At 69.7% G+C, this 102401-nt stretch carries 95 protein-coding genes; 42 read left to right on the forward strand and 53 right to left on the reverse strand.

Going from position 1 to position 102401, the window contains the following annotated elements; all coding sequences use genetic code 11:
• The 4 genes from C4V41_RS55275 to C4V41_RS55290 all read left to right on the forward strand — a co-directional run.
• The coding region (locus C4V41_RS55275; protein ID WP_146104198.1) for an AI-2E family transporter at nucleotides 1-378 on the forward strand (378 nt) is incomplete at its 5' end.
• A gap of 507 nt (nucleotides 379-885) precedes the next feature.
• The gene (locus C4V41_RS61380; protein WP_146104199.1) at nucleotides 886-1218 is read left to right on the forward strand and encodes a hypothetical protein; all 333 of its coding nucleotides are present in this window, start codon (nucleotides 886-888) and stop codon (nucleotides 1216-1218) included.
• A gap of 92 nt (nucleotides 1219-1310) precedes the next feature.
• Nucleotides 1311-1898: a DUF6328 family protein gene (locus tag C4V41_RS55285; protein WP_146104200.1), complete on the forward strand. Its 588-nt coding sequence runs from the start codon at nucleotides 1311-1313 to the stop codon at nucleotides 1896-1898.
• A gap of 292 nt (nucleotides 1899-2190) precedes the next feature.
• Nucleotides 2191-2475 (forward strand): GlsB/YeaQ/YmgE family stress response membrane protein, encoded by a 285-nt coding sequence (locus C4V41_RS55290; RefSeq protein ID WP_103964113.1) that lies wholly within the window; start codon nucleotides 2191-2193, stop codon nucleotides 2473-2475.
• Between the two features lie 275 nt (nucleotides 2476-2750).
• Here the strand turns inward: C4V41_RS55290 and C4V41_RS55295 are convergent, their stop codons facing one another.
• The gene (locus tag C4V41_RS55295; protein WP_103964114.1) at nucleotides 2751-3713 is read right to left on the reverse strand and encodes an acyl-CoA desaturase; all 963 of its coding nucleotides are present in this window, start codon (nucleotides 3711-3713) and stop codon (nucleotides 2751-2753) included.
• 157 nt (nucleotides 3714-3870) lie between these two features.
• Entirely contained in the window at nucleotides 3871-4158 is a 288-nt protein-coding gene (locus tag C4V41_RS55300) for a lipopolysaccharide assembly protein LapA domain-containing protein (protein WP_160150741.1), read from the reverse strand.
• A 761-nt stretch (nucleotides 4159-4919) separates the two neighbouring features.
• Here C4V41_RS55300 and C4V41_RS55305 point away from each other — a divergent pair.
• Together C4V41_RS55305 and C4V41_RS55310 are read left to right on the forward strand one after the other, a co-directional pair.
• Nucleotides 4920-5117, forward strand: a complete 198-nt coding sequence (locus C4V41_RS55305; protein ID WP_103964116.1) for a hypothetical protein — start codon at nucleotides 4920-4922, stop codon at nucleotides 5115-5117.
• A gap of 95 nt (nucleotides 5118-5212) precedes the next feature.
• Nucleotides 5213-6187 (forward strand): LysR family transcriptional regulator, encoded by a 975-nt coding sequence (locus C4V41_RS55310; protein ID WP_103964117.1) that lies wholly within the window; start codon nucleotides 5213-5215, stop codon nucleotides 6185-6187.
• 320 nt (nucleotides 6188-6507) lie between these two features.
• On the opposite strand, the gene C4V41_RS55315 is transcribed toward C4V41_RS55310, so the two are convergent.
• A complete protein-coding gene (locus C4V41_RS55315; RefSeq protein WP_103964118.1) occupies nucleotides 6508-6948 on the reverse strand; it encodes a hypothetical protein in 441 nt (146 codons plus the stop codon).
• Between the two features lie 163 nt (nucleotides 6949-7111).
• Nucleotides 7112-7435, reverse strand: coding sequence for a GlsB/YeaQ/YmgE family stress response membrane protein (locus C4V41_RS55320; RefSeq protein WP_103964119.1), 324 nt, complete (start codon nucleotides 7433-7435; stop codon nucleotides 7112-7114).
• Nucleotides 7436-7928: 493 nt separating this feature from the next.
• On the opposite strand from C4V41_RS55320, the gene C4V41_RS55325 reads away from it, so the two are divergent.
• From C4V41_RS55325 to C4V41_RS55335, 3 genes are all read left to right on the forward strand, one after another.
• Nucleotides 7929-9203, forward strand: a complete 1275-nt coding sequence (locus C4V41_RS55325; RefSeq protein ID WP_160150742.1) for a serine/threonine-protein kinase — start codon at nucleotides 7929-7931, stop codon at nucleotides 9201-9203.
• A gap of 423 nt (nucleotides 9204-9626) precedes the next feature.
• On the forward strand, nucleotides 9627-10343 hold the full coding sequence (locus C4V41_RS55330) for a GAF and ANTAR domain-containing protein (protein ID WP_103964121.1): 717 nt from the start codon (nucleotides 9627-9629) through the stop codon (nucleotides 10341-10343).
• Nucleotides 10344-10400: 57 nt separating this feature from the next.
• Nucleotides 10401-11186 carry a GAF and ANTAR domain-containing protein gene (locus tag C4V41_RS55335; protein ID WP_235030987.1) on the forward strand — a complete coding sequence of 262 codons (786 nt, stop codon included), beginning with the start codon at nucleotides 10401-10403 and terminating at the stop codon, nucleotides 11184-11186.
• On the opposite strand, the gene C4V41_RS55340 is transcribed toward C4V41_RS55335, so the two are convergent.
• On the reverse strand, nucleotides 11176-11490 hold the full coding sequence (locus C4V41_RS55340) for a hypothetical protein (protein ID WP_103964122.1): 315 nt from the start codon (nucleotides 11488-11490) through the stop codon (nucleotides 11176-11178). The genes C4V41_RS55335 and C4V41_RS55340 overlap by 11 nt on opposite strands.
• A gap of 283 nt (nucleotides 11491-11773) precedes the next feature.
• On the opposite strand from C4V41_RS55340, the gene C4V41_RS55345 reads away from it, so the two are divergent.
• The gene (locus C4V41_RS55345; protein ID WP_146104201.1) at nucleotides 11774-11992 is read left to right on the forward strand and encodes a hypothetical protein; all 219 of its coding nucleotides are present in this window, start codon (nucleotides 11774-11776) and stop codon (nucleotides 11990-11992) included.
• 1425 nt (nucleotides 11993-13417) lie between these two features.
• On the opposite strand, the gene C4V41_RS55350 is transcribed toward C4V41_RS55345, so the two are convergent.
• On the reverse strand, nucleotides 13418-14260 hold the full coding sequence (locus C4V41_RS55350; RefSeq protein WP_103964124.1) for an alpha/beta hydrolase: 843 nt from the start codon (nucleotides 14258-14260) through the stop codon (nucleotides 13418-13420).
• 535 nt (nucleotides 14261-14795) lie between these two features.
• On the opposite strand from C4V41_RS55350, the gene C4V41_RS65010 reads away from it, so the two are divergent.
• Both C4V41_RS65010 and C4V41_RS55360 read left to right on the forward strand, forming a co-directional pair.
• The gene (locus C4V41_RS65010; RefSeq protein WP_235030988.1) at nucleotides 14796-15401 is read left to right on the forward strand and encodes an STAS domain-containing protein; all 606 of its coding nucleotides are present in this window, start codon (nucleotides 14796-14798) and stop codon (nucleotides 15399-15401) included.
• Nucleotides 15402-15589: 188 nt separating this feature from the next.
• Entirely contained in the window at nucleotides 15590-16486 is an 897-nt protein-coding gene (locus tag C4V41_RS55360; protein WP_103964125.1) for a YihY/virulence factor BrkB family protein, read from the forward strand.
• A 55-nt stretch (nucleotides 16487-16541) separates the two neighbouring features.
• Here C4V41_RS55360 and C4V41_RS55365 read toward each other — a convergent pair whose 3' ends face one another.
• From C4V41_RS55365 to C4V41_RS55375, 3 genes are all read right to left on the reverse strand, one after another.
• Entirely contained in the window at nucleotides 16542-17537 is a 996-nt protein-coding gene (locus C4V41_RS55365) for a LysR family transcriptional regulator (protein ID WP_103964126.1), read from the reverse strand.
• Between the two features lie 279 nt (nucleotides 17538-17816).
• Entirely contained in the window at nucleotides 17817-18818 is a 1002-nt protein-coding gene (locus tag C4V41_RS55370) for an acyl-CoA desaturase (protein WP_103964127.1), read from the reverse strand.
• Nucleotides 18819-18838: 20 nt separating this feature from the next.
• A complete protein-coding gene (locus C4V41_RS55375) occupies nucleotides 18839-19150 on the reverse strand; it encodes a UBP-type zinc finger domain-containing protein (protein ID WP_103964128.1) in 312 nt (103 codons plus the stop codon).
• Between the two features lie 373 nt (nucleotides 19151-19523).
• On the opposite strand from C4V41_RS55375, the gene C4V41_RS55380 reads away from it, so the two are divergent.
• The 4 genes from C4V41_RS55380 to C4V41_RS55395 all read left to right on the forward strand — a co-directional run bounded on the left by C4V41_RS55380 (nucleotide 19524) and on the right by C4V41_RS55395 (nucleotide 22646).
• A complete protein-coding gene (locus C4V41_RS55380) occupies nucleotides 19524-20867 on the forward strand; it encodes a PP2C family protein-serine/threonine phosphatase (RefSeq protein ID WP_103964129.1) in 1344 nt (447 codons plus the stop codon).
• Between the two features lie 204 nt (nucleotides 20868-21071).
• Nucleotides 21072-21659, forward strand: coding sequence for a DUF5994 family protein (locus C4V41_RS55385; protein ID WP_268808920.1), 588 nt, complete (start codon nucleotides 21072-21074; stop codon nucleotides 21657-21659).
• 125 nt (nucleotides 21660-21784) lie between these two features.
• Entirely contained in the window at nucleotides 21785-22108 is a 324-nt protein-coding gene (locus tag C4V41_RS55390) for an STAS domain-containing protein (RefSeq protein WP_103964131.1), read from the forward strand.
• Between the two features lie 40 nt (nucleotides 22109-22148).
• Nucleotides 22149-22646: an ATP-binding protein gene (locus C4V41_RS55395; protein WP_103964132.1), complete on the forward strand. Its 498-nt coding sequence runs from the start codon at nucleotides 22149-22151 to the stop codon at nucleotides 22644-22646.
• Nucleotides 22647-22786: 140 nt separating this feature from the next.
• On the opposite strand, the gene C4V41_RS55400 is transcribed toward C4V41_RS55395, so the two are convergent.
• Nucleotides 22787-23125, reverse strand: a complete 339-nt coding sequence (locus C4V41_RS55400) for a VOC family protein (protein ID WP_235030989.1) — start codon at nucleotides 23123-23125, stop codon at nucleotides 22787-22789.
• Between the two features lie 923 nt (nucleotides 23126-24048).
• Between C4V41_RS55400 and C4V41_RS62520 the strand changes: the two genes are divergently transcribed.
• Nucleotides 24049-24201 carry a hypothetical protein gene (locus C4V41_RS62520; RefSeq protein ID WP_160150743.1) on the forward strand — a complete coding sequence of 51 codons (153 nt, stop codon included), beginning with the start codon at nucleotides 24049-24051 and terminating at the stop codon, nucleotides 24199-24201.
• A 185-nt stretch (nucleotides 24202-24386) separates the two neighbouring features.
• Here the strand turns inward: C4V41_RS62520 and C4V41_RS62525 are convergent, their stop codons facing one another.
• The 7 genes from C4V41_RS62525 to C4V41_RS55435 all read right to left on the reverse strand — a co-directional run bounded on the left by C4V41_RS62525 (nucleotide 24387) and on the right by C4V41_RS55435 (nucleotide 30660).
• On the reverse strand, nucleotides 24387-24575 hold the full coding sequence (locus C4V41_RS62525) for a hypothetical protein (RefSeq protein WP_235030990.1): 189 nt from the start codon (nucleotides 24573-24575) through the stop codon (nucleotides 24387-24389).
• A 125-nt stretch (nucleotides 24576-24700) separates the two neighbouring features.
• A complete protein-coding gene (locus C4V41_RS55405; RefSeq protein ID WP_235031001.1) occupies nucleotides 24701-24979 on the reverse strand; it encodes a helix-turn-helix domain-containing protein in 279 nt (92 codons plus the stop codon).
• A gap of 877 nt (nucleotides 24980-25856) precedes the next feature.
• Nucleotides 25857-26231: an STAS domain-containing protein gene (locus tag C4V41_RS55410; RefSeq protein ID WP_103964134.1), complete on the reverse strand. Its 375-nt coding sequence runs from the start codon at nucleotides 26229-26231 to the stop codon at nucleotides 25857-25859.
• 577 nt (nucleotides 26232-26808) lie between these two features.
• A complete protein-coding gene (locus C4V41_RS55415) occupies nucleotides 26809-27663 on the reverse strand; it encodes a sigma-70 family RNA polymerase sigma factor (RefSeq protein WP_200824927.1) in 855 nt (284 codons plus the stop codon).
• 20 nt (nucleotides 27664-27683) lie between these two features.
• On the reverse strand, nucleotides 27684-28085 hold the full coding sequence (locus tag C4V41_RS55420) for a VOC family protein (protein WP_103964190.1): 402 nt from the start codon (nucleotides 28083-28085) through the stop codon (nucleotides 27684-27686).
• A 386-nt stretch (nucleotides 28086-28471) separates the two neighbouring features.
• On the reverse strand, nucleotides 28472-28921 hold the full coding sequence (locus tag C4V41_RS62530) for a hypothetical protein (RefSeq protein WP_160150745.1): 450 nt from the start codon (nucleotides 28919-28921) through the stop codon (nucleotides 28472-28474).
• Nucleotides 28922-29136: 215 nt separating this feature from the next.
• Nucleotides 29137-30660 (reverse strand): hypothetical protein, encoded by a 1524-nt coding sequence (locus C4V41_RS55435; RefSeq protein WP_146104203.1) that lies wholly within the window; start codon nucleotides 30658-30660, stop codon nucleotides 29137-29139.
• Nucleotides 30661-31035: 375 nt separating this feature from the next.
• Here C4V41_RS55435 and C4V41_RS63670 point away from each other — a divergent pair, with 375 nt between their 5' ends.
• Nucleotides 31036-31284: a hypothetical protein gene (locus C4V41_RS63670; RefSeq protein ID WP_200824928.1), complete on the forward strand. Its 249-nt coding sequence runs from the start codon at nucleotides 31036-31038 to the stop codon at nucleotides 31282-31284.
• Between the two features lie 23 nt (nucleotides 31285-31307).
• Entirely contained in the window at nucleotides 31308-32825 is a 1518-nt protein-coding gene (locus C4V41_RS55445; protein WP_103964138.1) for a leucine-rich repeat domain-containing protein, read from the forward strand.
• 141 nt (nucleotides 32826-32966) lie between these two features.
• Here C4V41_RS55445 and C4V41_RS55450 read toward each other — a convergent pair whose 3' ends face one another.
• The 5 genes from C4V41_RS55450 to C4V41_RS55470 form a co-directional block, all read right to left on the reverse strand.
• Nucleotides 32967-36776: a type I polyketide synthase gene (locus C4V41_RS55450; RefSeq protein ID WP_103964139.1), complete on the reverse strand. Its 3810-nt coding sequence runs from the start codon at nucleotides 36774-36776 to the stop codon at nucleotides 32967-32969.
• 20 nt (nucleotides 36777-36796) lie between these two features.
• Nucleotides 36797-37840 carry a ketoacyl-ACP synthase III family protein gene (locus C4V41_RS55455; protein ID WP_103964140.1) on the reverse strand — a complete coding sequence of 348 codons (1044 nt, stop codon included), beginning with the start codon at nucleotides 37838-37840 and terminating at the stop codon, nucleotides 36797-36799.
• An 18-nt stretch (nucleotides 37841-37858) separates the two neighbouring features.
• On the reverse strand, nucleotides 37859-38125 hold the full coding sequence (locus C4V41_RS55460) for an acyl carrier protein (protein ID WP_103964141.1): 267 nt from the start codon (nucleotides 38123-38125) through the stop codon (nucleotides 37859-37861).
• Nucleotides 38122-39174, reverse strand: coding sequence for a ketoacyl-ACP synthase III family protein (locus C4V41_RS55465; protein WP_235030991.1), 1053 nt, complete (start codon nucleotides 39172-39174; stop codon nucleotides 38122-38124). The genes C4V41_RS55460 and C4V41_RS55465 overlap by 4 nt, the downstream gene beginning before the upstream one ends.
• Before the next feature lie 338 nt (nucleotides 39175-39512).
• The gene (locus C4V41_RS55470; protein ID WP_103964143.1) at nucleotides 39513-40835 is read right to left on the reverse strand and encodes a cellulose binding domain-containing protein; all 1323 of its coding nucleotides are present in this window, start codon (nucleotides 40833-40835) and stop codon (nucleotides 39513-39515) included.
• Between the two features lie 482 nt (nucleotides 40836-41317).
• On the opposite strand from C4V41_RS55470, the gene C4V41_RS55475 reads away from it, so the two are divergent.
• A complete protein-coding gene (locus C4V41_RS55475; RefSeq protein WP_103964144.1) occupies nucleotides 41318-41548 on the forward strand; it encodes a hypothetical protein in 231 nt (76 codons plus the stop codon).
• Between the two features lie 111 nt (nucleotides 41549-41659).
• Here the strand turns inward: C4V41_RS55475 and C4V41_RS55480 are convergent, their stop codons facing one another.
• The 3 genes from C4V41_RS55480 to C4V41_RS55490 all read right to left on the reverse strand — a co-directional run bounded on the left by C4V41_RS55480 (nucleotide 41660) and on the right by C4V41_RS55490 (nucleotide 43334).
• Nucleotides 41660-42379 (reverse strand): sulfotransferase family protein, encoded by a 720-nt coding sequence (locus C4V41_RS55480; RefSeq protein ID WP_103964145.1) that lies wholly within the window; start codon nucleotides 42377-42379, stop codon nucleotides 41660-41662.
• A 261-nt stretch (nucleotides 42380-42640) separates the two neighbouring features.
• Nucleotides 42641-42811 (reverse strand): hypothetical protein, encoded by a 171-nt coding sequence (locus tag C4V41_RS62535; protein ID WP_160150746.1) that lies wholly within the window; start codon nucleotides 42809-42811, stop codon nucleotides 42641-42643.
• Between the two features lie 382 nt (nucleotides 42812-43193).
• Nucleotides 43194-43334 (reverse strand): hypothetical protein, encoded by a 141-nt coding sequence (locus tag C4V41_RS55490; protein WP_235030992.1) that lies wholly within the window; start codon nucleotides 43332-43334, stop codon nucleotides 43194-43196.
• Between the two features lie 158 nt (nucleotides 43335-43492).
• On the opposite strand from C4V41_RS55490, the gene C4V41_RS55495 reads away from it, so the two are divergent.
• Nucleotides 43493-43732 (forward strand): hypothetical protein, encoded by a 240-nt coding sequence (locus C4V41_RS55495; protein ID WP_103964147.1) that lies wholly within the window; start codon nucleotides 43493-43495, stop codon nucleotides 43730-43732.
• 16 nt (nucleotides 43733-43748) lie between these two features.
• Here C4V41_RS55495 and C4V41_RS61390 read toward each other — a convergent pair whose 3' ends face one another.
• Complete coding sequence (locus C4V41_RS61390) at nucleotides 43749-43979, reverse strand: hypothetical protein (protein WP_146104204.1); 231 nt, start codon at nucleotides 43977-43979, stop codon at nucleotides 43749-43751.
• Nucleotides 43980-44053: 74 nt separating this feature from the next.
• Complete coding sequence (locus C4V41_RS55500; RefSeq protein ID WP_103964148.1) at nucleotides 44054-44446, reverse strand: MerR family transcriptional regulator; 393 nt, start codon at nucleotides 44444-44446, stop codon at nucleotides 44054-44056.
• Between the two features lie 57 nt (nucleotides 44447-44503).
• Between C4V41_RS55500 and C4V41_RS55505 the strand changes: the two genes are divergently transcribed.
• Together C4V41_RS55505 and C4V41_RS55510 are read left to right on the forward strand one after the other, a co-directional pair.
• Nucleotides 44504-46063 carry an MFS transporter gene (locus tag C4V41_RS55505; RefSeq protein WP_235030993.1) on the forward strand — a complete coding sequence of 520 codons (1560 nt, stop codon included), beginning with the start codon at nucleotides 44504-44506 and terminating at the stop codon, nucleotides 46061-46063.
• A gap of 435 nt (nucleotides 46064-46498) precedes the next feature.
• Entirely contained in the window at nucleotides 46499-47851 is a 1353-nt protein-coding gene (locus C4V41_RS55510; protein WP_103964150.1) for an MATE family efflux transporter, read from the forward strand.
• 282 nt (nucleotides 47852-48133) lie between these two features.
• On the opposite strand, the gene C4V41_RS55515 is transcribed toward C4V41_RS55510, so the two are convergent.
• From C4V41_RS55515 to C4V41_RS55525, 3 genes are all read right to left on the reverse strand, one after another.
• Nucleotides 48134-48850, reverse strand: coding sequence for a flavodoxin (locus C4V41_RS55515; protein ID WP_103964151.1), 717 nt, complete (start codon nucleotides 48848-48850; stop codon nucleotides 48134-48136).
• 47 nt (nucleotides 48851-48897) lie between these two features.
• On the reverse strand, nucleotides 48898-49746 hold the full coding sequence (locus C4V41_RS55520) for an aldo/keto reductase (protein WP_103964152.1): 849 nt from the start codon (nucleotides 49744-49746) through the stop codon (nucleotides 48898-48900).
• Nucleotides 49747-49935: 189 nt separating this feature from the next.
• Nucleotides 49936-50913 (reverse strand): aldo/keto reductase, encoded by a 978-nt coding sequence (locus tag C4V41_RS55525; protein WP_103964153.1) that lies wholly within the window; start codon nucleotides 50911-50913, stop codon nucleotides 49936-49938.
• A 187-nt stretch (nucleotides 50914-51100) separates the two neighbouring features.
• Between C4V41_RS55525 and C4V41_RS55530 the strand changes: the two genes are divergently transcribed.
• A complete protein-coding gene (locus tag C4V41_RS55530; protein WP_103964154.1) occupies nucleotides 51101-52015 on the forward strand; it encodes a helix-turn-helix transcriptional regulator in 915 nt (304 codons plus the stop codon).
• A 121-nt stretch (nucleotides 52016-52136) separates the two neighbouring features.
• Here the strand turns inward: C4V41_RS55530 and C4V41_RS55535 are convergent, their stop codons facing one another.
• The 4 genes from C4V41_RS55535 to C4V41_RS55550 all read right to left on the reverse strand — a co-directional run bounded on the left by C4V41_RS55535 (nucleotide 52137) and on the right by C4V41_RS55550 (nucleotide 54614).
• A complete protein-coding gene (locus C4V41_RS55535) occupies nucleotides 52137-52541 on the reverse strand; it encodes a subtilase-type protease inhibitor (RefSeq protein ID WP_103964155.1) in 405 nt (134 codons plus the stop codon).
• 145 nt (nucleotides 52542-52686) lie between these two features.
• Nucleotides 52687-53541 carry a hypothetical protein gene (locus C4V41_RS55540; RefSeq protein ID WP_146104206.1) on the reverse strand — a complete coding sequence of 285 codons (855 nt, stop codon included), beginning with the start codon at nucleotides 53539-53541 and terminating at the stop codon, nucleotides 52687-52689.
• A complete protein-coding gene (locus C4V41_RS55545) occupies nucleotides 53538-53906 on the reverse strand; it encodes a hypothetical protein (protein ID WP_103964157.1) in 369 nt (122 codons plus the stop codon). The genes C4V41_RS55540 and C4V41_RS55545 overlap by 4 nt, the downstream gene beginning before the upstream one ends.
• Nucleotides 53907-54146: 240 nt before the next feature.
• A complete protein-coding gene (locus tag C4V41_RS55550; protein WP_103964158.1) occupies nucleotides 54147-54614 on the reverse strand; it encodes a hypothetical protein in 468 nt (155 codons plus the stop codon).
• 93 nt (nucleotides 54615-54707) lie between these two features.
• Here C4V41_RS55550 and C4V41_RS55555 point away from each other — a divergent pair, with 93 nt between their 5' ends.
• The 3 genes from C4V41_RS55555 (at nucleotide 54708) to C4V41_RS55565 (ending at nucleotide 58256) form a co-directional block, all read left to right on the forward strand.
• Complete coding sequence (locus C4V41_RS55555) at nucleotides 54708-55781, forward strand: serine hydrolase domain-containing protein (protein ID WP_200824929.1); 1074 nt, start codon at nucleotides 54708-54710, stop codon at nucleotides 55779-55781.
• A 96-nt stretch (nucleotides 55782-55877) separates the two neighbouring features.
• Complete coding sequence (locus C4V41_RS55560) at nucleotides 55878-56990, forward strand: epoxide hydrolase family protein (protein WP_103964159.1); 1113 nt, start codon at nucleotides 55878-55880, stop codon at nucleotides 56988-56990.
• A gap of 165 nt (nucleotides 56991-57155) precedes the next feature.
• Nucleotides 57156-58256, forward strand: a complete 1101-nt coding sequence (locus tag C4V41_RS55565; RefSeq protein WP_146104207.1) for a hypothetical protein — start codon at nucleotides 57156-57158, stop codon at nucleotides 58254-58256.
• 33 nt (nucleotides 58257-58289) lie between these two features.
• Here C4V41_RS55565 and C4V41_RS55570 read toward each other — a convergent pair whose 3' ends face one another.
• The 5 genes from C4V41_RS55570 to C4V41_RS55590 all read right to left on the reverse strand — a co-directional run bounded on the left by C4V41_RS55570 (nucleotide 58290) and on the right by C4V41_RS55590 (nucleotide 62661).
• Nucleotides 58290-58733: an SRPBCC family protein gene (locus tag C4V41_RS55570; RefSeq protein ID WP_103964161.1), complete on the reverse strand. Its 444-nt coding sequence runs from the start codon at nucleotides 58731-58733 to the stop codon at nucleotides 58290-58292.
• A 95-nt stretch (nucleotides 58734-58828) separates the two neighbouring features.
• Nucleotides 58829-59719 carry an AraC family transcriptional regulator gene (locus C4V41_RS55575; protein ID WP_103964162.1) on the reverse strand — a complete coding sequence of 297 codons (891 nt, stop codon included), beginning with the start codon at nucleotides 59717-59719 and terminating at the stop codon, nucleotides 58829-58831.
• A 34-nt stretch (nucleotides 59720-59753) separates the two neighbouring features.
• The gene (locus C4V41_RS55580; RefSeq protein ID WP_103964163.1) at nucleotides 59754-60605 is read right to left on the reverse strand and encodes an NAD(P)H-binding protein; all 852 of its coding nucleotides are present in this window, start codon (nucleotides 60603-60605) and stop codon (nucleotides 59754-59756) included.
• 26 nt (nucleotides 60606-60631) lie between these two features.
• Nucleotides 60632-61798: an NAD(P)/FAD-dependent oxidoreductase gene (locus C4V41_RS55585; RefSeq protein ID WP_103964164.1), complete on the reverse strand. Its 1167-nt coding sequence runs from the start codon at nucleotides 61796-61798 to the stop codon at nucleotides 60632-60634.
• A gap of 20 nt (nucleotides 61799-61818) precedes the next feature.
• Nucleotides 61819-62661 carry an NAD(P)H-binding protein gene (locus C4V41_RS55590; protein WP_103964165.1) on the reverse strand — a complete coding sequence of 281 codons (843 nt, stop codon included), beginning with the start codon at nucleotides 62659-62661 and terminating at the stop codon, nucleotides 61819-61821.
• Between the two features lie 113 nt (nucleotides 62662-62774).
• Between C4V41_RS55590 and C4V41_RS55595 the strand changes: the two genes are divergently transcribed.
• Nucleotides 62775-63668 (forward strand): LysR family transcriptional regulator, encoded by an 894-nt coding sequence (locus C4V41_RS55595; RefSeq protein ID WP_103964166.1) that lies wholly within the window; start codon nucleotides 62775-62777, stop codon nucleotides 63666-63668.
• Between the two features lie 20 nt (nucleotides 63669-63688).
• Here the strand turns inward: C4V41_RS55595 and C4V41_RS55600 are convergent, their stop codons facing one another.
• On the reverse strand, nucleotides 63689-64264 hold the full coding sequence (locus C4V41_RS55600; protein WP_103964167.1) for a hypothetical protein: 576 nt from the start codon (nucleotides 64262-64264) through the stop codon (nucleotides 63689-63691).
• A 289-nt stretch (nucleotides 64265-64553) separates the two neighbouring features.
• Here C4V41_RS55600 and C4V41_RS55605 point away from each other — a divergent pair, with 289 nt between their 5' ends.
• From C4V41_RS55605 to C4V41_RS55615, 3 genes are all read left to right on the forward strand, one after another.
• On the forward strand, nucleotides 64554-65168 hold the full coding sequence (locus C4V41_RS55605) for an acyl-CoA-like ligand-binding transcription factor (RefSeq protein WP_235030994.1): 615 nt from the start codon (nucleotides 64554-64556) through the stop codon (nucleotides 65166-65168).
• A 95-nt stretch (nucleotides 65169-65263) separates the two neighbouring features.
• Nucleotides 65264-66835, forward strand: coding sequence for an MDR family MFS transporter (locus C4V41_RS55610; protein WP_103964168.1), 1572 nt, complete (start codon nucleotides 65264-65266; stop codon nucleotides 66833-66835).
• A gap of 70 nt (nucleotides 66836-66905) precedes the next feature.
• Nucleotides 66906-67436, forward strand: a complete 531-nt coding sequence (locus C4V41_RS55615; protein ID WP_235030995.1) for a MarR family winged helix-turn-helix transcriptional regulator — start codon at nucleotides 66906-66908, stop codon at nucleotides 67434-67436.
• Nucleotides 67437-67451: 15 nt separating this feature from the next.
• On the opposite strand, the gene C4V41_RS55620 is transcribed toward C4V41_RS55615, so the two are convergent.
• The 4 genes from C4V41_RS55620 to C4V41_RS62540 form a co-directional block, all read right to left on the reverse strand.
• Nucleotides 67452-67880, reverse strand: a complete 429-nt coding sequence (locus C4V41_RS55620) for a hypothetical protein (protein ID WP_146104208.1) — start codon at nucleotides 67878-67880, stop codon at nucleotides 67452-67454.
• A 79-nt stretch (nucleotides 67881-67959) separates the two neighbouring features.
• Nucleotides 67960-74013 (reverse strand): RHS repeat domain-containing protein, encoded by a 6054-nt coding sequence (locus C4V41_RS55625; RefSeq protein ID WP_103964170.1) that lies wholly within the window; start codon nucleotides 74011-74013, stop codon nucleotides 67960-67962.
• 445 nt (nucleotides 74014-74458) lie between these two features.
• Nucleotides 74459-74641, reverse strand: coding sequence for a hypothetical protein (locus tag C4V41_RS55630; RefSeq protein ID WP_235030996.1), 183 nt, complete (start codon nucleotides 74639-74641; stop codon nucleotides 74459-74461).
• A gap of 43 nt (nucleotides 74642-74684) precedes the next feature.
• The gene (locus C4V41_RS62540) at nucleotides 74685-74849 is read right to left on the reverse strand and encodes a hypothetical protein (RefSeq protein ID WP_160150747.1); all 165 of its coding nucleotides are present in this window, start codon (nucleotides 74847-74849) and stop codon (nucleotides 74685-74687) included.
• A 609-nt stretch (nucleotides 74850-75458) separates the two neighbouring features.
• Here C4V41_RS62540 and C4V41_RS55640 point away from each other — a divergent pair.
• From C4V41_RS55640 to C4V41_RS55665, 6 genes are all read left to right on the forward strand, one after another.
• Nucleotides 75459-76697 carry an ABC transporter substrate-binding protein gene (locus tag C4V41_RS55640; protein ID WP_160150748.1) on the forward strand — a complete coding sequence of 413 codons (1239 nt, stop codon included), beginning with the start codon at nucleotides 75459-75461 and terminating at the stop codon, nucleotides 76695-76697.
• Nucleotides 76698-76705: 8 nt separating this feature from the next.
• Nucleotides 76706-77602: a carbohydrate ABC transporter permease gene (locus C4V41_RS55645; protein ID WP_200824930.1), complete on the forward strand. Its 897-nt coding sequence runs from the start codon at nucleotides 76706-76708 to the stop codon at nucleotides 77600-77602.
• Entirely contained in the window at nucleotides 77595-78434 is an 840-nt protein-coding gene (locus C4V41_RS55650; protein WP_103964174.1) for a carbohydrate ABC transporter permease, read from the forward strand. The genes C4V41_RS55645 and C4V41_RS55650 overlap by 8 nt, the downstream gene beginning before the upstream one ends.
• 20 nt (nucleotides 78435-78454) lie before the next feature.
• A complete protein-coding gene (locus C4V41_RS55655; protein ID WP_200824931.1) occupies nucleotides 78455-79720 on the forward strand; it encodes an alpha-L-fucosidase in 1266 nt (421 codons plus the stop codon).
• A gap of 119 nt (nucleotides 79721-79839) precedes the next feature.
• Nucleotides 79840-81399: a pectate lyase family protein gene (locus tag C4V41_RS55660; protein WP_103964176.1), complete on the forward strand. Its 1560-nt coding sequence runs from the start codon at nucleotides 79840-79842 to the stop codon at nucleotides 81397-81399.
• A 140-nt stretch (nucleotides 81400-81539) separates the two neighbouring features.
• The gene (locus C4V41_RS55665) at nucleotides 81540-83057 is read left to right on the forward strand and encodes a M1 family metallopeptidase (RefSeq protein WP_235030997.1); all 1518 of its coding nucleotides are present in this window, start codon (nucleotides 81540-81542) and stop codon (nucleotides 83055-83057) included.
• Nucleotides 83058-83145: 88 nt separating this feature from the next.
• Here the strand turns inward: C4V41_RS55665 and C4V41_RS55670 are convergent, their stop codons facing one another.
• The gene (locus C4V41_RS55670; protein ID WP_103964177.1) at nucleotides 83146-83523 is read right to left on the reverse strand and encodes a MerR family transcriptional regulator; all 378 of its coding nucleotides are present in this window, start codon (nucleotides 83521-83523) and stop codon (nucleotides 83146-83148) included.
• Between the two features lie 92 nt (nucleotides 83524-83615).
• Here C4V41_RS55670 and C4V41_RS55675 point away from each other — a divergent pair, with 92 nt between their 5' ends.
• Both C4V41_RS55675 and C4V41_RS55680 read left to right on the forward strand, forming a co-directional pair.
• Nucleotides 83616-84152 (forward strand): GNAT family N-acetyltransferase, encoded by a 537-nt coding sequence (locus tag C4V41_RS55675; protein WP_200824932.1) that lies wholly within the window; start codon nucleotides 83616-83618, stop codon nucleotides 84150-84152.
• A gap of 9 nt (nucleotides 84153-84161) precedes the next feature.
• Entirely contained in the window at nucleotides 84162-85409 is a 1248-nt protein-coding gene (locus C4V41_RS55680) for an aminoglycoside phosphotransferase family protein (protein WP_103964178.1), read from the forward strand.
• On the opposite strand, the gene C4V41_RS55685 is transcribed toward C4V41_RS55680, so the two are convergent.
• Genes C4V41_RS55685 through C4V41_RS63675 form a run of 4 tightly spaced genes read right to left on the reverse strand, consistent with a single transcriptional unit; the run spans nucleotide 85406 to nucleotide 88530 of the window.
• Nucleotides 85406-86092 carry a class I SAM-dependent methyltransferase gene (locus tag C4V41_RS55685; RefSeq protein ID WP_235030998.1) on the reverse strand — a complete coding sequence of 229 codons (687 nt, stop codon included), beginning with the start codon at nucleotides 86090-86092 and terminating at the stop codon, nucleotides 85406-85408. The genes C4V41_RS55680 and C4V41_RS55685 overlap by 4 nt on opposite strands.
• 50 nt (nucleotides 86093-86142) lie before the next feature.
• A complete protein-coding gene (locus C4V41_RS55690) occupies nucleotides 86143-86457 on the reverse strand; it encodes a VOC family protein (protein WP_103964180.1) in 315 nt (104 codons plus the stop codon).
• A 34-nt stretch (nucleotides 86458-86491) separates the two neighbouring features.
• Entirely contained in the window at nucleotides 86492-88345 is a 1854-nt protein-coding gene (locus C4V41_RS55695) for a serine/threonine-protein kinase (protein ID WP_103964181.1), read from the reverse strand.
• Complete coding sequence (locus C4V41_RS63675; RefSeq protein ID WP_200824933.1) at nucleotides 88285-88530, reverse strand: hypothetical protein; 246 nt, start codon at nucleotides 88528-88530, stop codon at nucleotides 88285-88287. The genes C4V41_RS55695 and C4V41_RS63675 overlap by 61 nt, the downstream gene beginning before the upstream one ends.
• Before the next feature lie 26 nt (nucleotides 88531-88556).
• Here C4V41_RS63675 and C4V41_RS55700 point away from each other — a divergent pair, with 26 nt between their 5' ends.
• Nucleotides 88557-89162: a TetR/AcrR family transcriptional regulator gene (locus tag C4V41_RS55700; protein WP_200824934.1), complete on the forward strand. Its 606-nt coding sequence runs from the start codon at nucleotides 88557-88559 to the stop codon at nucleotides 89160-89162.
• Between the two features lie 215 nt (nucleotides 89163-89377).
• On the forward strand, nucleotides 89378-90622 hold the full coding sequence (gene ilvA / locus C4V41_RS55705; protein ID WP_103964183.1) for a threonine ammonia-lyase IlvA: 1245 nt from the start codon (nucleotides 89378-89380) through the stop codon (nucleotides 90620-90622).
• Between the two features lies 1 nt (nucleotide 90623).
• On the opposite strand, the gene C4V41_RS55710 is transcribed toward ilvA, so the two are convergent.
• The 4 genes from C4V41_RS55710 to C4V41_RS65015 form a co-directional block, all read right to left on the reverse strand.
• Nucleotides 90624-91094, reverse strand: coding sequence for a DinB family protein (locus tag C4V41_RS55710; protein WP_103964184.1), 471 nt, complete (start codon nucleotides 91092-91094; stop codon nucleotides 90624-90626).
• Between the two features lie 4 nt (nucleotides 91095-91098).
• A complete protein-coding gene (locus tag C4V41_RS55715; RefSeq protein WP_200824935.1) occupies nucleotides 91099-91713 on the reverse strand; it encodes a class I SAM-dependent methyltransferase in 615 nt (204 codons plus the stop codon).
• Between the two features lie 70 nt (nucleotides 91714-91783).
• Nucleotides 91784-92803, reverse strand: coding sequence for a 3-oxoacyl-ACP synthase III family protein (locus C4V41_RS55720; RefSeq protein ID WP_103964186.1), 1020 nt, complete (start codon nucleotides 92801-92803; stop codon nucleotides 91784-91786).
• Nucleotides 92800-100893, reverse strand: a complete 8094-nt coding sequence (locus tag C4V41_RS65015; protein WP_235031000.1) for a type I polyketide synthase — start codon at nucleotides 100891-100893, stop codon at nucleotides 92800-92802. Before C4V41_RS65015 ends, C4V41_RS55720 begins: the two co-directional genes overlap by 4 nt.
• A gap of 293 nt (nucleotides 100894-101186) precedes the next feature.
• Between C4V41_RS65015 and C4V41_RS65695 the strand changes: the two genes are divergently transcribed.
• Nucleotides 101187-102401: C40 family peptidase (locus C4V41_RS65695; RefSeq protein ID WP_200824936.1), on the forward strand; the 1215-nt coding region annotated here is incomplete at its 3' end.

Raw genomic sequence — 102401 nt, forward strand, 5'->3', positions numbered from 1 at the left:
TTCCTGGCCGGCTTCATCCCGATCGTCGGCATCCTGTTCGCCGGCGCGGTCGCGACCCTGGTCACGCTCGGCGCGAAGGGACCGATCTACGCGCTGATCTTCATCGGCATCCTGATCGTCGAGCAACAACTGGAAAACCACGTGCTCCAACCACTGATCGTCGGCCGGGTACTGCACTTCCACCCACTGGCGATCATCCTCGTCCTGGCCGTCGGCGGCATCCTGGCCGGCATCGCGGGCGCCGTCGTGGCCGTGCCGATCACCGCCATCCTCTACCGAGCCATACCCGAACTCTTCAAGAACGACCCGATCCCCCTCCCGGCAGCACCGGCCCCGAAACCACCGGCGCAGACCGTACCTCCTGAGAAGGAGAACTGACGGGTTCGGAAGCGGGCGGAGACGCACGACCAGCGGCTGGGGCGCGGAGCCTTGCGTCGAGGCGAGAGGCGAGAGTGCTGCCCATCCGGGGGTGAGCTGTGATCAGCTCCGGCGATGAGCTTTGCTCGGAATGTCCATATCCGTCTCCGGGCAGACGGCGTTGACTGACAGTGTCCGGTTACCTGTCTTCGGGTGGGATGCACCGGCGCTACTGGGGCGGAGGCGGTCATGTCAACCGAGACCGTGATGTGGGTGTCCATCATCGCCGGGGCGATGGTGGTGGTGCCAGTCTCCGGCTTCTGCCTGCTGCGGAGGCGTCGAGATCGCCTGCGCGAGCGATTCGGCCCCGAGTACGAACGCACGGCTGCCGCAGAGGTCACCCGCAGGACGGCCGAGCGTGCGATGCGAGTCCGTCGAACGCGATCAGGCTCACTCGACGTACAGCCGCTCGATCCAGACGCACGCCGCGGCTATGCCGACAGGTGGGCCGCGGTTCAGGAGCGTTTCGTGAACGAGCCGAGTCCCGCCGTCTGCGAGGCCGATCTGCTGGTGCGGGCCGTCATGGCCAAGCGCGGATACAGCACTGAGGACTTCGCGCAGCAGGCCTCAGACCTGTCACTGGGACACAGCCGCACCCTGGAGCACTACCGCCACGCCCACGAGATCAGCGGGCGCGCCGCGGGCAGGTGGGTGTCGATCCAGGAGCTGCGGCAGGCCATGACGCACTATCACGCCTTGTTCGACGACCTCATCGGCGACGACCAGCGGCCCCTCCGTGATCGGGCTGCCGCTCGAGCACCCCTGACACGGCCACGCGGAACTACGGGTCCCCGCCGGTAGGCCGCAGGCGCTCAGGAGGCCGCGAGCCGGAAACGCGATCGATGGATCCAGCCCATGGTCGCGCCACGGAAACTCATGGAGGTGTCAGACCAATGGCATTACCTCATCAGGAGAGCCAAAGCCGCCTTCTCCCCGATAGCGACTCCTCGGCTGGGACGGCTGAGGAGAGCGGCGCCGACGAAAGCCACAAGGAACGCATCGACCGTGAATTGTCCGAGCTCCTGCAGGGGCTTCGGGTCATGGTGACCGGAGTGCAGGTGCTGTTCGCCTTTTTGCTGGCGATGCCGTTTCAGAGCGGCTTCGCCAAGGTGGACACCTCGGGCCACTGGCTGTTCTTCATCGCGTTGACGGGGTCGGCCACCGCCTCGCTCTGTTTCATCACGCCCGCTGTTCAGCACCGGCTGCTGTTCCGTACCGGGCTGAAGGAGAAGATCGTCCGCCGCGCCAACGAGCTTGGCCTGGCCGGCGCCGTATCCCTGGCGGTCGCGATCACCGCCGCGATGGCGCTGGTGGCCGAGGTCGTGCTCGGCAATTGGCTCGCCATAGTGTTCGGCGCCGCGGCGGCGCTGGCGACCTGCTGGCTGTGGCTCCTGCAGCCGATCATCGACCTGCGCCGCCAAGTGGCGGCCAGCGCACCGCAGACAAGAGGTGGCGCGGGCCAACGAGACGGGCGCCGGTGAGCCGGTCGGCACCGACCGGGCGATCGTGATCGGTCAGTGGTCATGGCGAGGCCGTCTTTCCGCCGCGCTCATCGCTGGTTGCTCCACACCATCCTTCGCCTCGCTGATCGGTTCAACTGATGGCCCCTTCCCGAATCGCCTGTTTCCGCCTCAGCAGCCGGGGGGGTTGGCTCGAAGCGAACAAGTGTGACCGTCGGTGCCGGCAACCGGCCGGCGGCCGGCACCCTGCTTCGACCGGTCCGGAAGACCGATCCCACGCAGACATCGATGCACCGCCACAGGGAGTACGGCCATGGGCATCATCGCTTGGATCATCCTCGGGCTGGTCGCCGGCCTGCTGGCCAGAATGCTGGTCCCCGGCAAAGACTCGCAAGGTTTGATCATCACCCTCGCGCTCGGTGTCGCCGGCGCGCTGCTCGGCGGCTTCGTGGCCACCGAGGTGTTCCACGTCTCAGGCATCCAGGGCTTCTTCAACCTGTCCACCTGGATCTGCGCCGTCGTCGGCGCGGCAGCCCTGCTGCTCGCCTACAACCTGGTCACCGGCCGGCGCACTGGCCGCTGGGCCGGCCGGCGATAACCCCTCCCAGGAAGGATGTCACCGCCTGTGCCGGCGGTTGCTCCTGCTCATCGGTGCGGTGACCGTGATCCCTGATCTCGACATTCAGGCTGTCGCCCGTGCATGCGTCTGCGCAGGTTGGGCGCGGGCCGGGCGCCGTACAAGCTCGCCGGACAGATGCGCCGGGCGGCGTCTTCCGCGGATGCCGGGCGACGGTACGGGCCCTTAGGCGCCGGGCCACCGTGCTCCGTGGGCGTGGTCGTAATCCAGGCTGAGCCGTAGCTTCTCAGGGCCGGTCATGGCGAGAACTCGCGGCGTCGTGCGGCCAGGCGGGCCGGGCTCGGCCAGCGTACGTCGTGGGCCCAGCCGAGCCTTTCCAGCAGTCGGATCAGCCGGGCGGAGATGTCGATCTGGCCGGGCAGCACACCGTGGCGGGCACAGGTGGGGTCAGCGTGGTGGCCGTTGTGCCAGCTCTCGCCGAACGACAGGATCGCCAGCGGCCAGAAGTTCGCGGCCCGGTCCCCGGCGCGGGTCTTCAGAGGCCGCTCGCCGAAGACATGGCAGACGGAGTTGATCGACCAGGTGACATGGTGCAGCAGCGCGATCCTCACCAGGGCTCCCCAGAAGAACGCGGTCAGCGCGCCGCGCCAGGTGCCGGTGGCCAGCAGGCCGACGGCGGGCGGCAGCAGCAGGGAGGCCGCGACCAGCGGCCCGAACAGCCGGTCCACCCGGCCCATATCGGCGTCGGCGAGCAGGTCCTTGGCAAAGCGCCGCCGGTTGGTGCGGTCACGCTCGAACATCCAGCCCACATGCGCGAAGAGCAGCCCTTTGGCCAGACCGCGCACGCTGTGCCCGTAACGCCAGGGCGAGTGCGGGTCGCCATCACGGTCGGCGAAGGCGTGATGGCGCCGGTGGTCGGCCACCCACTGGATGACCGAGCCCTGCACGGCCAGGGACCCGGCCACGGCCAGGCCGATCCGCAGCCAACGGCCCGCTTTGAACGCGCCGTGCGTGAGATGGCGGTGGAAACCCACCGTGACGCCGAGCCCGGTCAGGACGTAGGTGCCGGTCGCGATCGCTACGTCGGTCCAGCTCAGCCCCCATCCCCAGGCCGCTGGCACGGCTGCTGCGAGAGCCGCGAACGGCACCAGCACGAATACCCACAACGCGATTACCGCCGCGACCGATTTACGGCCGTCGATGATCGGTACCGCGCTGAGTCGCTCCCGATCGACCACGCCTGCACCCGTCGGCTCCATGCCGGTTCCCTCCCATCACACACGCAGCGTCCTTTCCCCTTTGGGACCCGTTCGCCTGCCCACGCCTTCAGCGCACACACTCCCTTTGGGCTGTTTTGGGATTACGCGGATGCTCTGGTGGCGAAAAGCGTTCTGATGCGTGGGGAGTGCGCGCCGATCAGCGGTTCTGGCGGCGGCGCCGGCTGGCCAGGCGGCGGAGCTGGGTGATGCGGGCAGTGCCGAGCACCAGGGTGAGCAGGATCCCGCTGATCATGGCGATCAGCATCGCGACCGCGAGCGGCAGCGTGCCGTGCAGGCCGAGGAAGGACACCTGCGTGACGGTGGTGTTCTGCAGCATGAACACGATGAAGGCGACGGACACGAGCGCGGCGGCCCACACGCCCGCCCAGGCCACGCTGGTGCGGGTGACGGGCACCGGCCTGGAGTTCTCGGCGCTGGAGCGCACGGCCGGCGTCGGTGAGCTCTCGCCTTGGGGCACATCGGCTTCAGTCGTCTCAGCGGATGGCGCGGATTTGGTACGGAAGCGGTGCAGGATGCCCATGACAACCCTTCGGTGAGCCGGCCTGGCAGGCACCTCAAAAGCGGCGGGATGTCGTCGTTTCCGGATACCTCGACTCTACGTCACTCACCTGGCACGCTGATCGGCCTTCACTCACGGCGCGTCGGCAACGCGCCCGCAGGCTCGCTATCGCCGTAGGTGATGAGACTTGCTGGGAATGGACGTTTCCATCGGCTCGCGGATCACCTTGACTGAGGACTGATCAGCCGGCGCAGCTTGCGTCGCTGTCACCGTGAGGGGGTCGTGATGACCCGGGACGCAGAAGGAATGAACGTGACCGCGCGTCGGTCTGAACGGTCAGGCGACGCGTCGCGATCACATCGTCCTGCTCTCGGCTGCGGAGCCGGGCTTGCCCACGCCCACCTGGGCTGGCTGTTCACCGACGACCAGACCCTACCCGAGAGTTATGCTGGCCGATCCGGCCATCGCCCGGGCGGCACGCGCCTTTCCCCACGCTGTGCACGCTGTCGCAGGCGATCTGAGGCAGCCCGGCGGGAAGGCCAGGAACGCGTTCAAGCGCTGATCCTCACTTCGACAGACCGCCCGGCCGGTCCAGGTCTCGAGCCGGGATCCCGCCCGGACGCCGGTGAACTCCACGATGACCCGCCCGACACCCCCGCGCAAGAACGAAGATGGAGGTAGGACCGATGCGCATCGCATCAGTAGTGCTGATCCTGTGGCTGATCGCCGGCGCCATCGCCGCCGGCCAGCGCAACTACTACACACGACCAGTGGAGAACTGCAATCAGGTGGCCACCATCGCGGTGACGATCCTGGCAGGCCCCCTCAACTATCTCGGCATGAACCCGAAGATCGCCTGCCAGACACCTCAACCCAGCAAGTAGTGCCCCGCTTCCAGAAGTTCGCACGCCCACGAGGAACCTAGAGTTGGAGACGACGGCCCGGATCGGCGCCGCCCAGGCAGGAAGGGGTGGCAGGCATGGAATTACGTCAGTTGCGCTATTTCGTGACGCTGGCCGAAGAGTTGCACTTCGGCCGGGCCGCGGCCCGCGAGCACATCGTGCAGTCCGCGCTGAGCCAGCAGATCCAGCGACTGGAGCGCGAGCTAGGCGTGCGCTTACTGGATCGCAGCACTCACCACGTCGGCCTGACCCCGGCGGGTGTCGCTTTCCTCATCGAGGCGCGCCAGATCCTCGACCACGTGGGCCGGGCCGAGCAGGCAGCACGCAGCGCCGCCGCCTCAGCGCCCACGCTCCGTGTCGGCATCATCGACGCCGGCTACGACACCATGCCGCAGATCCTGCGCGAACTCCAGCACGCCCACCCCGACATCACGATCCATCAGGTCGAAGCCGGCACCCCCGAGCAGTACCGGCAACTGGCCGACGGCCGCCTGGACATCGCCATCGGACACGCCTCCCGAACCCCGGCCGAGGTGACGTCCAAGCTGATCAGGCTCGATCCGCTCGGCGTGCTGGTGCCCAACGACCACGCCTTCGCCGACATGACGGACGGCGTACCCGTCGCCGCCCTGGCCGGCGAGCCCCTGCTACTCGGCGAGGAAAGCCAGACCCCGGAGCTCAACGAGTTCGTCCTCCAGCTATGCCGCTCGGCCGAGATCGCTCCGGCCATCTACGAGGGAACCGTCGAGAGTACCCGCGCAGCCGCCGACCTCGTACTCCAGAACCGCTGCGTGCACTGCGTCCCCGCCTCCTTCCGCACCTCCAACCGGCCCGGCACCACCTGGCGGCCCCTGATCGAACCCACCGCGCACTACCCCTGGTCCCTGCTGTGGCACCAGGACAACCCCTCCTCCCACATCGCCACCGTCATCAACAGCGCACGCCAACTCGCCGAACGGCTCGGCTGGCTGGAATCCGCCGCCCCGGCCATCGGGACGGCATCCGGCGAAGGTGCCCCGAGTGCCATCAGCCATAGTGATGAGGCCATCTGACGCGCACCGACACTGAACGCCATACGCCCGCCGCAGGCGCGTGGTCGAGCACCGACTGAGCCCTGCCGGTGGTGGCCCCTTCTCGGGACAAGCACACCCGGCGGGCGCACTCTGGCGCCTACCGGCACGCCAGAAGTGCCGACGTCTGCTGATCCGCGGCAACCGGGTCATCGAGGCATTGGAGGATGCGGATATCTCGTACGCCCCCTCCGAAACGTTGAACGGGCAGCGCGTACGGCACAACGTCAACGCCTCCCTCACGCAGGTCCCGCAGGGTGTTGGTCAGGCGGCTGGGCCGCCCCAAACCAGCGCGAGCCACCTCACCGCGTCGCGTGGTCGTCGGCGAGCGGCATCAGCTTGTGCAGGACGTTGCGGTAGGCGCGCAGGGCCATCCTCAGCCGCTCGGTCTCCGTGTCGTCCTGGTCGGTGTTCTTCCAGGGCTCCCGGAGCTCACCCAGGCGGCGTTCCAGCGTCTCGCGGATGGAGGTCATCACTTCGTCCATGAGCGAGTCGGCTCGCCGGACGGCTTCGCGCGGGTCGTCCACGAAGGACGCCTGGAGATCGTGCCAGCGCTCCAGGACACCGCTCGGTTCGCTGCCGAGCAACGAGCCGCGTTGCGGTGGCGCGGGTTCGGCCGCCGGGTCGAAGACGAGCTTGTCCGGCGTGAGGACCGTTGTGTCGTCCTCTCGAGCCGGCGCGGGCTGAGGCGGCGGTACGTCGGTGGCGTGGTCGAGAGGCTCTTCGTCGTTACGGCTGTCCATGCGATCAACTCTCTTGAGGTCGCCGTGCAGGGCGGGGTGGCGGTCACGGGCATCGGCAGCTGGTTGCGGACGGTCCTTGTTCCCCTGGAGACTCGATGCCTTCGCATCGCCCGAGCGGATGGACGTTCCCCGGTCGGGCCGATGCCGTCGACCGTTCCCCTGCTCAGCGCGAAGTGAGAATGGCCCCGATGGCGATGCAGGTCACACCCACGCCACCGCGCTCGGCCGGTGTCGCCCGGTGAACAGGGTTGTAGGCGAGCAGCAGAACAGCCGCACCGACGATGGCGCAGACCCAGGTGGACAGGTTGAAGAACCCCTGAACACCCGAGACGTGGAACAGCTGCGTGGCGACGAAGCCGCCCAGCAGTGCGCCGGCGACGCCGAACACGAAGGTGATGATCAGCCCTTGCGGGTCTTTGCCGGGGACCAGCGCTCTGGCCACCAGTCCGGCTACCAATCCGAGGATGATCCAGGCGATGATGCCCATGACCGAACTCCTAGTGCGGCGATCGATGGCTGCGCGGGATCGGTCTTCCGGACCGGTCGAAGCAGCGGGCCGACCGCCCGCGGACTCGCCGGAGCCGGCTGTCGAACTCGTTCTCCTTGAGCCAACATCCCCGCGTGCGGTACGGACACCGCCGATCCCAGAAGAGTTCATCACCACAGCCGATCACCGAAGCGGAGCACGGGCGACGAGAACCGTCTGGCGGCTGTGCGGCAGAAGGCCCGGATCGGTGGGCCCCGTCGGGGCCTGCCGAAGGGATTTGATCGGTGATCAGCTACGGTGATGAGCTTTGCTCGAAACGCCGGTAGCCGTCTGCTGGTCAGCGGCATTGGCTGGGTTTGTCTTACTGCCCGTCTTCGGGCGGCGTGCGCCGGCATCGGCGCCCAAGTGACGGCTGGCGGACAGGAATGTGGATATGGCGAGGGCTGGCCAGGCGCCACAGACCAGGCCGTTACCGACCGGCGATCACGATCGGATGGCGCTCCTGGCGAGTGCCGGCGCCTCCACCTACCGGCAATGGCCTGTCCTCGACCTCTCGTCCAGGCATGACGTCGATGCGGCAGCCGAGTATCGCAGGCTCGATACACCGCTGGATACCTCTCTTCTCGCCGACCGCTACCGGCTGCTCCAACCTCTCGGGCGAGGCGGCATGGGAACGGTCTGGCACGGTCATGATGAGCTGCTGACCCGCGAGGTCGCGATCAAGGAGGTGCCGTTGCCCGCCGGGCCCGAACGGACGATCCTGGCCGAGCGCACACGTCAGGAGGCACGCGCCATGGCTCGCATCAGCCATCCCAATGTCGCGGGTGTGTACGACGTCGTCGAGGTGGCCGGTCAGCCCTGGATCGTGCTGGAATTGGTGCGCTCCCGAACGCTCGGTCAAAGGGTGGCCCAGGACGGGCCGCTGTCTCCGCGCGTGGTGGCGAATATCGGGCTGGACGTGCTGCAGGGGCTGTGCGCCGCTCACACGGCCGGGATCGTCCACCTGGATGTCAAGCCGGACAACGTGCTGCTGGCTCATGACGGTCGCGTGGTCCTGACCGACTTCGGCATCGCCGCGATGGACGGCGATGCCTCCCTCACCGAGACCGGAACGCTGACCGGTACCATGGCCTTCCTGGCTCCTGAGCGGGTCACAGGCGATACCTGCCGGCAGTCGGACCTGTGGTCGCTGGGCGCCACCCTTTTCATGGCCGTCGAAGGGCGGCCCCCCTTCGGCCGTGACACGGCGATTCATACGCTCGTTGCTGTGCTCGCCGACCCACCCGACCCCTTCCAAAGGGCTGGACCGCTGGCGACCGTGCTCGCCGGCCTGCTCGACAAGAACCCTGCCACGCGACTGGACGCAGCCGGCGCGCGCGAGCAACTCCAGCGCGTGGCGGATCTATGGCCACTGAAGGACAAGCCGGCAGCGACCACTCTCATGCACATCCCCGTGGCAGCGACCTCACCGTTCATGCCCGGAATCGCCGCGCCGTCAGTGAGAGGATCCCAACCCGGCAGCGCCAAGGCCCGCCGGGCGGCCGTCGGGGCGGCGATGGCCGGGCTCTTCGGACTGCTCACAGCAGGCGTGGCCTGGTCGACCGGATCAGGACATCCTCACGGGCTCGGGCACGAGCGGCCGCGATCGCCGCATGGCCGGGAGCAGATCGACGCGGTCGCGACGCGGCGCCCGACGGTTCAGGGGGCCGGGCGAGATCTTGTAAGAGAGGTCGCTGGATCGTCCCGACCTGCCGGACCACGACCTTGAGGCCCGCCGACCCACAATCGGGCGGAGATTTTCACCAGCGCGGACCTCCCACCGCCGTAGCCAAAAGATCCGCTGCCCATCGTTTCTCGTAGCGATCCGCTCGATCTCTTCGCAGCGCGGGCAAGGGATCGACCGGGCTGCATGCGATAGCCGCTGAGGACAAAGCCGCACGCCCAGCGGAGGATCGGCGAGGCTGCGCCTGAGTTCGGTGTTCAGATGGCGGCCTCACCGGTTTGGGTCGGCAGGGTGATCAGCCGAGCCGTCAACTGCCCACGTTCTGCTGACCGGGCTGGATCACGTCCTGCTGTAGTCTTCGCGCTTCCGCCCCGTCGCCGAGCCCGGTCGTCTGGCCCTTTCGCCGTGGCGGGGAGCGTACGGTGAAGGCTACGTGTCCTTCGGACGCGGGGCGGGCGGTCATGGCGAGTGGACGATGAAGCGCTGCGCGTCTGGGAGGTGATCGGCGCTGCCGCGGCAGGCCGGCGCGGGCCGGTCGGGGCGCAGGAAGTGTGCACGGCGTGCGTGGACGCACTACGGCTGACCGGGGGCGGGTTGTCGGTGATCAGCGGCGTTCCCGGGATACAGCTGATGCCGTTACACATGGTCGGCGCGCTGGGTCGTGATCTGCTGGAGGCGGAGCTGACCAGCGGGGACGGGCCGTGCGTGGACGCGGTCCACAGCCGCGTGCCGGTGCTGGTCGGGGATCTGCGCGGGCGTGGGCCACAGGAGCGCTGGCCGTTGTTCACCGCGCTGTCGCAGGCGGCCCGGGTGCGGGCGGTGTTCGCCTTCCCGTTGCTGGCCGGTCCGGTCAGCGTCGGGGTTCTGGCGCTGTGTCATGACCGTCCGCGGGTGTTGAGTGAGGCCGAGCGGGCGCAGGCGCGGCACTTCGCCGACGCGGCCTTGCTGCTGCTGCTGAACATGGTCATGGTCGATGGCGACGGCGAGGCGATGCCGGTCGGGGCTCTGGCGTTGGGGGCGGAGATCCACCAGGCCAGCGGCGTCGTGGCGGTGCAGGCCGACTGTTCGGTGGAGGAGGCGTTGTTGCGGCTGCGCGCGTATGCGCTCGCCTCCGACGAACCACTGTCCCAGGTGGCGCGGCGGGTAGTGAAGCACACGCTGCGCTTCTCCGGCCACGAGACCTGAGCGGACCGGCCGGTTCTCCTCTGCTCGGGCGGGGTGGGCGGGCGTAGGCTGCCAAAGGTGGAGACTTCCCCGCCCCGCGGCCCGGAACGACAGGTGGCCGAGGCGTTCATCGCGCTGGCCGACACGCTGGTGACCGGGTTCGACCTGATCGACTTCATGCACGGCCTGGCCGAGCGATGTATGGACCTGCTCGGAGTGGACGCCGTCGGCCTGCTGGTCACCGACCAGCGCGGCCGGCTGCAGTTGATGGGCGCCTCCAGCGAGCAGACCCGGCTGCTGGAGCTGTTCCAGCTGCAGAACGACCAAGGCCCCTGCCTGGTCTGCTTCCGCTCCGGCCGGCCGGTGCACTGTGCCGACCTGGCCGGTCCTCAGGCCGGCGCCTGGCCGCGGTTCGCCGAGCAGGCCCGCCTCGCGGGCTTTGGCGCGGTCAGCGCACTGCCGATGCGGCTGCGCGAGCAGATCATCGGCGCGATGAACCTGTTCCAACTGCAGCCGGGCGAGCTGGACGCGGGCACCGCCGCGCTGGCCCAGGCCATGGCCGACATCGCCACCATCGGACTGCTGCAAGAACGGGCCATCCGCGAAAGCCAGGTGCTGTCGGAGCAACTGCAGCATGCCCTGACCAGCCGGGTGGTCATCGAACAGGCCAAGGGCATGCTCAGCGAACGACACGCCCTGCCCATGGACAAGGCGTTCACCCTGCTGCGCCAGCACGCCCGCAGCCATCACCAGCACCTCACCGACCTGGCCCGATCAGTGGTGACGCGCACCACCGACCTGCCGCCACCAGACTCCGGCCAAGGCCCGCCGGCCTCGCCCCAGCAGGACCCGCTCACGTCCTGACCGGCATCGCGGCCCAGTTCGGGCGGCCCGGCCGACCGGCTGCTCGGTGTGATGGTGCCGTGCACGCGTCGTACCACCACATCGAGCGCGACCAGTCGTTCGGCAACAGCGCCAGGGGCAGGGGCAGGAAATGCGTCACCACCACAAGCGCGACCCACCACGCCATCCACCAGGACGTGCCGCGCCTGGCCCGCGGGAGGCACCCGGCTCCCGCTGCGATGACCTCAGCCTCGACCAGGACGCCGAACCACGCGTACGTCCCCTCCAGCTCCCAGTCCGCAGCGGTCAACACCCCGAAAGCCACGCGAGCCCTTTGGCGCAGAGGCCGGCTCGGCATCGTGTTCCCAGGGCTGCGAGCCACACCGGTCGTGAGCAGCCCTGACCGAGAGGTGACGGCTGAAGGCCAGGATGAATACCAGCCCCGCAAGACAGAGACCAGCCGATCGGACAGCCGGCCCGACGGGGCCGGACCTGCTCGGAGCTCAAGGACGGCAAGGTGAATGATGTCGAATGCTCGGCCTCCGCGGTGTGCGGATCCCGACAACGGTGTGGACCAGGCCCTGACCGGCGTCTTGGAGGCGATCGGCATGGCCTCGCGATCTCTCGCCTTCCAGAACGCGATGAGCATGGCCCGCGACGGTGACCTGCAGCGGCTCGCCGTTTACCTGGAGGCGATGACGCCTGATCAACTCGTTGAGATGGCCGGCACCGCGCGGTTGCTCAACATCGAGGCCGGCCAGGCGCTGGCCAGAAGGGCCCATTACGGGTGTGCGTCACCCGCCGATCCGGCCTCTGGCGGCCCCTGACCACTTCACCGTCGGTCATGCCGAGCGCGTTGACAGCGACGACGTGGTGCGGGATGTCGCCCCAGCGAAGGTCCCGATCCGGGGATCTTCGAACGCCCCCGTCTTCGTGCTCGGCGTCGACATGAACCCAGGCTGCCGGGTCGTCTCCGGTGCGGACGGAATGCTGCGAGCAACATGTTCATGACCAGTCACGCGGTCGGCAGAGAGAACGGGTCATCGGCCAAAGACGCCATCCTCAACGTGATCACTCTCTTCGCGAGCCCGTCCAGCGTGCCCGGCGCTGATGCGCCGTCGCGTCAGCCGCAGCCAGGGCCGCCGCCGAAGCGGCGTCTACCCCATCGCCGGGAAATCGCTGTGCTTTTCGGCGCTCGGTCACCCCTTCTCTCATCGGACCGTGTACCGCCCATGCTCGTGTCGAGAAGGCAGGCCCCGCCCGAGGACCCAGGGCATCGCACGGATCGCGCTCGGCCGACATCGTCGGGATGCTCCTCCAAGAGGTTGATCCGGCTCGGTGGCACGATCAGCAGCCATTTCACCCTGCTGGGCGTGCACCCGGATCGGGTACGGCCTGACCGCGGATGCGGGGGCTCGCGTGGCGAAGGGGATCGTCGAGTTCATGGTCGGAGTTCCTCTCTTGTCAGAGGACCGGAGGAAGCAGGCGGAGCGGACCTGCTCGTTGCCCGAGCGGATGAGCGCCCGGCAACGGGTGTCCCGGATCCGCGCCGAGTCCGTGCGCATCTGAAGCCGGCGACCAGCGGGACCGGCGGGCTCAGGTTGCGGCACGCGCTAGACCCCGAAGGGCCGCAGGGGGCCGGGATCGGTGACGCGGCCACCCTCGTTCTCCCAGGAGGCCGAGTCGTCGCGGCCAGGCAGGGCCCCCGTTCGGGACATCACGTTGGAAGATGTCGGCGGGCCGGACGCCGCCCGTGCCGGCGGCGAGCGTGAGCGCGGCCATGTCGGGGGCGTCTGAGCCGCCGGGACGGCGCGGGTCCTTCAGACCGGCGCGGGTGCGCCGGATGGAACGCGACAGGCCCTCCGCCAGAGCCTTGGACAGCTCGGTCTTACCGACGCCGAGGGACCCGCGTAGAGGTATCGGGGTCGGGTTCGCCAAGTCCAACGACACCGACTCCGACGACGACCGGATGAAGTCCAAGATCCAGGAAGAGCTCAAGCGGCACTTCCGGCCCGAGTTCCTGAACCGGGTCGACGACATCGTGGTCTTCCACCAGCTCACGCCGGCCGAGACCATCAAGATCGCCGCCAGGCTGAAAGCCCGGCGACCTGTTCGAGGTCGCGGCGACGCCGGTGCGAGACCCGCCCCCGAAGCTCACGTGACGCGGCGCCGCCCATGCGATCGGGCGTGGAGATGCTGGTGGTGCGGGGAGTTGGACGTGGCCGGCAAGCCGGTGTTGTGTGCGGCGGCGCTTATCGTGTGTCTTCGCGGTGCTTTCTGGCGTATCTCGCGATGTGCCGCTGTGCCCAGTGGACGACGTGGTCGGCGACTTTCTCCCATTCGGGGACGCCGAGGGAGAAGTGCGGCATGCGGGCGAACTCCTGGTAGTCGGTGACCGCACGGGACTTGCGGTAGCGCTGGTAGGTCTCCCGTACCAGCGTGACGGGGACGGTGTGGTCGGCGCCACCGGCGATCAGGAGCAGCGGGGCTCGGGTGTCGTTGTGCACGTTGACTCGGGTCGCGGGGTGCCGTAGCAGGTTGGCGGTGGCGGCCTGGAACACCGGCCGGCCGGGGGCGGGCACGTGGTAGCGCTGGTAGATCGCCTCGGACTCCTGCGCGGTCAGAGTGTTGGTGAACGCGTAATGAAATTGTCGGGCGTTCAGCGCCACCGTCCTGGAACGGTTACCGGGATTGGACAGCACCGGGAAGGCCGAACGCAAGCTGCTGAGCGGCAGGCGCAGCACGCCCTTGATCGGGGCTGGGTGGATCGCGACGCCGGCGACGCCCAGGCCGCGGTCCAGCAGGATCTGCGTGATCAGGCCGCCGAAGGAGTGGCCGACGATGAGGGGTGGCTGAGCCTGCTCGCGGACGACCTTCTCGTAGAAGTCGGCCACTTCGGTGACGCCCAGGCCGTTCATGACCTCCGGATTCTTGCGCAGGGCCTCAACCTCGATCTCCATGCCCGGCCAGGCCGGGGCGGACACCTGGTGGCCCAGCCTCGTGTAGCGCTCGATCCAGTGTTCCCAGACGCGCGGGGTCAGCCACAGCCCATGAATGAGGACAATGGGAGGCTTGGTATCTGTGCTCTCGCTCATGGGTCTCTCCTGTGACGGCATGGGGCAGGCCGTCGATAGCCGTGGAGGCGGTAGGGCACGCGACACGTCAGCCTTGAACCGGCGATCGGGGATGAGGTGAAAACCGTGCGTCGCGTCTCCGAGATCCGTTCTGTCCTCCCCATCGCACAGGAGTACGGAGCCAAAGGAAACGGTCAATTCAAGCGCAACTCATCTCCTTAGCTGATAACCGGAGCCTGTGGTGGAAGACCGGCTCAGCACTGGCTGCCGGCAACGTCGAATTGCTGGACGGTAGCGTCAATCAGGCCTGGTCGCATTGTTAGGTTGATACCGAGTGCAGCGTGTTCATAACCAGTGACCAGGTACACTTAAAAACACCGAGGACTTTTCCCGAGCGTTGGCAGTCAGGTCGGCGTCACCCCCGGCGAACCACCACCGGCCCCTTCGAAGGGGCCCGGACGGGTCAGGCGACCATGACGCCGGCACTTCTCTCACCACCCGCACCGCTTCGGCGATCCCGCGGATCGATTCCGCGCCACGGCTCAGCCTCCACCCGGTGCCCAACCGGGAGGCCGTGGTGGACGGGGCCTGGTGGCCTTACTCCCATGACGCGGCCGGCGACCCGATCGTCCTGCTGATCATCCCGCCGGGCACCGCTGCCGGCACCGCCGAGGCCACGCTCAAACTCACCGCCCAGGAAACCACCGGCCTGGCGCTCGACGGCATCCTCACGCTGGCGAGCCTGCCGGCCGAATCCCACCCTGCGCCCTGCGTTCCGTGCGGCGACGGGACGGCCGGCAGGCATCTCCTACGTTCGGCTTCACCAGTAAGGAAACCCATGACCGTCATCGACACCGCCCCGCCCAGCGGGGCGAGCGTCTCGGCACCGACTCTCGTACATCTGTCGGGGGACATCGACATCTTCACCACAGCGCGGCTACGCCGGCGACTGCTCAACGCACTCAACACCAGCACCGGCCTGCTCGTCCTGGACCTGTCCCAGGTCGCCTTCTGCGGCGCCGGAGGACTGGGCGTACTGATCGGCGTCCGGCAACGTGCCGAGGCCCGAGGCATCACCCTCGCCCTGACCGGCGTTCCGCCACGCATCGCCAGGCTGCTGCAGGCCACCGGCTTGGACCAACGCTTCGCCGTCATGGCGTGACCGGCATGCAGGGGATTGGCAACACTTTCAGGCCTTGGGCCAGGGAAATGTGGGAGAAATAAAATTCGCTTCATGGGTAGGGGTCATTCCGCCCTATCAGCTATCCACGGCGGCGCGGTGAGCCATCTTCTGCGAAAGACCACAGCGCGCGATCACGGCCGCATTCTGCCGGCGTCCCGGCTCCGGCCATGAGCGCCGCACGGCGCTGGGCCGGCCGGATGGCGGCAGGCTGGAAGCATGCGAGGAACCGGCACGGCTGGCTGGATCACACGGCGCGCGCCCTGATCCGCTACGACAAGGCCGACGCCGGCCGGCTGGCGGCCGCCCTCACCTACTACGCCTTCTTCGCCACCTTCGCCCTGGCCCTGCTGGGATTCGCCATCCTCAGCCGCTTTCTGGACCAGCCGACAGCGCTGGCCGAGATGCAGCGCTACCTGAGCGACACCTTCCCCCGCCTGGACGTCCAAGCCCTTCGCGACGCCGGGGGAACAGCCGGGCTGGTCGCCTGCGTAGTGCTACCACTGACGGGCCTGTTCTGGATGGACACCCTACGCTCGGCGACCAGGGCGATCTGGCGACTCGAGGAATATCCAGGCAACTTCTTCCTGCGTCAGATCATCGACCTGGGCATCGTGGCCGGCCTCGGAATACTGCTCTCCCTGTCGCTCACCGTCGCCTTCGCCGCCGAATGGGTGGTGACCTGGCTCGCGGTCAACACCATCGGCGCCGACGCCACCCCGGCCCGATGGGTGCTGTCGATGACGACCTTCGTGCTGAGACTCGGAGTCAACACCCTGCTGGCCATGGCGCTGCTGACCGCGCCACCACGACTGCACCTACCGCTCCGCCGAGTGATCGGGCCGGCGCTCATCCTCACGATCGGCCTGGAGATCCTCAAGACCCTCGGCCAAGCCCTGCTCAACCTCACCGCCGCCAACCCCGCCTACCAAGTCGTCACCGGAGCCGTGGCGATACTGCTCTTCCTCAAAGTGCTCAACCAGCTCATCCTGTTCGCCACCGCGCTGGCGGCCACCAGCACCACCGGAGACGTCACCGACCTGGCCACTCGGCCAGATCCCTCATGACCTCGGGTTTCTCCCCATTGAGGCCCTGCCGGCACGAGGGCGGTGTGCTTCGTGATCACCGCTCGGGGATGGGTCTGATCGTCGAGGCTCGCGCGGTGGGGCTGACGACGCTCGGGGCCTCTCCGACGGGCGTGGGACCGGTGGCAGGGCTGATGGGTTCCAGCCAGCCGAGCCGCTCGGCCAGGTGCTGGGCCCTGTCGATGACGGTGGCGATGTGGGGCGAGGGGTTGTCCTGGTGCCACAGCAGGGACCAGGGGTAGTGCGTGGCGGGTTCGATCAGGGGCCGCCAGGTGGTGCCCGGCCGGTTGGAGGTACGGAAGGAGGAGGGGACGCAGTGCACGCAACGATGCTGAAGGACGAGGTCGGCGGCGGCACGGCTGCTCTGCACGGTGCCCTCGTAGAGAGTTGGCGCGAACCCGGCCGCGCGGCACAGCGTGATGACGAAATGGTTGAGCTCTGGGGTCTGTTCTTCTTCACCGAGAAGCAGGAGTTCGTCGGCGAGGGCGGCGACGGGTACACCGTCGGGTTCGGCGAAGCGGTGGCCGTCGGGCACCAGCACGCCGAGCGGATCGAGCCTGATCAGCTTGGAGGACACCTCGGCCGGAGCCTGTAAGGCGTACCCGATGGCGATGTCGAGGCGGCCGTCGGCCAGTTGCCGGTACTGCTCGGGGGTGCCGGCTTCGACCTGATGGATCGTGATGTCAGGGTGGGTGCGCTGGAGTTCGCGCAGGATCTTCGGCATGGTGTCATAGCCGGCGTCGATGATGCCGGCGCGCAGTGTGGGCGCTGACGTCACGGCGTTGCGCGCCGCCTGCCCGGCGCGGCCCACGTGATCAAGAATCTGGCGGGCCTCGACGAGAAAGGCCATGCCCGCCGGGGTCAGATCGACGTGGTGGGTGCTGCGGTCCAGCAACCGCACACCGAGCTCGCGTTCCAGCCGCTGGATCTGCTGGCTCAGCGCGGACTGCACGATGTGCTCGCGCGCAGCCGCCCGGCCGAAATGCAATTCTTCGGCCAGCGTCACGAAATAGCGCAACTGACGCAACTCCATGCCCGCCACCCCTTCCCGCCCGGGCGGCGCCCAACTGGGCCGTACTCTCCACTGTAGGTGTCACGTGGTGGTGTGAACGCACGCGTCACTCGTCGGCTTAGTGCCCGGCAGGCGGCGGGGCATGCGTGCCCTGGCGGTGGAAGGGTCCGCCGGGCTCGCTACTGGCGACGCTGGTCGCCGGTGGTGCGGCCGAAGCGCCGCCTGAGCGGGCCGCCGATGACGATCATCGCGGCACCGGTGGGCAGCCGTGCCGGCGGCGAGACCGAAAAGGGGCGCCGGTCAGTCTCGGGCCGGGGCGCGGGCTTGTTGGCGCGGCCCGGCGCGGCGGCGTTCAAGGCGGGCCTGGTCAGGCCAGCGCACGTCGCTCGCCCAGCCGAACCGCTCGAACAGGCCGATCACGGCGGCGGACGGGTCGATCTGACCGCGGTCGAGGCCGTGGCGGGCGCAGCTGGGTTCACTGTGGTGGCCGTTGTGCCAGCTTTCGCCGAAGGACAGCAGGGCCAGCGGCCACAGGTTCGTCGAACGGTCGTGACGGCGGGTCTTGAACGGCCTGCTGCCGATGACGTGGCACAGAGAGTTGACGCTCCAGGTGACGTGCTGCAGCAGCGCGACGCGGATCAGGCCGGCCCACAGGAAAGCGGTCAGGCCACCGTACAGCGTGCCGGTGATCGCCCAGCCGGCCAGGAACGGCAGCGCCAGCGACAGCGCGCACAGCGCGGGAAAGGCGCGTGCCACCCTCCTCATGGCCGGATCGGCCAGCAGGTCGGGGGCGTAACGTTCGACCGGGGTCTGGTCGTCGGTGAACAGCCAGCCCAGGTGAGCGTGGGCAAGCCCCCGAAGCTGCCCGCGCAGACCAGTGCCGTACCGGTAGGGAGAGTGGGGGTCTCCCGGCCGGTCGGTGAAGGCGTGATGGCGGCGATGGACGGCGACCCAGTCGATCACGTTGCCCTGGAAGCCCATGGAGCCGGCGACCGCCAGCGCCACGCGCAACCATGGCCGGGCCGTGAAGGAGGCATGGGTGAGCAGGCGATGGAAGCCGACCGTCACCCCGAGACCGGTCACCACGTACAAGATCGCCGCCAGCAGCAGATCGGTGAGCGTGACTCCCTGCCCCCATGCCAGGAAGATCGCGATACCGAGGCCGATGAACGGCAGGACCACGATCGCCGCCGTCAGCCCCGCCTGGGCGGGGCCGACCAGAATGTGCTGTTCCGCCTCGGGGAAGGCCGAGGCGCCGTCGTAGTCCTGGCGGCGTTCCGCCCTCTGTTCGGAAATGGTCATAAGATCTCTTTCGTCTTGGCCTATACGGTCCGGCGGTGCACGTAGCACCAGCGCCAGGTCGATCTTGTTTCCAGGGTGGTGACCACCGGATGGTCGGTCTCCTGGTAGTGGGCGCGGGCGTGGCCGCCCTGCGAATTGTCGGAACAGGCGACCCACCCGCAGGTCAGGCACACCAGTAACCGCGTCCAGGTCCGGCCGAGAGCCAGGCATTCCTTGCATTCGGGTGGGCCGTACTCCACAGCCGAGAACTGGTCGATGTGATCGCAGCGCGGGGCCTGACCGTTCAGGCCCGCGCGGTCGGTCGCGTTGGTTCCTTGTGCGTCCAGGGTCATGACGACCCCCTCACGGTGACAGCGACGCAAGCTGCGCCGTCTGGTCATCCACCAGTCAAGGTGGTCGGCGCCCCGGCGGAAACACGCAATCCCAGCTAGCCTCATCAGTTACGGCGATAGCGAGCCCGCCGGCGCGCCCCGGCCCCGCGTCTCAGCAGGTCGACGCCCGGCGATGGGCCGGGGATCCGGCCGCGTCCGCAAGGCCAGGTAGCATCCCGCCGGTAGCAAGATCGCCGTGCTTGTTGTGCTGCCTGCTGGTGGCTGATTACGCTGAAGGGGTCAACGGTGTTGACTCATCCGGCCACGATCGGGGGGCCGCATCGATAGGCTGAGCTGCCGGGACACTCCTTCCGGCGGGAGGCGGGCGCGCGCGATGAAGGCTCCGCTGAAGCCGCTGGTGTTGGCGGACGTACCACCGATGCCGGTGCAGGTGTACAACCCGGCCCGGCTGGCGGCACTCGCCGCCACCGCCCTGATGGGCACCGAACCGGACCCGGACTTGGACAACCTGTGCGAGCTGGCGGCCTCAGCGGCCGGGACCCAGCAGGCGCTGGTCGTGTTGTTCGACGCCCGCCACGCGTTCTACAAGGCCGCGGTCGGCTGGGGGCCCCTGGCGCTCAGCCGGCGCAGTGTCCTGCTGCATACCGACGCCTGTCATCTGCTGGCCGGCGCCGCTGGTCCCCTGGTCGCCGAGGACGCCGCCTGCGACGCCAGGCTGGCACACCTCGCGGGCGTGCGCGACAAGAGGGTGGGCGCCTGGGCGGGCTTTCCCCTGCGTTCGGCCGATGGGCTGGTGCTGGGCGGCTTGTGCGTACTCGATGAAGAACCGCGTCCATGGACCGCCGGCCAGATCGACACCCTGACCAGGCTGGCCGGCGCGGTCAGCGATGTGATCGAATTGCGCCGGCAGGTGCACCAGGCCCAGGACCGTATCGACGCCCTGCGAAGCTCCGGAGCCGCGGCCGACCGGCTGGCCCAGACATTGCAGGACAGCCTGCTGCCGCCGGTGATCGCCCGTCCGGCCTGGCTGGACGCGGCCGCACTGTATCTGCCCGCCAGCAACGGCGAGGCGGTGGTCGGCGACTTCTACGACCTGTTCCCCACCCGGCCGCCGTGGTGGTGCGCGGTGCTGGGCGATGTGTCCGGCAAAGGGCTGGAGGCGGCCAAGGTGACCGCGCTGGCCCGCTACACCGTGCGGACCGAGGCCACCCAGCACGCCTCGCCGGCCACCGTACTGACCCGGCTGAACGACGCGCTGGTCCGCCAGCGCGTCAACGACCGCTTCCTGACCGCGGTGTGCGTGATGCTGCGGCCCGGCCCTGACGGCGGCGCGCGCGGGCTGATCAGCCTGGGCGGTCACCCCCCTGCCCTGATCCGGCGTGCCGACGCGACCGTGGAGGAAGCCGGCCGGCCCGGCCTGCTGCTCGGCCACTTCGACGACACCGCCCTGCACGCCGAGCTGGTGGAGCTGGCTCCGGGCGACGCGCTGCTGCTCTACACCGACGGGGTCACCGAAGCACACAGCCGCGGCGGTCACGACCTGTGGGGGCTACCCGCGCTCAGCACGCTCCTGGCAGGCTGTGACGGCCTGAACGCCGAGCAGATGCTGGAACGCATCACCAGCGCCCTGACCGTGCATACCGGCGGCTATCACAGCGACGACACCGCCCTGCTCCTGCTGCGCCTGCCTCATCCCACGGAACAGCGCCCACGATGACCTGCCGGACCGCCTTGTCGTCTTCGGGGAGCGGCTCTGGCGGCGGGTGATGTCCAAAGGGCCGTGACCGAGACGTTCGGGCCGCCGCGAGGTAGACTGAAGATACCGAGGACTTTCCGAGCGTCGGCATTCAGGTCTGCGTCGCCCCCGGCGAACCACCACCGGCCCCCTTCGAACAGGGCCTGGACAGGTCAGCCGACCATGATGCCGACACTTCTTTCTCCACCCATACCCCTCAGCCCCACCTCGTCCGCGATTCCGCGATGCGATTCCGCGCTCCGGCTCCGCCTGCACCCGGTGCTGGATCGCCGGGCCGTGGTGGACGGCGCCTGGTGGCCCTACTCCCGCGACGCCGCCGCCGAACTACCCTCTCTCATCGCCGCCGTCGACCAGCGACTGGGCCGGACCACGCTACGGATAAGCGTGCACCAAGACGCCTGGGAGCGCATCCCGCGCCGCATCCCGGCCCGCGGACGGCAGGTCCGCATCGGCTGGTTCCACCACACCGACCCGCGCGTGATCACTCTGTCCTTCGCCACCGGCGAGCCGATCGTCTTGCTGCTCATCCCACCCGGCACCACCGAGACCACGCTCGATCTCACCGCCCGGGACACCACCGGCCTGACCACCGACGCCATCCTCACCCTGGCCGGCCTGCCATCCGAGCCCGCGATCCCCGCCACCATCCGTGCGGGGACCGCCGACAGCTCCGCCCGCCGGGAGAACGACGGCGGATCGGTCATCGCGCGGCAGGCGACCACCTCGAACAGTCAAGCCTCAGCACTCTCGTGAGGTCACCCACGTGCCGCCTGCCGGCCGGATTGAGCGGTTCAGGGCACCGCCCGTTCAGGCGGCGGGCCGATCTCCGGCCGGCAGGCATCTCATCGCACCGCAGCTTCTCCGGTAAGGAGACCTCCATGACCGCCCTCGACACCGCCCCGTTCGACGGGGTGACGGCCCCGGCCCCCACTCTCGTGCACCTGTCGGGGGACATCGACATCTTCACCACCGCCCAGCTGCGCCAGCGGCTGCTCAACGCTCTCGACCACAGCACCGACACGCTCGTCCTGGACCTGTCCCAGGTCACCTTCTGCGGGGCCGGCGGCCTGGGCGTGATGATCGGCCTGCAAAGCCGTGCCCGGGCACGCGGCATCACCCTGACCCTGACCGGCCTGCCCCCGCACTTGGCCGGGCTGCTGCGCATCACCGGCCTGGACCGACGCTTCCCGATCGGAGCGTGATCCGGCATGCCGACCATCCGCGACCCCCGCCAAGCGCTTGATGACGGCAGCCACCCACGCGGGCCGACCTCCGTACCGCCATGGCCATCTCGCCGCAGCCCGCGACTGGTCGCGGGCGATCCGCGGGCATGAGATGCCCGGCGACGGGCCGCCATCGGCCATGACGTGGAGCTTCACCCGCGCCGATGCACGGCATCTGCGCCGCTCCTTGGCCACTCACGTCGCCGGCCGGGGCCTGTCGGGAGTGCGCTGTGCGGAGTTCGTGCTGGCGGTACATGAGGGCGTGATGAACGTGGTCGAGCACGGCGGCGGCGCCGGCCGGGTACGGCTGTGGCGGGCCAGACACCTGTTGTGCTGCGAGATCAGCGACGGCGGGCCCGGCATACCCACGCAGTGTCTGGACCGCGCCGGCATGCCCGGTCCAGACGGCGAATGCGGGCGCGGCTTGTGGTTGATGGACCAGCTCACCGACACGGTCACCGTCACCAGCGGCCTGCAGGGGACGGTCATCCAGATCTCCGTCCGCCTGCCCGCCTGACGACCGCCGCCCCCGGCCGCAAGCCCGGCACCTTGCGCCCGAGTTGGCAGCGGAACAGCGGGATGGCGCGAGCCAGCGTGACGGCGCCGCCCTCGCACGCCGTCAGGAGGGTCAGCGTTTCCGGTCGGCGATGGATGCCATCAGGAAGACGTCAGGCAGAAGGGGTGGCCGGCCGGATCCAGGAGGACCCGCCAGCGTCCGTCGCCGGGCTGACGGTCCGGTTTGGCCGCGCCGAGTTCCAGCGCCAACTCCTCCATCGCATCGAGGTCGGCAGCGCGGAAATCCAGGTGGAGCTGTTGTGGCACGTCCTGACCCGGCCACTGCGGAGCCCGGTATCCGTCAACCCGCTGGAATCCCAGATCACAGCCGGAGTCGTCCGTCAGAGCGACGAACTCGCCCGTACTGAAGAGCTCGCGCATCCCGGTCAGCGCACCGTAGAAGCCCGCCAGCGTCTGCGGGTCGGCACAGTCCAGAGTCACCCCTCGCAGTACAGCGCCTGCCACCATTGGCTCCTTCGCGTCCGCGCGTCCGTCTCCGTGAGCCGCCGCTGCACGCGATCACCGGCCACAGCCACACCGTACTCGCCACATCCACCGCTGAAGTAGCGGTTTTCCCCTGCCTCAGAGCAACGAGTGGCTGTGACCGGCGCTTTCGCTACACGCCCTAACAGGCCACCGATTCATCACGGGCCGCGTCGTTGCCGATGCCGGAGTCAGGGAGGCTGCAGGTCGAGGAGCGGGTTTGATGCCTGTGGCCGGTTAGGAAGCCGATCGGGCAGGTCTTATGGGACCGTGTCCCGTAGTTTTTCCAGTCCCCGTAGGCGGTTCGGCTGGTGGGCCCGGTCCCGCACGTGATCACGACCCTGTGCTGCGAGAGGATAACGAACGGTGTGCACTGCGAATACGCTGAGCTTCGGTTCACGGCGGTTGAGCCGCACGTGGCCGCGGTGGCGGCCGAAGCGGGCTGGGCAATGCCCGTCAGCAGGGCACACACGGGTAAGGAAGCCACGAGAACACGGCTTGCTGTCCTCATCATGGACGGTTCCCCTTTCGGATCTGGCTCCTGGGCATGCCTCCATGAACCTTCGCGAACTGCCACCGGGCCAGCGGTTCTGCCGGACGGGACAGTCCCGGACACGACATCGTGCTCATAACCTCGCCCCTGCGGCATCGCTCGTAGATCGACTCGATCAGCATTCAGGACGACACCGGTGCGCGTGCCCCGCATCGCCGACATCTCCGACGCTCAACAGTGGTGGGTCGACCCGGCCGACGTCGGCCTGGCCGGCATCTCACCGAGTCCGGCGACAGCTTCCACGCGCTCGCCGACGCCACCCACACCCTGTCCAGCCTGCGTGAGTCGCCGGCTCGATCGCTCGGGAGTTTCACGATGAGCTGCCCTGATGCCTCAGGAAGGCGAAGATCTCGCCGCCGGCGCCGGTGAGCAGCCCGGCAACGGCGTCGCGATCAGGATCTCGGCGGACACCCGCCTTATCGGAGTGCTGCTCCGGAGTCGGCGCCTGGTGCCGTCGACCATGCGTTTCACCAGCGTGTGAGCGTGATCGCGGGAGTCAGCCGGCTGCGGACGGGGCGTAGTGCGCGGGGCCGGCGGGCCTGTCCTTGACGGGGTTGCAAGCCTCCCTGCGGAGGGCCGGTTTCTCCCGCGCACACGGGCGGGACGGCGCCATCTCCGACACGTGCGTGAGCGGGAGGCGGCGCCGAGATGCACGTCCCCCATGAATCACAGGTTGCGCATGAGCCGCGGAGTGACCAGCGTCAGCCCGGAGCGCATCTTGACGATCACCGGCCTGCGGACGGCGTTCCAGGTGGAGCCTCTGTGCAGGAGGCCATCCAGCCCCTGCGGGCATCGCCCCCGGGTCAGCGGCATCGCCGCGGACGGCCCGCGAAGCCGCCTCGCCGTAAAAGGCATCGCACTCATCAGCCCGCGGCTCCGGCTGTGCAGCACCCTGGGCTCGCGACGCGGTATGGCCTGGTCAGCGCGGGCGAAGACCAGGCCACAGAGTAGCGGCGCAGGCTGGTGGCGGAGCCGCCGTGTCAGTTTCCGGCCGTGCGTTCGCGTTCGTGCTCGCGTTCGTATGCGGCGTTGATGCGCAGCGCCTCGGCGAGCTGGTCTTCCAAGATGATGATCCGGCAGGCGGCTTCCACGGGAGTGCCCTGATCGACGAGTTCCCGGGCGCGCGCGGCCAGACGCAGCTGGTAGCGGGAGTAGCGGCGGTGCCCGCCGCCGGAGCGTTTCGGCTCGATCAGATGGGCGGCGCCCAGTGCCCGCAGGAACGTGGGGGTGACGCCGAGCATCTCGGCGGCCGCACCCATGCTGTAGGCGGGGTAGTCCTCATCGTCGAACCGGTCTTCGGCCGTGGGTCCGGCCGTGTCCGTAATCCTGCCGTGGGCGAGCGTGTCACCCTCGGCAGCCGAGCGACGTTGATCCATATGTTCCTTTCCCATCACGTTTCACCACGCGCACAGGGGCCCCGGCGCCTGTTGCGCCGGGGCCCGAAGAGTTCAACACCATCTACCGGCCATCCGGCCGGCTTACCGTCGTGCGCATCCGCCCTGTCGTGCGGCGGTGATGCGCGGATCGCGAATGCGTGACCGTAGACCACCTTCCCATCTGTGGAACTGCGGTTCCCGAGCGGCGATACTCAGCCGGCAACGGGCGATCCCGATGGCGTCAACACTCCCTTCATCTCTTCCGAACCACTTCTTCTAACTTCTACCTACGGCAGCGCGTCCACGCTCTGGGCCCCTTACCACTGCGCTGGCCCGTCACGTCCGACCTTCTGCCACCAACCTTCAACCTCAGCTTGCTCCGGGCAGTTCGTCGTCCTGCTGGTAACTCCTTGTGCTGCCCGGTTGGATCCGTTCCTTGCTATGTCAGAAACCATAGCCCCCACAGAAGCGAATGTCTACTACGGCGAGTGCACATTTTCAGCTCCGGGCGCGGCAACGTTCCGGCCTCCGCCGTTGCCCCTACGCGAACGCATGACAGATGCACGAGCACCGAGATCACAACTCCCACCGCGACCTGGGCCGAGACCGTGAATCCGCGCCGCCGCTCGAGGCCCCTCTCCCCCGGTGAGCGGTCACCCGCCAGCGCCCTGCCGGGGCTGCCGGCACCGGTGGGTCACGTGTCCGGTCACCCCCGTACACGGCTGACTTGCATGGAGTGCCGTGACGGCGCCCGCGAGCGTCAACGAGACTGGTGCACCGGCGCCGCGAATGCGCTCAGCACTGCGGCGATGGCTCCCTCCACGCTGGAATGGATGTTCATGGCATCCCATATGCCGGTGATCTGCAGGACCCGAGCGGGCACATCCTGCACCGCCGCCAGGTAAAGGGTCGCTTCCTGTTGCCGCATGGCGGCGTGGAGACGTAGCAGCGCATGGAGACCCCTGCTGTCCAGGAAGGTCAGCCCGCCGAGATCCAGAACCACAGGCTCTCCCGGCCGACAGGTCCGGCTGACGTAGGACTCGAGCTGGTCAGCGTTGCTGTGATCGACCTCGCCGACCACGCTGACCAGCATTCCAGTGATCAATTGCTGACTGTCCAGGTAGAGGGGGGACATGGAACCTCGCCAGGGTTAGGGCATGGGCCGTAGCTTGGTGACGAGCATGATTCCCTCTGCGAGGGATAACCTGAGACGACAACTGTTTGTAACCGCGCGACAACAGTATTCCCTCGGAACGAGGATTGAGAAGCCCGTTGGCTAAATCCTCGGAGCGAGCTTCTCCTACCGTTGTCGGCGGCTGCACGCGGCCGGGCGTGGACGGCACGTCCGTTCGTGGTGATATCCCGGCGGTCCGCTCGCGGCCCGTGATGTGCTCCAGCAGGTGCTCGCCAACTTCGCCCCTGCGGAGGTTCGCAGGGACGCTACGACGCGACCACGTGCTGGTTCATGGTGAACGGCATCTGCGCCGGGTGCTCGCCGAATGCGAGCGACACCATGACGATCATCGTCCGCACCAGCAGATGCCGCCGCTGCATGAGCCCGGCCGCGTGATCGACATGAGGGCGCCGGTCCGACGGACCGAGGCCGTCTCGGGATTGATCAATGCCGAGACGGGTTCGTCGGGATCGCGCACCATCGGCTGGCCGGCCTGGGATGACCCGCACATGCTCGGGCCGACCCGGACGACACCGGCTCAGGCCGGGGCGGACACCTGGATCGAGGCGAGTTTGGCCGGGTCTACGACGATGTGAATGCCGGCGATCCGGCCGTCGGTGACGGCGAAGGCGATGACGGACAGAGGCGTTCCGTCCGAGCGCCAGGACATGTGCCCGGGGATGCCGTTGACCAGCACGGGTCGCTGGCGAGCGATGGCCTCGCCGGAGAACATGCGGGCGCCGGCCGCGACCTCGGTGGCGCCGAGGGTGACGACGATGCCGCCGGGGGTGTCGACGGTCAGCTTCACGTTCGGGTCGAGGACCCGCAGGAGCGCTTCGAAATCGCCGCCGACGGCGGCGGCGCTGAACGCCTGGACGACCTGTTGGTGCTCGCGGCCGGGGCCCGCCGGCCGGTCCGTGGCTTGGACCTTGCGGCGGGCGCGGCTGGCGATCATCTTGGTGGCGTCAGCGGATTTGCCCAGGATATGGCCGATTTCGTGGAACGGAACCGCGAACATGTCGTGCAGGACGAACGCCAGGCGCTCGGTCGGGGTGAGCGAGTCGAGCACGACGAGCAGGGCGAGGCCGACCGAATCGGCCAGCGCCACCTGCTCGTCCGGCGCGGGATCGTCGGCGGGCGTCACCACGAGGTCCGCATGTTCGTGCCCGTAGACGATCTCGGGGTGGGCTTGACGGGATCTCAGCAGGTCAAGGCTGATTCGGCCGACCACGGTGGTCAGCCAGCCCGCCAGGTTACCGATGGTCGCCTCATCCTGGCGGACCAGGCGCATCCAGGCTTCCTGGACCACATCCTCGGCGTCGGCGTGCGAGCCCAGCACGCGGTGCGCGAGAGCGCGCAGCCGATCGCGCTGGGCTTCGAACGCCTCGGCCACGAGGCCGGATGGGTGGGTGGTCACGGCTTTCGCGGCTTTCGCTGCTGACGGAGCGAGACCCGGTTACCGTCCGGGTCCACCGCCTCGATGCGGACCCCGAACGGATAGTCCACGGGTTCCGGCTCTTCGAAGGTGACACCGCGCCGGCGCATGGCCTCGAAATCCTTCCGCAGATCGTCGGATTCGAGGATCAGCGGCCCGGGCGCGCCAATCTGGCCCACGTCGCCCGGCTGTCCCGCGGCCGTCGCATGCGACCACAGGAGGATCTGCACCGGGCTGCCGGGAACGCCGACGGTGAGGAACCGCCCGTCGGGCCCCGAGAAGTCCACCTGCTTCTCCAGACCGAGTCCTTCGGTGTAGAACTCCAGCGCGCGGTCCTGATCGGTGACGTAGCTCGTCACGTACATGATGGTCGTCAGCATCCTGTTCTCCATTCACTCGTTGGGGCGGCGACCGTTCGTATTCGGTCGTCACACCTATGACGAGTGCCGCCGGGAAAGGTAACAGGACCGGTCCGCCGGGGCGCATGCGGTGTGGCCCGGCGGACCGCGTCCAGGCCCGGTGGGCGCCCAAGGCGTGCCGCTGACCGGCAGAAGGAGGCGCGGATGACGTCCTTTGACGCCTTGCCGAGCGGCTCGTCCCGGACCGCGTCGAGGCGACGCTTTCCCGTGACGTGCAGACCGGCCTGGACCATCATGTGGGCCGAGATACCAGTAGTCGTCGCAGGGCGCCTCCAGGACGACGGGGCCGACGTCATTGGAGCCGCCGGAATACCGGCACTCATCGCCGTCGAGTTGCTCCCCGCCGATCAGCGGCGGTTGAGGCTGAGCTTGAGTCCCACTTCGTTGCCGAGCCACTGCTTGTAGCGACCGGCCAGGACGCCGTAGGAGACCCGGCTGCCGTTGGCGGCGGTGACCGTGACGTCGATGCGTTCGACTCGCCATGACTCGTTTGAGTCGTTGCCGGTCTGGTAGCGGATGTAGACGTCGTTCCGGTTGAGGTGCTCGAGAGTGAGGTTGGTGCTCCGGGGGTCGTTCTGGTCGGGGTAGGTCACGTTGGCGCCTTCGCCGAAGATGTACTCGTTGTCGCTTTCGGGCTCGAAGGTGCTGATGTCATCTCGATTGGCGCGGAATTCGCGCCCTGCGGCACCGAGGAACACCATGTTGGAGCCTTTGGCGGTGGCGTAGTCGTCGTCGTCCGGGGCGGTGGCGATGCGGGCGACGATGGAGGTGATAGCGGTGGAGTTGGGGGAGGACATTACCGATCTCCTAACGTTGCTACTCTTTGTAATCGAATGACTACTCTATGTAGCTTGCCGATAGTGCCCTTCCTAACACCCTCTGCGAGTGAGGACCTCCTTACTCACCAGCAATGTCGCCGTGTGATCGCTGGGCCCGCACCCGCTTCCGCTGCGCCGTGCGGGCGTGCCGCCGTGGACTTCCCCGCCGGCACGCCGATCGTCGTGTGGTGCGGTCAGTTGCCATCGCCCTGCCGGTAGAAGGGCTGGGCGCCGGTGAAGTAGGTCGCGAGGGCGGCGTTATGTGTGGTCAGCGCCACGGGGTCGATGTGCGACAACGCGTACGCCTCGGCGTACAGTTCGGCGAAACCGGCGGCGGTGGCCGGAAACTGCTTCGTGTACGGGGTCAGGTCCTGGCCGATCCCCTGGTTCTGGGCGTACTGCTTGAAGCTCAGTTCGCGGCCGGTACGGTCGCCCTCCTTCTTCTCGTACTTCCTGCGCCAGGCGTTGGAGCGGAAGTCGATGTCACACCAGCGGATGAGCTCAGCGTGGAAGATCGCCCACGGGGCGTCGCATGGTGTGGCCGTCAGCCTGTTCCTGAGCTGGTTGTACTCATCGTCGCTGGGATGGTCGCCGGCTTCGGAGCGGCGGTTCAGCCCGATCGCGCGTTCGTAATCGTCCATGATGGCGTTGGCGTCGTCCATGACCAGGGCGCGGTGCTTTTTGAGTTCCGTGCCGAGGGCCGCGGTCTTGTTGGCCGCATAGTTCCGGGCGGCTTGGGCGAGTCCGGCCATCTTTCCGCCTTGCTGCTCGCAGAAACCGATGGCCGCCGCCGCCTGGGCGGGTGGCCCCAGGGCCGCGCTGTAGGCGTTCTCGGCCAGGTCGACCACCTTTTCGATGTCTTCGGTCCCGTAGCGGAGAGTGGTGGCGTTGGTGATGTCATCCTGCGACAGAAGGTCGACTTCTCCGTAGACGCCGGGCTGAGTCGTTGCCACGGCCGCGCCGGAGTTTCTTCGGGCTTCGGTCCTGCGGTGTACCGATGCCACGGCGTGGCCGATTTCGTGCAGGATGCCGATGACGCTGACCGGATAGACGATCCCGTCGCTGCCCTCGTAGAAGCCCTTGGCGTCCCGGTCGAACATGGCGGTCGAGATGTCGATCGTGCCCAGGGATGTGATGTTGGGGCCGAATTTCTGCCGGAACACTCCCAGGTCGGGCTCTCCCCCGGGTGCGGGCGGAAGTTGCGGCACGCGGCCGAGTTCGAGACCGCGCAGGGCCGGGCGGTCGTCCTGTTTGACCAGGGCCAGCGCGCACTGGAGTTTGGTCAGGTCGACCGGGGTCCAGCCGCCGGTGATGGTCCGGAGGCTGTAGGTAGCGATGAGTTCCCGCTTGAGGTTCTCCGGGTTGCCCGCCGGGTCGTTCATGGGTCTGCCGCGGCCGACGAGCCGGGCCGTCGCGTTGCGGTCCTGGTCGTAGGTGAGGACGACCTGCCCTTCGGCGCCGGGGCCGATCGGCAGGATCTGGCGGTATGTCTTGCCTTCGATCTCGTACGTGCTGTAGTGGGCGAGTAACCAGCGGAGGGCGCGTTCCTCCACGTCGGTGACGCCCTGGCCCTGGATGGTGCCCTTGCCCGGGAGCCGGCTGTCGCTTTCCTTCTTGGCGACGACGTCTTCGCTGAGGACGTTCGGCAGGAGTACGGCCGGTAGGGCTCCTACTTCGTATCCGATGTTGTGCTGCGTGATGTCGATCTCTTCGTACATGATCATTGTCTCCTTCGCGGTTGGCCGGGTCGACTTCCGGGACGTTATGCAGCGTCCGGCACATATGTCAATGGGTGTCGACATATTGAATTAAGGGCTTTGGCATTTGGGTGGGGCCGTTCTCCGTGCGCGAAACCGCGCGCAACCGCCCGCACCTGGCGTGTCCCGCCGCACACGATCGGGACATGGCGCCCTGATTCGGCCCTCGCCCTCAAGAGCGGTTCCGCGCCCGCCGAACTGGCGGCGCTACGCCGCGGTCAGTGGCCGCGACCTCGGCCGGCCGTCATCTGAGCGCCTGCTCAAATGGCTTGAGCCATCGCTCGGATCGAAGCGCCGGATTTTCGATGCGCACAGCGAACCAGCAGGTCACATGCGGTGGCTGAATGCGCGGTCCAGCCCGAGCGGATCACCCCCCTCTACTGGGACCTGCGCGCCACCAAGCGCGAGGAGGCCGAGCTCGTCTTCCGCGCCGGGGAGGAGGGCGTCCGCCAGCGGGACCGGCGCCACGAATCACGCCGTGGGACGCTCGTGGAGTCGCGCGAAGGCGGTGGCGTGGGGTGCGGACGCCACGTGGATCACGCCAGTGGGAGGACCGGCAGGTCAGACATCGAGTCCTCTTGCTGAGCCCCGCAAGCTACAGTTCCGGGATGATCAGCAGCCACGAGACGTCCCGGTTCGCCCCGCATCATGCCTTGTTAGGAGGGGGGAAACCGCCGACCGCCGCGCACGCCCGGCGTGCCTTCCGTGACCTCGCCGCCGTCCAGGGCCCTGAGGCGCAGGAGGCCTACGAGCTGGCCGCGCGTTTCACCGAGTTCGCACCGCAGGAGTCGGAGAAGCTGCTGAAACCGTGGCGCGACGCGGCCGACCGCGACGCCTTCGCCCGGCTGCTCGTCGCGCCCGCCTTCGCGCGCGAGGGCCGCACCGAGTTCGAGCTCGGCAGGAAGCTCACCCTGGACTGCGGCATCCGGCACCTGACGTCGCTGCGCACGTTGCGCGTATTCCAGCGCAAGGACCTGACCGACCTCAGCGGAGTCGCCGCGCTCACCGGCCTCGTGGAGCTGGACCTGGAGGGTTCCAAGAGCCTCAGCGACATCGGCCCGCTCACCGCGCTGACCGGGCTGCGTACCCTCAACCTGCACAACAGCGCCGTCCATGACCTGACGCCGCTCGCCGGGATGACGAACCTCTCCACCCTGGTGCTGAGCGGCTGCCGCGAACTCACCGACCTCGGGCCGCTCGCCGCGCTCACCGGCCTGGAGAAGCTGGTCCTCGACGACTGCCCAGGCGTGAGCGACCTCGGCGCGCTCAAGGCGCTGGCGAACCTGCGCTCCCTCAGCGTCAGCAGGACGTCCGTCCGTGACTTCGCGGCACTCGCGAACCTCACCGGCCTCACCGAGCTGGACGCCTCGGAGTGCGCCGAGCTGGAGTCCCTTGAGGGCCTGGCGCACATGCCGCACCTCACCGCGCTGAACCTGGGTGACTGCACCCGGCTGACCTCGCTGAACGGCCTCGGCAGCCACCCCGGACTCCGCCGGATCAACCTCTACGGCTGCACGGCGCTGCTCGACGTCAGCGCCATCTCCGGCGCCACGGGGCTGACGTTCTTCGGGCTGCACGGCTCCGCACGGCTCACCTCGATCGACGGCATCGAGGGGCTGCCGCAGATCGAGTACGTCTATCTCAAGGACTGCCCCGGGCTGCGGGACCTGAGCGTGCTGGGCACCCTGCCAAAGCTGGAGTCGCTGAACCTCATCAACCTCCCCCAGCTCAGGGACGCCTCACCAATCCCGCGCTGCGAAGCGCTGATCAAGCTCAGCATCGACAAATGCCCGGAGCTGACCACCCTCGGTGGGCTGCCGCCGCTGCCCGCGCTGGACTATCTCTCCGCGAACGAGTGCCCCAAGCTCCGCACCCTCGGCACGGGCCACGACCTCCCGTGCCTGGAGAGCCTGTTCGCACTGGACGCGCCCTCCCTGGCCGACCTCGGCAGTGTCGCGGAGCTGCCGAAGCTGGAGATGCTCCTAGCGAGCCACCACTCCCCCGGCCTCGACCCGGCGGGCCTGCGTGGCCGGGCCCCGTTCCGGAGCATCGGGCTCGACGAGGAGTGGACGGCCCGCTGGAGCACCGAGATCGATCACGCGCTCCGGGGACACCAAGACGCCTAGGTCGGTCGTGGCGTTCCTGCCGCTGATCGACCGGCCGGGCTACGCCTTCCACCCCGTCATCCCCTCAGTGCACGGCCCGGGGTCCGCCGTCCGGGCCGTGCGTGAAGATCACTTGTGCCGCGACCGGGCCGGCCGGCGGCCTCAGCCCCCGATCGCGGGCATCTCCTCGGGAACGGCCGCCGCGGCCGGCCTGACCGTCACGAGCAGCTCCACCAGGTGATTCGCGATCGCGGAGATGGTGGGCTGCTGCCACAGCAGGGTCGCGGGGAGACGGCAGCCGAAGCGCTTTTCCAGCCGCCGCCGGACCATGACGGTCATCACCGAGTCCAGCCCCTGCTCGACCAGGGGACGCCTGATCGCCAGGTCCTCAGGGGCCAGCCTCATCACGGCCGCGATCTCCGCGCCGATCTGGGGCAGGACGCGCTCGCGCAGGACCTCGGGCGCCAGGCCGGCGAACAACTCCGCGGGCCCCCCGAGATCCTCCTCGGCGGGGGCTGGCGCGTCGATCACCGGATAGCGGAGTCCCGCGAGGTGTCCCGCCACCCGGCCGTCCACGTCGGCCAAGAGCACTCGTACGGTGTCGTCGGCGGCCGGGTCCACGGCCGCGTGGACGATCACCGTCGAGGGTGGCGCGCCGGTCAGCACCACCTCGTCGATGTGGACGACCATGCGCAGCACCGGATCGCCGGGGAACACGCAGGGCGCCACGGACATCGCCGCGTCCAGCGCCGGCGTCCAGCTCCCCGGTTCCCCGGTGCGGACCGTGGCCCGCAGCACGCCGTCGCCGCCCAGCAGCGTCTCGATCGTCCACTCGAAACCCGTCGAGGGCACACCGACGGTGGCCAGCCGCTGGTGCACGAACCCGGGGTCGATCGGCGTGAGAGCGCCGGCATCCGGCAGCACGTCGGGTTTGACCTGCCCCGGAGCGGCCACGTCCGCGGTGGCGTGCACCAGCCAGGCGGGTTCGGGCTCGTCGGGACCGGCCGGTGTACGGGCCGCGATCCGCAGCGCCGGCGGCTCGTGCACGACCTGGATCTGCCTGCGTTCCGCGGTCATCAGCGGATGCGTCATCTCCACGCCGGTGAGCGTGACGTCCTCGTCCTCGGCCGCGTACAGGAACGTGTTGACCAGCACCGCGGCGGGCACGATCTCGACCCCGTTGAGGGCATGGCTGCCCGGGTAGGGCCGGTTGGCATCCTCCAGGCTGGTCCGCCACACCCGGGTCCGGCTGCCCGCGAGGCCGGCCACGGCTCCGAGCAGGGTGTGGGAGTGCGCGTCGTGTCCCCGATTGCCGTCCTCGGCGTAGGACTCGCGCCAGTGGCGGCGGTGCTGCCAGGCGTACGGCGGCAGATCGGCCAGCGCACCGGCCGGCTGCAGCCGGCTCCAGTCCACCTCGACGCCGTGACAGTACGCCGTGCCCACCGCGACGAGGAAGGCCGAGGACTCCGGCTGGTTCCTGCGCAGTGACGTGCCGACGAACACGTCCTCGAACCCGTTCTCCGAGAGCGTCTCGGTGACGGAGTGCGCGACCACGGGGTGGGGGGAGATCTCCAGGAACACGCGGTGGCCGTCCTGCGCCGCCGCCGTCGTCGCCGCGGTCAGCCGTACGGGCTCCCGGAGGTTGGCCGCCCAGTACGCGCTGTCCAGGACGGACGTGGACCGGGGGTCCGCCAGCGCGGTCGTGTACATGGGGATGCGGGGCGCGCCGAACGCCAGATCGGCGGTGGCCGCGGCCAGTTCGACGGCCAGCGGCTCCATGTGGGGGCTGTGGAAGGCGACGTCCGAGGCCACCCGCCGCACCACGATGCCCTCGGCCGGCCACTCGTCCACCACCGCGTCGACCGCGGCCACGTCGCCGGACAGCACGGTGGAGCCGGGCGCCGACGAGATCGCGGCCACCAGGTCGGTACGGCCGGCCAGTCTCTCCTCCGCCTCCTCGAAGGACAGGCTGACCATCACCATGGCCCCCTTGCCCTCGGCCTGGCGCAGCAGCCGGGAGCGGCGGCAGATCAGGCGGGCGCCGTCGGCGACGGTCATCGCGCCGGCCGTCACCGCCGCCGCGATCTCGCCGACGGAGTGACCGATGACGGCCTTCGGAGCGACCCCGTACGCGTTCCACAGCCTGGCGAGGCCCAGCTGCATCACGAAGATCATGGTCTGCACGCGGTCGATCGTGTCGAGATCGCCGTCGGCCAGGACCTGCCGGGGCGAGAAGCCGATCTCCTCGGCGAAGATCGGCTCCACCTCGTCGACCAGGGACGCGAACTCGGGCACGGCGAGCAGGTCCCGCCCCATCCCGCGCCACTGGCAGCCCTGTCCGGAGAAGACCCAGACCGGTCCGGGACCGAGGTCGGGCAGGACGTCCCCGGTGAGGACGGCCTCACTCGGCACGTCCTCCGCGAGCCTGCGCAGATGGCCCGCCAGCTCGTCCCCGCCCGCCGCGACGACGACGGCGCGGCGGGCCAGATGGGTGCGCCGCAGCGCCAGCGTGTGCCCTGCCGACGCCAGGTCGAGCCCCTCCCCGAGGTGGTCGGCGAGCTTGCCCGCGTACTGCCGCAGGGCCCGCTCCGACGCGGCCGTCAGCGGGAACAGCCGCTCGGCAGAAGCCGCCGAAGGAGACGGAACCGCCGGAGGAGCCTGTTCGAGAACGATGTGCGCGACCGTGCCGCCGTACCCGAAGCTGGAGACGCCCGCCCGGCGGGGGTGGTCGCGTTCCGGCCAGGCCGATCGTTCGGTCACCACGTGGAGGCCGGAGGCCTCCCAGGGGATGGCCGGGTTCAGGGTGGTCAGCACGCTCGCGGGGATCTCGCCGCGATCGAGCGCGAGCACGGCCTTGATGACACCGGCGATGCCGGCGGCGCCTTCGAGGTGGCCGATGTTGGACTTGACCGAGCCGATGAGGCACGGGTCGCCGGGGGGCCGCCCCGTGCCGTACACGGAGGAGAGCGCCCCCGCCTCGAGCGGGTCGCCGAGCCGGGTCCCGGTGCCGTGCGCCTCGATGTAGTCCACGGTGGACGGCGCGACGCCCGCCTGCCGGCAGGCCCGGGCCATCACGTGTTCCTGGGCCTCCCCGCACGGCGCCATGATGCCGTTGGTGTGCCCGTCCTGGTTCACGGCGCTGCCGATGACGAGCGCGAGGATCCGGTCACCGTCGCGCCGCGCGTCCGACAGCCGCTTGAGCACGACGACGCCGCAGCCCTCGCCGCGTCCGTAGCCGTCGGCCGAGGCGTCGAAGGACTTGGAGCGGCCGTCGGGGGCCAGGGCTCCCGCGGTGCCGAGCGTGAGGGTCTGGCCCGGGGTGAGCAGCAGGTTGACGCCGCCGGCGAGGGCGACGTCGCTCTCGCCGAGCCGCAGGCTCTGCGCGGCCAGGTGCAGCGCGACCAGCGACGCCGAGCAGGCGGTGTCGATCGCCATGCTGGGGCCGCGCAGGTCCAGGGAGTAGGAGATGCGGTTGGCGACGGCGCACGTCGCGGCGCCGATCCCGGTCCACGCCTCGATCTGGGGCAGATCCTCCAGCAGCCGGCCGCCGTAGTCGGCCGTGCAGACCCCGACGAACACCCCGGCGTCGGTGCCGGCCAGCTCGTGCGGCGGCAGGCCGGCGTGCTCCAGCGCCTCCCACGCGGTCTCCATCAGGATCCGCTGCTGCGGGTCCATCAGCTCGGCCTCGCGGGGTGACAGGCCGAAGAACTCGGCGTCGAAGCCCTCGACGTCGCTCAGGAAGCTGCCGTGGCGCACGGCGTCGCGCAGCGCGGCGGCGCACTCGGGGCTGCGGTTCTCATACCGGCGCCAGCGCTCGGCGGGCAGCGGCCGGGTCGTGTTCCGGCCGGCGCGTAGCAGGTCCCAGAACTCGTCAGGTGAGCGGACATCTTGGCCGGGCGGGCCGGGCAACCGGCATCCGATCCCGACCACCGCCACCGGTTCCACCTGGACTCCGCGTGGACTGTTGACCATGGCGGACGTTCCCTTCGCTGTCAGGCCCATTGAGGAGTGTCGATGATCTTGATCACGGCGCTGGAGACGGTCACTCCCGGCCCGGTGCCGAGCATCAGCAGGTGGTCGCCGGGGCCCAGTTGCCCGGTCAGGATCAGGTGGTCGAGGGAAAGGACCTGGTCGCTCGCGCCGCAGTGGCCGATGGTGCGGCCGTAGTCCCAGGTCGAGCGGGACATGGGCAGGTCGAGCAGGGCCATGCACCGCTGTTCGACGATCTCTTCTGAGTAGTTCATGAACGCCACCCGGGTGAGATCGCGGGCCTCGATCCCGCTCTCGTCCAGCGCGCGCTCGACGACCTCGATGAGCGCCCGCTGGATGTTGAACAGCGCCGCGGTGGCCTCGCCCTTGGGCATGACCTGCTGCCGGAACTGCTCGCTCCGGGCCGCGAAGCTCATCCGGCGCCCGACCGTGACGCCCGGGGGGAACAGGGGTTCGCTGCCCCGGTGCAGTTCCTCGGCCTCGGCCACCGTGGTCGTGCAGACCGACGTCAGGCGCGCGAAACCTGCCTCCTTGGTGAGGACGAGCGCGCCGGCGGCGTCCCCGCCGATGTAGCCGGGGCCCATCCCCCACCGGTCCATCAGCGGCGTGCCGTAGTTGTCGGAGGCGACCAGCAGGGCGGCCCGCCTGCCGGGAGCGGCGTGCAGGTGGCCGGCCGCGAGCTCCAGGGCGATGAACATCCCGTTGCAGCCCTGCCGGATCTCGGTGGCCAGGACGTCCCCGCCGACGAGATGGTGCTGCAGGTAGGAGTGCGGGGGCCAGCCGTCCGGCCCCTGGTGCCAGGTCGACGCGTACAGGAGGAGGTCCAGGTCGGACGGCGCCCGCCCGCTGCGCTTGATGGCGCTCCGCGCCGCGTGCAGGGCCATCTCCGGAGCCGGTACGTCACCGGCCACCGCCGCCCCGGCCAGGTTGTGCAGCTCGGCCTCTTCGGCCGGGTACCAGCCTTTGGCGACGGCCTTCTCGACGCTGACGATGGTCCGGGGGAGGAAGGCTCCCACCCCACTGACGTACGTGTCCGTATATTGCACGACTCTGCCCTTGCCCGGTTAAGCGGATTCGAGTTCTCGGACCATCGCCACGATGGTCACGACGTCTCTGAAGTTCTCGGGGTCGAGCTTCGCGGCGGGGATCGGGACGCCGATGTCCCTGCGCAGGAAGTTCAGCAGCCGCGCCGTCCGTAAGGAGTCCAGGAGCCCCGACACGAGGAGCGGGGTCGTCTCCTCGACCGTGATGTCGTCGCCGTCCAGGACGAGGTTGTCCTGGATGAAGTCGACCAGCTTCCGGGTGATGAGGCTCTGCGTGAGCTCGGTCATGCGCGTGCTCCTCTGGTGGCGGGAGAGGTGGACAGGATTCTGAACGCCGCCGCGGCCACCGACGTCCCGGAGCCGAACCCGACCATGAGCAGGTGGTCGCCGGCCACGAGGCCGCCGGTCGCGATCAGATGCTCGAAGGCGATGAACTGGTCCACCGCGCCGCAGTGGCCGACACGCCTCCCGTAGTCCCAGGTCGTCTGGTCCTCGTCGATGCCCAGCCAGGACATCTGCCCGTCCAGGTCCTCGCGGCGACCGTGCGGGAACGCCACCCGCGTGATGTCGGCAAGGCCGATCCCGGCCTCGTCCAGGGTCTTCTCGACCTGCTGCATCATCGTCTTCTGGATCGTCAGGTGGATCCCGGTCCCCTGCGCCGCGAGCAGCCGCTGGCGGAACTCCTCGTGCCGGTTTCCGAAGCTCAGCCCCCTGCCGACGGTGGCGTCCGGGGGGAACAGGGGGTAGGCGCCGTCGTTGACCGCGTCGGCCTGCGGGATCACCGTCGCGTTCACCGACAGGAGCTCGGCCATGCCGTACTCCTTGCCGAGGATGAGCGCGGCCGCGGCGTCGCCGATGAGCGCGCCGGGGGTCATCCGCCAGCGATCCACCAGCGGGGTGCCGTGATTGTCCGAGGAGACGACCATGGCCGTCTCCCTGTCCGCGTCGGCCCGCAGGTAGCTCGCCGCGAGTTCGAGCGAGCTGATCATCCCTACGCAGCCGCTCCGGATCTCGAACGCCGGTACGTTCCCGCCGAGAAGGTGCATCTGCAGGTAGTGCTGGGGCTGCCAGCCGTTCGGGCCCTGGTGCCAGACCGACGGATAGAGCAGCAGGTCGAGGTCGCGAGGAGAGGATTCACCCCAGCGTTCGTACGCGTCCAGGACCGCGAGCCGCGCCATCTCGGGCGCGGGCTTGTCGCCGGCCACCGCCGCGCCGATCTGCCGGAACTTCCCGGCCTCCTCCTCCGGATACCAGCCCTCACGAACCGCCTGCTCGACGCTCACACTGTCAGGCACATAGACGCCGAGGCTCCTGACGAACATGTTGGGTGTACGCATACGTCCCCTAACTCAACGACGATCCGAACAACGGCCCCGGGACAGAGAAAGGCGGCTTATCCGATGCGTTTGGGTTCCGGAATATGCGCACTCCGGCCGGCCAAAGAAAGAACCGGGAAATAGACCGGCGCGCGCCGCCAGAGGCAAGGATAGGGTCGACTCATCGAATAAGGCAAGATCATCTTCGGCGACATTCCGTGATCGCTGCCGGACGGAACGTGTGCAATTCTGGAAATGCTTCTTTCCGCTCCACGTCACGGTATTTCCGAATGCACTTCGGATGACGGAAGAACGGCGCCGGGCCTCGCCATTCGGCTCAAGGCCCGGCGCACGCCGGGTCAGGCGGACACTCTCGTACAGACGATGTTGTTGAGCTTGAACTCGGCCGGAATGGCGTTCGTCCCGGTGGCGGTAGCCGAGAAGCCGAAACTCTGGCTGGAGCCGGGGCCGATGTAACGGTTGTGGGTGGCGTCGCGGGCGGTCACCTGGTTGCCCGTCTGGACCACCGTGCCGTTCCAGGCGGTCGTGATCTTCTGGTCGCCCGGCCAGGTCCAGGTCACGGCCCAGCCGTCGATGGGGGTCGTGCCGGTGTTCCTGATGGTCACGCTGCCGTTGAAGGCGCCGTCCCAGTCGCCGGTGGCATAGGCGACCTCGCAGGAGGTGCCCATCTTGAGCCCGCCGCGCAGGAAAGTCGCGAAGTTGGCCCAGGTGGGGTTCAGCGTGCCGGTGCCGACGCTCTCGCCGCAGTCGGTGGTGGTGCGGACGGTCTGCAGGCCGTGATGGGCAGGGTCCATGATCTGGACCATCATGTGGTCCGCGTTGGGCACCGAGACGAACGTGGCGTCACCGCACTGAGCCTTGATCCTGTTGTAGAGCAGGACGCTCTGCCCGTGCGGCACCAGGAAGTCGGCCTGGCCGTGCAGGAACATCAGCGGCGGGTCGTTGGCGTCGACGTACGTCATCGGGTTGGCCTGGGCCACCGTGGCCGGGCACGTCTGGATCGGGCAGCCGACCAGGAGGGATTCCGGGGAGGCGGGAGAGTTGTGGTCCAGCCCGCCGGTCGGCAGGTTCTGCGCGTTCATCTGCAGGAAGTCGGTCGGGCTGAAGAAGGCGACGCCCACCTGCACTGCGCTGGAGACGCCGGTCGTCCCGACGGTGCCCTCCAGCGCCGTCACGCCGCCGGACAGGGTCGCCATCTCCGTCAGCCAGCCGCCCGAGGAGTCGCCCATGATCGCGAAGCGATTGGGGTCGAGGTTGTACGTGGCCGCGTTCGCGCGCAGCCAGCGGATGGCCGCCTTGATGTCGTGCACCTGGGCCGGGAAGACGGCCTGGGCGCTGGACCGGACGCTGACGCCGGCCACGGCGAAGCCCAGCGGGTTGAAGATGGCCGCGATCGCGTCCGCGCCGGCCTTGCCGTTGTCACTCGTCCACGCCGAGCCCTTGTGGTAGATCAGCAGCGGCCGAGGCGTGATGCCGGTGGTCGGCTGGTAGAGGTCCAGGAGATGCCCCCTGCTACCGGCCGGTTGTGCGGGCGCGTAGGCGATGTCGGTGATCGCCTGCATGGCGTGGGCCGGCGGCGCGAAGGCTGCCGGCACACCGACGGCGGCCAGCACGGCCATCGCCACGCCGACGAGCATGGCCGTGCGGGTTCGAGCTTGCATGGTGCGACTCCGGTCGGTCGGATGATCGCCGCTGCCCCGGTGGCCGTCCGTGTCTCCTGCGGCGGGGCAGCCGTGATCAGCACGCCGACCGTGGCGCCTGCGAGAACGGACGTCCCGCTCGAGTGGCGCGGCTCACATCGATATGGACGGGGAGACGATATGGCACGTAAGTAACGATGGTCAAAGGTTTCGCCGCATCGCGCTAAGTGACCAGGAAACGAAGCCTAAAACGTACTTTATGGGCATATATAGCGACGACAGGCTCAGACCATCCATGGCATGCACAGGCGGCCAGAAAAAGCGACCCCAGGAAGTGACGACGGCCTTACCGACGGTAAACGCCGATGAAACCCGCACGGCTCCGCGATAACGCCGATGGACGTTTCAGCCCCTCCCGCGACCGATTCACCTCTGACAATTTTCGTGGCGGGAGTTGAGTGCTAATGTCCAACTTCGTGATCTCCCCAGCCCCAGGAGGATGAATGCGAAAGGTACGCGCTGTTCTCGTCTCGGCCGTCGTGGTCCTCGGAGTGTCGCTGACGATCGGCGCCACCCCGGCACAAGCCGACGAAAGCGCCGTCAGACTGGCCGGTGTCTTCAGAGACTATTCGGAGTGCGAGCGGATCGGCACCAAGGGCATCGCCCAGAACTGGTGGGACGACTACTCATGCGTGTGGGAGCCCCGGTACGGCTACTACTTCCTCTACGCGTGACCCGGTAAAACGCGCGCACCCCCCGGCCGCCGAGACCTCGTATCGGCTCGGCGGCCGGGCGGGCGTGGCGGTGAGGAGACTGCCCGCCACGAAGATCAGGGTCAGGGAGATCTAAGCCGGCGTCGAGCCCGCGGGGTGGAAAGGAAGTCCGATGTTCTCCCCGTCCATCAGCCTGTCGATCGACGTCTGCATCGTCTTGCTGTCATTCAGGTGCGGGAACGGCTCCCCGGCGGGGACGTCCACCCCCAGGAAACGGCAGAGCGGCTCCCACCCTTCCCGCACGTCGAACACCAGCAGCCGCTCGGGCGGCAGGCTCTCCTTCACCATGGCCGCGTGCCGCTCGAATGCCGCGATGCTCTCCTGCTCGTCGGGGACCACTCCGAAGGGCCGGTCGGTGCCCAGCCCCTCCCGAATCATGCGCTCGAGCAGCGGACGGGTGGTCTTCATGTTCTCCATCAGACCGGCGGTCTCCGGCGCCAGCTTCCCGGCCTCCAACCGTGGCGGGCCGCTGCTGATGAGCGTCCTCATGCTCGCGAACCAGGCGCGCGGGTCACGTACCGTAAGGACCACCTTGGCCTCCGGGTACGTGTCCGCTAACTCGCGCCAGAAGAACGAGGCCGGCCAGTCCACTGCGGAACGGAATCCCTCGAACACGTGCTCCCAGTCCGGGACCGTGTCATGGCTGGCCAGGGGCGCCCACCGCCGGGCGCGGTCGCTGTTCGACCCGACGTCGAACATGTGGTGGCAGGGCCCGAACCCCAGCCGTTCCAGTGCCGCCTTCATCGAACTCGTACCGGTGCGCGGGAACCCCGCGCCGATCACGGTCAGCATGTCGCTCCTCCAGGGGGTGTCGGCCGGTCCCCCATCATGGTGGCGCGATCATGGTCTCGCAATCCCTTCCGGGAGTGCCGCACTGCCCGAGACGAACCGCGGGCTGAGCGTAGTCGCCGGTCCCCGGCCCGACGATTCGGTACGTCTCACGCCGCCGCGCCACGCCCGCGAACAACAGCGGCGATCCGCGCGCCTAGGAGGCCGGGCAGTTCTCGCCGCGGCGACCTCCTGGCTCCTGCGGCTCGGCCCCCTCATAAACGCTCAGGGTCGCTCTCGCCCGAGCGTGATGTCGGCGGGCCCCTGGAAGTTCTCCGGGATCTTCACCCCGATGGGGCAGCCGCCCATCTTGTCGCAGGTCCCCGGCTGGTCGATGGTCTTGATCTCGTCGAGATACCGGTTCTCGGTGGGCGAGGTGGGGAAGATGGAGCCCACCCACGACGGCGTCGAGGGGATGGCCCTGATGGGTCACGTCCAGCCCGGCGTCACGGAGCTGCGCCTGATAGGTGCTGACGTCGGCGTACAGGTCCTTGACCTCGATGACGTAGTATCCGTCCTCCTTCTTGATGTCGAGCGCCGCGGCCGTCCCCGGGCCGAGACCGAACCCGGCGGGCAAGAGCCAGCTCAGCCCGAGGAACGCGGCGGACAGCAGGGCCACGCCCGGCACCGCGGCGCGCAGAATCAGCGGCCGGCGCGACGGACCTGGCGGCGGCGGGCTCGGCGGCCATGATGTCGCGTAGCAGCTCGTGGGCCCCCTCGGTCACGCCGGGTCCGGCGCCGGGGGACAGGTTGGCGACGACGCGGTCCATGCTGTTCTTCATGATTTCCCCTCCGCGAGTGCGACGGCGCGCAGGCCATAGATGGACAGGTCGAGGTCCGCGGCCGCCAGTTCCTTGGCCAGCCGCTTGCGGGCGCGGTGCAGACGCAGGCGCGCGGCCCCGCGCGAGCAGCCGAGCACTTTGGCGACCGCTGTCCGCGAAGGTCGAGTCGGCCTGGACGTTCCGGTCGGAGCGGACCGCCGAGGCCCGGCCGCTGCCCCTGACCGCCATCCGCTACGCCCCCAAGGGCCTGGACGACCACAACCGCGCCAAGCCGGGGTCCACGACCGTCATCCCGGTGCGCCTCCACCGCAACCCCGGCGCCTCCGAGCCGCAGGCCACGTCGATCACGCTTGAGGCGTCCTTTGACGACGGGGCGAACTGGCGGCCGGTCCGGCTGACCCACGCCGGCTCCGGAGGGACGGCCCGGATCGCGCACCCGGCCGCTCCCGGGTTCGTCTCGCTGCGCGCCAAGGTCACGGACGCGGCGGGTGACCGCGTGACGCAGACCATCACCCGGGCGTACGCCATCGGGTGACGGCTCCTCGCGGTCGTCAGCCGAGGCTCTCGAGCGCGGCGGCGGCACGGCCGCGCTCGTCCTCGTCGCCGGTCTCGGCGGCGATCGCCAGCGCCAGCCGGTGCCGCTGCGCCGCCTCGCCGTCACGGCCCATGGCGCGCAGCGCCTCACCGATCGCGTTGAGGACGCTCGCCTCACCGTACCTGTGCTTGGTCGCCTGGAAGATCGCTGGACGGGGACCAGTTCCAGGTCCGCGTCGTCTGACCAAGACCGGACGGCTTGCCTGGCAATACACCGCTCCACCGGGCCGCGGGAGCGCGACTTGCCGGGCAAGCCGCACGATCACGCCGGGGCGAGCATGGCGCGGGCGGCCCGCTCGGCCTCGGGGGGCGCGGTGGCGATGACCGCGTCCAGGGTGGTGCGGGCGGTCTCCAGTTCGCGGATGGCGGCCTGGATGCGGGCGCGTTCGCGATGGAGGTCGAGCAGGAGTTCGGGGCAGTCGGCGATGAGGGTGTCGCCGTCCTTGCCCATGCAGGGCAGCAGGTCGGCGATGGTGGTCGTGGACAGTCCGGCGGCGAGCAGGTCGCGGATGTGGCGGACGGTCGCGACGTCCGATTCGGCGTACTCGCGGTAGCCGCTGGGTTCGCGCCCGGGGTGGAGGAGGCCCTGCTCCTCGTAGTAGCGCAGGAGGCGCCGGTTGACGCGGGTGCGGCGTTCGAGTTCCCCGATGCGCATGTTTCCTCCGGCGTACGACTTGACCATCACATGGATGTGACACTTTAGCTTGACCGCATGACATTGCCATCACAACGAGAAGTCGCAGGTCAGAAGCCGGATGTCGCCGGGGCACGGCAGTGGGCCGGGCTCGCGATGCTGGCCCTGCCCACCTTGCTGCTGGCCATGGACGTCACCGTGCTCTATCTCGCGGTGCCGCGTCTGGCGGCCGATCTACGGCCCAGCGGCGAGCAGATGTTGTGGATCACCGACATCTACGGATTCATGATCGCCGGATTCCTGGTGACGATGGGGACGCTGGGCGACCGGATCGGGCGACGCAGGCTGCTGATGTGGGGAGCGGGGGCGTTCGGCCTGGCATCGGTGGCGGCCGCGTACGCTCCCAGCGCCGAAGCGCTGATCGCCGCCCGGGCGCTGCTCGGGATCGCGGGGGCGACGTTGATGCCCTCTACTCTTGCGCTGATCAGCAACATGTTCCGGGACGCGCGCCAGCGAGGGGCCGCCATCGGCATCTGGGCGGCGAGCATGTCCGGCGGAGTCGCCCTGGGGCCGGTGGTCGGCGGGGCGATGCTGGAATCGTTCGGATGGGGGGCGGCGTTCCTGATCGCCGTGCCGGTGATGGCGCTGCTGCTGGCAGGCGGGCCGCTGCTGCTCCCGGAATACCGCGACGCCACCGCGGGGCGGCCGGACCTGGTCAGCGTCGCGCTTTCCCTGGTCGCCATGCTGACGATCGTGTACGGCGTCAAGCTGCTGTCCCACGGCGGAGACCCGATCGTCAGCGGCGGGATCGTGCTGGCCGGTCTGGCCGCCGCGGTGGTGTTCTGGCGGCGGCAGCGCGGGCTCGCCGCCCCGGTGCTCGACGTGACGCTCGTCCGCAATCGCGCCCTCACCGGCGCCCTGCTCATCCTGCTTCTGGGCCTGGCCGCCACCGCCGGCACGTACCTGTTCGTCACGCGGTTCCTCCAGGGAGTCGAGGGCCTGTCCCCGCTTACGGCGGGCCTGTGGCTGGTGCCCTCGTCGGTCGCCATGATCCTCACCTCCCTGGCCGCCCCCATCCTGGTACGGCGACTGCCCGAACGGGTCGTGGTCGCCGGGTCCCTGGCGGTATCGGCGGCCGGCTTCCTCCTGCTGGCCCTGCTCGACCAGGCGGCCGGGCTCCCCCTCCTGATCGCCGGCATCGTCGTCGTCTACCTCGGCCAGGGCCCCATCATGGCGCTGGGCACCGACCTCGTCGTCGGCTCCGCTCCACCGGAGAAGGCCGGATCCGCCGCGGCCCTGTCCGAAACGAGCACCGAACTCGGCCTGGCTCTGGGCGTGGCCGTCCTGGGCAGCGCCGGAGCCGCCGTCTACCGTCAGGCCGTGCCCGCCGGCCTCCCACCAGAGGTGGCCTCCTCCGTCCGCGACTCGATCGAGGCCGCGGTCACCGCCGTCGCCCATCTTCCACCCGCCCGGGCGGAGGCCGTCATCGCCCCCGCCCGGGAGGCGTTCACCGCGGGGCTCAACCTCGTCGCCGGGATCGGCGCGGTCGTCGCCCTGGCCCTGGCCGTGCTCGCCTTGGTGACTCTCCGCAGAGCCGAACCCGCACCTCCCGAGCCGGCGACGTCGTCGATGGACTGATCAACGACTACCAGCGAGCCGGATGGGAGTTCGGGTGGAGAGGAACCGGCAGGTGCCTGAGACGCTCCGGCCGATGATCGAGTAGGTCTGTGGGGCCGCACAGGTGCCCGAGGGGGCGACGACTTCGCCGTACGGCTGGTTCGGCGCGGTCGGCGCGGGGCCGGTTGGCAGCCGAGGTCATCAGCGGGGGCGGACGGCGGCTCGGCGCGCTCAACGCGATCGTAGGATCGCACTTCGGGCCGCCGGCCGGTCCGGGATCGGCGACCTGGCGAGAGGCGTTCACCACGATGATCGAGGACATGCTCACCCACGGCACGAAGGCCCGGCCGTCATCATGATCGTCGAGACCGCCTACCGCGGTCACACGGAGGCGACGGTCCACGATCTCGGCCGCGAGCAGCTCGACCTGCTGATGGCGCGGTTCGGCCGCGGCCGGTGACGCGCGGATCGGCCGAGCTCGATCGGCTGGGCACCCGTCCGATCGGGCGGCTGCTGTGGTGGACCTGCTCGCAGACGACGCTCTCGGTCGGCGTGTACGGCATCTACGCGCTCACGAACGCCTGGTTCGTCGCCCGCGGCGTCGGCGAGACCGCGCTCGCGGCGGTCAACCTCGTCGCGCCGGTCCTGTTGATCCTGGGAGCGGTCTCCACGACGGTCGGCGTCGGCGGCGCGTCGCTGGTCTCGCGCAGCCTCGGTGCCGGCCGGCCCGAGGAGGCGGCCCGCGCGGCGGGCACCGCGTTCGCGCTGTTCTGGCTGGTGGCCGTGGCCGTCACGGTCGCCGGTCTGCTCGCGCTCGATCCGCTGATGGCCCTCCTCGGCGCGTCCGGCCCGACGATCGGCTACGCCCGGCCGTACGCCGCCGTGATCATCGCGGGGTCGATCTTCTCCACCGGCTTCTCCGCCGTCGTACGCGCCGAAGGGCAGCTTCTGTTCTCCACGATGTTGTGGGGCATACCGGTCCTGGTCCAGATCGTCCTCGATCCGCTGCTCATCTTCGGGTTCGGCATGGGCGTCACCGGCGCGGCCCTCGGCACGGTCGGCGGGCAGGCCGTGTCGGCCGGGATGGCGGTGTGGTTCTTCTTTCTCAAGCGGGATCGCCCGTACCGGATCCGGCGGGCCGACCTGCGCCTCAACCTGACGACGATCGGGGCGGTGCTCGCGGTGGGCGCCCCCTCGTTCCTGGCCGGTCTCGGTGCCACGCTGCTGGCGGTCCTCGTGAACACCAGCCTGGCCGGGGCCGGCGCGGTCGCCCTGGCCGCCTACGCGGTGTGCGCCCGGATCCAGACGTTCGTGTTCATGCCGCAGCTCGGCATCACGCAGGGGATCCAGCCGATCGTCGGCTACAACGCCGGGCGCGGGCTGACGCGTCGTGTCGGGCGTACCCGCACGCTGGCCTTACGCGCCACCGTCGGCTACGGTGCGCTGACCGCGGTGCTCGTCGCCGTGTTCGCGGAGCCGATCGTGCGGCTGTTCGTCGGCGACCCGCCGACGGTGGCCGTCGCGGCCGGCGCGCTGCGGATCATGGCGATCGGGTACGTCTTCGCCGGTGTCCCGCCGCTGATCTCCGCCTACTTCCAGGCTCTCGGCCGGGCCCTGCCGTCGTATCTGATCTCGATCGGCGTGCCGGCTCTCATCAAGGCCCCGATCGTCCTGGCGCTCGGGCAGTTCGGGCGGTTGGGGCCCATGGGGATCTGGATCGCTCTGCCCGCCGGGGAGGTCGTCTCGGTCGTGGCCGCCGCGGGCCTGCTGTGGGCGGTCACGGCACGTCGGCCACGAGCATCTCGCTGAGCCGCCGTCGCAGGCGGGCGCCCAGGTCGACGCTGCCGGGGTCCAGCAGCCCGTCGATGAGCGCGTTGTGCTCGACCAGGCGCGCCAGTCGTCGGCCGTCGCGTCGAATCCGGCGAAGAACAACTCGCCGTTGACCCGTTCCCCCAGGACCGCGGCGAGGAGTGACTCCTTCGCCGGGAGGTGGTGCGCCAGACCCATGCGTGAGACCCCGCAGGCGGCGGCGATCTCCTTGACCGGCCCGCCCCACGACGCGATGGAAGATGTCCGTGCCGTCGCCGGCGCCTACGACACCGGTGGGGCGCCGGGCGGTGCGGCGAGCAGCCGGAGGTGCCGCAGCCAGGCTTCGACCGCGGCGCCGGCGTCGTTGACCTCCTCGCCGCGGACGGCGAGGCCGTCGGCGATGGTCGCGCCAGGGCAGGTGGCGGCGTAGTCGCGTGCGGTGGTCCCCAGGCCGCTCATGGCGTGGGTGGTGAACGGGACGACGGTCTTGCCGCGCAGGTCGAGGCCCTCGGTGAAGGTCGACATGATCATGGGCGCTCGGACGTTCCAGATGGGGCTGCCCACCAGCACCGTGTCATAGCGGTCGATCGAGGGCAGCGGGCCGGCGATGGCCGGACGGGCGCCGGCGTCTTGTTCACGTACGTTCCGGGCGACGGTCTCCTCGTAGTCGCCGGGGTAGGGGTCGGCGGGTTCGATGCGGTGGACGTCGCAGCCGATCCGCCTGCTGATCATCTGGGCGAGGACCTCGGTGTTGCCGACCCGCAGGTTGCGGCGTCCTCCGTAGTGGTAGTTCTCTCCCGCCCGGGAGAAGTAGGCCAGCAGGACGGACTTGGCGGCCGATCCGGAGCGGGCGGGCCGGCCCGCCGGTGCGGGGCCGGGCGGGCGGGGCGGAGAGGAGGCGCAACCGAGGATCGGGACGCCGGCCAGCACGGCCCCTCCGGCCAGGACGGCGTGACGCAGAAACGAGCGCCGTTCCAGCGCGTCGCCGGGGTTCGTCATCACATGCTCCGATGGGTGCGGGGCCGGCCGTCTCGCGGCCTGCCGGATCAGTCGCTGACGCGCAACCGGCCGAGTCGGCCGACCATGGCCGGGTCGCGGTGGTCGAAGAACAGCGAGCCTCCGGTGTCCAGAGTGGCGATGCGGGCCATCTGGTCGTCGGTGAGCTCGAAGCCGAAGACGTCGAGGTTCTGCGCCATGCGGTCGGGGCGTACCGACTTGGGGATCACGACGACGCCGCGCTGGACGAGCCAGCGCAGCACCACCTGCGGCACCGACCTGCCGTGCGCGCCGGCGACCTCGCTCAGCAGCGGGTGGGCGAACAGATTGTTCCTGCCTTCGGCGAACGGACCCCACGACTCGATCTGGACGCCGCGCTCGCGCATGATCGCCTGATCGGCGGTCCGCTGGAAGAACGGGTGGGTCTCGATCTGGTTCACCGCGGGGGTGACCTCGTTGTGGTCGACGAGGTCGACGAGCCGGTCGGGGTGGAAGTTGGAGACGCCGATCGCCTTGACGCGGCCCTCGCGGTGGAGATCCTGCATGGCACGCCACTGGCTGTAGACGTCGCCGAAGGGCTGGTGCATCAGGTACAGGTCGAGGTGGTCCAGGCCGAGCCTGCGCAGTGAGGCGTCGAAGGCCCGCTTGGTGTTGTCCTCGCCGGGGTCCTGGACCCACAACTTGGTGGTGACGAACAGGTCCTCGCGCGCGATGCCGCTGCTCTTGATCGCGCGGCCGACCGCCTCCTCGTTGCGGTAGGCGGCAGCGGTGTCGAGCAACCGGTAGCCGGCGGCCAGGGCGTCGGTGACGGCCTGCTCGGTCTGCTCGGGCGGGATCTGGTAGACGCCGAAGCCGAGGACCGGCATCTCCACGCCGTTGTTCAGGGTAACGGTCTGCACGGACTTTCCTTTCGAAAACGACTCAGGACGTTGAGCGCCGGGAGATGTGCCGTCTCAGGAGGATGATCTGCTCGGCGCCCAGGCGCTTGGCGGCGATCACCCCGGGGCCGGGCCGACCGCGCCGTCGCCGATGACCACCACGCGGTCGCCGCGGCGCCGTACATGACGGCTGCGCGCATGACGTGCTCCTCAGCGCTCCATCATCCGCAGGCCGGATTCGGGGTGGGTGTCGCCCGCGGCCGGAGGGAGGCTGGAGAGCTTGTCGATCTGCCGGGTGGTCAGCCGGACGCCGTCGGCGGCGGTGTTCTCCTCCACCCGGGTGACGCGCTTGGTGCCGGGGATGGGGGCGATGTCGTCGCCCTGGGCCAGCAACCAGGCCAGCGCGACCTGGGCGGGGGTGGCGCCCGCTTCGGCGGCGACGGCTTCGACCTCGTCGGCGATACGCAGGTTGCGCTGGAAGTTCTCGCCGGTGAAACGCGGGTTGCCGTGGCGGAAGTCGTCTTCGGCGAAACCGTCTGCGGAGCGGACTTTCCCGGTCAGGAAGCCGCGCCCGAGCGGCGAGAACGGCACCAGGCCGATGCCCAGCTCGCGCAGCAGCGGCAGCACCCGCTCCTCCAGGCCACGGGTCCACAGCGAGTACTCCGACTGGACGGCGGTGACCGGGTGCACGGCGTGGGCGCGGCGGATGGTGTCCGGTCCGGCCTCTGACAGGCCGATGTGGCCGATCTTGCCCTGCCGCACGAGGTCGGCCAGGGCGCCGGCGGTCTCCTCGATGGGCGTGTTCGGGTCGACCCGGTGCTGGTAGTACAGGTCGATGTGGTCGGTGCCGAGTCTTTTGAGCGAGCCTTCGACCGCGGTACGGATGTTGGCGGGGCCGCTGTCGAGGTTCCAGGGCCCCGCGCCGGCGTGCGAGACCAGGCCGAACTTGGTGGCCAGCACGACCTGGTCGCGGCGGCCCTTCAGAGCCCGGCCGAGCAACTCCTCGTTGGTGTAGGGGCCGTAGATCTCGGCGGTGTCGATCAGCGTGACGCCCAGTTCCAGGGCACGGTGGATGGTACGGATGGACTCGGCGTCGTCGGTGCCGGCGCCGGTGTAGCCGTGGGACATCCCCATCGCGCCCAGACCGATGCGGGAGACCTCCAGGTCGCCGAGCAGGACGTGCTTCATCGGGTTTCTCCGTTCCTCATCGGGAAGTCCACCAAAAAAAGGACATAAAGGCAGTTACCGGTATTCACTTTCGCGTGGTTCCGGCTTCGGTGCCAGGGCGGGTCGTGCCGGGGTGTGACGTACGGGGGTAATGACACGGCCCCCCACCTGCCCACCGAGTACGCCGGCGCGGTGTGAGACTGGAGGCATGGCACCTCAGCGCACCACCAGCGGCAGCGACACGGAGCTGGGCCGGTTCCTGCGTGCCCGCCGCACCCAGACCAGTCCCGGGCAGGTGGGCCTGTCGGTGGGCACCGGCCTGCGCCGGACTCCGGGGTTGCGCCGGGAGGAGCTGGCCACCTTGTCGGGGATCAGCATCGACTACTACGTACGTCTGGAGCGCGGAAAAGAGACCCGCCCCAGCCCTTCGGTGATCGACGCCCTCGCGCGCGCCCTCCAGCTCGACGACGAGGAGCATCAGCACCTGCGCGAGCTGGCCGCCCGCGCGGCCCACTACGCCTCCGAGCCGCCGCCTCCGCCCAGCCGCACCGTGCGCCCGCACCTGAAACTGCTGCTGGAGACCCTGCGCCCCAGCCCCGCCTACATCGTCAGCCGCAGCATGGACGTCCTGGCCTGGAACCCCGGCGGGCTCGCCCTGTACGCGGGCCTGGAGGACTGGCCGCTCAAACAGCGCAACCTCGCCCGCTACCTGTTCCTGCATCCCGCCTCGCGCGGGCTGTTCCCCGACTGGGACAACCAGATCCGCGGCTGTGTCGCCCGGCTGCGCGCCCAGGCCGGCACCGCGCCCGACGCGCCCGACCTGGCCGGCCTCGTCGGCGAACTGCTGCTGAAGAGCCCCGACTTCGCCAAGCTGTGGGAGCGCTACGACGTGACCGGCCGCAAGCCCGTCCGCAAGACCTTCCACCACCCGCATGTCGGCGCCATCACCCTCAGCGCCCAGTCGATGGCGCTGGAAGGCACCCCAGGCCAGCGCCTCGGGGTCTACGTCGCCGAGCCCGGCAGCCCCGACTACGACGCGATGCTGCTGCTCGACCTGACCGCACCCTCATCCACCACGCCCGCGACCGCGACCGATGAGACGTCGCCGCGCGCACAGTCCTGACCCCGGAGTGGGGGATCGCGCCGCTGGAGCCGCCCGCCGATCGGCCGGCGACGGCACCACCGTCAACGCCGTCGCTCGCCGGCGGGTAGGCCACCCGCCGGCCAAGGGGTTGAGGACATGTCTAGTAGATGAACAGCCACCCATAGGTGCTGCGAAGGCAGGTCCAGTCCGGCCACTGCTCGTCCCGGCTGATGGTGTTGCCGTAGGCGGTGCCGGTGATCCGGGTGCGGAGCGCGCCGTTGGTGGTGGGCGGGCATTTGGCGCCGCCCTGGTAGAGCAGCTTGTCCAGGTCGCCGCCGGCCTGGCGCAGGTCGTCACAAGCGCGCCAGACGTCCATGTACCAGTCCGTCTCGGCGGTGCCGCCGTCCGGGTCGCAGGTGATGGTGTAGCTGTAGACCTCGGTCGGGCGGGAGGTGGGGTTCCACTGGATGAAGAGATCGGCCTGCGGGTCACTTGCCGCGGCGGCGGGTGCGGCAACGGCGAGCAGTGCGGTGGCGGCGAGCGCGCCGGCCAGTTTGCGGAGCATGGAATCGTCGTCCCTTCGAAGGATTCGGCCTCTCCATGGAGGGCGGGACATTCCGTTCCCTGATGTTCCATCGGCCGGCAGCCGCCGCGCGAGTCACCAGAGCGACACTCGGCTCGCCGCACACGTTCGTTGGGGCCAAGCCCTCTTAGGACGTGGTGCTCTGGACGACGCGGATGGCCTCGGTACGTTCCTTCTCAAGTGTCCGGCGAACCTGGTCGAGATCGGCGGGGTGCTGTTTCAGGGCGGCGGTCTGGAGCTTCTCCTCCGTACGGCGCCAGACCTCGACGAGGCCCGTCTCCTCCTTGCACGCCACGTCGGCGACCGCGGTGGCCGTCTGGGCATTCGCCGAACCCGGGTCCTTCCACCGGTCGTCGGCGGCGGCCGCCAAGGGGTCGGCGTACTCCTTCTGGCCGCGGGCGCGCATGCACGACCGCCACTTGTCGAGAGCCGCCCGGACATGGAGGTCCTTCGTCCGGGCCTGTTCGAAGATCTCCCGCTCCAGGCGCGTCAGAAGGGGCGACTCGGTGCCGTCGAGGTAGACGCGGTCCGTGCTGTCCTGGAGGCAGTCGCGTGCCGCCGATCTCTCCGCCGCGTCGCGGTAGCCGCCGCGGGCCCGTCCCGCCCGCTCTCGTTCCTTCTCGGCGGAGGTGAGCGGGGCGCGATAGCCCGCCTGCTTGGCGACCAGGGGTTCCATGACGCCGTAGCGGCGCCGGTTGGGCGCCTCGATCACGGTGACCCCGGGGAGCGCCGACCGGCTGTACCCCTTCTTCGTGAGGCACTGGCTGGTGAGGACGTCCGCCGCCCGCTCCACGAGTGCGATATCCGTCTCGGTTCGCTTGTAGGTGTCGAACGGCAGGTGCAGCGCCCGTGCTTCGGCGGATGGATCGATGACGGGTCGATCGCTCGCTTTCGAAGCGGTCTGGGGGGCGGGAGCCGCGCACGCGGCGCTGGACAGCAGCGCCAGCGTCACGCAGCCCCACGCCCATCGTCCAGCGATCACGCTACGTCGCAGGGGACTTCCCGGAACCAGAGGGATTCGACGGTGTTGTCGAATCCGTTGTTGGTGAAGTCGCTGTCGTTGCTGCGCGGCTTCGCGTAGTACCTGACGCCGGTCAGGTTGTCACCGCTGTAGAGGTCGATACCCGAATAGGACGCGTTCGCCATCGAGCTCGCCTGGTTCTCGAGAGCGCCCAGGTCGTCCCGCTGGTGGGTGGAGCACGTGATGTCCTTACGTGCGCCCTGATAGTCGTCGTGCTCCCAGAACGTGATGAGGTCCCTGCTGGCCAGCGACGCTTCGGCCGGGCTGACGGTGAGCACGGAGAACGACGCGACGAGCGCGAGCCCCGCGACCGCGAGTTTCTTCATGTGGTCCTTTTCTGTGGATCGGTGGAAGCAGCCCGCCATGAGGTGCTGATCTTGGCACGAGATCATACTTATCCAGGACGTAGCGGACACGCTGTTTGGGGCGATCCAGTCGAGCACGGGCGAGTGGGGATGAAACGTCCCAGGTCGCGGGCTGGGGGAGACGGTTCGCCGCCGGGCGACTCGCGAGCCACGGTACGGCCGGCGCCTGACCGACGAGGGCCGTCCGAAACCACAAGGTACTCAGTCGAGCTCCTGCGCATGGTGTGCCGGAACGACGACGTCCTCGATTTCGGTCTGATGGACGTTGGTGGCGATCACCAGGGCGGCGGCCATCGTCACCGCCACCGCGATGACGGTCGGCGGCCGGCGGCGGCGCGGTCGCGTACGAGCAGAGTCCGGCTCCGGTGGCACGCCCATGTCGAGTCGCCTGCGGGCCGCGCTCCACTCCGCGGCCGCCTGTTCGTCGAGACCGCAGCCGCGGACGAACGCCGTGACCACCTCCTCGCGGGGCAGCGTCTGGCGCTTGAGCATTCCGGCCGCGGTCGAGTACGGCAGGTGGTGGCCGGCCCGCTGCGCATGAGACTGGATGTCGCGGTAGCTGCGCCCGGACCAGGCCTTGAGCCGTTGGAGCGCGGCCACGAACTCGGCGTCGGTGTGCGCGGCGGCGGGGTCGGGACGTCCTGACCGCTCTTCTGTTCCGGTGCTCATAACCTGGCAGTACAGCCGAGTCGCACAGATCCGCACAAGCCGGAACAGCACATTCGTTGAGCTCTGGCCCGCGGATCGGGCAGCGTCGAAGGCGTGATCTTTCCCTGGTTCCACGCCGCCCTCGCCGGCGTGCTGATGTCGGCTGCCCCGGTCCATCATCGGATCGAGTCGTTTCTTGATCGGACGTTGCCGCCGGGGCCGGGCGGCACGGTGGCCGTGGCTCGCGATGGCAGGCTCGTGCACTGTGCCGGGTTCGGCCTGGCCGACCGCGAGGCCAGGACGCCGGCCCGATGCGACACGGCCTACGACGTCATGTCGATCACCAAGCAGTTCACCGCGGCCGCGATCATGAAGCTGCAGATGATGGGCAGGCTGCGCACCACCGACCGGCTCGGGGTCCACCTCGGCCCGGTGCCGGCCGGCAAGCGCCTGATCACCGTACGCCAGCTGCTGACCCATACCTCCGGGCTGCGTGACCTCGGCGACGACTACGCCCCCGTCTCCCGAGACACCATGGTGCGACGTGCCCTCGCGTCACCTCTGCGGTCGAGGCCGGGAGCCGAGTTCCACTACTCCAACGTGGGCTACAGTCTGCTGGCCGCCATCGTCGAGCGCGTGTCCGGCAGCTCGTACGAAAGGTTCCTGGCCGAGCACCTTTTCGCCCCCGCCGGCATGACCGGCACGGGGTACGTGCTGCCCCGCTGGGCGCCCGGCCAGGTCGCGATCGAGTACGACAAGCGCGGCAAGAGACGTGGGGCGCCCACCGAGCATCCATGGGCGGCCGACGGCCCCTACTGGTACCTGCGCGGTAACGGCGGCATGCTCTCCACCGCCCGCGACATGTACCGCTGGCATCGGGCTCTTGAGGCGGACACGATCCTGTCCCGCCGGGCCAAGGCGGAGCTGTTCGCCCCCCGGGTGCCCATCGACCGGAAGGCGAAGGTGTACTACGGCTACGGCTGGGGTGTGCTCCCGCGCTCCGAGCACGGCCGCGTCACTGAACATGACGGCGGCAACGACTGGTCCTTCGGCGAGTTCGCCCGGTTCCCCGACAAGGGGGTGATGGTGTTCTGGATCACCAACCAGGCGTATCGGGAGGGGAAATGGAACCTCGAGGACATCAACGGCGAGCTCACGCCGGGTCTGGTCCAAGCCCTCGGAGCATGAACGTTTTCGACTTTTTTGAAGTGCCCTCTTCATATTGCCCGGCGGAAGAGGCTGACCTATTCTCAACGACATTCCGGGTGGACAGGGAAGAGAACAATGACTGCCGAAATTCAATCGTTCAGCATTGACATTCCGCAGGCCGATCTGGAAAGCCTGGCCGACCGGCTGCGCCGTACCCGATGGCCCGACGAGCTGCCGGGAGTCGAGTGGACGCACGGCATTCCGCTGAAGCTGGTCAGAGAGCTGGCCGAGTATTGGTGCACCGGGTATGACTGGCGGGCGGCCGAGGCTCGGCTGAATGGGTTCCCCCAGTTCATCACCGAGATCGACGGCCAGCGCATTCACTTCCTGCACGTCGAATCCGAACGTGACGACGCGATCCCCCTGCTGATCACGCATGGCTATCCCAGCTCGTTCGCCGAGTTCGAAAAGGTGATCCCGGAGCTCCTGGACCGGGGATTCCACGTCGTGATCCCCTCGCTGCCGGGCTTTGGATTCTCGACACCGGTGCGGGAATCCGGATGGGCGATGGGCCGTACCGCTCGCGCCTGGGTCGAGCTGATGGCCCGGCTCGGCTACGAGCGATATGGCGTACACGGCGGCGACGTCGGTGCCGGCGTCTCCGGCGCCGTCGGCGGGCTGGACGGCGAGCACGTCATCGGCATCCACGTGGTCACCGACCCCTACACCGCCGCGGCCACCGCGACCTTCATGCCGTGGATCGCGAATCAGCTGAACCCGGACGACCCGGTCGACAAGCTGGCCCTGGACCGGATCGAGGAGTTCCGCCGGAACGACTCCGGCTACCTGGCCATCCAGAACACCCGCCCGCAGACCATGGGGTACGGCCTGACCGACTCCCCCGTCATGCAACTGGCCTGGATCGCGGAAAGCTTCGAACTATGGACCGACCTGCCGATCGACCGGGATCAACTGCTCACCAACATCAGTCTGTACTGGTTCACCGGCTCGGGCGTGTCCGCGGCGCGCTTCCTGTACGAGCAGGCCCACTCCCAGGACTGGGGAACGCCGCCCACGGCGCCGCAGGGATATTCGGTCTTCGGCGCGGACCCGACGGCTCGCCGCCTCATCGGCCCCGCCGAGGACGCGCACTGGGTGGAGCACGGGCATGGCCGGCACTTCCCCGCCATGGAGGCGCCGGCGCAACTGGCCGAAGACCTGTCCGCCTTCTTCGACGGGCTCCGATGACCGAAGTACTCAGCCGGCGTGGCCTGAACAGGGCCACGCCGGCCCGCCAGTTCCTGCTGCGGCGGGCCGGGCCGCCGACGTGACGGCGCTGATCACGGAGCGGGCACATTTACCCGTTTTTCGAACAGATCCCGCCGCATCGCCCGGCGCCGGTTCAATCCGAGCATGAGATCCATCCGACAGGGGGCCTTACTGGCCGCGGTCACGGTCATGACGGCAGTGGTCACTCCCGTGGCGGCGGCAGCCGCGCCGGGCTCGTGCCAGGCGCCGCCGCGCAGCAGCCCCGGCTACAACGACTTCGTGCTCACGTACAAGTCAGAGTGCGCCACGAAGAAGAACTACGACCGGACGTTCCCGGACGTCACGGCGTCCGTCCTGGTCGACAAGCGCAACAAACTGGCGGTCACCGCGTCGACGGCGCTGGCCGGTGCGATCGCGTCGGTCAAGGTGAACGACAAGGAGTTCATCTCCAGCGGCGGCCACGGTGCCGCCTTCCAGTACGCCTTCCACGCCTGGCAGAAGGGTGAGGCGGCGACCGAGTGCTACAACCCGACGCAGGCCGGCACCCGCATGGACGACGTGGGCCAGCCGCCGCCCTACCACGGTCCCAGCACCAGCGCGCTCTACACCATGGCCAAGTCCGGTGGCTCGATCCGCACGGCGGTGCGGCCCGCGATGTTCGTGACGCTCGCGGACAAGAAGCCGGGCTGGGGCGACTGTCTCAGCGCCGACCACCAGGACAAGCGCGTCCCGTTCACGATGGGCCTGTCACCGTACTGGCTGGAGACCGAGATCGACCTCGCCCCCGATCATGACGCGCCCGCGCTGGAGAACGTGTTCCGGGCCGCCGCCACGATCACCTCCGACGACGAACGGCACGATCACTTCAGCGGTGTCCTCGTCGCGTACCTGCAGCCGGATTTCACGAAGGTCTTCTCCTATAGCCCCGCCACCGGCCGCCTGTCGCCCAAGCCCGTGGACTCTCACACGAGCAAGGACCCCATGGTGCGCTGCACCGGCGACGGCGCCTACTGCCTCGGCATGTACGTCAAGCCCGACGTCCTCGGCGACAAGGCCTACTACTACACGATGACCCGCCCGCCCATGGACTACAACGGCCACTTCGGCGAGAACACCATCCAGGTCACCAGCCCCAGCGGCGCCCTGGACAAGGGAGACAAGGTCGACTACGAGACGTACGTGGTCGTGGGCGACAAGAGCCGCGTCGAGCAGACCATGACCCGGCTCCACCGCACCTTCAGTTGATGGACCGGGCGCGGAGCCTGGGAAGGCTCCGCGTCAGGTCTCGATCTCACTGGCGTGTTGCGCGAGTCCGCTCGCCATGGCCCGCATGAAGCGGCGCAGGTACCACTGGAAGACCCGGCGCATCCCTCGGCGAGCCGTGTACGTGCCGTGCCAGCGAATTCGGGTTCCGCCGCCGGGCAGTTCGTGGAGTTCCACGGCGGCGTGGTAGTCGATCATTTGCGGATTCTCCACGCCCTCGTACGCGAACCGGCGTCCCGGCTCCAGGGCGGTGATCCGCTCCTTGGTGACGACCTTCCCGGTGCGGAAGGCGCGGACCGCGCCGACGCCGTCTCGGCCATCAGGCGAGAGGTCACGCGACTGACCGGTCTCCAGCGCTTCGATACGCGACCATGCGGGCCAGCTCCGCGGGTCGAGCAGCAATGTCCACACTGTCGCCGGCGGCGCCGTGGATTCGGCTGTGACGTCGTACGACTGCATTCCGGGATTCCTCACACTGTTCGGCTGATTCGGCCACGGAACAAACCTAGGGACAGGTGGTCGCCGGCCCAATGCCCGAGATTGCGGTGCGGCGGTCAGGAATTGCGATAGGCCGAGGGACGCGTTCCGGTGTGCCGCAGGAACGCCGCCGACAGCGCGCCGGGGCCGGCGAAGCCGCACCGCGGCGCGACCTGGGCGATGGCCAGGTCGGTGTCGCGCAGCAGCCGTTTCGCCTCCTCGATCCGCAGCCGGGTGAGGAACCGGTGCGGTGTCACCCCGGTCGCCTCCTTGAAGACCCTGACGAGGTGGAAAACGCTGAGGTGCACCTCGCCGGCGATGTCGGCCAGGGTGACCGGATCGGCCAGACGCTCGCGCATCATCGCGACGGCCGCCCGGACGCGGGCGTCCTCCCGTGTCGGCGTCCGAGGAGCCGTACGTCGCGAATGGCGGGTGAGCAGGTGCACGGCGAGGAAGGCCGCCGCGGACTCGGCGTACAGATCACCCGCGTCGCTCAGGCGATCGACCGCCCGCACGGCCTCCTCGATCAGCGGATCTCCCGCGGCCAAGGACGCGGACATGGCCTCGTAGTCCACCGCGCGGCCGCCCAGTCGCGCCGCGGCCGAATCGACGGTGTCACGTGGGATGTGAACCTGTACGCTCCGCATCGGCCCGTCCCCGCGATAGCGGCGAAGGACGGGCTGATCCGGGATCCTCAGCTCCAGCCGGCCCGGTGCCCACGTGTGGCGGCTCCACCCGCCACCGCTCCGCGTCTCCAGCACCGTCCGCCCCGCGACCGGCAGCACCAGGTGCAGATCCGCCGCGCCCGGCAGTTCCATGTCCTCGGCGACGGGGACGTGCTCGAACCGCTGAACGAGCAGGGACCGCCAGCCGGCGTTCTCCCAGCTGCAGTACGTCCGCCGGACGTAGCGAGCCATGTCGAAGCCGGCATATGGCTGGAGATCGAAGCGAGTGGAGTCGAACACCATGACGTCGAGGCTACCGACGGGGCGGGGGCCGGACTCAGTGGACGGGGGTGACCGGCGCCGGGCCGAAGGCGGCCGCGCGGTGGGCGACCCATTGTGCGTAGGTGAAGGGCGGTCGCCCAGTGACCTCCTCGATCGTCGGCAGGACCGGTTCCGTCTTGCCGTCCAGGGCGGCGAGCCCTTCGAGCATGTCGTCGATCACGGGGGCGGGCATACCGTGCTGGAGCATCTGCTCCCGGTACAGCTCGTGCGGCAGTTCCTCGAACCGCAGGGGCCGCCCGATCGTCTCGGCGATGATGCGGACGCGGTCGATCGCCGTCAGCGGCTCCGGCCCGGTGAGCAGGAACGACTCGCCCACCCGCTCATCGAGCAAGGCCCGGACGGATACGGCGGCGATGTCGCGGGGGTCGATCGGGGTCAGGCCGGCGTTGCCGTACACGCCGCGTACGACGTCGCCGGCCTTGAGCTGGGGCACCCACGCCAGGTCATTGGTCGCGAAGTATCCGGGGCGGACGAACGTCCACGCCAGCCCGGAGGCGGCGACGGCCCGCTCCAGGCTCAGGTGCTGCTCGCCGATCCACGTGGGCATGGTGTACGTGACCGCCGCGGTGGACATCAGGACGATGTGCTGCAGGTCGGACAGCCGGGCCGCGTCGAGGAAGGCGTCGAGCCCGGCGTGGACGGGGAACAGGAAGGTCCGCTCCACGCCGTCCAGCGCCTGTGACAGGGTCTCCGGCCGGGTGAGGTCGCCGGGCACGACCTCGACGTGCTCCGGGAAGGAATGGCGGGCGGGGTCGCGGGTGAGGACGCGCACCTTCTCCCCGGCCTCGGCCAACTGGGCGACGACGTTGGATCCGACGTTTCCGGTGGCACCGGTTACCAGAATCATGATGGGTTCTCCTTCGGTTGGGGCAGTCAGGCCGCGGGCTCGCGGGTGCCCTTCGAGACGATGGTGGTGACGTTCATGTGCTTGCTGAGGCGGTAGGTCGTGAGCGGGCTGCCGCTGACCGTCTCCTTGTACGCGACGGCGGCCCGGCCGGTGAGATACCAGCGGCCTGGGGTGTCGTCGGCCTTGGTGAACTGGATGACCGCGTCGCGGCGGCCCAGGCTGACCGGCTGGTGGAAATAGCCGAACCGGAATGGCTCGACCCTCTTGCCGCGCAGCCGGCGGGCGATGGCGTCGGCGGTGTACTGGGCGGTGGGCATGCCGCTCTGGCAGGTCCCATGGATCTGCCCCCAGGGCAGGCGGACCGCCGCGGCGTCGCCGATCGCGTGGATCTCGGGGTGGGAGGTCGACCGGAGAGTGGCGTCGACCAGGATCAGGCCGCGCTCGTCGACCGCGATCCCGGCGTCGGCGGCGAGCGGCGAGACCTTCACGCCGGTGGTCCAGAGGCAGGCGTCGGAGTGGACCAGTTCGCCGCCCTCCAGTTCGACCGCGTCGGGGAGGACCTTGGTGATCTTGGCGCCGGTCTTGAGCGTGATGCCCAGCCGTTCGATGGCACGCATCAGGTAGGCGCGGGCCTTGCCGCCCATCATCGTGGCGGGCTCGTCGAGGCTGATCAGCGTGACGTTCAGGCCGGGGTGGCTCTCGGCGATCTCGGTGGCCGCCTCGATGCCGGTGAGCCCGCCGCCGCAGACGGTGACGGCGCCGCCGACCATTTCGGCGAGGCGGGCGGCGAACCGCTCGGCGGTCTGGGGGCTGTTGAGGGTGTGCGCGTGGACGTCGGCGCCGGGGACCTTGCCGGTGTCCGTCGAGCTGCCGAGGGCGTACACCAGGGTCTCGTAGTCCAGCGTCGCCGCGCCACCGTCCACCACGACCTGGCGCGCGTCCGTGTCGATGGCGGTGGCGGCGCCCCGCACGAAGGCGACGCCGGTCCCGGCGAGCAGATCGGGGATCTGGTGGTCGGCCAGGCGCTGCCCGGCGGCGATCTGGTGCATCCGCAGCCGTTCGGTGAACCGGCTCGACGGGTTGACCAGCGTGATCTGGACGCGGAGCCGCCGGGTACGGTGGGCCAGGCGGATGGCGCTGAACATGCCCGTGTAGCCGCCACCGATGACCACGATCCGGTGGGTGTCGTTCATGAGGTCTCTCCCTCTGGTGCTCAGCCGCTGAAGGCGGGCGCGTTGTCGCGTGCCCAGTCGGCGAAGGTGAGTGCGGGGCGGCCCAGGAGGTCTTCCACGGTGCCGGTGGTGGGGCCCGGGCGCTGGGCGTAGTCGGCCAGGGAGCCGAGCAGGCGGGCGGGCACCTCCTCGGGCAGGCCTTGCGCGAGCATGCCCTGCCGGACCTGCTCGGGCGGGAGCTCCTGGAAGGACAGCTCCCGGCCGATGGCGGCGCCGATGAGCCGCACCTTCTCGAACTGGTCCAACGGCCCCGGCCCGGTCAGCGTGTAGGTCGCCCCCGTGTGCCCGCCGGTCCGGAGGGCTTGTACGGCGACGGCCGCGATGTCGGTTTCGTGAATCGGTGAGGTGAGGGCCTGGCCGTACGCGCCGCGCACCACGTCACCGGCCTTGATCTGGGGCGCCCAGGCCAGTGCGTTGGCGGCGAAGTCGGCCAGCCGCAGGACCGTCCAGTCCAGGCCGGAGCCGGTGACGAGGTCCTCGGCGAGCTTGAACTGGGCGGCGAAGCGGGCCTCCCCCGCCGGATACTCCACGGTGGTGGCCGACAGCAGCACCGCGCGCCGTACGCCCTGCTTGACGGCCAGCTCCAATAAGTCGCCGAGGCCGGGGCCGGTGGCACGCGGGCTGATCTGTATCGCTTCCACCCCTTCCAGTGCCGCCTCAAGCCACTGGGGCTGAAACAGGTCACCACCGACGGCTTTCACGCCCTCGGGAAGCCGGGCCTCGCCGTGACCGCGCGTGACCGCGGCGACGGCCGTGCCCTCCCGCAGCAACAGGTTCATCACCTGGCGTCCGACGACGCCGTTGGCTCCGGTGATCAGGATCATGCTGGTTCCTTTGCTCGATGACCGCTCTTCATATGGTGGAATTTCGGACGATCCTGATCAACGACGCACTTCGCTATGCTCCGGTAAGCGCGACTTACCGATGGAAGGTGGACGTGGAACTTCGTGACATCGAGGTCTTCCTGACGCTGGCCGAAGAGCTGCATTTCGGTCGCACCGCCGAGCGGTTACGTATCACCCACGCGCGAGTGAGCCAGGTGATCAAACAGCAGGAACGGCGCATCGGGGCCGACCTGTTCTACCGGACGAGCCGCTCCGTACGGCTGACGCCGATCGGCGAGCAACTCCGGGACGATCTCCGGCCGGTCTACCGAGAGCTACTGGAGAGCATCAAACGAGCCAGCCTGGCGGCTCAGGGCAAGACCGGGGTGCTCCGCGTCGGCATGATCCCCAGCTTCGCCTACGATCTGCGTCCGTTCTGGGACGCTTTCCGCGCCCGGCATCCCCAGTGGGGGCTGCAGATCCGGCACAACCTCTTCGTCGAACCGTTCAAACCCCTCCGCAGCGGCACGATCGACGTCCTGGTCAGCTGGTTTCCGGTCGAGGAGCCGGACCTCACCGCCGGCCCCGTCATCTGGACCGAGCCCCGGGCCCTGATGGTGGCCGCCGACCACGAACTGGTCATGCGGGGATCGGCCACCCTCGAAGCGCTCGGCCAGTACGGCGTGTGCGGACCGTCGATCACGCTGCCCGACTACTGGGAAGACACCGCGGTGCCCTTCAGCACCCCCAAGGGCCGCCCGGTCACGCGCACGGCACCGATCACGACCTGGGATGAAATGGCCACACTCGTCGCCGACGGCCAGGTCGTTCAGCCCGTTCACTGGCACGCCATCCGCTACAACGCCCGGCCCGACATCGCCTACCTGCCGATCAGGGAAGCCCGCCCGATCAGCTGGGGCCTGGTCTGGCGGAACGACGAGGAGACTCCCGCCATCCGCGGCCTCGCCCAGGTCTTCCGTGATCTGGGCGCGCTCACCTTCGACTAGATCCCGATTCGGCGGAGCGCTCAGGAGCCGCCGAACTCCTTACGCCACGAGTCGAAGTCGATCTCCTGGGACCCGAACTCCGCCAGCCAGTCCACGAACCGGACACCGTACTTCTCGCCTCCCGACCTGAGGATCTCGTCCGCTTCCGGCTCGGTGGGCGGGGTCAGGCCGAACGTCTCCCGCAGCCACGCCACGTACGCCTCGTGCCCAGGAGAGTGCTCCTCATCCTGGAAGATGAACGACTCGTCGTCGATCGTGAGCAGCAGGAACAGGTTGCGCAGGCCCTCGACGATGTCGAGATCACCTTCGTCGCCGAAGCGGACGACAGGAAGTGTGGCGCGGTCGTCGCGGTCGTCGCAACGCCACAGGGCCCAGAACGAACCCGAGCCGGTGGCCTGAGCGAAGGGTGTGAGCCGGTCGAGATGACCGCGCACCTCCTCCTCCCGTCCTTCAAGACCCAGCCACTCCACCAAGCCGGCATCGGGCCGGTCGTACTCATAGAACTCGAACCCGTCCGAGAAGGCGTCCTCCCCAGGACCGTCGGAGAACTCCTTGAGCAGGTTCAGTTCGGGAATGGGCGAATAGGCGTCGGTCATATCGGCTCCCGGCGCGGAATCGAGTGAGAGTGCGGTGGCACGCTACCGCCCGGGTCCGACACCGCGGGCCGCGGTTCTGCCACTCGGCCCGGCGGCGCTGGCCGATCATGGCGGAATGCCTCACGTCACTGATCTGTACGACCTCCTGGCCTCGTTCGGCTTCGACAGCGAGGAATACGGCGGCTTCCACCTGGTGTGGGCGGAGGGAATGGGCGCCAGTATGTGATCTGCCGCACTTCAGACACTGAAATATTGCAGATTATGAAAGTTCCTCACTATCCTCGACACTGTGACCATCGTGGACAGCGCTGACGAGCTCGGCCGGAGGGACCGTAAGAAGCTCGAGACTCGGGCGGCGCTGGAGCAGGCCGCCCTGACGCTGGTGGCCGAGCGTGGCCTGGCGGGGGTCACGGTGGAGGACATCGCCGAGGCCGTGGACGTCTCTTCACGTACGTTCTTCAACTACTTTCCGTCCAAGGAAGACGCGCTCATCGGCCCCAGTCCGGCCTCCGCCGCCGAGCTGCGGGAGAAGCTGGAAGCCATGCCCGCCGACATACCGGTCCTGGAGGCGTTGCGGCGGATGTCGCGGGCCGAGGCGGAGCGGGTTCAGGAGCGGCGCGAGCAGTGGCTGCTGCGGCTGAAGGTGTTCGAGCAGAACCCGTCGCTGCTCCCGCGGCTGGTCACCAGCGGCACCGAGACCGAGCGTGCCATAACGGACGCCGTCGCCCGCCGCGCCGGTGTCGAGCCGGGCACCAGCGGATATCCCGAGCTGGCGACCGCGGCGGCCATGGCCGCCTTCCGGGTGGCGATGATCCGCTGGAGTGCCGCGGACGGGCTTCCGGAGCTGGCCGATCTGGTCGACGAGGGGTTCGCCCAGCTCGCCGCCGGCCTGCCCAATCCGTGATCGTCCTGGTCACCCCCTTTCGAACGTCCCTGTAAACGTTTCCGTTCAACCGGCGCCGACCCAGCGCCGGTCCCTGCCCAAGAGATCGAGGAAAGATGACAACCGTCAGCGCGCAGCCCGAGGCCGCGGCGCCCACGTCCAGGAGGAAGGTTCTGCAGGCGCTGTCGGGACTGATGGTGGGCATGTTCGTGTCCATCCTGGCCTCGACCGTCGTGGCCAACGCCCTGCCGCGCATCATCACCGACCTGCAAGGCTCGCAGACCGTCTACACCTGGATCGTCACCGCCGAACTGCTGGCCATGACCGCCACGGTGCCGCTCTGGGGCAAGATGGCCGACCTGTACAACAAGAAGCTGCTGATCCAGCTCTCACTGGGACTGTTCGTGGTGGGCTCGCTGATCGCGGGCCTCACGCCGAACGTCGAGATCCTCATCGTCAGCCGCGTCGTCCAGGGCGTCGGCGCCGGCGGCATGACCGCGCTGGCCATGGTCGTGATGGCGGCCATGATCCCGCCGCGTGAGCTCGGCCGGTACGCCGGCATCTTCGGCGCCGTGTTCGGCGTCGGCACCGTCGCGGGCCCGCTCATCGGCGGTGTGCTCGTGGACACCTCCTGGCTCGGCTGGCGCTGGTGCTTCCTCATCGGCGTGCCGTTCACGATCCTGGCCATCGTCCTGCTGCAGCGCACCCTCAACCTGCCGGTGGTCCGCAAGGACGTCAAGGTCGACTACCTGGGCGCCCTGCTCATCACGGTGGGCGTGTCCACCCTGCTGATCTGGTCGTCGCTGGCGGGCAACCAGTTCGCGTGGGGCTCCTGGCAGACCGCCGCGCTCGTGACCGGCGGCGTGGTCATCCTCGCGCTGGCCGTCTGGGTGGAGTCGCGGGCCGCCGAGCCGATCATCCCGCTGTCCATCTTCAAGAACCGCACCGTCGCCCTGGCCACCGTGGCCAGCGTGCTGGTCGGCGTGGCCATGTTCGGCGGTACGGTCTTCCTGTCGCAGTACTTCCAGGTGGCGCTCGGCAAGTCGCCGACGGTCGCCGGGTTGATGAGCCTGCCGATGGTGTTCGGCCTGCTGATCTCCTCCACGGTGGCGGGCCAGCTCATCACCAAGTGGGGCCGCTGGAAGGGCTTCCTGGTGGCCGGCGGCGTCGTCATGCTCGGCGGGATGGGCCTGCTCAGCACCATCGACGGCCAGACCAGCACGGTCCTGCTCGGCGCCTACATGGCGGTGCTCGGCATCGGCGTCGGCATGCTGATGCAGAACCTGGTCCTCGCCGCCCAGAACGACGTGCCCGCCCACGACCTGGGCGCCACCACCTCGATGCTGACCTTCTTCCGCAGCATGGGCGGCGCGGTCGGCGTCAGCGCGCTGGGCGCGGTGCTGGCCAACCGGATCACCACGCTCATGACGGAGAAGCTCGGCCCGATGGCCGCCGCCGGTGGGGGTGGCGACAGCCACGCCGTACCCGACATCTCCAAGCTGCCGGCCCCCGTCGTGCGCGTCATCCAGGACGTGTACGCGACCGCCACCGCCGACCTGTTCCTCATCGGCGTGCCCCTCACCGCGCTCGCGCTGGTGGCCGTCCTGTTCATCAAGGAGAAGCCGCTCAACACGCTGTCGGGCGAGGAGCGCCTGGCCAAGGAACGCGCCGCGGGCGCCGTTCACTGACTCGGTATCGAAGCAGGCCCGCCGATGGTCGGCGGGCCTGCTTTGAATTCGAAATAGGTACGATGGAGCCGTGACCGACGACGATCACGGCGCCCTCGCACCCGAGCAGCTCGGCGCCTACTTCGCCCTCATGGAGGCCGTCAGCCTGCTCCAGCACGCCGTCGAGCAGCAGCTACGTACGGAAGGCGACCTGAGCTGGGTGCAGTTCCAGCTCCTGGCCCGCCTGGCCGGCGTCCCAGGACGGCAGTTGACCATGACCGCGCTCGCCGACGGCGTCGTCTACAGCCGCAGCGGCCTCACCTACCAGGCCGCCCAGTTGGAGAAGGCCGGGCTCGTCACCCGCGACCCCAGCCCCGACGACGAGCGCGCCACCCTGGTCACCATCACCCCGGCGGGCCTCGAACGCGTCGCCACCGTCCTGCCCGGCCACATCCAGGTCGCCCGCCACCTGCTGTTCGACCCCCTCACCGACGGCGACCTGCACCATCTCGGCGACATCATGACCCGCGTCCGCGACCACATGCGCGCCCAGCCGCCCCGCTCCGCGGCCCCCCGCAAACGCCGCAGCCCCTCCCCCGACGGCTGCCAGGCAACCGGCTGACCCGCGCGAAAGCGGTCAAACCGGCCTTGAGTCCAGCCCGCCGTTGAGCAGCACATCCCGTACGAACTCGGCCGCGTTACGCGACGCGGCCGCGTGCCAGTCGTCGTTCTCGCCCATCCCCCAGTCGCAGATCGACTTCACCACGATCCAGTCCACCTTCTCCTTGGCGGCCGCCGCGTAGACGCCGATCCCCTCCATCTCGCCGCCGATCGCCGGCCGGGTCCCGTGTGACGTCGCGCAGCACGTTCCGCATGGCCTCGGTCGTCGCGCCGTCCAGCAGGCAGAGCAGCGGTTCGTCGACCTCGACCCCCGCGTCCGCACCCTCAGCTCCCCGGCCACCGACCGGTCCCGCCGGCCGAGCACCGGCAGGCCCAGGATCCACCGGACGGCCATGGTGACGGCGGCCGCCGCCCGCGCGGCGCGGAACGAGACGCGCACAGCCACGTGTCCAGCGTGGCCCCTCCGGCCCACGACGCAAAAGAGCTCCCGCACCGAATGGTGCGGGAGCTCTTCCTACGCCGGGTTAGCCCGGGGGCTCCAGCGGCCTGAGGACCTGCCAGATGCGCCAGAGGATCGTCGGCATCTTCGAGGACGGAGAGTCCGAAATGTATGGCTTCGAGGCCGGGCCGTGCCCGGTGCCCTGGTCAGCCATCGTCTCGGCCTGCTTCCAGGCGGTCCCCTGGTGGGACCCGGTGGGCTGCACCCTTCCCAACTGCTCGTCGACCGAGCGTCTCTGCGCGTCGGACATCCCACGCGACTGACTCTGACCGCTGTTCGGCGCACTGCGCTGCGTCTTGGGCGGTGACTGCCGTTGAGTAGCCCTGCGGCTGCTCGGACGGACGGACGGACGATGCCTGACCGTGGTCTTGGGCCTGCTCGCCCGCCTGGTCACGGCCCTGCGTGCGGCCGCGGCCCGTCGCCTGGCCGCCGCGGCCCTGCGAGCCGCCGCTGCCGCCCTGCGCCTGGCCGCGGCGGCGGCCGCCCGCTGCCTGGCCAGTGCCGCCTTCTTCCTGGCGATCTGCGCCGCCCTCTTCTTGGCGGCTTCCGCGGCCCGCTTCCTGGCCGCTTCCGCCGCCTTCTTCTTGGCCGCCTCCGCGGCCCGCCGCTTGGCCGCCTCCAGGGCGCGCTTCCTGGCCAGCGCCGCGGCCCTCCGCCTGGCGGCGGCGAGTGCCGCCCGCCTGGCGGCCGCCGCCGCGGCCCGCCGGGCAGCGGCCTGGGCCAGCTTCCTGGCGATGGCCCGCGCCGCGATCCGCGCCGCGATGCCGACGACGAACCAGACGAGCTGGCCGTCGGGGTCGCTCATCGTGACGGGGCTGTTGTTGGCGTAGGCGTAGGCGTTGAGCTGCTGCGGGTCACTCTCGTCGATGATCGGGTCGACCGACAGGAAGCGGCCGTTCCTGGGGTCGTACTCGCGGGCGCCGAGGTGGACGAGGCCGGTGGTCGCGTCCTTGGTGCCGCCGACGAACCCGCGTTGTCCGGGCCACCAGGGTGGCGCGGTCCCGCGATCCTCACCGAAGGCGGTCTGCCTGCGGATGGCCACGTCTCCGGTGCCGGCGTTCACCATGGCCTGTGCGGTGCCCTGGTGGTCGTTGGCCATGAAGAAGACCTGGTCGTCGGACGTGCGCACCGCGATGGCCTCGCCACCGATGGTGTAGTAGCGGGTCTGCTCGACGACGTCCTTGGCGTAGTCGAAGCGCAGCTCCATGTCGTCGATGTAGAGGGTGGCGTCGGTGGCGGTCTTGCGGAGCAGCCGGTCACCGTCGGCGTCGTACAGGAACGACGTCGTCTTGCCCGCCTCGGTCACCGACTCCAGGTTGCCCTCGGCGTCCCAGACCAGCGCCTGGTCGGAGGTGCCGACCTTGCGCCGGGTGGTGTTGCCCGCCGCGTCGTAGCCGAACACGTCCGCGCCGACGGCCTGCAGAGCGTGCGGCTGCTTGCCGCCCGCCGCCGGGTAGGTGAAGTCGCGTACGGTCTCGGCCGTGCCGCCCCAGGCGTGCTTGGTCTCCTTCGTCCGGTTGCCGGTGACGTCGTAGGCGTAGCTGACCGCGTACGGAGCCACGCCGCCGATCTTGCCCGAGGTCGGGCTGCCGGAGGCGCAGTCGTCGGTGGCCGTCCACGCCGAGGTCAGACGCCGCAGATAGTCGTGCTTGAAGCACTGCGTGTCCTGGGCCGCCTTGTCGGCGATCTTGGTGACGTTGCCGGACGCGTCGTAGGTGTAGTTGATGTCCATGTCGCTGGCGGCGGAACCGGCCCGGTCGAGGCGCATGCTGTTCAGCCTGCGGGTGCCCTCGTCGTGGGTGTAGGTGAGCCAGGTCTTCTTGGTGCCCTCGCCCAGCTCGTACTGGAGGGTCTCACCCATCTTGGAGTAGCGGGCCGCGCTCACGTACGCCGACAGGCCGGTGACCTTGGTCGGCTGGCTGAGCCCGTCGTAGCCGTAGACGACCGACTCCTCGGCCAGGCCGCCGCCCGCCGGGAAGCTGACCGACTGGACCTGGTCGTCGAGCGTGTAGCGGGTGTTGAGCTGGTACGAGCCGGCCAGCTTGCCCTCCCGCTCGGGGATGGTGACGGTCTGGCGCAGGGCGCGGTAGTCGGCGTCGATGGAGTTGATCTCCGCCTTGTACTCCTGGCCGCCCGCGTACCGGATGGTGGCGTGCAGTTCTCCCTTGGCGAGCCCGTCGTACTTCCACTCGGCCAGCAGCGGGCCGCTCGCCGAACCCTCGCGCAGGTGCGTCTTGCGACCCAGAGCGTCGTAGCCGTACCAGAGGGTCTTGCCGCGAGCGTCGGTGGTGGTGACGACCTCGTCGGCGTCGTTGTACGTGGTGGACGTGACGCCCTTGTCGGGGTCCTCGGTCTTGATCTCCCGTCCGCGCAGGTCGTAGTGGTGACGCCAGACGTTGCCCGCCGGGTCCGTCACCGTCGACAGGCGGCCGGCGATGTCGTAGGTGTACTTGGTGGAGTCGTACTCGCCGGTCGGAGTCGCGCCCTTGTACTGGCGCAGCTCGATGAGCCGGTCCTGCGCGTCACCGATCCGGGTGGTCGCGGTGCCGCCCGCCGGCGGTGTGACGTGGAGCCGGTCGCCCTCCTCCTTGGCCGTGACCCGGTACTTCTCCACCCCCTTCACCTTCATGACCTCGGCGTTGGTCTCACCCGTGCCGTCGAACAGCGTCACGACCTGGTTGGGGACGACGGCGTCCGCAACCGCCAGCAGGTCGGTGCCGGGCGTCCCGGTGGCGAAGTAGCCGGTGTTGGCCTTGTACTCCTCGCCCTGGGAGTTGTAGAAGGTGTCGGTGATCGTGCGCCCGTCACGCAGCGCGGGATCCGACGTCTGGTCGTCCTGGGGCGCGGGTTCCTGGGTCTGGCGCTCGCGCATCAGGCCGTCGAACAGCTCGTGGCTGGTGGTGTAGTTGCCGTCGGCGCCCAGCGTCTTGGTGGTGACGATGCTGGGACCGTCGGTGCGCATCGTGTAGGTGTACTCGGTGCTGGGCGACTGGTTCGCCGCCTTGCTGCGGTCGGGCTGCCAGACCTTGGTCAGGCGGCCGAGCGCGTCGTACTCCATGTCCACGCGGCGGTTGTTGGCGTCGATCTCGGCCACGGGCTCGCCCCAGGCCGGCTCGACCTGGGTGCGCTCGGTGTGGCCGAGCTGGTTGGTCTCCGTGGTCTCCCTCGCCGGGGCGCCGGCCGCCGGGCTGTAGGTGGTCACGGACTTGGTGCCGACCGGGTCGGTCTCGCTGGTCTCCCGGCCGTACGCGTCGTAGGTGCGGGTGGTGCCGGTGATCGTCGCGCCGTCCGCCGAGACGAGCTCCTGGACCGCGGTCACGTCACCCTTGGTGGGCGGCTGGCCGTTCGCCTGGCCGTCGTACTGGATCTTCTCATCGGCGAGCACCTCACCGGCGGCCAGCGTGGACACCGAGGTGCCGCAACCGGCGGCGACCTTCTGGACCCGGCTGGGGTAGTCGAGCATCCAGGAGGTGTCGTTGCGGGCGTAGGTGTAGCGAATGCACTCGTCGTCGTCGCCGCTGGCCAGGTCGTTCTTCTCGTCCACCTGGAGGAGCAGGCCCTTGGCGTCGTACGAGCGGTCTTCGCCGGTACGCCGCCACTTGTCCCCCGGCAGCGCGGTGCGGGTGACCATGGACTCGGGCTGGACCACGTGCGCGGCCTTGGTGACGCCGCCCTGCGTGGACTCGGCCGTCTTGACCGACCACGGCTTCTGCGCGGTCGCGGTCAGGAGCGCCCCGCCGTCACCGTCGAACAGGATCTCCTCCCGCTCGAAGCCCGCGAGCTGGTCGAGGTCGTCGATCTTGACGCCCTCGGTGTCCTCGACCTGCGCGCTGCGCTTGGAGCCGTCGGCCTGCTTGTCGCCGTGCATGCCGCGGAAGTAGCGGAACTCCGTCATCGTGCGCTTGCCGTCCTGGCCGTCGCCCTCACGGACGCGGACCCGGCCGTAGCCGCGGTAGTCGGCCCACGTGCGGTGCTCGGGCTTGACCAGGATGTTCTCGGCGTAACGCCAGGCGGCGCCGTCGAGATACTCATAGTTGGTGACCACGCTCGGCGAGCCGGCGACGCGGTCGACCTCGACCGTCTGGGTGACCAGATACTTGTGGAACCAGTCGGTGACCTCGGCCTCGTTCGGCGGCGCCCAGCGCTGCGGGAAGCAGCGCCTGGCGTTCTTGTCCGCCGCGGGAACGTCGCCCGGCTTGCAGTCGGCCGCCGAGTAGTTGATCCGCAGCTCGCCGCCGGACTCGTTGTTGACGGCCTGGACGCGCCACTTGATCAGCGGAGCGCGGCCCTCATTGGCGTCCACCCGGTTGGGCAGCTGCACGCCGGTGAACTTCACCGGGGGCAGCGACAGCGTGCCGCCCACGTGGCCGCTCTGCTGGATCGAGGCCAGCCAGAGCGCCGGGCTCATGCCGTCGCCCGAAGCGGGGAACTGGTGGGTCAGCGCCCAGGAGTCCACCGCCGCGTACTGGCCGGCGGCGTTGAGGATCTGGGTGGTGACCTTGGCCAGGCGCTTACGCGTGAAGAACGTCGGAGCCAGGCGGTCGGTGCACTTCACGCCGGAGTCGCAGATCTGGTCGAACGGCACGTCCGGCCAGGAGCCCGCGGTCTCCTTCTTGAGCTGGTCGGCGGCGCAGGTGATCGTGCCGCTGGGCAGGCAGCGCTCGGCCACGTCGAACAGCACGCGGGCGGCCGGCGCCTTGGTGAACAGCTCGTTCTTCAGGTAGCCGTAGTCGATCCGGGTGAGGTACGCGCCGCGGATGTACGGCGTGCCCAGCTCCGGCTTCATGTTGCGGCCGTAGTAGTTGCCCTCTTGGGCGTACCAGTACGTGGTCGCGTTGCCGTGCGTGTCCACCTCGTAGTCGAGGTTCCACCGGTACGCCTGCTGGCACCAGGCGTTGGCCGGGGTGCTGTTGTAGCAGGGCTCACCGCTGTTGTTGCCGAACACCGGCACGGTCTGCACGGACTTGGACTCGGCCTTGCCGGTCGCCCAGCCGGGCAGGCGGTTCAGGCCGAAGGTGTACTGGGTGCCGTCCGGCGTGGTGACCCGCCAGTGCTCACCGTTGTTGTCACCGTTCGTGGCGCCGGTCAGCGCCTCGATCCTGGTGCCGTCGTCCCGCTTGGGCCGCCACTGCTTCGTGGTGACGTCCTTGACGAGCTCGACCGACGAGTCGCCCAGGGACATGATGGCGTTGTCCTGGTCCCAGCACAGGTCGCCGGTCTTCTTGCCGTCGAGCATGCAGGCCTTGTAGCGGCGCTCGATGAAGCCGCCGGGGTTGAACTCGAAGCCCTCCCCCGCCCAGGACGTCTGGTTGTTGGTGGAGACGGTGCGCCCGTCCACGCTCTGCGAGGAGTAGCCCAGCGACAGGCCCGGCTCCTCACCGCCCAGCGCCGGAGGGGTGCGCATCTCGTAGCCCCAGGTGAAGTCACCCGACTGCGGGCCCACGCTCCAGTCGGACGAAGCCGACAGCGAGGTGGCCGAGTGGTCGCCCGACGGGCCGGACGCGGCCGCGGTGAGCGCGTACAGGCCGTTGGTCTCGACCTCGGCGGTCACCGTGCCGGTCTTCGCGTTGTTGTCGCTCTTCACCGGCTCGGGCGCCGCGCAGTTCGCCGCGCGGGCGTCCAGCGCGCACTCGTCCAGCTTCACCAGGCGCAGCCGGGAGCCGTAGTCACCGCCGTAGGCGTAACGGAAGCCGGAGTAGTCGATCTCCAGGGAGGTCTTCTTCGCCGTCCTGGCCGTGGCGCCCTGACCAGGGGAAACGCGCATCGTCAGGCCGAGCCGGTCGCTGTCGAGCAGCTCGACACTCACGGGGTCCGCCGCCTGTGCCGTCTTGGCCGTCCCCGCCGCCAGCTTCACCGGGAAGCCGGCCGCCAGGGTGGAGACGGAACCGCCCAGCTCCGCCTTCTGCGGCTTGGGCCAGGAGACGGCGGGCGCCGCCTTCCACGCCTGCTTGGCGGCTGGATCGGCCAGCGGCGGCTTGACGGGGACCTTCTCCCCCGTCACCGGCGCTTCCTTCTGTACGGCCGGCGCCTCGCGCGGCGCCGCGTAGGCGGGCACGGCGTACGCCATCTCCACCAGCATGACGACCGAGACGATAGGTGCCAGCCTGCGTGGCCAGCGGGATTCGGGCTTGGCCTGGTCCGTCGCGAAACGATTCCACGACGGGTCCGGGCGATCCGGATTCTGGGGGGTCTGTTGAAGGCCGTTCCATCGGGAGTCTGGCAGGTCTAACTCGTCCGGAAGATCCATTAAGCTTTTCTCCAGGGGGGTTCACGGGGCGGCTGGCCGCGTGAGCCGTGCGGTGCGACCAGCCCTTCCTTGCCGCTGAACGCGATCGCCGTCCGGTAGGCGATCCGTCACTACGGGCAGTCCTGAGCCGGGGCCACGCCAGGACAACGGTCACCTGGGCACAACCACGGCATTCGATAGATGATCGAATAGTCGCTGCCGGGGAGCCGTTGGTCCAGAGTTTTGCGCCTTCTGCTCAAAAATTCTTTCACGGTCTGTAAACCTCTGAAATTTTCCGTTACCGGTACGACGACGCCTGCAGGCGGTACATCTCCGCGTACGGACCGCCACGACGGATGAGATCGTCATGCGTACCGTCGACCAGGTCACCGGGATCGAGCCCGGCGAGCCGGACGGACCGGTCGGCGAGCGCGGAAAGCCGGGAATCCTCGAATCGCGTGCCCAGGGTCGCGTCCATCACGCGGCCCGGGAGGTGGTGCTCGTAGCACCGGCAGAAGACCCATTCAGGCCGAGGTCGCCGGCTCCTGCGCGACCAGCGGGACGGCGAGCCGCTGACCTGAACCGCCCTCGCGGATGGTCTCGGGAAGGATTCCGGCGATCAGCCCGACCAGGCCGCCGAAGACGGCCGGCAGCGGTTGGAGAGCGGTTCTCCCAGGCAGCGCGCGCACCAGGAAGGACAGGGCGGCCCACCGGACGCCCAGAAGCCTCTTACGCGTTTTCCCGCACGCAGAGATCCTGAACCGGCGCTCCCCGGCTGTCAACCGCCTTGGCCGGGCCATGGCACGGCTCGGGCCGGTGCCGCGTCGACATATCGGTGTCTCCGGTCACGGTGGCAGCGTACCGATCAACGACCGTGACCGAAACCCTTGCTCGACGGAAATACATCGGATGTGCTCGCGCGGCTATCTGGTCACGCTCCCACGGCGGCGAGGCAGTCGGTCACCGCCCGCATGCCGAGGGTCGCGGCGGCCTCCGGGGCCGGTCCGCCATCCCAAGATCCCTAGGTAATCGCTGGCCAGAAGGGCGTTTACGGTCGTGCCGCCGAGGCCGCGCACAGGTCGTGCCCCAGGGCGCCCGCGACACCGGCCGGCGCCCCGATCCCGGCACCGGTCAGATCGTCACGACCGGCCGTTCGACACGAAGTCATCGGATATTTCCTCCCGCGATCTCATTGACATTACGGATTGCGACGTCCTAATTTCGAAACAATTAACTCGGCCCCGAGCTTATTGAGTGGAGCTGCGATGGGCAGGCGGATGCATGGCGGTCGGAGATCATTGGCGGTCGCGACTGCGGTGGTCATCGCGGGCGGACTAACGGCCGGTTGCGGGGGCGACGGGCAGGAAACGCCAGGTGGCAGCAAGGCGGCCAACGGTGCCGTGGCGCTCACCTGGTCGATGTGGGCGTCCGGAACAGAGGACCGAAATGCCTGGCAGAAGGTAGCCGACCAGGTCACCCAGAAGTACCCGAACATCAAGATCACGCTAGAGACGTCACCGTTCAACGACTACTTCACCAAACTCGGCACCCGCCTGGCCGGCGGCAGCGCGGCGTGCATCGTGTCCATGCAGAGCCTGCGCACCGGCGGCTACGTCAGTGGCATGCGGCCCCTGGACGACCTGATCAAGAAGAACAACCTCGACGTCGCCGACTTCGACTCCTCGATCATGGAGGGGCTGGCCTCGGGCGGCAAACAGTACGCGCTGCCCTACGACGTCGGATCGCTGATCATCACCTACAACAAGGACATGTTCAAGGCGGCCGGCGTGCCGGCGCCGAAGGTCGGCTGGAGCGTGGCGGACTTCGAGTCGGCGGCCAAGAAGCTGACCACCGGCGGCAAGTACGGTTTCGTGGCCTACCCCTCGGCCCTGGGAATGTTCTCGATGATCATGTCTCAGTCGGGCGCGGAGCCGCTGGACGCCTCCGGCAAGCTCACCCTCACCACCGAGCCGATGAAGGCCGGCTTCCAGTGGTACGCGGACCTGCCCGGCAAGCAGGGCGTCGCGCCCAAGGTGCCCGGCGTGAACAACAACTGGGCCGAGACCCAGTTCCTCAGCGGCGCCGTGGCGATGTCGGTGAACGGCCCCTGGTCCGTCCTGGAGCTCAAGGCGCAGGCCAAGTTCGACGTGGGCCTGGCCACCATCCCCGCCGGTCCGAACGGGACCAAGAGCTACTCGGCCGGGTCCGGCTTCGGCATCTCCCAGTCCTGCCCGTACCCCGACGAGGCGTTCAAGGCGATCAGCACGATGACCAGCGCGGAAGTGCTCGGGCAGCTCGGCTCGGTCGGACGCGCCTATCCGGCGCGCAAGTCCGTACAGAACACGTGGTACGAGAACGCCTTCGAGGGCGCCAAGCCCGTCCTCGACGCCGCCAACGCCTCCGCGAAGCCGTTCCGGACGACCAGGAACTGGGATCCGGTGGAGAAGCTGCTGGCCCAATACGGCATCCAGGCCCTCAACGGGCAGGCCACGGCGGCCGACGTACTCAGCCAGGTGCAGCAGCAGTCACCGGCGTAGGGAGCGACGTGCACGACGAAGCCAAACCCCGGCGCCTGCGCCGTGATGGGCGGGCAGCGGCGCTGTTCGCCGGGCCCAGCCTGTTCGGGTTGACGCTGTTCACCCTCTTCCCGATCGTGTTGTCCCTGGTGATGGCGTTCTTCCAGTGGCCCGCGGTGGGTGAGCGCACCTTCACCGGGCTGGAGAACTTCGCGACGCTGTTCAGCGATCCCGTGTTCGTGCGGGCGCTGCTCAACACGCTGCTGTTCGTGGTGCTCTACCTGCCGCTCAACCTCATCGTGTCGGTGGGGCTGGCGGTGTGGATCGGGCCGCGGATCAAGGGCCGCAAGGTGCTGCGGGTGGTGTTCTTCCTGCCCGTGGTCACGCCGATGGTGGCCAACGCGATCGTCTGGCGGATGATCTACCAGCCGAACGGGCTCATCGACGGCACGCTGTACGCCGCCACCGGCGTCCACGCGCCGAACTTCCTCGGCGAACAGGGCTGGGCCATGTTCGCCGTGGTCGCGATGAGCGTGTGGCAGGGGTTCGGCTACAACATGCTGGTCTTCTCGGCCGCGCTGGACGCCATCCCACGGCACCTCCTGGAGGCGGCGCAGATCGACGGGGCGGGACCGTGGCGGCAGTTCTTCCGCATCATGCTGCCGATGATCTCCCCGGCGCTGTTCTTCGCCTCGACCATGACGCTCATCACGTCTTTCCAGGTCTTCACCCAGCCGTTCCTGATGACCGGCGGAGGGCCGGGCATGGACACCCAGACGCTCATGATGTTCGTCTACGACAAGGGGTTCTCGATCTATCAGTTCGGACTCGCGTCCGCCGGGGCCTGGATCGTGTTCGTGCTGATCCTGGGTGTGACCGCGGTGCAGTTCGCCGGCCAGCGCAGGTGGGTGAACTACGATGTCTGACCACGTGATCCGGCGCGTCAAGCTGGTCGTCTCGCACGTCGCGCTCTACCTGGTGGCCGCCGCTTTCGTGTCACCGCTGGTGTACATGGTGGCCACGTCGTTCAAGCGCGCCGACGAGGTGTTCAGCTCGCCGCCGAGCCTGCTCGGATCGGTGTTCCGGTGGGAGAACTACACCGAGGCGCTGGCGTACCTGCCGTTCGGGCGGTTCGTGCTCAACGGGCTCGCCGTGGCCGTCATCGGCACCATCGTGGTGCTGGTGTCGTCGGCCATGTCGGCGTACGCCTTCTCGCGGCTGCGCTGGCGCGGTCGCAACGGCGTCTTCCTGGTCTTCCTGGCCACGCTGATGATCCCCCAGGAAGTGCTGGTCGTGCCGATGTTCATCCTGATGCGCTGGTTCGGCTGGGTGGACTCCTTCCAGGCGCTGATCTTCCCTTGGGCGTTCACCGCCTTCGGGACGTTCATGCTGCGGCAGTTCTTCCTGACCATCCCGGAAGAGATGTCCGAGAGCGCCCGCATCGACGGCGCGGGATCGGTGCGGATCTTCACCAGCATCCTGATGCCGCTGATCAGGCCCGCGCTCGCGGTGCTGGCGGTCTTCACCTTCATCGGTTACTGGAACAGCTTCCTGTGGCCGTTGATCATCATCAACTCGGTGGACGAGTTCGGCACCGTCCCGCTGGGCCTGCAGCTCTTCTTCGGCCAGCAGGGCAGCCAGTGGAACCTCGTCATGGCCGCCTCGGTGATCTCCATGGCGCCCAGTGCGGCCCTGCTCATCCTCCTGCAGAAACACCTCATTCGCGGGATCGCGACCAGCGGTCTCGGCGGCCGATGAAACTCATTGAAAGGAATGTTGTGGACCACGCCTGGTTCTCCGAATCCCGGTTCGGCATGTTCGTGCACTGGGGCCTGTACGCTCTGGCCGCACGCCATGAGTGGGTGAAGAACCGCGAACAACTGACCGATGAGGACTACCAGCGCTATTTCGACCACTTCGACCCCGACCTGTACGACCCGGCGGAGTGGGCACGGCTGGCCAAGGAGGCCGGCATGCGCTACGTCGTCCTCACCACCAAGCACCACGACGGCTTCTGCCTGTGGGACTCGGCGCAGACCGACTACAAGTCGACCCGCACTCCCTGGGGCAAGGACCTGATCGCTCCCTACGTGGAGGCCGTGCGCGCGGCAGGGCTGAAGGTCGGCTTCTACCACTCGCTGATCGACTGGCACCACCCCGAGTTCCCCGTCGACTCCCTGCACCCGCAGCGCGACGACGAGGCGTTCAAGGCCGCCGCCAAGGACCGCGACGTCTCCAAGTACGCCGACTACCTGCACGCCCAGGTGCGCGAACTGCTCACCGACTACGGCCAGATCGACTACCTGTTCTTCGACTTCTCCTATCGGAACAGGCCGGACTCCTGGGGCGGCAAGGGCGCCGACGACTGGCGCTCCCCTGAGCTGCTGGAGATGGTGCGCGAGCTCCAGCCCGGCATCATCGTCAACGACCGGCTCGACATCCCCGGCGACTTCGTCACCCCCGAGCAGTACCAGCCCGCGGGGCCGATGACCATCGACGGCCGCGAGGTGCCGTGGGAGGCCTGCCAGACCCTCAACGGCAGCTGGGGCTACGACCGGGACAACCTCGACTACAAGTCCCCCGACCTGCTCGTACGCATGCTGGTCGACAGCGTCGCCAAGGGCGGCAACCTGCTGCTCAACGTGGGCCCCGACGGACGCGGCCAGATCGACCCCCGTGCCCGTCGGACCCTGGCCGACATCGGCGCCTGGATGGAGCTGAACTCCCGCTCCATCTACGGCTGCGGGCCCAGCGAGTTCGCCGCGCCTCCCGACTGCCGTTACACCCAGCGCGGCGATCGGCTCTATCTGCACCTGTTCGCCTGGCCGTTCCGCCACCTGCACCTGCCGGGGCTGGCCGGGCGCGTGAAGTACGCCCAGTTCCTGCACGACGCGTCGGAGATCCGTACGCGGGTCATCGACCCGTCCCAGACGGCCAAGAACACCTCGATCGCCGCCCCGTCCCCGGACGCCCTGACCATCGACCTGCCTGTTCAGCGCCCTGACGTGGCCGTACCGGTCATCGAGTTCTTCCTCACCGGCTGATCGCCTTTCACCGGCCCCGGTTCACGCGACCGGGGCCGGTGAAAGTTTCATGGCGCGTTGACACTCGGAAAGCGCTTTCCTACCGTGTCGTCATCCAGCGACGCGAAGGTGGGACGAGCATGAGACGAGCAGTCGTGTTACGACTCGGGGCAGCGCTGGCCGCGGCGGCCACCGCGGCCGCGGTCGGGGTGGCCCTGCCGGTGATCCAGGCGGCGTCGGCGGCGGCCGGCAGCGCCACCGGCTACGCGACCGCCAACGGCGGGACCACCGGCGGCGCGGGCGGGCAGACGGTGCGGGCCACCACGGGAACCGCGATCCACGCGGCCCTGTGCGGCCGGGCCAGCAGCAGCACCCCGATCACCATCGAGGTCGAGGGGACGATCAACCACGGCAACACCACCAAGGTGTCGGGCGGAAGCTGCAACACCGCCGCCGGTGTGATCGAGCTCAAGCAGATCAGCAACGTCACGATCATCGGGGTCGGCGGCGGGGCCGTCTTCGACCAGCTCGGCATCCACATCCGCGAGTCCCGCAACATCATCATCCAGAACGTGACCGTACGGAACGTGAAGAAGTCGGGCTCGCCCACGTCCAACGGCGGCGACGCCATCGGCATGGAGAGCGGCGTCCGCAACGTGTGGGTCGACCACGTCACCCTGGAGGCCTCGGGCGGGGAGTCGGAGGGCTTCGACGGCCTCTTCGACATGAAGGACGACACCCAGTACGTGACGCTGTCGTACGCCATCCTGCGCAACTCCGGCCGCGGCGGGCTCATCGGATCCAGCGAGAGCGACCGCTCGAACGGTTTCATCACCTTCCACCACAACCGGTACGAGAACATCGACTCCCGCACTCCCCTGCTGCGCGGCGGCATCGCCCACATCTACAACAACCATTACGTGAACCTGCGCGAGTCCGGCATCAACTCCCGGGCCGGCGCCCGCGCGAAGGTGGACAACAACTACTTCGAGGACTCCAAGGACGTTCTCGGCACCTTCTACACCAGCGAGGCCGGCTACTGGCAGGTCGGCGGCAACATCTTCGACAACGTGACCTGGTCCAGCCCGGGCAGCGACAACAACCCCGCCGGGCCCGACCCGCAGTCCAACACCACCGTCAGCGTCCCGTACTCCTACGGCCTCGACGGGGCGAGCTGCGTGCCGGACATCGTCCGCCAGACGGCAGGCGCCAACAAGGGGCTGCAGGTGTCGAACGGTAGTTGCGCACCGACCACGCCCACGGCGACGCCGACTGCGACACCCACTGCGACGCCGACCGCGACACCGACGGTGACCCCCACCGTTCCGCCCGGCGGGACCAACCTCAGCATCGGGGCCGGCTCCGACGGTTCCAGCAAGGCCGACGGCACCAGCTACGGCAACGTGCGCGACGGCGACATGAGCACCTCCTGGTCACCGGCCGGCTCGACCGGTGACATTTCGATCAAGTGGAGCGCCGCCACGACGGTCTCCAGGGTCGTCATCCGTGAGCCGTCCGGCTCCGCGGGCGGCATCGGCGCCTGGCAGCTCGTCAACGCCGGCACCGGCGCCGTCCTGAAGTCCGGCAGTGGGGCGGGCACCATCACCTTCACCTCGACCGCACTGAGCAAGATCACCTTCAGGATCACCGGCTCGACCGGCGGACCGAGAGTCGCCGAATTCGAGACCTACGCCGCATAGCGGACCGGTCTCATCACCTGAGGAGGCCGTCGGACCGGCGGCCCCTCAGCGGGGTGGCCGGTTCCGGCCAAGTGGCCGCACTTTTCCCGCACGTGCGGCTGGCGTAGCTTCGCGAACATCGGCTCTCCCCGAGGAGGGACATGTTCCCACGCTCGATCAGGCGCGCCGCGATGGCCGCCGCCTTGGCACTGACGCTAGCCGTACCCCTGCCCGCCGCCGCCACCGACCGCGGGCCGGGCGCGCCGGGCGCACCCGGCATCGGAGACCCCTACTTCCCCGACTACGGAAACGGGGGCTACGACGTCAGGCACTACGACCTGAAGCTGAACTACCAGCCGGGCACCGACCGGCTGGAGGGCCGGACGACCTTGCTGGCCACCGCCTCGCAGACGCTGACGCGTTTCAACCTCGACTTCCTGCTGGACGTGCAGGGGGTCAAGGTCAACGGCAGGACGGCCGCCTTCGCCAGGACGGGCGTGCACGAACTGGAGATCACTCCGGCCCGTGCCCTGCCCAGGTTCCTGCCGTTCGTCGTCGAGGTGACCTACGCGGGCGTTCCCAGCTCCATCGAGGTGCCCGGCATCGTCCGGCCGTGGATCAAGCGGGCCGACGGCGCGCTCGCGCTGGGCGAGCCGGAGATCGCCTGGTGGTGGTACCCGAGCAACGACCACCCGGCGGACAAGGCCACGTTCGACATCACGGTCACCGTGCCCGAGGGCAAGCAGGTGATCAGCAACGGCGTTCTCGCCTCCAAGCGCACCTCGCGCGGCAAGACCACCGTCCACTACGTGATGGACAAACCCATGGCCACCTATCTGGCCACGCTCTACATCGGCGACATGGAGGTGCGCAGGTCCCGCTCGTCCACCGGCCTGCCGGTGACCACCGCGTACGACGTGACCCTCGGCCCGCGCATGGAGTTCGCGAAGGCCAGCGTCGAGCGCACGGCCGAGATCGTCGACTGGGAGGCGAGCGTCTTCGGCCGCTACCCGTTCTCCTCGATGGGCGGCTCGGTCGTCAACGAGAACGTGGGCTTCGCGCTGGAGACCCAGTCGCACCCCGTCTACGACTCGATCTTCTTCGAGACCGGGCCTGACGACAGCGTCGTGGTGCACGAGAACGCCCACCAGTGGTTCGGCGACAGTGTCGCGCTCAAGCGGTGGCGTGACATCTGGCTGAACGAGGGTTTCGCCACCTATGCCGAATGGCTGTGGTCGGAGAAGGAGGGCACCGGCACCGCGGCCGAGCTGGCCAACGCCCTCTATGACAGCCTTCCGGCCGATCATCCCCGGTTCTGGGTCAGGGTTCCCGGCGATCCGACGCCGCCGTTCCTGTTCTACGCCTCGGTCTACTGGCGTGGCGGCATGACGCTGCAGGCGCTGCGCGGTGAGGTCGGCGACAAGGACTTCTTCGCCATCCTCAGGGCGTGGGCCAAGATCAAGCAGCACGGCAACGGCGACACCGACGAGTTCATCTCGCTGTCGGAGAAGATCTCCGGCGAACAGCTCGACGCGCTCTACCAGACCTGGCTGTACGAACCCAGCAAACCGGCCACCCCGCCTGGGGCGGCAACGGCCCAGGCCAAGGCCCAGACCGGGCCTCCGGCCTCGTTCGAAAGGCACAAGAGGTTCCACGAACTGCTCCACGGCCCCGCCTGAAGGGCTTCCATGCCACGCGCGCGGCTCCATCTGGCTCGTAAGCGCCGCGCGCGTGGCACGACATCGCCGCGCGCGTGGCACGACCCGGTCAGCCGGCCAGCGCCGTGGTCATGCTCTCCCGATGCGCGCGGTTTCCGGCTATCAGCCCGTCGAGGGCGTCCCGCGTGTGGATGAGGTCGGCGATGTGGGCCGAGAGCCGGTCGCGCTCCTGCTCCATCCGCTCCAGCGCGGCGTCGGAGTTTTCCACGCTGGGCGCGTCGACGCAGGGCAGCAGTTCGACGATGGTGCGGCTGGACAGGCCCGCGGCGTAGAGCCGCTGGATGAACGTGACCCGATAGACCTCGTGGTCGGTGTAGTGCCGCTGCCCGCTGGAGCTGCGGGTGCTGGTGAGCAGCCCCTGCTCCTCGTAGTAGCGCAGGGACCGGACGCTGACTCCGGCCCGAGACGCGAGCTCCCCGATGCGCACATCGCCCCCTTGCCTCTGACATCCGTGTGAGGTTCCAGGGTAACCGACGCGTCTGGGGCACGTTCTCGGGCAAGATCCGACAAACTGTGCGCGTGACCGATATTCGACTGTCCCGGCTGCCGGCCGCGGACGCCACCGACACCGAGCTGCTCACCCGCGTGTCCGCCCTGGTCAACGACGTGTACGCGGACGCGGAGGCGGGGTTGTGGCAGGACGGCACCGCCCGTACGAGCACCGACGAGGTCGCCGGGCTCACCGCCGCCGGCCAGATCGCCGTGGCCCGGCTGGGGACGGAGGTCGTGGGCTGCGTACGCGTCCAATCGCTCGACGACGACACGGCGGAGTTCGGCATGCTGGCCGCCGACCCCGCCCACCGCCGCCGGGGCATCGGCCGCGACCTGGTCGCCTTCGCCGAGCGCACGGCCCGGGACGGCGGGCACCGCGTCATGCAGCTCGAAGTCCTCACGCCCCGCACGTGGGAGCATCCGTCGAAGGTGTTCCTGGCCGACTGGTACGGCCGGCTGGGCTACCGGCGCACGGACGTCAGCCCGGTGGAGAAGTGGTACCCCGACCTGGCCCCACTCCTCGCCACCTCGTGTGACCTGGTGATCTACCGCAAACCCCTGTGAGGTGCCCGCATGGACAGAACGGTCAGCGCCTGGGTCACCTCGGGTGACGAGCGGCTCGGTGTCGTCGGGCCGTTCGCGGTGGACGTGCCCTGGTGGGCCGATGTGACGCCGGTCGTCGCGCACCTGCGCCAGGCGCTCGGCGTGGACGTCCTGGTGCTGCGCCTGCTGGAGGTGGACGGCGGCGAAGGCGGCCGCGGCGGTCATGTGACCTACCACGTCGAAGCGCTCGAACGGCCCGGACCCGGTCGCCTGACGACTCCGCCCGCCGATCCTGCCGATCCCACCGGCACTGCCGACCCTGCCGGCCCTGCCGGCCCTGCCGGCCCTGCGGTGCTGAACGGGCCCGAGCGGCTGCGGATGCCGTGGGCGCGGATCGACGGGCTGCGGGAACTGCTGGGCTGGGCGGCGGACGCGCTGACGACGGCCGGGCGGCCACTGTCCGGGCCGATCCGGCAGCACCGCACCTGGAACCTGTCCGGGTTGTTCCGCCTGCCCACCGCCCGAGGCCCGGTGTGGCTGAAGGCCACGCCGCCCTTCGCCACCGACGAGGCCACCGTCATCGGCGCGTTCGCGGCGCTGGACCCGAGCCTGGTCCCCGGGGTCGTGGCGTCGGGACCGCGGCGGATCCTGCTGGAGCACCTTCCCGGCGAGGACTGCTGGGACGCCTCCGCCGAGACCATCGGCAGCGCCGTGACGCGGCTGGCCGCCGCACAGGCCGAGCTGGTGGGCGCGGTCCCACCCGGGCTGCCGGACCGTCGCGGGCCCGTCGTCGCCGGCCGGGTCCGCGACCTGCTCGCCGGTGACGTGGGCCGCGAGCTGACCGCCGAAGAGGTGGACAGGGCGTACGAGCTGGTCGAACGGTGGCCGACGCTGGCCGAGTGCGGCCTGCCCGACACGCTCGTGCACGGCGACTTCCACCCGGGGAACTGGCGCGGCGACGGCGGCCCGCCGGCCGTGGTGGACTTCGCCGACGCGCACCTCGGCAACCCGGTGCTGGACGGGATCCGGGCCCGCGACTGGCTTCCCGCCGCCAAACGACCCGTCGCCGCCGAAGCCTGGATCAAAGCCTGGGCCGCCCGCGTGCCCGGGTGCGACCCGGCCCGGGCGCTCGCGATCGCCGAACCGCTGTCCCACCTGAGCTACGCCGTCCGCTACCAGGAGTTCCTGGACGGCATCGAACCGTCGGAGCGGATCTACCACCTCGGCGACCCGGCCGGCAGCATCCGCGCCGCCCTGCGTACCGTCGCGATGGACTAGGTTCTGCGCGCGAGCACCAGCCGGCACCGCGGGCTGCCGTCCTCGCGCAGGCCCAGGGCCGTCAAGGGGACCGTCGTCACGGCGAACCCGGCCGCCGTCAGGTCGTCGCGGACCGCGTGCAGCGGGCAGGTGCCGTAGTACATGACGAACGGCGGCCGCCACACGGCGTTGCGGACCCGCATGGCCAGGTCGAATCCGAGCAGCGCCCAGTACATGCCCGACGCGATGGGCGGCGGCGCGCCGATCGGGAAGGCGAAGAGCCCGCCCGGCCGTAACGCGCGGTGCACCCCGGCGAAGAGCGCGGGCCGTTCAGCAGGCAGGAAGTGGCCGAGCGCGCCGAAGCTGACCGCGAGGTCGAAGCCGTCGGCGAAGGGCAGGGCGCGGACGTCGGCCTGGACCCACTCGGCGTCGGGGTGCGCGCGCCCCGCCTGCGCGAGCATGCCGGCGCTGAAGTCGACGCCCGTGATCCTGCCCTGGCACAGGGGACGGAGGATCCGCATGCTCGCGCCGGTGCCGCAGCACACGTCCAGGGCCTGCCCGAACGGCCCGAGCGGGCGCAGCGCGGCGGCCGTCGCGTCGAGGACGACGTCGGGGGTGCGGAAAGGGGTGTGGTCGAACTTCGGGGCGAGCAGGTCGTAGCCGCGCTCGACCGAGGACAGCGCCTGGACCGCCAGTTCACGCATCGAGGGACCTTGGGGCGAGAACATCAGCCCAGAGTACTTGCCCCGGACGTTCAGGTGGCGTGGACCTCGACGGTGCGCCCGTCGGGGTCGGTGAGCAGGTGGCGCCCTGGGGCGAGCGGCGGGACGGCGGTCGCGCCGTCGACGGCGAAGCCCAGCCGGAGCGCGTCGGTCCGCCGGTCCGGGCGGGCCGGGTAGAGCTCGAAGACCGTGCCGCCCGCCAGGATGGCGGCATGGTGCCCGGGCCCCCGGCCGTGCCGCTCAGCCGTGAAACGCAGGCCGAGATCCTGGTAGAAGCGCCGGCACTCCTCCAGCCGCGGCGAGTACACCACCAGCAAGGTCACCTGGGCCGAGGTCGGGTCGGTCATGGGTTCTTGCCCTTTCGCGGCGGTGTCGGGCCGGTCAGATGGCGGCTCTGGTGAAGTGGAACAGGCCCTGCGTCTTGTCGGTGGTGGTGGCCAGCACGCGGAGCCGTTCGCCGGACAGGTCGATCACCGCGATCTCGTACCCGTCGCCCTTGGGCCGCCACACCACCAGGTGGTCGTCGTCCCACCAGCCGACCAGCCGTTCGCCCGTGAACGGAACGGTCACCGCTCCCCCGCCACCGGAGACGGGGTGGACGCACAGGTCGGTGCCCGTGAGGGCGCACCGGGCGACGAAACGGGTGCCGTCCGGCGACACCGGGTCGTTGTCCATCTGCTCGGGAGGGTTGCCGTTCGCCAGGCTGCGCTGGTACGCGCCGCTCAGGTCGTACAGCCTGATGGTGCCGTCCTTGGCCCACATGCCGACGGAGTCGCCCACCCAGAAGAAGCGCAGCAGGCCCCCGGGCGCGTCCTCGACCTCGACCTCGCGGGCGGTCGCCCTCGCGATGTCGACGATCGCGTAGCCGGCCTTCGTCCAGGCGTCGCCGGAGGCGCCGGGCAGGGACAGCGTCACCAGGCCGTACCTGCCGTCGGCGGACCATCGGGGCGCGAACGCCCAGACGCCGCGCTCGGAGGAGACGGTCACGACCTTTTTCGTGCCGGTCGGACGGTCGATGATCGACACGGTTTTGGGGCCGTTGTCCGGGCTGTAGTTGTTGAGGGCCAGTGCTCTGGTCCCGTCCGGTGAAGGGACGTACGGGTGGCTGAACTCCTTGTGGCGCTTGAACGTCATGGAGCCCTGCTGCCGGACGTACACGCCGTTGCCCCCGTAGTACGAGGCCATCTTGATCGGGTCGCTCTCGGCCTCGTAGACCCGCATCGTGGTGGACGGCACGGAGAAACTCCGGGTCGACGGGGCGATGGTGCCTTTTGCGCTGGGGGAAACGCTCGCCGCCGTGACGCGTGGGGTGGCGGGGGCTCTGAGGACCAGAGCGAGTGCCGTGAGGGCCAGCGCGGTCGTGACGGCGGCCGCGACGATCCACATGGTGCGCTTCCCGATCACCGGACGCGGGGTGGCGCGGGGCGACATGCCCAGCAGCCGATCCAGCGCCTCGCCGGCGCCGGGCCGCCGCGCCGGGTCCTTGGCCAGGCAGTCCAGCACCAGGGCGCGCAGGGCCGGGTCCTCGATGCGGCCCGCGTCCGGCTCGGCGGTCAGGATGCGGCCGATCACCGCGGGCAGGCTGTCCTGGCCGAACGGGTAGCGGCCGGTGGCGGCGTAGAGCATGGTGCCGGCCCAGGCGAACATGTCGGCGGACGGCCCGGGGACCGCGTCGCCGAACTGCTCGGGGGCCATGAACGCGGGAGTGCCGACCACACCCGCGGTCAGCGTCGAGGTGAGGTCGAGCGCCTTGGCGACCCCGAAGTCGATCACCCGGGGGCCGTCCGCGGCCAGCAGCACGTTGGACGGTTTGAAGTCGCGGTGTACGACGCCGGCCTGGTGGATGGCCGTCAGCGCGGTGACGGTGCTGATCGCCAGCCGGTGCAGGGACGCTCCCGTCCGCGGTCCCTCGTTCCGCACCACCTCGGCCAGGGTCGGGCCCTCGACGTACTCACTCACGATGTAGGGCCGCCCGCCGTCCAGCCCGGTGTCGAGGACCTGTGCGGTGCAGAACGGCGCCACCCGCCGGGCCAGCGCCACCTCACGGACGAACCGCTGCGACGCCTCGGCGTCGCCCACCAGGTCGGCGCGCAGCAGTTTCAACGCCACCTTGGTGCCGTCGGCGGCGGTGGCGAGGTGAACGGTGCCCTGCCCGCCCTCGCCGAGCCGGCCGATCAGCGTGTATCCGGCAATCTCCGCCGGATCATCCGAATGTGGCGCTTCGGGCTCCGGCATCCCACAATCCCCCGTTTGACGTTTCCGGCCATTCTGGTGACGATCACCGCGGATGTCGAGGCCGGGGCGGCCAGGTCGAGGTCGTCGCGGGGGTCGCCGTCGGGGCGGTGCGGGAAGTCGTCGAGCGCGAGGACGAAGACGCTGTCGGCCCCCGCGGCGTCGTGGATCTCCAGCAGTTCGCGCACGCGCTTCGGTCTGGAATGCTGGGAGGGTGACGGGGTTGCGCGAGCAGAAGAAGCAGGCCACCCGGGAGGCACTGCGCGCGGCGGCGCTGCGGCTGGCGCTCGAACGCGGGCCGGACAACGTGCGCGTCGACGACATCGCCGAGGCCGCCGGGGTCTCGCCGAGGACGTACAACAACTACTTCTCCAGCCGCGAGCAGGCGATCGTCGCCGCCGTCACCGGTGAGCGGGAAGCGCGGGTCGCGGCGGCGGTGGCCGGCCGGGCCGACGGCGCCGGGCTCGCCGGCGCCGTCATCGAGGCGATCGTGGAGCAGTACACCGCCCCGGCCGAGCCCGCTCGCGACGCGCTGCTGCTGATCACCACCCGTCCCGCGCTGCGCGACGCCTATGTGGAGGCCGCTTCCGCGATCGAACATCCGCTCACCGAGGCGATCGCCGACCGTGCCGGCGACCCGCTCACCGCGCGGGTGCTCGCGGCGAGCGTGGCCGCGGCGGTACGGGTCGCGCTCGGACAGTGGCTGCGAGCGACCCCCACGACCGGCGGGCTCGTCGTGTCGTCCGGGTCGCTGCCGGACCTGCTGCGCGCCGCGCTCGCGCCCCTCGCGCCCGCACTCGACGCCGCCGAGTCTCAGTGAGGAGCTGCCGCTGGACCGTGGTGAACCCCACCGCGGCCGCCGCCGTCGCGAGTTCGTGATGGCGGCGAAGTTCGGGTTCGGTGGCGCCGGCTGGGTCGAAGGGCGTGATTGTGATCATCGGGAATAGCATGCCCTGGTGGGCTCGTTGTGGCCAGAGTGCTCACCGGGCCCGGTGACCGTCCCTTTTCGATCCGCCCGCTGTGCCAGGAGTGTGCATGAGCGACCGCCTCACCGCCACGATGATCAGCCAGGCGGCCGAGCGGTTGCGGCCGGTGATCCGCCGCACCGCGCTGGAGCCGAACCAGCGGCTGTCCGGCCTGCTCGGCGGTGACGTGCTGCTCAAGCGCGAGGACGCGCAGGTCTGCCGCTCGTACAAGGTGCGTGGAGCGTTCAACCTGATCGCCTCCCTCACGGAGGACGAACGGCGGCGCGGCGTGGTCTGCGCGAGCGCGGGCAACCACGGCCAGGGCGTCGCGTTCGCCTGCGCGCGGCTCGGGATCAGCGGTCGCGTCTACGTCCCGTCCACCACGCCCCGGCAGAAGCGCGAGCGCATCGCGGCGCTCGGCGGCGACCGGGTGGAGGTCGTGGTCGGCGGCGGCACCTACGACGAGGCGAGCAACGCCGCCCACATCGACAGTGAGCGCACCGGCGCGGTCTACGTGCACCCGTTCGACGACGTCAGGACGATGGCCGGGCAGGGCACGGTCGGCCTGGAGATCCTGGCGCAGTGCGAAGAGGCGCCGCGCACGGTGGTTGTCCCGGTCGGCGGCGGCGGCCTGATCAGCGGCATCGCCGTCTGGCTGCGCGAGCACTCCCCCGCCACCCGCATCGTGGGCGCCGAGCCCGCCGGAGCGGCCAGCATGCGCGCCGCCCTCGACCACGGCGGTCCCCTCGCCCTGCCCGAGCTCGACACCTTCGTCGACGGCGCCGCCGTCGGAAGGGTGGGAGACGCCACCTTCCCCCTGGTCAAAGACCTGGTCGACGAGATCGTCGCGGTCGATGAGGGCGCGGTGTGCACCGAGATGCTCGACCTCTACCAGACCGACGGCATCATCGCCGAACCCGCCGGGGCGCTCGCGGGTGCCGCCGCCCGTGAGCTCCTGCCCTCAGAAGGGCCGGTGGTGTGCGTGGTGTCGGGCGGCAACAACGACGTCAGCCGCTACAACGAGGTGCTTGAGCGCTCTCTCGTGCACATCGGGCTGCGCCACTACTTCCTGGTGACCTTCCCGCAGCGTCCCGGCGCCCTGCGCCACTTCCTCGACGAGGTGCTGGGCGAGGGGGAGGACATCATCGTCTTCGAGTACGTCAAGAAGAACAACCGCGAGACCGGCCCGGCGCTCGTCGGCATCGAACTGGAGCGGGCCGGCGACCTCGACAGTCTGCTGTCCCGGATGAAGGCCAGTCCGCTCACGGTGGAGCCCATTCCGCCGGGCTCGCCGCTGTTCACGTTCATCCTCTGACCTAGCGTCCGGTTGATCCGTCGATCCGCTCACGGAGGATGTCGGCGTGGCCGGCGTGCCGGCCGGTCTCCTCGATCAGGTGCACCAGGACCCAGCGCATCGACGGCGCCGGCCCTGGGCGCGCGGGTCGCGGGGCGGGAAGGGCCAGGTCGGGGCAGGCGTCGATGACCTGGTTCGCGCGCTCGACGGTCTTGCGGTAGTCGGCCAGCACCCCGTCGATCGTGTCCTGGGCGGTCGGCCGCATGGTCGCGGGCCAGTCGCCGGGGTCCTCGCCGAGGAGGTAGAACCGTTCGACGTACGCCAGGTGCCCGAGCAGCCCGAGCAGGTTGGTGCCTGAGGGCACTCCAGCGGTTCTGACCTGCGGTTCCGGTGTGCCCGCGACCTTGTTCGCGATCGCGTCGCGCAGATGGTCGAGGAAGCCGCGCAGGGTGGCCTTCTCGTCGGCGCCGGTCCGCGGAGGTGGGTTGTCCATCGAGTCACTCCGAGGTTCGCTGGATGATCAGGACGTTGTCGATGACGGTGGCGGTCTCACCGGCGGGGCCGGTGGCCTGGCGGCTGGGCGTGCCGGCGCGCACCACGGACCAGAGCGCGGGGTCGAGATCGAGGTCGGCGGCGGTCTCGGTGGGTGTGGGGAAGTGGGTGCCGGGGTTCTGGTCCCACGACCAGGGCGCGGTGGAGCCGTGGTCGACGATCAGCAGCAGGCCGCCCGGGTCCAGGGCCTGTGCCGCGGTACGCAGGATCCGGCCGCGGAGCAGCGGGAACGGGGTGTGGAAGTACTGGGCGGAGATGAGGTCGAACCGGCCTTGGGGGAAGCTCTGGGCTAGATCGTGCTGTTCGGTGGTGATCTGGAGGCCGAGTTCGCGTACCCGTTCGACGGCTGTGGGGGAAATGTCGACGGCGGTGACGTCCCAGCCTCGCCGGGCGAGCCAGACGGCGTCGCCGCCGGCGCCGCAGCCCAGGTCCAGGGCGGCGCCAGGGCGCAGCGGTGCGGCGGTCTCGGCGAGCAGCGGATTGACGCGCCCGCCCCAGGTACGCCGGGCGCGGTAGTGCCGTTCCCAGAACTGCCCGGCTTCGGTGGTGGGTGAATCCATGTGAGCCAGCATCGCCACCGCCATGCCCGGCGTGCAAGAAAAATTGCAGATCCGCATTTTCGGGGGTTCGTCACCACCGCGCCACGACGATGCCGGCGCTGAACCCGCTGGCCAGCCCGACCAGCGCGACCAGGTCGCCGCGCCGTACCCGGCCGGCCGCGACCGCCTGGGCGAGCTGGACGGGCAGCGTGGCCGCGACGAGGTTGCCGTGCTGGGGGATGGTGACGACGACCTTGTCCGGCGGGATGCCCACGTGGTCGCAGAACTTCCACAGCGCGGGCAGCGACGCCTGGTGCACGCAGATGGCCGCGAAGTCGTTCCAGGTCAGGCCGAGTTCGGCGAGCGACTTGTGGAACATGGTCAGGTCGGTGCGCTCGATGCTGTGCGCGAGCTCGACGGCGTCGACCGTGAGCGGCTCGATGACCGGCCAGCCGGCGGCCGGGTCGGTGGTCAGGTTCGAGACCCGTACGGTCGCCGCGTCCCATCCGGCCGAGTGGGCGGTGAACCGGTGGCCGAGCACTCCCGGCTCCGTCGCCGCCTCCAGTAACAGCGCGGCCCCGGCGTCGCCGACGGTGTAGGCGGCGGCGATCGTGAAGAACTCTTCGGTTCCGGACAGCGTCCACGGCATGAACGCGGTGGCCATCTCGCCGGAGCAGATCAGGACGCGCCGGTGGCGCCCCGTGGAGATGAGCGCGTCGGCGACCTGGATGGCGTTCAGCACGCTGTTGCAGGCGTTGCGCACGTCGAACGCCGGGCAGCCGGCGCCCAGCTTCGCCGCCACGACGTGCGCGGTGGCGGGCTCGATCACGTCGATCGTGACGCCGGCGAAGATCAGCAGATCGACGTCGTGCGCCTGGAGGCCGTGGTCGGCCAGCAGCCGGCGGGCGGCGTGGACGGCCAGGTCCGATGGCTTCTCGTCCGGCGCGGCGACGTTCCGCCGCCGCACCCCGCTGCCCGCGTGGATGACTCCCCGGGGCAGCTCCAGCGTGGGGTTGCGCTCGGCGAGCCGGTCCTCCAGCTCCGCCGTGCTCATGGTGGCCTGCGGCAGGTACGCGGCCACACCGGCCAGCCTTGTGTGGACGGTCGTCATGACGGGTCTTTCAGGCCGAGGTGCAGGAGCACCGTACGGGTGATGTCGGTGATCGTCCCGGTGCCGCGGATCAGCTCCATGGGCGGAATGTCCACGCCGAACTGGGTCCGCATCGACACCAGCAGGTCGGTGGCCATGAGCGAGTCCATGCCGTACTCGTCCAGCCGCCGGTCGGGGTCGATCTCGGCGGCGGGGGTGAGCAGCACCGTGGACAGCAGCGCGGTGAGCTGCTCGGCGACGTACGCGTGCGCCTCCTCGCCGCTCATCGCCCCCAGCCTCGCCAGCAGGTCGCCCGTGTCGAGGTCGTGTTCGGTGCCGGGCGGGAGCACGGCCGACAGCCACGGCCTGCGCAGGCCGGGCAGCGCCTGCCGCATGCGGATCCAGTCGCAGCGGCCCACGATCGCGACGTCGGCCCGCTCGCCGAGCATGTCGTCCATGGCGGCCAGCGCCTGGCCGGTGGTCAGGGATTCGATGCCCAGCTTGGCCAGGGCTTCGGCCTGGGTGCCGTGGGCCAGGACGCCGGTTCCGGCGAGCGCGCCCAGGCAGACCGCCAGCGCGGGCCGGCCTTGTGCTCTGCGCCGGCGGGCCAGCGCTTCCAGGAACAGGTTCGCCGACACGTACGGTGCCTGGCCGATGTTGCCGATCGTGGTCAGGGACGAGTACAGGACGAACGCCTCCAGGGGCAGATCGGCGGTGAGCTCGTCCAGGATCAGGGCGCCGGCGATCTTGGGGCGCAGGACGGCCCGGATGCGGTCGTCGGTGAGGTCGGCCAGGGCGGCGTCGTCGAGGCGCATGGCGGCGTGCACGACACCGCGTACCGGATGGCCGTCTTCGTCCAGCTCGCGCAGGATCGCGCGGATGGCGGCGCGGTCGGCGACGTCGGCGGCGTACACGCCGGCCTGTGCCCCGAGATCCTTCAGCTCTTCCAGCAGTGCGGGCGCCTCGGGGGTGTCCGCGCCGCGGCGGCCGACCAGCGCCAGGTGGCGAACGCCCGCGCGGGCGAGGTGGCGGGCGGTGGCCGCGCCGAACCCGGTGAGGCCGCCGGTGATCAGATAGGTTCCTTCGCGGTGTGGCCGTACGGGTCGCGTCCGCGCCATGACCGGCTCGTCGCGCGGATCGAAGGTGACGACCACTTTCCCGATATGCCGGGAATGCCGCATCAGCGTGAAGGCGTCGGCGACGCGCTCGGCGGGGTGCACCGTGTGCGGCAGCGGGCGCAGGCCGTCGAAGCCGGAGAAGGCCGCCGCGTGTTCGGCGGTCAGGGCCGGGCTCTTCCACATCAGCGTGCCGACGTCGACGCCGAAGAACGAGATGTTGTCGCCGAAGGGCCGCAACGGCAGGTGGCCGCTCTCGTAGATGTCGCGTTTGCCCAGCTCGATGAACCGGCCGCCGTGCCCCAGGCACTCCAGTCCGCGGCTGATGGCCTCGCCCGCCAGCGAGTTCAGCACGACGTCCACGCCGCGGCCCCCGGTCAGCTCCCTGACCTGCTCGGCGAAGTGCACGCTGCGCGAGTCCAGCACGTGGTCGACGCCGAGCGCGCGCAGCAGGTCGCGTTTGGCGGGCGTACCCGCCGTGGCGATCACCCGTATGCCGGCGAGCCGGGCGTACTCCAGCGCGGCCAGCCCGACACCGCCCGCACCGCCGTGGACCAGCACCGTCTCCCCCGGCTTGACGCGGGCGCAGTGGTGCAGCGAGTGGTAGACGGTGGAGAAGGCCATGGGGAGGGTGGTGGCCTGGGCGAACGTGAGCCCTGCCGGAACGTGGCTGGCCGCGCCCGCGTCGATCACGGCGTGACTGCCGAACCCGACGGGTCCTGGCGCCATCACCCGGTCGCCGGGCTTGAGCCGGGTGACCTCCGGCCCGACTTCGACGACAATTCCCGCGCACTCCAATCCCAGCTCATGACCGCCGAAGACGGCCTCGACCGCCTCGGTCGGGAGCAGGTTCACCGCGAACATCACGTCGCGGTAGTTCAGCCCGACCGCCCCCACCTCGACCAGCGCCTGTCCCGGGCCTGGCGCGGGCACGTCCGTCTGTTCCCAGGCCAGCCTGTACGTCAGCCCCGGGTCGGACACGGTGAGCCGGAACGCGCCCTGTCCTATGGGCGTTGGGGCGGTGGGCGGTGGCGTCCTGACCAGGCGCGGGACGAAACGGCCCTGGCGCGTGAGCAGGATCTCGTCCTCGTCGCCGGGCGTCAGGAGCTCGGCCGCCAGCCGGGCCACGTCATGCCCGTCGCCGGGGGTGCGGTGCAGGCACAGGCGCCTTATTTCGAGGCGGGGCTGCTCGTTGGCCAGCGAACGCGCGGTCCCCCAGGTGGCGGCGTCCTGCGGGTGGAGGGGTTCGCCGGCCGGCTCGGGGAGCGCGCCGCAGGGGCGGCTGACCAGCCAGAGAGTGATCCGCAGATCGGGCGGCAACTCCTCGCAGGCCAGGGCGATCGAGCGCAGGAGGGCGGCCCGCCGGGTGATCTGCCCAACGACCGCCTCCGCCGTGTCCGCTTCGGACGACTCCCCTTCGAACGACTCCTTTTCGAACGGCTCCTTTTCCGATGACACCGCGCCTTCCGATGACGCCGCGCCGGGCGCTCCCGCCTCAGACGGCCCCGCGCCGGGGGCGTCGCCTAGGACGATCGCGAGCGTGACGCCGTCAGCCGACGTGCGCATCCGTGCGGCCCAGCCGCTCGGGTCGTCGCCGAACGGCGACACACTCACGTGCGCACCATGCTCTTCCAGCGACGAGGCCAGGGCGGCGGGCAGAGGATCCCTGTCATCCTCGGCGACGACGATCCATGCGCCGCCGACCGCAGCATCCTGTGACGCCTCACCGGCGATCAAGGGAGTGCTGGCGATCGAAGGGGCGCTGGCGAGCATGACCGAGAAGGCGTCCTCGTCGGGATCATCCTCCGGCCCCGCCTGGACGATGTCGGTGTAGCCGATCTCGGCCAGCAGCCGCGACCATCGCCGCCTCGACAACAGCGGCGACTCCGGCCGGACATCAAGGTCGGTGAAGTCCCAGAGCTCCGGCATCAGCCCGATGTACGGCAGCAAAGCCTCCACCCGGTGCGGCTCGACGACCAGCAGCTTGCCACTGGGCGCGACCAGCGTGGCCAGCCCTCGCAGCGCGGCGGTCACGTCCCGGGTCAGATGCAGACAGCCGGCCGCCACCACCAGGTCGTATCCGCCCACAGGCTGCCCCTGCCCAGCCGGATCGCCGTTCAGGTCGAGCAGGCCGTACTCGACGAAGTCCACCTCGGAGAAGCGCTGCCGCAGCCGGGCCAGCACCGGTTCGGCGGCGTCGGTGACCGTGTAGCGGGTGCGATCGACCGGCAGGATCGGCAGCAGCGTGGCGGTGGTGCCGCCCGTACCCGCCCCTACCTCCAGGATGCGCAACGGCCGATCGGCGGGCCACTGCCGCACAACCTGTTCCACCAGCGCCCGAGCGATCCGGTTACCGAACAGACTGACCGGCCCGATGTCGTGGACCTGCTCCACCAGCTCGGCGGCACCTCCGGAAGTGAGCACCCCGGCCGCCCCCGGCTCCCCGCGCAACAGCCCGGGCAGGTGCCGACCGGCCCGCACCGCCAGCGCCGTCTGCGCCGTGAACGAGGTTCCGGCGACGAGCTCACGCAGCGACTCGACCGGCGACCGCGCAGACCGTGCCTCCCGCGCACCCAGCGCGAGCCCCGCCCCCGGCTCCCTTTGGCGTGTCAGCAGGCCGTGCCGTTCCAGGAGAGGCAGCGCCGCCTGCAGCATGCGCCGGTGAGACGGTTGCGCGCAGACGGCGAACAGGTCGTCGACCGTCACGTGGCGCTCGCCGTCGCCGCCCCCCTTCGGCTCGGTGAGTTCCCTGAGTGCCGTGGCCAGGGTGTGGGCGAATGTCTCCTCCAACCGTGCCGTGTACGCGCCGTGGCCAAGCTCCCGCCACGCCTGCCGTACGGCGGCGAGGCGGTCGGCGGCCCCGGCCAGGAGCCGTCCGGGATCGGCCACCGGCCACGGGCCTGGTCGCTCACCCGGCCGGGGTGCCGCCCGGAGCTCGACGTGGTAGCGACCGACCGGTGTGGCGTGGAGGCCGGGGGTCCGGCGCAGTCTGACGCCCTCCAGTTCGACCGCCACCCGGCCGTCGGCGTCGGCCACCGTGATGTCCCAGCAGACCTCCTCGACGCTGCCCGAAATGGCCCGCACATAGAGGAGACCGTCCAGAGCCGGCCGTCTCCAGAGCCGGACCGCCCCGATCGCCGCGGGCATGTAGCCAGTGCCCGACCGCAGCGCCTCCACCAGCCGTACCACCCCCGCCTGCAACCCACTGTCCAGCAGCACCGGATGGGCCTGGTAGCGCTCGTCGCGCTGCTGCGGGCAGGTGTACGTCGCGAGCACCTCGTCCTCCGCCGTCCACAGACCCGTCAGGACCTGGAACTCCGGCCCCCACACCATGCGACCCTCGGCAGCCCGCGCGTAGTAGCCGGGTACGTCCACCGGTGTCCCGATCCGGGAGCGCAGTTCCGCCACGTCCAGCGGTGGCGGGGCGGGGCGCAGCAGGGGGCGTACCCGTGCCCGGACGTGCTCCCGTGGATGCTGCCCGCGCAGCGTCGTGCTGGCCACCGTGATCACACCCGTGTCGGGCGACAGCGACGTCTGTACGCACACCTGCTCCGCGCTCGGCCCCGGCACCGCCAGGGCACGGCTGATGACGACCTGGTCGACCTCGACCGCCGCGACGGCCTCCGGCATCGCCAGCCGACCGGCGGCCAGGGCCATCTCCACGTACCCGGTCGCGGGCATCACCGCCACCCCGCCCGCCCGATGGTCGTTGACCCAGGGCACCCGTACGTGGTCGATCTCGCCGTACCAGGCGGGGGCGAGCGTCGGCAGCCGCTGGCCGAGCAGCGGGTGCTGGATCGCCGGATCCCCGATCGTGTGCGCCCAGGTGAGCGGCTCACCGGTCCAGTGCCGCTGCCGCTGCCACGGGTACGCCGGCAACGACCGTACCTGACCGGGGCTGGGGAAATAGCGCTCCCAGTCGATCTCGGCCCCGGCGGCAATGACCTGCGCAACCACCCGCCGCACCCCCACGACCCCAGCACCTCCCGCTGCGGCGCCCCTCACCTCGACGCCACCCACCGCGGCGATCCCGGCCTCGGCGCGGCTCACCGCAGCGCGTCCCGCCTCGACACCGGTCGCCGTGGCGGCTCCTGTGTCGGTGCCGGTTGCCGTGGTCGGGGGCGTGTCGGGTCGCTGGGCGGGCTTTGGGCGTCGCAGTGTGGGGACGATGGCCGTGCGTACGCGGGCCGCGCCCGAGGCCCGGCGCAGGTACGACTGCAGCACCGGATGCGGCCCCACCTCCACCAGCACGTCGAACCCATCGGTGAGAACCCGCTCAGCCGCGGCCGCGAACCGCACCGGACGGCGTACGTTGTCCCACCAGTACGCCGCGTCGAGTTCCTCACCGTTCAGGACGTCGCCCGTCACCGTGGACACCATCGGGATCCGCGCCCGCGACGGCCGCAGGTCCGCCAGCGCCGTGCACAACGCCTCCCGTGCCCCGTCCATGGCGGCGCTGTGGAAGGGATAGTCCACGTCCAGTTCGCGGAAGAACACCTCACGGGCGGCCAGGTCCTGCGCCAGCAGCCGCAGCGACTCCTGCGGCCCGCTCACTGTGACGTCCCGGTCGGAGTTCACGGCCGCGATCTCCAGCAGCGGGTACGGCGCCAGAACCTGCCTGGCCGCCCCCTCCGCCAGCCCGACCGCGGCCATGCGCCCCAGCCCGCGAGTCCCCGACTGCGCCCGGCCGCGTTCGGCGATCACCTGGGCCGCCTGGCTCAGTGTCAGTGCTCCGGACGCGTACGCGGCGGCCACCTCGCCCACGCTGTGACCCAGCACCGCGCCCGGCCGTACCCCTGCCGCGGCGAGCATCTCCACCAGGCCGGCCTGGACCGTGAACAGCAAGGGCTGGGCGATCTCGGTCGCCGCCAGCCGCCACTGCTCTGGCGGCGACTCCAGCTCCTTCAGCACCGACCAGCCCAGCCTGGGCGTCAGCTCGGCCTCCACCTCCTCGACCACCGCCCGGAAGGTCGCGTCGGACAGCAGGTCGGCACCCATTCCCGCCCACTGCGACCCGTTACCGCAGAACACCATCGCCACCCGACCCCGCTCGACCACCTCCCCGATCACGGCCCGCGGAATGTCGGCACCCGATGTCCCGGGGGTTGTGAGGGTGGCGGGCGCTGCGGGGGTTTCGGGGGTGGCGGAAGTCTTGGGAATCGCGGCGGCTGCGGCGGTCGCGGGGGTCATGGGAGTCGCGGGGATCACGGGGGTCGCTGGGGTCGCGTGCGTTACGGGGCTCGTGACGGCCATGCTGCGGGCCACCTGCTCCTGCACGGCTCCGTCAGGCGCGGCTCCGTCAGGGCCAGCGCGGTCCGGGGTGACGCGGGCGGGGGCGGCTCCGTCCTGGGTCGGTTGGTCCGGGGCGGATCGGTTCGAGGCCGGGCGTAGGCCGGTCAGGGCGAGGGCCGCTTCGGCGGCGGAAGAGGCCAGCACGACAGCGCGATGCGGGTGCAGGGCACGTCGTCGGCCAGCCGTGAAGGCCACGTGGTAGAAGTCCCGTTCGTCCACGGACTCCAGGTGTTCGGCGGCGCGTGCGACGGCCTCGGTCAGCGCCGTCGAACTGCGCGCCGACACCATGAAAGGCAGCACCCCGACCGGCTGCTCAGAGGTGCCGGCTGCGGCCTGCTGGTCGGACGACGCCAGACCGCGAGGGCCTAGAGACGGGGCAGCAGGCGAAGCGGTGGGTGGGGTGGTGAGGGCTACGTGGACGTTTGCGCCGCCGAAACCGAACGAGTTCACCCCCGCCACAACCCTCCCGCCAGCCTCCGGCAGCGCCTGCGGCCGGGTCACAACGCTCAGTCCGAGACCCGCGAAGTCGATGGACGGGTTGAGCGAGGTGGCGTGCAGCGAGGGCGGGATCGTCCGGTGCCGGAGCACCAGCAGGGCCTTGAACAGCCCCGGCATGCCCGAGGCCGGCTCCAGGTGGCCCAGGTTCGTTTTGACGGAGCCGATCGGCAGTGCGCCGCCGGCCCGGTGCATGCCCAGCGACCGCCCCAGCGCCCGGCACTCGGCCGGGTCGCCCGCCTGGGTGCCGGTGCCGTGCGCCTCCACGTACACGACCTCGTCCGGACTGACGCCGCATGAGGAGTACACCTGCCGCAGCAGCGCCTCCTGCGCCTCGGCGTTGGGCAGTGCGAGACCCACCGTGTGGCCGTCGTTGTTGGCGGCGGCCCCGACGATCACGCCGTGCACCCGGTCGCCGTCCGCGAGCGCGTCGGTCAGCCGCTTGAGGACGACCACGCCCCCGCCCTCCGCGCGGACGAACCCGTCGGCGTCGGCGGAGAAGGCGCGGCAGCGGCCCGTCGGCGACAGCATGGACGCCTGGCTGAAGCCGACGAAGGACATGGGGTTGAGCAGGACGTTGACCCCGCCGGCCAGCGCGACCTGGCAGGAGCCGTCGGCCAGCGACCGGAAGGCCCGTTCGACGGCCTGCAGTGCGGACGAGCACGCGGTGTCGATGGACATGCTCGACCCACGCAGGTCGAAGGCGTGCGACAGCCGGTTGGCCACGATGGACAGGGCGGATCCCGACATCGTGTACGGCCCGACCGAGCCGGGCTCCATCCCCTGCAGCGCCCCGTACGACGGGTCGGACACGCCGACGAACACCCCGGTGTCGCTGCCGGCCAGGCACACCGGGTCGATGCCGGCGTCGTCGAAGGCCTCGGCCGCCATCTCCAGCATCAGCCGCTGCTGGGGATCCATCGCGGCGGCCTCTTTCGGCGAGATTCCGAAGTAGGCGGCGTCGAAGGTGGCGATGTCGTCGAGGAAGCCGCCGGCCCGCGTGTAGCTCCGGTTCAGCCGCGGGATGCTCTCATCGACATACCGGTCGGCCTCGAATCGGTCCGGCGGCACCGTGCCGACGAGGTCGTCGCCGCGCATCAGCGCGTCCCACAACCCCTCCAGATCCCTGATGCCGCCGGGAAGCCGGCACCCCGCGCCGACGATCGCCACGGCTTGGCCGGGCCATTCGGTCTCCTGGCTCGCGTACATGTCGTCCCCCTTGTGGTTCACACCCACGACATAGACAAAGAGCTACGTTTGCGCTTGGTGATGGTTGCGGCAGCCTGATGCGCCGCGGGGTACAGAGATGACCACAAGAAGCGAATCACACGACAAAGCAGTCGTCGACACCTGAAAGCCCGGCAACCGCCGAACGGCTTGTGGCCCGTCTCTAGGCGCTATCGCCATTCTGGAGACGCATTGCAGATGCTTTGTAGGAACGGCCGAGAACCTGGGTCCTGTCGCTGATAAGCGCACTCCCTCCGGATCTAAAGGACGCCGTCATGCAGACCACGACCACCGCCAAGCTTCGCCTGCTCCTCATCACCGCCTCCGCCGCCCTGACCCTCGGTGCCGGTTTCGCCGCCCCCGCTTCGGCCGCCGCCCCCGAGCCCTCCAAGACGCCTGAGCCCAAGGCCTCCCTGCTGTTCGACTGCGGCCGGTACGGCGACAATCGCACGACCACCCGCGGTGAGACGCTGACCCGGTCGCGGACCTGGATCGACGAGCGGGTCCCGTACAGCCAGGCCGCCTGCCACGACAACAAGTACGGCAGCTACCGCACCGACTGCTCCGGCTACCTCTCCATGGTGTGGGGCCTGAAGTCCTCCTACACCACCGCCACCCTCGACCAGGTCTCGTACGCGATCAACCGCGCCGACCTGCGCCCCGGTGACGCGTTACTGCGCCCCGGCCACGTCGCCCTGTTCATCGGCTGGGCGGACGCTGCCAGAACCAAGCCGCTGGTACGCGAGCAGGCGGGCCCCGACGGCTCGCCCACCATCGAGCGGTCCTGGACCCAGTCCTACGCCGCGACCTACACGCCGATGCGCTACAACAGGATCGCCGAGGACGCGACGGGCGGCTCTTCGCTGTCGGGCGACGGCAAGGCGGACATCGCGGCGGTGCTGCCGTCCGGCGAGGTCAAGGCCTGGCGCAACGGCGCAGGGTTCGCCGCGATGCCCTGGGACGCCGACGCCATCGTCGGAACCGGCTTCAGCAAGGACAACCTCCACTTCGCCGACCTCGACGGAGACGGCGACAAGGAGATCATCGCGGTCACCGACAACGGCGAGGTGAAAGCCTGGCGCAACGGAGCCGGGTTCGCCGCGATGCCCTGGGACGCCGACGTCATCATCGGCACCGGCTTCGCCAAGGACAACGTGCACTTCGCCGACCTCGACGGCGACCGCAAGGCCGAAATCATCACCGTCCTGCCCAACGGCGAAGTGAAAGCCTGGCGCAACGGAGCAGGCTTCGCCGCGATGCCCTGGAACGCCGACGCCATCATCGCCACCGGCTTCACCAAGAACAACCTCCACTTCGCCGACCTCGACGGCGACCGCAAGGCCGAAATCATCACCGTCCAAGCCAACGGCGAAGTCAAGGCCTGGCACAACGGAGCCGGCTTCGCCGCCATGCCCTGGAACGCCGACGCCATCATCGCCACCGGCTTCACCAACGAGAACGTGCACTTCGCCGACCTCGACGGCGACGGC

This window comes from Nonomuraea solani (assembly GCF_900108335.1).
Taxonomy (GTDB): Bacteria; Actinomycetota; Actinomycetes; order Streptosporangiales; family Streptosporangiaceae; genus Nonomuraea; species Nonomuraea solani.

Excerpts from the sequence above, each read along its gene's own strand:
- C4V41_RS55470 (WP_103964143.1), bottom strand. The coding sequence starts at position 40,835 with ATGCAAGCTCGAACCCGCACGGCCATGCTCGTCGGCGTGGCGATGGCC.
- C4V41_RS55680 (WP_103964178.1), top strand. The coding sequence starts at position 84,162 with ATGGACAGAACGGTCAGCGCCTGGGTCACCTCGGGTGACGAGCGGCTC.
- C4V41_RS55710 (WP_103964184.1), bottom strand. The coding sequence starts at position 91,094 with ATGGACAACCCACCTCCGCGGACCGGCGCCGACGAGAAGGCCACCCTG.
- C4V41_RS55410 (WP_103964134.1), bottom strand. The coding sequence starts at position 26,231 with ATGTCCCCCCTCTACCTGGACAGTCAGCAATTGATCACTGGAATGCTG.
- C4V41_RS55405 (WP_235031001.1), bottom strand. The coding sequence starts at position 24,979 with ATGGGTGCGGCCGCCGAGATGCTCGGCGTCACCCCCACGTTCCTGCGG.
- C4V41_RS55580 (WP_103964163.1), bottom strand. The coding sequence starts at position 60,605 with ATGATTCTGGTAACCGGTGCCACCGGAAACGTCGGATCCAACGTCGTC.
- C4V41_RS62525 (WP_235030990.1), bottom strand. The coding sequence starts at position 24,575 with ATGCCTTTTACGGCGAGGCGGCTTCGCGGGCCGTCCGCGGCGATGCCG.
- C4V41_RS55390 (WP_103964131.1), top strand. The coding sequence starts at position 21,785 with ATGACCGCCCTCGACACCGCCCCGTTCGACGGGGTGACGGCCCCGGCC.
- ilvA (WP_103964183.1), top strand. The coding sequence starts at position 89,378 with ATGAGCGACCGCCTCACCGCCACGATGATCAGCCAGGCGGCCGAGCGG.
- C4V41_RS55370 (WP_103964127.1), bottom strand. The coding sequence starts at position 18,818 with ATGACCATTTCCGAACAGAGGGCGGAACGCCGCCAGGACTACGACGGC.
- C4V41_RS55345 (WP_146104201.1), top strand. The coding sequence starts at position 11,774 with ATGGCCTCGCGATCTCTCGCCTTCCAGAACGCGATGAGCATGGCCCGC.
- C4V41_RS55565 (WP_146104207.1), top strand. The coding sequence starts at position 57,156 with ATGAGATCCATCCGACAGGGGGCCTTACTGGCCGCGGTCACGGTCATG.
- C4V41_RS55295 (WP_103964114.1), bottom strand. The coding sequence starts at position 3,713 with ATGGAGCCGACGGGTGCAGGCGTGGTCGATCGGGAGCGACTCAGCGCG.
- C4V41_RS55445 (WP_103964138.1), top strand. The coding sequence starts at position 31,308 with ATGATCAGCAGCCACGAGACGTCCCGGTTCGCCCCGCATCATGCCTTG.
- C4V41_RS55525 (WP_103964153.1), bottom strand. The coding sequence starts at position 50,913 with ATGAAGCACGTCCTGCTCGGCGACCTGGAGGTCTCCCGCATCGGTCTG.
- C4V41_RS55560 (WP_103964159.1), top strand. The coding sequence starts at position 55,878 with ATGACTGCCGAAATTCAATCGTTCAGCATTGACATTCCGCAGGCCGAT.
- C4V41_RS55365 (WP_103964126.1), bottom strand. The coding sequence starts at position 17,537 with ATGGAGTTGCGTCAGTTGCGCTATTTCGTGACGCTGGCCGAAGAATTG.
- C4V41_RS55650 (WP_103964174.1), top strand. The coding sequence starts at position 77,595 with ATGTCTGACCACGTGATCCGGCGCGTCAAGCTGGTCGTCTCGCACGTC.
- C4V41_RS55585 (WP_103964164.1), bottom strand. The coding sequence starts at position 61,798 with ATGAACGACACCCACCGGATCGTGGTCATCGGTGGCGGCTACACGGGC.
- C4V41_RS55350 (WP_103964124.1), bottom strand. The coding sequence starts at position 14,260 with ATGAGCGAGAGCACAGATACCAAGCCTCCCATTGTCCTCATTCATGGG.
- C4V41_RS55500 (WP_103964148.1), bottom strand. The coding sequence starts at position 44,446 with ATGCGCATCGGGGAACTCGAACGCCGCACCCGCGTCAACCGGCGCCTC.
- C4V41_RS55720 (WP_103964186.1), bottom strand. The coding sequence starts at position 92,803 with ATGACGACCGTCCACACAAGGCTGGCCGGTGTGGCCGCGTACCTGCCG.
- C4V41_RS55660 (WP_103964176.1), top strand. The coding sequence starts at position 79,840 with ATGAGACGAGCAGTCGTGTTACGACTCGGGGCAGCGCTGGCCGCGGCG.
- C4V41_RS55375 (WP_103964128.1), bottom strand. The coding sequence starts at position 19,150 with ATGACCCTGGACGCACAAGGAACCAACGCGACCGACCGCGCGGGCCTG.
- C4V41_RS55590 (WP_103964165.1), bottom strand. The coding sequence starts at position 62,661 with ATGATCCTGATCACCGGAGCCAACGGCGTCGTCGGACGCCAGGTGATG.
- C4V41_RS62520 (WP_160150743.1), top strand. The coding sequence starts at position 24,049 with ATGCCTCAGGAAGGCGAAGATCTCGCCGCCGGCGCCGGTGAGCAGCCC.
- C4V41_RS55625 (WP_103964170.1), bottom strand. The coding sequence starts at position 74,013 with ATGCTGGTGGAGATGGCGTACGCCGTGCCCGCCTACGCGGCGCCGCGC.
- C4V41_RS55305 (WP_103964116.1), top strand. The coding sequence starts at position 4,920 with ATGCGCATCGCATCAGTAGTGCTGATCCTGTGGCTGATCGCCGGCGCC.
- C4V41_RS55665 (WP_235030997.1), top strand. The coding sequence starts at position 81,540 with ATGTTCCCACGCTCGATCAGGCGCGCCGCGATGGCCGCCGCCTTGGCA.
- C4V41_RS55395 (WP_103964132.1), top strand. The coding sequence starts at position 22,149 with ATGACGGCAGCCACCCACGCGGGCCGACCTCCGTACCGCCATGGCCAT.
- C4V41_RS55465 (WP_235030991.1), bottom strand. The coding sequence starts at position 39,174 with ATGCGTACACCCAACATGTTCGTCAGGAGCCTCGGCGTCTATGTGCCT.
- C4V41_RS55325 (WP_160150742.1), top strand. The coding sequence starts at position 7,929 with ATGGCGCTCCTGGCGAGTGCCGGCGCCTCCACCTACCGGCAATGGCCT.
- C4V41_RS55320 (WP_103964119.1), bottom strand. The coding sequence starts at position 7,435 with ATGGGCATCATCGCCTGGATCATCCTCGGATTGGTAGCCGGACTGGTG.
- C4V41_RS55575 (WP_103964162.1), bottom strand. The coding sequence starts at position 59,719 with ATGGTGTTCGACTCCACTCGCTTCGATCTCCAGCCATATGCCGGCTTC.
- C4V41_RS55480 (WP_103964145.1), bottom strand. The coding sequence starts at position 42,379 with ATGCTGACCGTGATCGGCGCGGGGTTCCCGCGCACCGGTACGAGTTCG.
- C4V41_RS55685 (WP_235030998.1), bottom strand. The coding sequence starts at position 86,092 with ATGCGTGAACTGGCGGTCCAGGCGCTGTCCTCGGTCGAGCGCGGCTAC.
- C4V41_RS55460 (WP_103964141.1), bottom strand. The coding sequence starts at position 38,125 with ATGACCGAGCTCACGCAGAGCCTCATCACCCGGAAGCTGGTCGACTTC.
- C4V41_RS55385 (WP_268808920.1), top strand. The coding sequence starts at position 21,072 with ATGCCGACACTTCTTTCTCCACCCATACCCCTCAGCCCCACCTCGTCC.
- C4V41_RS55315 (WP_103964118.1), bottom strand. The coding sequence starts at position 6,948 with ATGGACAGCCGTAACGACGAAGAGCCTCTCGACCACGCCACCGACGTA.
- C4V41_RS55505 (WP_235030993.1), top strand. The coding sequence starts at position 44,504 with ATGACATTGCCATCACAACGAGAAGTCGCAGGTCAGAAGCCGGATGTC.
- C4V41_RS55550 (WP_103964158.1), bottom strand. The coding sequence starts at position 54,614 with ATGAGCACCGGAACAGAAGAGCGGTCAGGACGTCCCGACCCCGCCGCC.
- C4V41_RS55600 (WP_103964167.1), bottom strand. The coding sequence starts at position 64,264 with ATGACCGACGCCTATTCGCCCATTCCCGAACTGAACCTGCTCAAGGAG.
- C4V41_RS55310 (WP_103964117.1), top strand. The coding sequence starts at position 5,213 with ATGGAATTACGTCAGTTGCGCTATTTCGTGACGCTGGCCGAAGAGTTG.
- C4V41_RS55360 (WP_103964125.1), top strand. The coding sequence starts at position 15,590 with ATGAGCGCCGCACGGCGCTGGGCCGGCCGGATGGCGGCAGGCTGGAAG.
- C4V41_RS55570 (WP_103964161.1), bottom strand. The coding sequence starts at position 58,733 with ATGCAGTCGTACGACGTCACAGCCGAATCCACGGCGCCGCCGGCGACA.
- C4V41_RS55290 (WP_103964113.1), top strand. The coding sequence starts at position 2,191 with ATGGGCATCATCGCTTGGATCATCCTCGGGCTGGTCGCCGGCCTGCTG.
- C4V41_RS55515 (WP_103964151.1), bottom strand. The coding sequence starts at position 48,850 with ATGACGAACCCCGGCGACGCGCTGGAACGGCGCTCGTTTCTGCGTCAC.
- C4V41_RS55380 (WP_103964129.1), top strand. The coding sequence starts at position 19,524 with ATGAAGGCTCCGCTGAAGCCGCTGGTGTTGGCGGACGTACCACCGATG.
- C4V41_RS55475 (WP_103964144.1), top strand. The coding sequence starts at position 41,318 with ATGCGAAAGGTACGCGCTGTTCTCGTCTCGGCCGTCGTGGTCCTCGGA.
- C4V41_RS55530 (WP_103964154.1), top strand. The coding sequence starts at position 51,101 with ATGGCACCTCAGCGCACCACCAGCGGCAGCGACACGGAGCTGGGCCGG.
- C4V41_RS65015 (WP_235031000.1), bottom strand. The coding sequence starts at position 100,893 with ATGTACGCGAGCCAGGAGACCGAATGGCCCGGCCAAGCCGTGGCGATC.
- C4V41_RS55535 (WP_103964155.1), bottom strand. The coding sequence starts at position 52,541 with ATGCTCCGCAAACTGGCCGGCGCGCTCGCCGCCACCGCACTGCTCGCC.
- C4V41_RS55695 (WP_103964181.1), bottom strand. The coding sequence starts at position 88,345 with ATGCCGGAGCCCGAAGCGCCACATTCGGATGATCCGGCGGAGATTGCC.
- C4V41_RS55610 (WP_103964168.1), top strand. The coding sequence starts at position 65,264 with ATGACAACCGTCAGCGCGCAGCCCGAGGCCGCGGCGCCCACGTCCAGG.
- C4V41_RS62530 (WP_160150745.1), bottom strand. The coding sequence starts at position 28,921 with ATGTCCTCCCCCAACTCCACCGCTATCACCTCCATCGTCGCCCGCATC.
- C4V41_RS55690 (WP_103964180.1), bottom strand. The coding sequence starts at position 86,457 with ATGACCGACCCGACCTCGGCCCAGGTGACCTTGCTGGTGGTGTACTCG.
- C4V41_RS55715 (WP_200824935.1), bottom strand. The coding sequence starts at position 91,713 with ATGGATTCACCCACCACCGAAGCCGGGCAGTTCTGGGAACGGCACTAC.
- C4V41_RS55285 (WP_146104200.1), top strand. The coding sequence starts at position 1,311 with ATGGCATTACCTCATCAGGAGAGCCAAAGCCGCCTTCTCCCCGATAGC.
- C4V41_RS55420 (WP_103964190.1), bottom strand. The coding sequence starts at position 28,085 with ATGCTGACGACCATCATGTACGTGACGAGCTACGTCACCGATCAGGAC.
- C4V41_RS55435 (WP_146104203.1), bottom strand. The coding sequence starts at position 30,660 with ATGTACGAAGAGATCGACATCACGCAGCACAACATCGGATACGAAGTA.
- C4V41_RS55450 (WP_103964139.1), bottom strand. The coding sequence starts at position 36,776 with ATGGTCAACAGTCCACGCGGAGTCCAGGTGGAACCGGTGGCGGTGGTC.
- C4V41_RS55545 (WP_103964157.1), bottom strand. The coding sequence starts at position 53,906 with ATGAAGAAACTCGCGGTCGCGGGGCTCGCGCTCGTCGCGTCGTTCTCC.